Source organism: Roseburia sp. MSJ-14, assembly GCF_018918225.1.
GTDB lineage: Bacteria > Bacillota > Clostridia > Lachnospirales > Lachnospiraceae > Petralouisia.
Window position 1 is genome coordinate 1 of record NZ_JAHLQD010000005.1, and the last position, 115343, is coordinate 115343.

General features: G+C 37.2%; 101 protein-coding genes and 1 other RNA gene (1 of these 102 running past the window's edge). 6 read left to right on the top strand and 96 right to left on the bottom strand.

Annotated features, from left to right (window positions below; translation table 11 throughout):
* Positions 1–198 precede the first annotated feature (198 nt).
* The 12 genes from KQI83_RS00375 to KQI83_RS00430 all read right to left on the bottom strand — a co-directional run bounded on the left by KQI83_RS00375 (position 199) and on the right by KQI83_RS00430 (position 18524).
* Positions 199–681 carry a C-GCAxxG-C-C family protein gene (locus KQI83_RS00375; protein WP_216553879.1) on the bottom strand — a complete coding sequence of 161 codons (483 nt, stop codon included), beginning with the start codon at positions 679–681 and terminating at the stop codon, positions 199–201.
* Between the two features lie 19 nt (positions 682–700).
* Entirely contained in the window at positions 701–1552 is an 852-nt protein-coding gene (nadC, locus tag KQI83_RS00380) for a carboxylating nicotinate-nucleotide diphosphorylase (RefSeq protein WP_216553880.1), read from the bottom strand.
* Positions 1518–2840: an L-aspartate oxidase gene (locus KQI83_RS00385; RefSeq protein WP_216553881.1), complete on the bottom strand. Its 1323-nt coding sequence runs from the start codon at positions 2838–2840 to the stop codon at positions 1518–1520. The genes nadC and KQI83_RS00385 overlap by 35 nt, the downstream gene beginning before the upstream one ends.
* Before the next feature lie 75 nt (positions 2841–2915).
* Positions 2916–5159, bottom strand: coding sequence for a DNA gyrase/topoisomerase IV subunit A (locus KQI83_RS00390; RefSeq protein WP_216553882.1), 2244 nt, complete (start codon positions 5157–5159; stop codon positions 2916–2918).
* Positions 5160–5349: 190 nt separating this feature from the next.
* Positions 5350–7272: a DNA gyrase/topoisomerase IV subunit B gene (locus tag KQI83_RS00395; RefSeq protein ID WP_216553883.1), complete on the bottom strand. Its 1923-nt coding sequence runs from the start codon at positions 7270–7272 to the stop codon at positions 5350–5352.
* A gap of 187 nt (positions 7273–7459) precedes the next feature.
* Positions 7460–7996, bottom strand: coding sequence for a hypothetical protein (locus tag KQI83_RS00400; RefSeq protein WP_216553884.1), 537 nt, complete (start codon positions 7994–7996; stop codon positions 7460–7462).
* 16 nt (positions 7997–8012) lie between these two features.
* Positions 8013–8750, bottom strand: a complete 738-nt coding sequence (locus KQI83_RS00405) for a hypothetical protein (RefSeq protein WP_216553885.1) — start codon at positions 8748–8750, stop codon at positions 8013–8015.
* 22 nt (positions 8751–8772) lie between these two features.
* Positions 8773–9792 carry an NAD(P)H-dependent glycerol-3-phosphate dehydrogenase gene (locus KQI83_RS00410; RefSeq protein ID WP_216553886.1) on the bottom strand — a complete coding sequence of 340 codons (1020 nt, stop codon included), beginning with the start codon at positions 9790–9792 and terminating at the stop codon, positions 8773–8775.
* Positions 9793–9809: 17 nt separating this feature from the next.
* On the bottom strand, positions 9810–10472 hold the full coding sequence (gene plsY / locus KQI83_RS00415; protein ID WP_216553887.1) for a glycerol-3-phosphate 1-O-acyltransferase PlsY: 663 nt from the start codon (positions 10470–10472) through the stop codon (positions 9810–9812).
* Between the two features lie 2 nt (positions 10473–10474).
* Positions 10475–11797, bottom strand: coding sequence for a ribosome biogenesis GTPase Der (gene der, locus KQI83_RS00420; protein ID WP_216553888.1), 1323 nt, complete (start codon positions 11795–11797; stop codon positions 10475–10477).
* A 255-nt stretch (positions 11798–12052) separates the two neighbouring features.
* On the bottom strand, positions 12053–15589 hold the full coding sequence (gene nifJ / locus KQI83_RS00425) for a pyruvate:ferredoxin (flavodoxin) oxidoreductase (RefSeq protein ID WP_216553889.1): 3537 nt from the start codon (positions 15587–15589) through the stop codon (positions 12053–12055).
* A gap of 166 nt (positions 15590–15755) precedes the next feature.
* Entirely contained in the window at positions 15756–18524 is a 2769-nt protein-coding gene (locus KQI83_RS00430) for a diguanylate cyclase domain-containing protein (RefSeq protein WP_216553890.1), read from the bottom strand.
* Between the two features lie 213 nt (positions 18525–18737).
* On the opposite strand from KQI83_RS00430, the gene KQI83_RS00435 reads away from it, so the two are divergent.
* Positions 18738–20378: an ABC-F family ATP-binding cassette domain-containing protein gene (locus tag KQI83_RS00435; RefSeq protein ID WP_216553891.1), complete on the top strand. Its 1641-nt coding sequence runs from the start codon at positions 18738–18740 to the stop codon at positions 20376–20378.
* A gap of 98 nt (positions 20379–20476) precedes the next feature.
* On the opposite strand, the gene sufU is transcribed toward KQI83_RS00435, so the two are convergent.
* The 32 genes from sufU to KQI83_RS00595 form a co-directional block, all read right to left on the bottom strand.
* A complete protein-coding gene (gene sufU / locus KQI83_RS00440; RefSeq protein WP_216553892.1) occupies positions 20477–20902 on the bottom strand; it encodes a Fe-S cluster assembly sulfur transfer protein SufU in 426 nt (141 codons plus the stop codon).
* A complete protein-coding gene (locus tag KQI83_RS00445) occupies positions 20892–22103 on the bottom strand; it encodes an aminotransferase class V-fold PLP-dependent enzyme (RefSeq protein ID WP_216553893.1) in 1212 nt (403 codons plus the stop codon). Before KQI83_RS00445 ends, sufU begins: the two co-directional genes overlap by 11 nt.
* Positions 22090–23166: a SufB/SufD family protein gene (locus KQI83_RS00450; RefSeq protein ID WP_216553894.1), complete on the bottom strand. Its 1077-nt coding sequence runs from the start codon at positions 23164–23166 to the stop codon at positions 22090–22092. The genes KQI83_RS00445 and KQI83_RS00450 overlap by 14 nt, the downstream gene beginning before the upstream one ends.
* 27 nt (positions 23167–23193) lie before the next feature.
* The gene (gene sufB / locus KQI83_RS00455) at positions 23194–24600 is read right to left on the bottom strand and encodes a Fe-S cluster assembly protein SufB (RefSeq protein ID WP_216553895.1); all 1407 of its coding nucleotides are present in this window, start codon (positions 24598–24600) and stop codon (positions 23194–23196) included.
* Between the two features lie 2 nt (positions 24601–24602).
* Positions 24603–25352, bottom strand: coding sequence for a Fe-S cluster assembly ATPase SufC (gene sufC / locus KQI83_RS00460; protein ID WP_216553896.1), 750 nt, complete (start codon positions 25350–25352; stop codon positions 24603–24605).
* A 162-nt stretch (positions 25353–25514) separates the two neighbouring features.
* Positions 25515–26258: a 2,3-diphosphoglycerate-dependent phosphoglycerate mutase gene (gene gpmA / locus KQI83_RS00465; protein WP_216553897.1), complete on the bottom strand. Its 744-nt coding sequence runs from the start codon at positions 26256–26258 to the stop codon at positions 25515–25517.
* A 119-nt stretch (positions 26259–26377) separates the two neighbouring features.
* Positions 26378–27409 (bottom strand): M42 family metallopeptidase, encoded by a 1032-nt coding sequence (locus tag KQI83_RS00470; protein ID WP_216553898.1) that lies wholly within the window; start codon positions 27407–27409, stop codon positions 26378–26380.
* 15 nt (positions 27410–27424) lie between these two features.
* On the bottom strand, positions 27425–28267 hold the full coding sequence (gene pgeF, locus KQI83_RS00475) for a peptidoglycan editing factor PgeF (protein ID WP_216553899.1): 843 nt from the start codon (positions 28265–28267) through the stop codon (positions 27425–27427).
* A 22-nt stretch (positions 28268–28289) separates the two neighbouring features.
* Positions 28290–28652, bottom strand: coding sequence for a YraN family protein (locus KQI83_RS00480; RefSeq protein WP_216553900.1), 363 nt, complete (start codon positions 28650–28652; stop codon positions 28290–28292).
* Between the two features lie 16 nt (positions 28653–28668).
* Positions 28669–28989 carry an EscU/YscU/HrcU family type III secretion system export apparatus switch protein gene (locus KQI83_RS00485; protein WP_334300126.1) on the bottom strand — a complete coding sequence of 107 codons (321 nt, stop codon included), beginning with the start codon at positions 28987–28989 and terminating at the stop codon, positions 28669–28671.
* Between the two features lie 28 nt (positions 28990–29017).
* Entirely contained in the window at positions 29018–30871 is a 1854-nt protein-coding gene (gene fliK, locus KQI83_RS00490) for a flagellar hook-length control protein FliK (RefSeq protein ID WP_216553902.1), read from the bottom strand.
* A 54-nt stretch (positions 30872–30925) separates the two neighbouring features.
* Positions 30926–31690 carry a ribonuclease HII gene (locus KQI83_RS00495; RefSeq protein WP_216553903.1) on the bottom strand — a complete coding sequence of 255 codons (765 nt, stop codon included), beginning with the start codon at positions 31688–31690 and terminating at the stop codon, positions 30926–30928.
* A gap of 17 nt (positions 31691–31707) precedes the next feature.
* On the bottom strand, positions 31708–32262 hold the full coding sequence (lepB, locus tag KQI83_RS00500) for a signal peptidase I (protein ID WP_216553904.1): 555 nt from the start codon (positions 32260–32262) through the stop codon (positions 31708–31710).
* Positions 32263–32309: 47 nt separating this feature from the next.
* Complete coding sequence (ylqF, locus tag KQI83_RS00505; protein WP_216553905.1) at positions 32310–33155, bottom strand: ribosome biogenesis GTPase YlqF; 846 nt, start codon at positions 33153–33155, stop codon at positions 32310–32312.
* A gap of 14 nt (positions 33156–33169) precedes the next feature.
* Positions 33170–33754 carry a signal peptidase I gene (gene lepB, locus KQI83_RS00510; protein ID WP_216553906.1) on the bottom strand — a complete coding sequence of 195 codons (585 nt, stop codon included), beginning with the start codon at positions 33752–33754 and terminating at the stop codon, positions 33170–33172.
* A gap of 94 nt (positions 33755–33848) precedes the next feature.
* The gene (rplS, locus tag KQI83_RS00515) at positions 33849–34202 is read right to left on the bottom strand and encodes a 50S ribosomal protein L19 (RefSeq protein WP_216553907.1); all 354 of its coding nucleotides are present in this window, start codon (positions 34200–34202) and stop codon (positions 33849–33851) included.
* Positions 34203–34289: 87 nt separating this feature from the next.
* On the bottom strand, positions 34290–35738 hold the full coding sequence (gene trmD / locus KQI83_RS00520) for a tRNA (guanosine(37)-N1)-methyltransferase TrmD (protein WP_216553908.1): 1449 nt from the start codon (positions 35736–35738) through the stop codon (positions 34290–34292).
* An 8-nt stretch (positions 35739–35746) separates the two neighbouring features.
* Positions 35747–36262, bottom strand: coding sequence for a ribosome maturation factor RimM (rimM, locus tag KQI83_RS00525; protein ID WP_216554307.1), 516 nt, complete (start codon positions 36260–36262; stop codon positions 35747–35749).
* Positions 36263–36348: 86 nt separating this feature from the next.
* Positions 36349–36579, bottom strand: a complete 231-nt coding sequence (locus KQI83_RS00530) for a KH domain-containing protein (protein WP_216553909.1) — start codon at positions 36577–36579, stop codon at positions 36349–36351.
* Positions 36580–36597: 18 nt separating this feature from the next.
* Entirely contained in the window at positions 36598–36840 is a 243-nt protein-coding gene (gene rpsP / locus KQI83_RS00535; RefSeq protein WP_216553910.1) for a 30S ribosomal protein S16, read from the bottom strand.
* Between the two features lie 65 nt (positions 36841–36905).
* On the bottom strand, positions 36906–38261 hold the full coding sequence (ffh, locus tag KQI83_RS00540; RefSeq protein WP_216553911.1) for a signal recognition particle protein: 1356 nt from the start codon (positions 38259–38261) through the stop codon (positions 36906–36908).
* A gap of 1 nt (position 38262) precedes the next feature.
* The gene (gene ylxM, locus KQI83_RS00545) at positions 38263–38607 is read right to left on the bottom strand and encodes a YlxM family DNA-binding protein (RefSeq protein WP_253295443.1); all 345 of its coding nucleotides are present in this window, start codon (positions 38605–38607) and stop codon (positions 38263–38265) included.
* A gap of 90 nt (positions 38608–38697) precedes the next feature.
* The gene (gene ilvA / locus KQI83_RS00550; RefSeq protein WP_216554309.1) at positions 38698–39909 is read right to left on the bottom strand and encodes a threonine ammonia-lyase; all 1212 of its coding nucleotides are present in this window, start codon (positions 39907–39909) and stop codon (positions 38698–38700) included.
* Between the two features lie 25 nt (positions 39910–39934).
* The gene (ftsY, locus tag KQI83_RS00555) at positions 39935–40873 is read right to left on the bottom strand and encodes a signal recognition particle-docking protein FtsY (RefSeq protein ID WP_216553913.1); all 939 of its coding nucleotides are present in this window, start codon (positions 40871–40873) and stop codon (positions 39935–39937) included.
* 13 nt (positions 40874–40886) lie between these two features.
* On the bottom strand, positions 40887–44447 hold the full coding sequence (gene smc, locus KQI83_RS00560) for a chromosome segregation protein SMC (protein ID WP_216553914.1): 3561 nt from the start codon (positions 44445–44447) through the stop codon (positions 40887–40889).
* 12 nt (positions 44448–44459) lie between these two features.
* The gene (rnc, locus tag KQI83_RS00565) at positions 44460–45155 is read right to left on the bottom strand and encodes a ribonuclease III (protein ID WP_216553915.1); all 696 of its coding nucleotides are present in this window, start codon (positions 45153–45155) and stop codon (positions 44460–44462) included.
* Between the two features lie 120 nt (positions 45156–45275).
* Positions 45276–45506, bottom strand: a complete 231-nt coding sequence (acpP, locus tag KQI83_RS00570) for an acyl carrier protein (RefSeq protein ID WP_075718656.1) — start codon at positions 45504–45506, stop codon at positions 45276–45278.
* Between the two features lie 12 nt (positions 45507–45518).
* Positions 45519–46532: a phosphate acyltransferase PlsX gene (plsX, locus tag KQI83_RS00575; protein ID WP_216554311.1), complete on the bottom strand. Its 1014-nt coding sequence runs from the start codon at positions 46530–46532 to the stop codon at positions 45519–45521.
* A gap of 119 nt (positions 46533–46651) precedes the next feature.
* Positions 46652–47302 carry a YesL family protein gene (locus KQI83_RS00580; protein WP_216553916.1) on the bottom strand — a complete coding sequence of 217 codons (651 nt, stop codon included), beginning with the start codon at positions 47300–47302 and terminating at the stop codon, positions 46652–46654.
* Positions 47303–47447: 145 nt separating this feature from the next.
* Positions 47448–47627 (bottom strand): 50S ribosomal protein L32, encoded by a 180-nt coding sequence (gene rpmF, locus KQI83_RS00585; RefSeq protein ID WP_075718650.1) that lies wholly within the window; start codon positions 47625–47627, stop codon positions 47448–47450.
* 2 nt (positions 47628–47629) lie between these two features.
* On the bottom strand, positions 47630–48151 hold the full coding sequence (locus KQI83_RS00590; RefSeq protein WP_216553917.1) for a YceD family protein: 522 nt from the start codon (positions 48149–48151) through the stop codon (positions 47630–47632).
* 73 nt (positions 48152–48224) lie between these two features.
* Positions 48225–49421: an acetate/propionate family kinase gene (locus tag KQI83_RS00595; protein ID WP_216553918.1), complete on the bottom strand. Its 1197-nt coding sequence runs from the start codon at positions 49419–49421 to the stop codon at positions 48225–48227.
* Between the two features lie 187 nt (positions 49422–49608).
* Here KQI83_RS00595 and KQI83_RS00600 point away from each other — a divergent pair, with 187 nt between their 5' ends.
* A complete protein-coding gene (locus tag KQI83_RS00600; protein ID WP_216553919.1) occupies positions 49609–50856 on the top strand; it encodes a nucleotidyltransferase in 1248 nt (415 codons plus the stop codon).
* A 107-nt stretch (positions 50857–50963) separates the two neighbouring features.
* Here the strand turns inward: KQI83_RS00600 and KQI83_RS00605 are convergent, their stop codons facing one another.
* From KQI83_RS00605 to KQI83_RS00635, 7 genes are all read right to left on the bottom strand, one after another.
* The gene (locus KQI83_RS00605) at positions 50964–52142 is read right to left on the bottom strand and encodes a phosphoribosylaminoimidazolecarboxamide formyltransferase (RefSeq protein WP_216553920.1); all 1179 of its coding nucleotides are present in this window, start codon (positions 52140–52142) and stop codon (positions 50964–50966) included.
* 24 nt (positions 52143–52166) lie between these two features.
* The gene (locus tag KQI83_RS00610; protein WP_216553921.1) at positions 52167–52880 is read right to left on the bottom strand and encodes an IMP cyclohydrolase; all 714 of its coding nucleotides are present in this window, start codon (positions 52878–52880) and stop codon (positions 52167–52169) included.
* A 293-nt stretch (positions 52881–53173) separates the two neighbouring features.
* On the bottom strand, positions 53174–54106 hold the full coding sequence (locus KQI83_RS00615) for a chemotaxis protein (protein WP_216553922.1): 933 nt from the start codon (positions 54104–54106) through the stop codon (positions 53174–53176).
* A 138-nt stretch (positions 54107–54244) separates the two neighbouring features.
* A complete protein-coding gene (locus tag KQI83_RS00620) occupies positions 54245–54964 on the bottom strand; it encodes a DUF4352 domain-containing protein (RefSeq protein ID WP_216553923.1) in 720 nt (239 codons plus the stop codon).
* 78 nt (positions 54965–55042) lie between these two features.
* Positions 55043–56515: a sensor histidine kinase gene (locus KQI83_RS00625; protein WP_216553924.1), complete on the bottom strand. Its 1473-nt coding sequence runs from the start codon at positions 56513–56515 to the stop codon at positions 55043–55045.
* Positions 56512–57192, bottom strand: coding sequence for a response regulator transcription factor (locus tag KQI83_RS00630; protein WP_216553925.1), 681 nt, complete (start codon positions 57190–57192; stop codon positions 56512–56514). Before KQI83_RS00630 ends, KQI83_RS00625 begins: the two co-directional genes overlap by 4 nt.
* 61 nt (positions 57193–57253) lie before the next feature.
* On the bottom strand, positions 57254–57829 hold the full coding sequence (locus KQI83_RS00635) for a hypothetical protein (protein ID WP_216553926.1): 576 nt from the start codon (positions 57827–57829) through the stop codon (positions 57254–57256).
* A 287-nt stretch (positions 57830–58116) separates the two neighbouring features.
* Here KQI83_RS00635 and KQI83_RS00640 point away from each other — a divergent pair, with 287 nt between their 5' ends.
* Together KQI83_RS00640 and ssrA are read left to right on the top strand one after the other, a co-directional pair.
* Positions 58117–58425, top strand: a complete 309-nt coding sequence (locus KQI83_RS00640) for a hypothetical protein (protein WP_216553927.1) — start codon at positions 58117–58119, stop codon at positions 58423–58425.
* A 501-nt stretch (positions 58426–58926) separates the two neighbouring features.
* Positions 58927–59272: a transfer-messenger RNA gene (ssrA, locus tag KQI83_RS00645) on the top strand.
* 242 nt (positions 59273–59514) lie between these two features.
* Here the strand turns inward: ssrA and KQI83_RS00650 are convergent.
* The 32 genes from KQI83_RS00650 to KQI83_RS00805 form a co-directional block, all read right to left on the bottom strand.
* A complete protein-coding gene (locus KQI83_RS00650; protein WP_216553928.1) occupies positions 59515–63963 on the bottom strand; it encodes an Ig-like domain-containing protein in 4449 nt (1482 codons plus the stop codon).
* 184 nt (positions 63964–64147) lie between these two features.
* Positions 64148–64924: a hypothetical protein gene (locus tag KQI83_RS00655; RefSeq protein ID WP_216553929.1), complete on the bottom strand. Its 777-nt coding sequence runs from the start codon at positions 64922–64924 to the stop codon at positions 64148–64150.
* Between the two features lie 92 nt (positions 64925–65016).
* Positions 65017–65808 carry a hypothetical protein gene (locus tag KQI83_RS00660; RefSeq protein WP_216553930.1) on the bottom strand — a complete coding sequence of 264 codons (792 nt, stop codon included), beginning with the start codon at positions 65806–65808 and terminating at the stop codon, positions 65017–65019.
* A 197-nt stretch (positions 65809–66005) separates the two neighbouring features.
* Positions 66006–67709, bottom strand: a complete 1704-nt coding sequence (locus tag KQI83_RS00665) for an Mbeg1-like protein (protein ID WP_216553931.1) — start codon at positions 67707–67709, stop codon at positions 66006–66008.
* 13 nt (positions 67710–67722) lie between these two features.
* Positions 67723–68511 (bottom strand): hypothetical protein, encoded by a 789-nt coding sequence (locus tag KQI83_RS00670; RefSeq protein ID WP_216553932.1) that lies wholly within the window; start codon positions 68509–68511, stop codon positions 67723–67725.
* 61 nt (positions 68512–68572) lie between these two features.
* Positions 68573–69367 (bottom strand): hypothetical protein, encoded by a 795-nt coding sequence (locus tag KQI83_RS00675; protein WP_216553933.1) that lies wholly within the window; start codon positions 69365–69367, stop codon positions 68573–68575.
* A gap of 6 nt (positions 69368–69373) precedes the next feature.
* Entirely contained in the window at positions 69374–69658 is a 285-nt protein-coding gene (locus tag KQI83_RS00680; RefSeq protein WP_216553934.1) for a hypothetical protein, read from the bottom strand.
* A 10-nt stretch (positions 69659–69668) separates the two neighbouring features.
* Positions 69669–69998 carry a hypothetical protein gene (locus KQI83_RS00685; RefSeq protein ID WP_216553935.1) on the bottom strand — a complete coding sequence of 110 codons (330 nt, stop codon included), beginning with the start codon at positions 69996–69998 and terminating at the stop codon, positions 69669–69671.
* Positions 69979–70446 carry a hypothetical protein gene (locus KQI83_RS00690; RefSeq protein ID WP_216553936.1) on the bottom strand — a complete coding sequence of 156 codons (468 nt, stop codon included), beginning with the start codon at positions 70444–70446 and terminating at the stop codon, positions 69979–69981. The genes KQI83_RS00685 and KQI83_RS00690 overlap by 20 nt, the downstream gene beginning before the upstream one ends.
* Before the next feature lie 63 nt (positions 70447–70509).
* A complete protein-coding gene (locus tag KQI83_RS00695; protein WP_216553937.1) occupies positions 70510–70806 on the bottom strand; it encodes a hypothetical protein in 297 nt (98 codons plus the stop codon).
* A gap of 50 nt (positions 70807–70856) precedes the next feature.
* Entirely contained in the window at positions 70857–71336 is a 480-nt protein-coding gene (locus KQI83_RS00700; protein ID WP_216553938.1) for a hypothetical protein, read from the bottom strand.
* A gap of 23 nt (positions 71337–71359) precedes the next feature.
* A complete protein-coding gene (locus KQI83_RS00705) occupies positions 71360–73018 on the bottom strand; it encodes an Mbeg1-like protein (protein ID WP_216553939.1) in 1659 nt (552 codons plus the stop codon).
* Positions 73019–73038: 20 nt separating this feature from the next.
* Complete coding sequence (locus tag KQI83_RS00710) at positions 73039–73911, bottom strand: hypothetical protein (RefSeq protein WP_216553940.1); 873 nt, start codon at positions 73909–73911, stop codon at positions 73039–73041.
* An 82-nt stretch (positions 73912–73993) separates the two neighbouring features.
* Positions 73994–74896: a hypothetical protein gene (locus KQI83_RS00715; RefSeq protein WP_216553941.1), complete on the bottom strand. Its 903-nt coding sequence runs from the start codon at positions 74894–74896 to the stop codon at positions 73994–73996.
* 47 nt (positions 74897–74943) lie between these two features.
* Entirely contained in the window at positions 74944–75237 is a 294-nt protein-coding gene (locus KQI83_RS00720) for a hypothetical protein (protein ID WP_216553942.1), read from the bottom strand.
* Between the two features lie 33 nt (positions 75238–75270).
* Complete coding sequence (locus KQI83_RS00725) at positions 75271–75792, bottom strand: hypothetical protein (protein ID WP_216553943.1); 522 nt, start codon at positions 75790–75792, stop codon at positions 75271–75273.
* 5 nt (positions 75793–75797) lie between these two features.
* Complete coding sequence (locus tag KQI83_RS00730) at positions 75798–77798, bottom strand: serine/threonine protein kinase (protein WP_216553944.1); 2001 nt, start codon at positions 77796–77798, stop codon at positions 75798–75800.
* Positions 77799–77808: 10 nt separating this feature from the next.
* Positions 77809–78579 (bottom strand): PP2C family protein-serine/threonine phosphatase, encoded by a 771-nt coding sequence (locus KQI83_RS00735; protein WP_216553945.1) that lies wholly within the window; start codon positions 78577–78579, stop codon positions 77809–77811.
* Positions 78580–78588: 9 nt separating this feature from the next.
* Positions 78589–79767 carry a DUF6382 domain-containing protein gene (locus KQI83_RS00740; RefSeq protein WP_216553946.1) on the bottom strand — a complete coding sequence of 393 codons (1179 nt, stop codon included), beginning with the start codon at positions 79765–79767 and terminating at the stop codon, positions 78589–78591.
* Between the two features lie 15 nt (positions 79768–79782).
* A complete protein-coding gene (locus tag KQI83_RS00745) occupies positions 79783–81549 on the bottom strand; it encodes a hypothetical protein (protein ID WP_216553947.1) in 1767 nt (588 codons plus the stop codon).
* Between the two features lie 67 nt (positions 81550–81616).
* A complete protein-coding gene (locus KQI83_RS00750) occupies positions 81617–81913 on the bottom strand; it encodes a WXG100 family type VII secretion target (protein ID WP_216553948.1) in 297 nt (98 codons plus the stop codon).
* Positions 81914–82231: 318 nt separating this feature from the next.
* A complete protein-coding gene (essC, locus tag KQI83_RS00755; RefSeq protein ID WP_253295444.1) occupies positions 82232–86794 on the bottom strand; it encodes a type VII secretion protein EssC in 4563 nt (1520 codons plus the stop codon).
* 9 nt (positions 86795–86803) lie between these two features.
* A complete protein-coding gene (locus KQI83_RS00760) occupies positions 86804–87037 on the bottom strand; it encodes an EsaB/YukD family protein (protein WP_253295445.1) in 234 nt (77 codons plus the stop codon).
* Between the two features lie 26 nt (positions 87038–87063).
* On the bottom strand, positions 87064–88125 hold the full coding sequence (locus tag KQI83_RS00765) for an AAA family ATPase (protein ID WP_216553950.1): 1062 nt from the start codon (positions 88123–88125) through the stop codon (positions 87064–87066).
* 12 nt (positions 88126–88137) lie between these two features.
* Positions 88138–89022 (bottom strand): FHA domain-containing protein, encoded by an 885-nt coding sequence (locus tag KQI83_RS00770; protein ID WP_216553951.1) that lies wholly within the window; start codon positions 89020–89022, stop codon positions 88138–88140.
* A 156-nt stretch (positions 89023–89178) separates the two neighbouring features.
* Positions 89179–89646 (bottom strand): SsrA-binding protein SmpB, encoded by a 468-nt coding sequence (gene smpB / locus KQI83_RS00775; RefSeq protein ID WP_216553952.1) that lies wholly within the window; start codon positions 89644–89646, stop codon positions 89179–89181.
* A gap of 9 nt (positions 89647–89655) precedes the next feature.
* Positions 89656–91794, bottom strand: a complete 2139-nt coding sequence (gene rnr, locus KQI83_RS00780; protein WP_216553953.1) for a ribonuclease R — start codon at positions 91792–91794, stop codon at positions 89656–89658.
* A gap of 62 nt (positions 91795–91856) precedes the next feature.
* Complete coding sequence (gene secG / locus KQI83_RS00785) at positions 91857–92096, bottom strand: preprotein translocase subunit SecG (RefSeq protein WP_216553954.1); 240 nt, start codon at positions 92094–92096, stop codon at positions 91857–91859.
* 58 nt (positions 92097–92154) lie between these two features.
* Positions 92155–93474 (bottom strand): phosphopyruvate hydratase, encoded by a 1320-nt coding sequence (gene eno / locus KQI83_RS00790; RefSeq protein WP_216553955.1) that lies wholly within the window; start codon positions 93472–93474, stop codon positions 92155–92157.
* Between the two features lie 154 nt (positions 93475–93628).
* A complete protein-coding gene (gene purB / locus KQI83_RS00795; RefSeq protein ID WP_216553956.1) occupies positions 93629–95080 on the bottom strand; it encodes an adenylosuccinate lyase in 1452 nt (483 codons plus the stop codon).
* Between the two features lie 266 nt (positions 95081–95346).
* On the bottom strand, positions 95347–96792 hold the full coding sequence (gene purF, locus KQI83_RS00800) for an amidophosphoribosyltransferase (RefSeq protein WP_216553957.1): 1446 nt from the start codon (positions 96790–96792) through the stop codon (positions 95347–95349).
* Positions 96793–96809: 17 nt separating this feature from the next.
* Positions 96810–97688 (bottom strand): phosphoribosylaminoimidazolesuccinocarboxamide synthase, encoded by an 879-nt coding sequence (locus KQI83_RS00805; protein ID WP_216553958.1) that lies wholly within the window; start codon positions 97686–97688, stop codon positions 96810–96812.
* A 277-nt stretch (positions 97689–97965) separates the two neighbouring features.
* Between KQI83_RS00805 and KQI83_RS00810 the strand changes: the two genes are divergently transcribed.
* Entirely contained in the window at positions 97966–98313 is a 348-nt protein-coding gene (locus tag KQI83_RS00810) for a PilZ domain-containing protein (protein ID WP_216553959.1), read from the top strand.
* Positions 98314–98401: 88 nt separating this feature from the next.
* Here KQI83_RS00810 and gpmI read toward each other — a convergent pair whose 3' ends face one another.
* The 12 genes from gpmI to KQI83_RS00870 all read right to left on the bottom strand — a co-directional run bounded on the left by gpmI (position 98402) and on the right by KQI83_RS00870 (position 113976).
* Positions 98402–99943, bottom strand: a complete 1542-nt coding sequence (gene gpmI / locus KQI83_RS00815; protein WP_216553960.1) for a 2,3-bisphosphoglycerate-independent phosphoglycerate mutase — start codon at positions 99941–99943, stop codon at positions 98402–98404.
* Between the two features lie 75 nt (positions 99944–100018).
* Positions 100019–101440, bottom strand: a complete 1422-nt coding sequence (locus KQI83_RS00820; RefSeq protein WP_216553961.1) for a CapA family protein — start codon at positions 101438–101440, stop codon at positions 100019–100021.
* Between the two features lie 89 nt (positions 101441–101529).
* Positions 101530–102963 carry a magnesium transporter gene (gene mgtE, locus KQI83_RS00825; RefSeq protein ID WP_216553962.1) on the bottom strand — a complete coding sequence of 478 codons (1434 nt, stop codon included), beginning with the start codon at positions 102961–102963 and terminating at the stop codon, positions 101530–101532.
* A 569-nt stretch (positions 102964–103532) separates the two neighbouring features.
* Positions 103533–104567 (bottom strand): electron transfer flavoprotein subunit alpha/FixB family protein, encoded by a 1035-nt coding sequence (locus tag KQI83_RS00830; protein WP_216554315.1) that lies wholly within the window; start codon positions 104565–104567, stop codon positions 103533–103535.
* 25 nt (positions 104568–104592) lie between these two features.
* The gene (locus KQI83_RS00835; RefSeq protein ID WP_216553963.1) at positions 104593–105378 is read right to left on the bottom strand and encodes an electron transfer flavoprotein subunit beta/FixA family protein; all 786 of its coding nucleotides are present in this window, start codon (positions 105376–105378) and stop codon (positions 104593–104595) included.
* A 171-nt stretch (positions 105379–105549) separates the two neighbouring features.
* On the bottom strand, positions 105550–106704 hold the full coding sequence (locus tag KQI83_RS00840; protein ID WP_216553964.1) for an acyl-CoA dehydrogenase: 1155 nt from the start codon (positions 106702–106704) through the stop codon (positions 105550–105552).
* A 52-nt stretch (positions 106705–106756) separates the two neighbouring features.
* Complete coding sequence (locus KQI83_RS00845) at positions 106757–107596, bottom strand: 3-hydroxyacyl-CoA dehydrogenase family protein (RefSeq protein ID WP_216553965.1); 840 nt, start codon at positions 107594–107596, stop codon at positions 106757–106759.
* Between the two features lie 82 nt (positions 107597–107678).
* On the bottom strand, positions 107679–108863 hold the full coding sequence (locus KQI83_RS00850) for an acetyl-CoA C-acetyltransferase (protein WP_216553966.1): 1185 nt from the start codon (positions 108861–108863) through the stop codon (positions 107679–107681).
* Between the two features lie 342 nt (positions 108864–109205).
* A complete protein-coding gene (locus KQI83_RS00855; protein WP_216553967.1) occupies positions 109206–110372 on the bottom strand; it encodes a cell wall hydrolase in 1167 nt (388 codons plus the stop codon).
* Positions 110373–110681: 309 nt separating this feature from the next.
* Positions 110682–111698 carry a UDP-glucose 4-epimerase GalE gene (galE, locus tag KQI83_RS00860; protein ID WP_216553968.1) on the bottom strand — a complete coding sequence of 339 codons (1017 nt, stop codon included), beginning with the start codon at positions 111696–111698 and terminating at the stop codon, positions 110682–110684.
* A 204-nt stretch (positions 111699–111902) separates the two neighbouring features.
* Positions 111903–113015 carry a phosphotransferase enzyme family protein gene (locus tag KQI83_RS00865; RefSeq protein ID WP_216553969.1) on the bottom strand — a complete coding sequence of 371 codons (1113 nt, stop codon included), beginning with the start codon at positions 113013–113015 and terminating at the stop codon, positions 111903–111905.
* A gap of 46 nt (positions 113016–113061) precedes the next feature.
* Entirely contained in the window at positions 113062–113976 is a 915-nt protein-coding gene (locus tag KQI83_RS00870; RefSeq protein ID WP_216553970.1) for a sugar phosphate nucleotidyltransferase, read from the bottom strand.
* A gap of 147 nt (positions 113977–114123) precedes the next feature.
* On the opposite strand from KQI83_RS00870, the gene KQI83_RS00875 reads away from it, so the two are divergent.
* Complete coding sequence (locus tag KQI83_RS00875) at positions 114124–115014, top strand: AraC family transcriptional regulator (protein ID WP_216553971.1); 891 nt, start codon at positions 114124–114126, stop codon at positions 115012–115014.
* 92 nt (positions 115015–115106) lie between these two features.
* On the opposite strand, the gene efp is transcribed toward KQI83_RS00875, so the two are convergent.
* A protein-coding gene (gene efp, locus KQI83_RS00880; protein ID WP_216553972.1) for an elongation factor P crosses the window boundary here: on the bottom strand, positions 115107–115343 show its 3' end. Its footprint extends 321 nt past the window's final position; 237 of the gene's 558 nt are visible here — the last part of the coding sequence; its start codon lies beyond the right edge, outside the window; its stop codon occupies positions 115107–115109.

A 115343-nucleotide genomic window follows, 5' to 3' on the forward strand; every position in this document is an offset into this window, starting at 1 on the left:
CTTTGGTATGAAAACTATATGGTACTGGCATTTCCAGCGAACATGTGATAAACTTTGATTGTCCATTAAGGACCGCCTCCTTTGTTTTGAGATTGGCTTGCGATACCTTTCTCATTGTAACACAGGAGGCTTTTTATTGTTATCCTACACGCTACTGCTTACTCCATTCACCCCAGCATAGCTGGGGGATTAGGTTTTTCATTTATTACTTTTTTCTAATGGATGCTCTTTTATATATGCCTCCATAATTCCTGCTGCCATTTTTACCAGCTGCTCACAAGGACGTTTCTTATAATATTCCTCGGTACGCTGTTCCGGCTTAGGCTCGTCCCTTTTTTGAGTCAGCCCTAATAGTTCTCTACAAACAATGGAACCATTTTCTGCCTCATATGCCTTTGCCAATTCCTGTACCCTTGCATAATGCTCTGACTTTCCCTCATAATCCCGTGGCTCATGATAGCCATACAAAAGTCCTGCAACAATCAACATTCCACTGACACCACCGCAAACTTCACGAAGTCTTCCCATTCCTCCACCAAAGGATGAACTGACTTTTAAAGCGGTTTCTCTGTCTATATCATACAAATCTTCAAAGGCAAGCACTACGGACTGAGAACAATTATACCCTGCCCGAAAATTTTCTCCTGCCTTTTTTGCATATTTGCTTTCTTCGTACTTCACAACTTCACTTCCTAATCTTTTAGATTACATGAAGATTTTTCAAGGAAACATCCATAATTGGAGCGGAATGTGTTAATGCACCACTGGAAATATAATCTACACCTAGTGAAATGTAGTGTGTAATATTTTCCTTTGTTACATTTCCGGAACACTCGATTTCTGCTTTTCCATCAATAAGTGCTACTGCCTTTTTCATTTCTTCTACGCTCATGTTATCTAACATAATAATATCTGCACCGGCTTCTAAAGCCTCTGCTACCATTTCTACGGTTTCACATTCTACTTCAATTTTTCTTACAAATGGCGCATATTCCTTTGCCATAAGTACCGCCTGTTTTACGCCGCCTGCTGCACCAATATGATTATCTTTTAACAACACACCATCGGAAAGGTTATAACGATGATTATATCCACCACCGGTTTTTACTGCATACTTTTCAAAAATACGATTGTTTGGTGTTGTCTTTCTTGTATCTAATAACTTAACCTTACTTCCTTCTAATAACTTTGCTACAGAATTGGTATAAGTAGCAATACCACTCATACGCTGTAAGTAGTTAAGTGCTGTACGTTCTCCAGATAAAATTGCTCGAATATCTCCGGTTACAGTTCCGATAATCTCACCATTTTTTACGGTATCTCCATCTTCAAAGTTTAGTTTTACACAAATTTCATCATCCAAAAGTTCAAATACACGCTTAAATACCCAAAGTCCGGATAACACACCATCCTGCTTACAGATTAACTGTGCCTCTCCCTTTTGCGCCTTTGGCATAACTGCATTTGTTGTAACATCTTCACTGGAAATGTCCTCTCTTAATGCCTGTAAAATCAACTCATCCACATTTAATGTCATGGTTATGTTGTTCATATTCCTTTTTCATCCTTTCTATTTCCTGACGTACCATATCTTTATTTTCCTGATTAAATTCATTCAAATTCAAATACTGTCCCGGGTCAAATAATTCTTCTGCTATTTTTTCAGGTGCCTTTGTATCGTTCTTTTCTAATATATCCTTTGCTGCTCTTTCTGCAAAAACGAGACTCTCTAACAACGAGTTACTTGCAAGACGATTTGCTCCGTGTACTCCATTACAGCAAGTCTCTCCCACTGCATATAAGTGATTCATAGAAGTCCGTCCTTCTAAGCTAGACTGAATTCCACCCATAAAGTAGTGCTGTCCCGGTACTACCGGAATGCACTCCTTGGTTACATCATATCCTTCTTCTAAGCAACGTTGGTAAATATTAGGAAAATGGCTTAAAATATCCTCTTTTGCAATTGGTGCCATAGATAACCACACATATGGCTTACCATCTTCTTCCATTTGTTTATGTATTGCCGCTGTTACAACATCCCTTGGCAGTAATTCATCTACAAATCGTTCCATTTTGGCATTATAAAGCAATGCTCCTTCTCCACGCACTGACTCTGAAATCAAAAAGCTTCTGCCTGGCTTCTCGGAATACAAAGTTGTTGGATGAATCTGCACATAATTTACATCCTGAAGTGCTATTTTATGACGCAATGCAATGGCTATAGCATCTCCTGTAATATGTGGAAAATTGGTAGAATGACGATATAAACCGCCAATTCCGCCACATGCAAATACCGTGTTTGGTGCAGTAATCGTATCTACCTTTCCATCCGGGAGTTGCACCACCAGTCCATAACATGCATTATCTTTACATAAAATGTCCAACATTGTGGTATATTCATATAACTTGATATTTTTACGCTCTTTTACACGTTCTAATAAAGTTCCGGTAATTTCTTTTCCTGTAATATCTTCATGGAAGAGAATTCTTGGACGAGAATGTCCACCCTCTCTGGTAAATGCCAGTTCGCCGTCTTTTCTTTCAAAATCAACACCATATTCTATCAGTTTCTGCGCAATATGCTGTGAACTACGAATCATCACTTCTACGGATGCCTTATTATTCTTATAATGCCCCGCCTTCATGGTGTCTTCAAAATATCCATCAAAATCATCTTCAGAACGCAACATGCACATACCACCCTGCGCTAAAAATGAATCACTGCTTTCTGCATCTTTCTTTGTTATAACTGTTACTTTTTTATCTTCTGGAAATTGTAGAGCACAGAACAACCCAGCTGCTCCTGTTCCGACAACTATAACATCTGTTTCTCTTTCCATTTCATCACCTGCTTACTCCTTTTTCCGCTCATTATAGCACAATCAGCTCTTACTTACAAGTTACTTGTAAGTTTCCTACTTCTTTACGCCCTTTCCATCACGGTTTGCTACCCGCAATCGATGAAGTGCAATTTCTTTTCCTCGAACCTCTATGTTCTTTTCTTCCTCTGCTTCTAATAAATATATTGCATCCAGCTTGTCTTTTAGCTCTATCTTCATACCTCGGACACCAACTGCTCCTTTTTTCTTTTCCGGTACATCTTCTGCGGCAAATCTTAAATACATTCCCTTTTCCGTACCCATAACGATAGTTTCTCCTTCTGCTCCGGTTACAGGTTGTATCATCAGAACTGTTGCACCTTCATTTAATTTCGTGGCAGCTGTGGTTCGTTTCGAAACATCAAACTCTCCACCGTCTACCTGTTTTAACATACCATCACTGCTTGCAAATAGCAGCTTTCTTCCTAACAGATTTCCGATACTTTCAATATAAACCATATTTTCTTCACTACTGCTATAATTACTTACATTATCAATTGGTGTTCCCTTATCTCGGAACTTTCCGTAAGGCAAGTCTAATACCTTTACCATATGCATTTGTCCTTTGTCGGTAAAAATACATAATCTATCGGTATTCATACAGTGAATGATGTATTTATTTTCTGCATCTGCTGCTTCTTTGTTTCTCTCATAAGCAGCTACATCAATGGTCTTAGCATAACCAAAGCGATCCATTAAAAGGATTACCGGTATCTCTTCGATTTTCTTTTCTTCAAATACCGCCTCTGCTGCATTTTCAATTGCAGTTTTACGAGGACTTGCGTATTCTTTCTTAAATCCTTCTAATTCCTTGACGATAACCTTTGCCATTGCCGCACGGCTTCCTAAAATTTCTTCATATTTTTCAATATTTTGCAATGTAGTCTCATGTTCTTTCATTAAGGCTTCTATTTCTAACCCAATCAACTTATACAAACGCATTTCTAAAATTGCAGTTGCCTGACGCTCGGTAAAATTTAATTGTTTGGCATCCGCTTCTGAACCCTTATAACGAAATTCGATTTTTTCCGTATTACCATTCATAAGACAGTCTTTGGCATCTTTTATATTCTTTGAGCCTCTTAAAATCTCAATGATCAAGTCAATCACATCACATGCCTTGATTAAGCCTTCCTGAATTTCCTTTTTGTCTAATTCTTTTGCCAATAAGGTCTTATATTTTCTGGTTGCAAGCTCATACTGGAAGTTCACATGATGACGGATAATAGATACCAATCCCATGGTTTCCGGTCTGCCATCTGCTACTGCTAACATATTCACACCAAAAGTATCTTCTAATCGCGTTTTCTTGTAAAGCATGTTTTTCAGGTTCTCTACATCTGCGCCTTTTCGAAGTTCCAGTACAATACGAATTCCCTCTTTGGAAGATTGGTTGGAAATATCTACAATATCGTTGGTTTTCTTTGTTTCTACCAAACTATATACATCATTTAAAAATTTTCCAATATTAGCACCAATCATTGTATATGGGATTTCGGTAATTACCAGACGCTCTTTTCCGCCCTTTACCTGTTCTACTTCTACTTTTCCGCGAATTTTAATCTTTCCGCTTCCTGTTTCGTAAATATTTAATAAATCGTCTTTATTTACTACAATTCCGCCTGTAGGAAAATCCGGTCCCTGAATGTGTTCCATCATTTCTTTGGTTGTAATATCCGGGTTTTTCATGTATGCCTTAACTCCATCAATTACTTCACCGAAATTGTGTGGTGGAATACTGGTTGCCATTCCGACAGCGATACCATCTGCTCCATTAATGAGAAGGTTTGGTACTTTTACCGGCAAAACAGATGGTTCTTTTTCTGTTTCATCAAAGTTTGGTACAAAATCTACTACATCTTTATCTAAGTCGGCAAGGTATGCTTCCTGAGTAATTTTCTGCAAACGAGCTTCGGTATAACGCATTGCCGCAGCTCCGTCTCCTTCTATTGAGCCAAAGTTACCATGTCCATCTACCAGCGGCATTCCTTTCTTAAATTCCTGTGCCATTACAACCAAAGCCTCGTATATGGAACTGTCACCGTGTGGGTGGTATTTACCCATGGTATCTCCTACAATACGCGCACATTTACGGTATGGTTTATCATATTTTATTCCAAGTTCATGCATATCATAAAGGGTACGTCGCTGTACCGGTTTTAATCCATCCCTTACATCCGGCAATGCTCTGGCAATAATAACGCTCATGGCATAATCAATATATGACTTCTGCATGATTTCCGAATATTCGGTTCTTATGATCTGTTCATTTTCCTGCATAACAATTTCCTTTCTATGAGAATGTTAAATTGGAGTTGCTATCCAGTGAAAAGCTCTCGGAGCATCCGCACCGAGAGAATATTGCACAGAAATTGCATCTGGAAAACAAGTTTTCCGAGTGCAATTTTCGTGCAATTAGTCCTGATTGCTTTGCAATCGGACCTTTTCACTGGTATTTCAACCAATCTTACTATATATCAAGTTCTGCATCATGGGCATGTTCATGGATGAATTCTCTACGCGGCGGGACTTCTGTTCCCATCAGCATTTCTGTTACATCTGAAGCCATTCTTGCATCTTCGATTTCTACTTTTTTCAAAATTCGTGTTGCCGGGTCTAGGGTTGTCTCCCAAAGCTGCTGGGCATCCATTTCTCCAAGACCTTTATATCGCTGCAACGTAAAGTTTCCTTTATGGGTTTTACGATACTTCTCCAATGCTGCATCATCATATAAGTATTCTTCCTCCCCTTTGGATGGAATTGCCTTATAAAGTGGCGGCATTGCAATGTACACATGTCCTTCAAATATTAATTCTGGCATAAAACGATAAAACAACGTAAGCAATAATGTGGAGATATGCGCCCCATCCACGTCCGCATCTGCCATAATAATAATCTTGTCATAACGAAGCTTTGTAATATCAAAGTCATTCCCAAATCCTTCGGAAAATCCACATCCAAATGCATTTATCATGGTTTTTATTTCTGCATTTGCCAGTACTTTATCAATACTTGCTTTTTCTACGTTCAAGATTTTACCTCGGATAGGAAGAATTGCCTGGAAATTACGGTCACGAGCTGTTTTTGCTGAACCGCCCGCAGAATCTCCCTCTACGATAAATATTTCACAAATAGATGCATCTCTGCTTTCACAGTTTGCTAACTTTCCATTGGAATCAAAGGAAAACTTCTGTTTTGTCAAAAGATTTGTCTTTGCTTTTTCTTCCGTTTTTCGAATCTTAGCTGCCTTTTCTGCACAGGCAATGACACTCTTTAGCGTGTCCAGATTCTTATCAAAATAACGCTGTATCTCTTCCCCGGTTACTTTTCCGGTTGCTCTTGCAGCGTCCTGATTGTCTAACTTTGTTTTGGTCTGTCCCTCAAATCTTGGTGCCGGATGCTTTACAGATACAACGGCAGTTAATCCGTTTCTTACATCTGTTCCTGTAAAGTTCGCATCTTTTTCCTTCAAAATTCCAAGTTCTCTGGCATAGTTATTAATCACGGTTGTAAATGTCGCTTTAAATCCGGTCAAATGCGTTCCGCCTTCTGCATTGTAGATATTATTACAAAATCCCAATACATTTTCGTGGAATTCATTGGTATACTGAAAAGCTACTTCTACTACAATACCTTCACTTTCTCCTTTAAAGTAAACAACATCATGAACAACTTCTGTTTTCTTATTTAAGTCTTTTACAAATCCACTGATACCCTCCGGCTCATGGAATTCCAAGTGCTCTGTCTCTTCTCCACGTTTATCTTCATATATAATGGTTAAGTTTGGATTCAAATATGCAGTCTCATGCAGACGACTCTTTACATCATCCTCTTTAAATCTTGTTTTTTCAAAAATCTCCGGATCCGGTAAAAAGTTTATTTTGGTACCACGTTTTTTCGTATTTCCTAATATTGGAAGTAATCCATTTTCTAACTCTACTACTGGTTTTCCCTTCTCATAACGATCATGATGAATTTTTCCATCTAAATACACTTCCAAATCTAAATAAGTAGATAATGCATTTACGACAGAAGAACCTACTCCATGCAATCCTCCGCTTGTTTTATACGCTTCGTTGTCAAACTTTCCACCTGCATGAAGAGTGGTAAATACCAAACGTGCCGCTGAAACTCCCTTTGCATGCATTCCTACCGGGATTCCTCTTCCATTATCCTCTACGGTACAAGAACCATCTGCCTCTAATGTTACTCGTATGGTATCACAATACCCCGCCAAATGTTCATCTACGGAGTTATCCACAATTTCATAAATCAAATGGTTGAGTCCTTTTCTCGAAACACTTCCTATATACATACCGGGTCTTTTTCTTACTGCTTCAAGACCTTCTAAAACCGTAATATTCCCGGCACCATACTCCTGCTTCTTTGCCATTTCCTTCTTTCCTTTCTTACTATATCTATCCTCTTTCAAACGATTTGCTCTATTTTTATGCTCTAATCGATAGTATGTTCTGTTTTTTCTAAACGTTCCTAGTATAACACAATATTTTGTGGTTTGCAAAATTTTTCCTATACAAAAAGACGGATATTGGCAATTTCCAAATTTCCGTCTTTCTCGATTATTGACCATTCTTTAACAATTCCTTATATATCATATATATCTCTATTTCTGCCTCCGTGTCAGATTCCATGTTTCGCTTTTCCTGCCATATGTCTATCATTTCTACTACCTTTTCCTGATTTTCCATCAAAAAATCCATAGTTAACTTTCCTTCTGGCAATTCAGTATATCCAATACATTCTGCATACTGTTTTCCACTTCCATTTTGCATATATTCGTTAAACGCATCTATTTTTCGCTGTGTTTCCCCTGTCGCTGCCATTTTAATAAGAGTCCCGTCTTTCTGTTCTTCTTTTTCGCATGCAACATATGCTAACTCAAACTCTTCCATTACATTTCTTTTTTGCACATTGTTAACTCGTTTTTCCTCTATGTGCATAAACTTGTCAATTTTGCCATTTACACCAGTTACAAATTGACTCCAGGGATTCTGCATTTGTTTCCAACTCACTCCTGCAAGTCCCATAAGAATTACAATTACTACTATTACAACACTTATACTAATTAACATCTTCTCATATAGTTTCTTCTTCATTTTTCTCTCCCCACTTTTAGTCATTATTTATAATTATCTCTGCTTTTGGAAAAGCCTTTTTTAACTTTTCTACTTCTCTCTTGTCCTTCGACAATGGAGTATTACTTAGCTCTATTCGCTCTAATTGATTCGCCCCAATTAAATCATCCGCATTTGAAATATCACTATGCTCCAATCTGACTTCTTTTAATTTAGGAAGTTGACCTAAAACAGAATAATCTTTTATGTCACTATAAAAAATTGATACCGTTTCTAACTTATTACATCCTGCCAAAAAATCTATATTTTGTAGTTGGCATTTTTCATACACATTGGAAAAAGTAAAACTTTTTAGCTTGCGTAATTTAGGCAATACCTCTTTCAAGCCTTCTTGAAATTCTTTGATTTGTTTCTCACTTGCCTTGCTTTTTACTCTACTCCAATCAAGTATTTTATATGCCACATCTGCACCTGCATATCCTAAAATTGTTACTTTCTCTGCCTTTTTACACTTTTTCATATCTGTAAGAGTAGTATAATTTTGGGGATTTCCGATACAAAGTTCTTTTACCTCTTCTAATTCTCTATAACGTATATCCTCTACTGTAATGGTCGTACCGTAACCATTTCCAACAGAGTCACAAATAGAAATTCCCATATTAATATCTTCAAAATGAACATAACTATTTGCATGCCAAAAATAAATTATCAGCAGTACAACGACTGCTGATAAAGTTCCTATCACTAAATGCTTCTTCTTTTCTTTCCCTTTCATTATTTTTCTTCCTTTCTGTTATCTACTTTTCTGCTTCTTCCCACAAATCCTCGTGTTCTGCCTTTTTGTCACGAAGCATCAATTCTGATACCGCCTCTTTTGCCGGCTTATCTTCAAATAATACCTTGTTTACCTGTTCGATAATCGGCATGGATATCTGATATTTCTTCGCTAATGCCATAGCTGCTTTTGCAGAATAAACGCCTTCAACTACCATTTGTACTTCGTTCATTGCTTCTTGCATAGTCTTTCCCTGACCAATTAAGATTCCCGCACGACGGTTTCTACTGTGCATGCTGGCACAAGTTACAATCAAATCTCCGATTCCGGTCAGTCCAAAAAGAGTTTGATATTTTGCCCCCATTGCAATTGCAAGACGACTAATCTCCGCAATTCCTCTGGTAATAAGTGCTGCCTTCGTATTATCTCCGTATCCTAATCCATCTGCCATTCCCGCTGCAAGTGCAATTACATTTTTCAATGCACCACCTACTTCGATTCCAAGCATATCCGGACTGGTATAGATTCTAAACTCTTCATTCATAAATATATTCTGAATATACTCTGCTGTCTTTTTGTCATGTGCGCCTACTACACAAGTGGTTGGCAAACCTTTTCCTACTTCTTCTGCATGACTTGGACCAGATAAAATTGCTACATTTGCCTGTGGGATTTCTTCTTCGATTACATCCGATAAAATCATCAATGTACTTTCTTCAATTCCTTTTCCCACATTTACAATCAACTGTCCTTCTGAAACAAATTCCTTCATGCTTTTTGCTGTGCTTCTGGTATGTACAGAAGGAACTGCCAACACTAAAAGATCTCTGTCTTTTACTGCTTCTTCCAGACTTGTTGTTAAGCCCATTTTCTCTGAGAGTTTTACTCCCGGAAGCTTTGTAACATGCTCATGTTTTTCCTTTAACATGTTAATTTCATCTTCTAAAATAGACCAGATAGTAACATCGTGTCCATTCTTTTCTAATACAGTTGCAAGAGCAATTCCCCAGCTTCCTGCACCAATCACGCTTACTTTTGCCATAATTTCCTCCACTATTTCTATGCAGTCTTTTTCTCTTCTGACTTATGAAGGGAAAGTTTATTTTCTGTTCCACTTAACAAACGTTTGATATTTGCTCTATGTCTCCACAATGCTAAAATGGTAAACAATCCACCTACAATATATATTTCAGGTAACAGCTCTGAATGTACTCCTAACATTCCATTCTGTCCAAATATTACAAGTTGTATGAAAAAGCTCAGTACTACTAAAATAGAACCAAGTGATACATAACGAGTGATTGCTACTGCACCAATAAATAGAGCCAGACAGACCGGTGCCATCAATGGATCGAATGCTAAAATAAATCCTGAGGTACATGCAATTCCTTTTCCACCTTTAAACTTTAAATAAAAAGGAAAATTATGTCCTAATACTGCACCAAATCCTGCATACATTTCTAATAATTTTACACCATCCGGGTATTTTCCACGGAATAATAACCATGCTACCAACATTGCTAACATTGCTTTTCCCAGGTCACCCACAAATGTAACTAATCCAGCCTTCCATCCTAAAGTACGAAGTGCATTGGTAGTTCCCGCATTTCCACTTCCCTGCTTTCTTATATCAACATCATGAGCCTTTCCATAGATATATCCAGTTTGAAACAAGCCGAAAATATAACCAATAACAAGACTAATCACTCTGCTTGCAATCATCACTAATCTTCCTTTCTCTCTCGTATAATAAACTTTAATGATGTTCCGCGGAATCCAAATGCATCTCTAATACGATTTTCCAAGTATCTTGTATAGGAAAAATGCATCAATTCCTTATCATTTACAAAAATAACAAAGGTTGGCGGCTTCACTGCTACCTGAGTAATATAGTAAAGTTTCAGTCTCTTTCCTTTATCTGAAGGTGGCTGCTGCATTGCTACTGCTTCTGCCATAATCTCATTTAATACTCCGGTAGCTACACGCATGGAGTTGTTTTCCAATACCATATCAATCATTTCAAATAATTTCTGTGTACGCTGTCCGGTTTTTGCAGAAATAAATAAAATTTCGGCATATGGCATAAAGCTTAAAATCTGACGGATACGCTCTGTATGCTTATAAATGGTCTTGTCATCCTTTTCCACCGCATCCCATTTATTTACTGCAATGATAATTCCCTTTCCACGTTCATGTGCAATTCCGGCAATCTTTGCATCCTGTTCGGTTACACCCTCAGTTGCATCAATTACAATCAGAACCACATCGGCACGTTCCACTGCGGTAACAGCTCGAATAATACTATAACGCTCCAGCTCTTCTTTAATTTTATTCTTGCGTCGCAATCCCGCGGTATCAATAAAGACATATTCTGTACCATGATACTTGATAACTGTATCAATGGCATCTCTGGTCGTTCCTGCAATATCAGATACAATTACTCTGTCTTCTCCGCCTAACTTATTAATAAGAGAAGATTTTCCTACATTTGGCTTTCCTATAATTGCTACCTTGGGTCTGTCATCCTCTGTTGCCTCATCTACGTCTGCCGGGAAATGTTTTGCCACTTCATCTAACATATCTCCCAGACCTAGACGAGAAGCTGCTGAAATCGGAATTGGTTCTCCGATTCCTAAATTATAAAATTCATATACATCTGCCATGAATTTTTCAAAACTATCTACTTTATTTACTACCAATATTACAGGCTTATGGGAACGACGCAACATATCTGCCACCTTGGAATCTGCGTCTACTAATCCCTGACGTACATCTACCATAAATATAATTACATCTGCCGTGTCAATTGCAATCTGCGCCTGTTCTCTCATCTGTGATAAAATAATATCTTTACTCTCCGGCTCGATTCCTCCTGTGTCAATCAGGGTAAATGCCATATTTAGCCAACTTACATCTGCATAAATTCTATCTCGTGTTACACCGGGCGTATCCTGAACAATGGAAATACGCTCTCCGGCTAATACATTAAACAGGGTAGACTTTCCTACATTTGGTCTTCCTACCACCGCAACTACCGGTTTACTCATATTTTTCTCCTTTCCTTTACTGATGCTATTGCACCATACAGGTATACCGTAAAGGTATTTTACAAGTCAGGTCACAAAACCCCGACCGATTGATTTTACAATATCTATTCGTACTTGTAAAGTTTTTTCCATAATACTTTAAAACATACTTTTATAGTATAACAGACTTTTGAGAAATAGTAAATGCTCGTATAACACCAAAAGAGAGTACCCAAAACGGATACTCTCTCTTTAAATTAACCTTATGAATTCAAATTACTTTTCACCATACAGTGTAATTAACTTGTTCAGGTATTCATAACGTTCTTTTGCATATTCTTCAGACTCTGCAAACAGTTTTTCTGCTCTTTCCGGATTGAATCTTGCAAGTGCATTGTAACGAACTTCTCCGTTTAAGAATGCCTTGTAATCTCCAGTAGGTGCCTTGCTGTCTAAGGAGAATGCTGCTTTTCCTTCCTTCTTCAATTCTGGATTGAAGCGGAATGTATGCCAGTAACCAGCTTCTACTGCATTCTTCTCTTCTGTCTGAGCTTTGCTCATACCAATCTTAATACCATGGTTGATACATGGAGCGTAAGCAATAATCAGGGATGGTCCTGGATAAGCTTCTGCTTCTGCGATTGCCTTAACACACTGGTTGTAATCAGCACCCATTGCGATCTGTGCAACGTATACATAACCATAGCTCATTGCGATAGAAGCAAGGTCTTTCTTCTTCATTTCTTTTCCGCCTGCTGCGAACTGAGCGGTTGCTCCTGTAGGAGTAGACTTAGAAGACTGTCCACCTGTGTTAGAGTAAACTTCTGTATCGAATACCATTACGTTGATATCCTGTCCACTTGCTAATACATGGTCAACTCCACCGAATCCGATGTCGTATGCCCATCCGTCACCACCGAATATCCACTGGGACTTCTTAGCAAGGAAATCTTTCTCTGCAAGGATTTCTTTGGAAGCATCACATCCACAAGACTCTAATGCTGCTACTAACTTATCGGTAGCTGTTCCATTCAGAGCACCTACAGTATAAGTATCTAACCATTCTTTTCCGGCAGCTACAACATCTGCGTTCTTGCCATCAGCAACTAATGCTTCTACCTTTGTTCTTAATTTTCCTCTTAATGCTTTCTGAGCTAATAACATACCGTATCCAAACTCAGCAGCATCTTCGAATAAGGAGTTAGACCATGCTGGGCCATGTCCTTTTTCGTTTACAGTATATGGTGTAGAAGGTGAGGAGTTACCCCAAATAGAAGAACATCCTGTTGCATTTGCAATGTACATTCTATCACCGAATAACTGTGTAATTAACTTAGCGTAAGGTGTTTCTCCACATCCACCACAAGCTCCGGAGAACTCAAGTAATGGCTGTTTGAACTGAGATCCTTTTACGGTTGTTTCTTTGAACTTCTCAACAACTTCTGGTTTCTTTTCTACTGTTAAACCGAAATCAAAGTATTTCTGTTCTCCAACGTTTTCTTCGCAGTTTGCCATAGAAAGTGCTTTTTCGCCTTTCTTTCCTGGACATACGTTAGCACAAGAACCACATCCTGTACAGTCAAGTGCGGAAATTGTCATGCTGAACTTGTATCCTGGCATTCCTGTCATATCAAGTGTCTTCATTCCTTCTGGAGCCTTAGCAGCTTCTGCCTCTGTCAATGCAACTGGACGGATAACTGCATGTGGACATACATAAGAACAGATATTACACTGAATACAATTTTCCGGATTCCATACTGGAACATCTACTGCGATACCACGTTTTTCAAATGCAGCAGAACCAGACGGAGTCTGTCCATGTTCATATTCTTTTACTACAGATACTGGAATCTTATTACCTTCCTGAGCATTAACAGGAATCTGGATATTGTTAACGAAATCAACAACATCTTTTCTATCTCCTGTTGCAACTTTTGCAAAGCTTTCATCCTTGGCATCTTTCCAGCTTGCAGGTACATCAATCTTAACAACTCCAGTTGCTCCGGCATCGATAGCATCGTAGTTCATCTGTACGATCTTATCACCTTTTCTTCCATAAGTAGCTTTAGCTGCTGCTTTCATCAGCTCGATAGCTCTTTCTTCCGGAATAATAGCTGCCAATTTGAAGAAGGCAGACTGAAGTACAGTATTGATACGTCCACCAAGTCCGATTTCTTTACCAATCTTGATACCGTCGATGGTATAGAACTTAATATCGTTTTCAGCAATGTATCTCTTAACCTGTCCTGGTAAATGCTCCTCTAATTCTTCTGGAGACCAAGAACAGTTCAAAAGGAAAGTTCCGCCCGGTACTAATTCCTGAACCATATTGTACTTACGGATGTAAGCTGGGTTATGACAGGCAACAAAGTTTGCCTGCTTAATTAAGTAGGTAGACTTAATTGGTTTCTTACCGAAACGTAAGTGGGACATTGTTACACCACCGGATTTCTTGGAGTCATAATCAAAGTATGCCTGAGCGTACATATCTGTGTTATCTCCGATAATCTTGATGGAGTTCTTGTTTGCACCAACAGTACCGTCAGCACCAAGTCCCCAGAACTTACAGTTGATAGTTCCTTCTGGTGTTGTTACAGGGTCTTCTTTTACTTCAAGAGATAAGTTTGTAACATCATCATAGATACCAATTGTAAATCTTTCTTTTTCTGTATTGTTGTATACAGCAATAATCTGTCCAGGAGTTGTATCCTTAGATCCTAATCCGTAACGTCCGCTTGTAATCTGAACGCTTTCAAACTTAGTTCCCTTTAATGCTGCAACTACGTCTAAGTATAATGGCTCTCCAAGAGATCCAGGTTCTTTTGTTCTGTCTAATACAGCGATTAACTTAACAGTTTCAGGAATAGCTGCTACTAAAGCTGCTTTGTCGAATGGTCTGTATAAACGAACCTTAACAACTCCGACTTTTTCTCCCTTAGCCATCAAATAATCAATTGTTTCATCGATAGTATCACATACGGAACCCATAGCGATGATAACTTTTTCAGCATCTGCTGCACCATAGTAGTTGAACAATTTATAATCTGTTCCTAATTTGGCATTTACTTTATCCATATACTTCTGTACGATTGCTGGCATTGCATCGTAAGTAGTATTACAAGATTCTCTTGTCTGGAAGAAGATATCCGGGTTCTGTGCAGAACCATCCTGACGTGGGTGATTTGGATTCAATGCATTCTTACGGAATTCATCGATTGCATTCATATCAACCAGGTCTTTCAAATCTTCATAATCCCATGTTTCGATTTTCTGAATCTCGTGAGAGGTTCTGAATCCATCGAAGAAGTTGATAAAAGGAAGTTTTCCTTCCAGTGCTGCACAATGTGCTACAGGTGTTAAGTCCATAACTTCCTGTACGGAAGATTCACAGAGCATTGCAACACCAGTCTGACGACAGGCGTAAACATCAGAGTGATCACCGAAAATATTTAACGCATGGCTGGCTACGCAACGTGCGGATACATTGAATACTCCCGGAAGTCCTTCACCTGCAATTTTGTAAAGGTTTGGAATCATCAATAATAATCCCTGGGATGCAGTATAGGTTGTAGTTAAAGCTCCTGCTGCCAAAGAACCGTGTACAGTACCTGCTGCACCTGCTTCAGACTGCATTTCAGTTACCTGAACTGTCTGTCCGAAGATGTTCTTTCTTCCCTGTGTTGCCCATTCGTCTGTAGCTTCTGCCATAACAGAAGATGGTGTGATTGGGTAGATGGCTGCAACATCAGTATATGCATAAGAAGCATGTGCTGCTGCGTGGTTACCATCCATGGTTTTCATAGATCTCTTCATTACATTTTCCTCCTACCTAAATTGTGCATATTTACTTTTATAAAGGTAAATATACAGGTTTTGTGATTCAGTATTTTAAGTGAATCAATTTGAATGTTGATAAATTTTTTCACATTCTTAACTAAACTATACTCACATTGTCACAAAAAATCAATAGTTTTTCCCCTTATTTTATGTATTTTTCTGAAAACACCCGCATAGGAATCGGCTGTTCAAAAAGGAAGCCCTGACCGTACTCAAAACCGCATTTTGTCAGGAAGTTACACTGTTCTTCCGTCTCTATCCCCTCAACGATTGTTTTTTCTCCTACGCTATGTATTAATCGCCCCATTTCTTCCATAAATATGCGCCCTTTTTTATTATTTGTTTTCTTTAAAAAGCTCTTGTCAATTTTCACCACATCCACCGGAACATCCATTAACATGCTAAGGGATGAATAACCTGTCCCGAAATCATCCATTGCTACTTTAAAACCAGCTTTTCGCAATTTTTGTATTTCTTGCTTTACTAACTCATCACCTACACTAAATAGACTTTCCGTAATTTCAATTTCAATACATGCTGGGGGGATTCCATATTTTTCTGCTTCCGTAACTATTTTGAAGTAAATCCCTCCGGTATCAAAATGTTTTCGTGAAAAATTCACAGAAATTACCGGAATGGCAATTCCCAACTCTTTCCACTGGCGCATTTCCTTTAACACTTGCTGGTACACAAAAAAATCTAACGCAATAATATCTCCTGATTTTTCCAACGCTGGTATAAATTCTTCCGGACATGCAATTTTCCCTTTTCTCCGTTCCCAGCGTATCAGGGCCTCACCTCCTATAAATCTGCGTTTTTCACCCAGTTGTACTTGTGGCTGTATATAAACTTTAAATTGCCCACGCTCTAATGCTTTCGGGAATTCTTCTATAATCTTTTTTTCATTTTCTCTTTGCAGACGCAGCTTTTTCTCATACACTCTGCAAAAAATACTGTCATTCCCTTTTATGCTCTTTCTGGTTAAATTTGCATTCTCTATTGCAATTTCTAACTTTTCTGTTGGACTTTCCATATAATAAATTCCGGTAGAAAGTTTTATATTTTCTAGTGCATACTTGCGTTTTTGTTGCCCGATATAATCAGTATTCTTTTTTACTACTTGCTGCAATATATCCTCTTTACTTTTTCCCCACATAAATCGAATAAATAAATCAGAATATAAACGGCATGCAATGGTATTTTTATCTTCCATAAGTATTGTTGCAAATTCCTTTAGCACTTCATTTCCTATCTCTTGTCCATAATTATCATTCAGATAAGAAAAGTCATTAATATCCGTATAAACCACTGCATATTGCAAATTTTTATCCCATTCTTTTATCTTATTTTGCACATTTTCCTTAAAAGCTTCTTCGTTATAGAGCCCCGTCAAGGCATCCCGCTTTTTTAATTTTCTTATGGTTTGCCGTTCTTCTTCCTGTTGGCGGCGAACTGCTACAAATACGGAAAGTAAATATACCAGTTCTCGAAACATATTCTGCTCTACCTCGCTCCATGTTCTGCTTTTTTCCATATCACAGAACATTACATATCCTCTTCCCTGATCAAAATAGGAAAAGGAACCGCTCAGCATTGCATGAATTCTATTTTCTTTAAATATCTCTTTTTCTTCTTTATTTAATTCTCCCCCTTCCAAACAATCATGGATGCAGACCAATTCTTTTCCGTCCATCTTTTCTCGTATTTTTTTCCATTTTGGTCTTTCTTCCGATATCCACTGTTTCGGTAAAATTCCCTGCTCACGGTTCCATGCATTCGTACGCTTAAATTCTTTTTTTCCTTCATCGCACTCTAACACTGCAACCGCACCCAGGTCATATTTTCTTCCAATTCTTTCTATTAATAGATTCAAGGAATTGTTTACATCTTTTGCATGGGATAACAATAAAAAGGCATTGGTTAAAAAATCAGAATCCTGACTTCGCCCTGCTCTATATTGACTGGTTCGACTCTCTATCTGTTTTTCCTTTTTTTCTTCACCATTCGTCTCTAAAGTTCGCGCCACCCAATACTGATTCTTTCCTTCTTTCTTTGCCTGATACATTGCCCCATCAGCTGCTGAAAATAACGTAGCATAATCTCCCTTTTCATTCTGGTATAAGGAAATTCCTACGCTACATGTGATTCTTACCTGTTCTTCTACCCCATTGTATTCTTGTCTTACCATATCACAAACATTCTGTGCTTTTATTCTCGCCTGATTTTCCCCGGCATGTTTCATAAAAACAACAAATTCATCTCCCCCGATTCTTCCCACAACATCACTGTTACGAAACAGACCTATTATCTTTTCTGCGATATTAACAAGTACACTATCCCCAAATAAATGTCCGAATGTGTCATTAACATTTTTAAAATTATCCACATCAATTAAAAAGAATGCATGCTCCCCTTCTGGTTCGTTCTGTAAAAACTCCTCTATGCTTTCTTTGGTAGTTTCTTTATTCAGGACTCCGGTTAATCCATCCAGTTTCAGTCGCTTTTCCATTTCATCCCATTTTGACTTTTGTATGGTAATTTCTGCTTCTGCCTGTTTTCTTCCATGAATATCCCATCCTGATACCAGGTAATATGGAATTTCTTCCTGATATCCGAAAAAGCGCATTTTTATCCCCAGCCAATGTATTTTTCCTTCTTTATCATGGATTCGAAATTCACATTCCTGTGTTTTCCCGCTATGCAGAGCTTCTTCCGTTACTCTCTGCAATCTTCGCAAATCTGCCTTATGCACAATATCAAAAAAATCATGTGACATGTGATTAATCTCACTAAGTGTATACCCACTTGGTACAAAAAATTCTTCATTTCCACTAATAATTTTCCAATTCTTTCCACCCTGTATCACAGCACTACCACCCGGTATCTGCTGTATTACTTTTTCATATTCCATACACTTCACCCATTTTCTTAATAAATACCTTTATTTGTAATATTATAACAAATTTTTCCATGTATTTCAATTATTTTCAATTATTTTGCACAATATTGTTTTGAAAAAAGTTTAATTTTTTTCCCAAAGTTCTTGCAAAATAGGATATATACGGTAAAATAGAAAAGACTGAGTAATTTTGCATATATGAAATAAGTAGAAAGGTGTATTACAATGATTAGTGCAAACAACGTAACATTAAGAATCGGAAAAAAGGCTTTATTTGAAGATGTAAATATTAAGTTTACAGAAGGAAACTGTTATGGTCTTATCGGTGCAAACGGTGCCGGAAAGTCCACCTTCTTAAAAATCTTAAGCGGACAGTTAGAACCTACCAGTGGTGATATCACTATTACCCCGGGGCAGCGTCTTTCTTTCTTACAACAGGATCACTTTAAATATGATGAATTTCCTGTTTTAGACACTGTTATTATGGGAAATCAGCGTCTTTACGATATTATGAAAGAAAAAGATGCTATTTATATGAAGGAAGACTTTTCTGACGAAGACGGTATTCGTGCCAGCGAACTGGAAGCTGAGTTTGCTGAAATGGATGGATGGAATGCAGAATCAGATGCTGCCCAGTTATTAAACGGATTGGGAATTGATACCGAATTCCACTATTCTTTAATGAAAGACTTAAACGGTGCTCAAAAGGTCAAAGTTTTGTTAGCGCAAGCTTTATTCGGTAACCCGGATATTCTTCTTCTGGACGAACCTACCAACCACTTGGACTTAGATGCCATTGCATGGTTAGAAGAATTCCTTATCAATTTTGAAAATACGGTTATCGTGGTATCCCATGACCGTTACTTCTTAAATAAGGTATGTACCCATACTGCTGATATTGACTATGCTAAGATTCAGCTCTATGCCGGAAATTATGACTTCTGGTATGAATCCAGCCAGTTGTTAATTAAGCAGATGAAAGAAGCAAATAAGAAAAAAGAAGAAAAAATCAAGGAATTACAGGATTTTATTTCTCGTTTCTCTGCAAATGCTTCTAAATCCAAACAGGCGACTTCCAGAAAGAAGGCTTTGGAAAAAATTCAGTTAGACGAAATCAAACCTTCCAGCCGAAAGTATCCTTATATTGATTTCCGTCCAAACCGTGAAATCGGAAATGAAGTTTTAGCTGTTGAAAACTTAAGCAAAACCATTGACGGTGTAAAAGTTTTAGACAATATTTCTTTCATCGTAGGACATGATGATAAGATTGCATTTGTCGGCGGAAATGAGTTAGCAAAAACTACATTGTTTAAAATCCTTGCCGGAGAAATGGAACCGGATGAAGGTACTTATAAATGGGGTGTTACCACTTCCCAGTCTTATTTTCCAAAGGACAACACCGAAATCTTTGACAACGACCTGCAAATTGCTGATTGGTTGACACAGTTTTCAGAAGTAAAAGATGCTACCTATGTGCGTGGTTTCTTAGGAAGAATGTTATTTGCCGGAGAAGACGGCGTGAAAAAAATGAAAGTATTATCCGGTGGAGAAAAAGTGCGTGTACTTCTTTCTCGTATGATGATTGAAGGCTCTAATGTTTTAATCTTGGATGAGCCTACTGACCACTTAGATATGGAATCTATCACTGCCTTGAATAATGGATTGATTAAATTCCCGGGAGTTATTTTATTTGCTTCTCGTGACCATCAGGTTGTACAGACTACCGCAAATCGTATTATCGAGTTCTTACCAAACGGAAGTCTGATTGATAAGATTACAACTTACGATGAGTACTTAGAAAGTGATGAAATGGCAAGAAAACGTCAGGTATATTCCACCAGTGATGATCAGGAATCAGATGACTAATTTCATTTTTGAAATTATAGTTTAAAACAGGAGAAGCCTTTTTTGAAAAACAAAGGCTTCTCCTGTTCTTTGTTTACGCCAGTTTCTTATCGCTTTTTCTAATTATCGTTAAACATATCTTCTAAGGTATGCCATCCGAGCACCGCACATTTTACTCTGGCTGGCATATGGGAAATATCAGAAAGTGCAGAAGCTTCTTCTAGTTCTTCCATCTCCTCTTCCGTGGCTTTTCCTTGAATCATTTTAAGAAAAATTTCCGCAAGGTGAAGTGCTTCTTCCTTTTTTCGCCCGATAATTAAATCTAACATAATATCTACGGATGCCTGGGAAATGGCACACCCACTTCCTTCAAAAGCACCATCGGTAATGCATCCATCTTCTACCTTAAGCTGCAACACAATATCATCGCCACAACTTGGATTTACTCCTTCCAACATCAGATTTGCATCTTTTAACACATGTTTGTGTTCCGGATGTAAATTGTGTTCTGTAAGAATTGTATTGTAAAAATTTCTAGTCTCCATAGCCCATTCTCCTTCTTATTTCTTTTAGGCAGGCAATAAAATGCTCAATATCCTCTTCATCATTGTAAAAGGCTATACTTGCCCGAGTTGTAACTTTATCACCTAAATATTCCAGAAGTGGCTGGGCACAGTGATGTCCTGCCCGCACTGCGATATTAGATTCATCTAATATAGAAGCTATATCATGGGGATGTACCCCTTCTATGGTAAAACTTAAAATTCCATGATGTTCTTCCGGCTTTGTGCTTCCTAATATTTTTAGATATGGGATTTGCTGCATCTGTTCAAATGCTATTTTTGTTAATTTCTGTTCTCTTTTTTGAATATTTTCGATTCCCACTTGTTCCATATAGTCAATTGCCGCTGCTAATCCTACAGCTCCTGCTGCATTTACAGTTCCTGCCTCGAACTTATGTGGCAACTGGGTATAAATTGCACCCTCTCTGGTTACTTTATCTATCATTTCACCACCTCGCAAGAATGGTGGCATTTTCTGAAGAAGTGCTTTTTTCCCATAAAGTACGCCAATTCCCATAGGTGCCATTAGTTTATGTCCGGAAAAGGCTAAAAAATCTGCATCTAATTTTTCTACATCAACAGTAATGTGTGGTGCACTCTGAGCGGCATCTACTAACACTACGCCACCCTTTTGATGTACCAGCTTTATAATCTTTTCCACCGGAGCAACACTTCCTAACACATTGGAAATATGACCGATTGCCGCTAATTTTGTTTTTTCACTCACTGCCGCTTCTATATTTTTTTCAAGGAAACTGCCATCCTTTTCACATTCCAAAAATACCAGTTTTGCTCCCGTCTGTGCAGCTACCATCTGCCATGGCAGCAAATTGCTATGATGCTCTGCTATGGTAACTAAAATCTCATCCCCTTGTTTTAGCCGGGTGAGTCCATAACTATATGCCACCAGGTTAATACTTTCTGTGGTATTTCTGGTAAATATAATTTCTTCTGTGGAAGAAGCATTTAAAAAGGCTCTTACCCGCTCTCTTGCACCTTCATAAGCATCCGTTGCCGCCATTCCGATGCGATACAATCCTCGCAATGGATTGGCATTGCTTTTTTTATAAAATTCCTGTTCTGCTTCTAATACAGAATACGGACGCTGTGCTGTTGCCGCACTGTCTAAATAGACCAGACTGTGATCTTGTAGTAAAGGAAAATCCTTCTTATAATCCTTCATGAATTCTTTCCTCCAAATAACTCTGTATTTTTTCTTGCATTTCCTGTGAAGGTACCATACTGCATAATGCATCCATTTTTGCCTTTGCTACCAGTTGCTCTGCTTCTTTTCGCTCAAATCCACGAGAACCCAGATAAAATAAAATCTGCTCGTCTAATTTTCCGATGGTAGCTCCATGACTTCCTTCTACATCTTCCTCTCCGCACAAAATCAGAGGAATCGTCTGATTTACCACATCTTCACTTAGTAGCAATACATCTTCACTTTCTGCTCCTTTTGCTCCACTACACCCGGTAATAAAATCAAGGGTTCCTCGAAACAGCTTAAACGCTTTATCTTTCAAGATTCCGGTTGCTGTAATCTGACTTTCTGTTTTCTTTCCGATATGACGTACTACATAATTCATATCGACACGCTCTGTTCCTTCTGCCAAATATCCAATATCCATCTGATAATTGCTGCGTTCCCCTGATAGTTCTGTGGAAGCCCCTGTATAAAGTTTACCTGCTCCCAGTTGAAGCTGAAGATTCATAATCTGTGCGTCTTTCTCACATTTTCCCCCAAAGTCGCACAAACACTCTGTATTTTTACTTAGCAACTGTATCGTATAAAGATGAACCTTTGCATTTTCCTTTGCATAAACTTTTGTTTGATTTGATACAGAAATTTTCATTTCGTCTTTGGAACAATACAGTAAGATTACTGTTACCTCACTGTTTTCTTCTGCTTGAATCTGCAACTGGTCAAAATATCTGCCTTCTTGAACATACTCATACTCAAGTACAATAGGTTCTTTCTGAATACTGTTTTCAGGAATAAAAAGCGTATTGATTTTTCTTGCTGTCTCTCCTTCCGGCAACAATTCTGCCACTTCTTTTCCCATTCCCGTTTCTATTTCTTGCATGGGAGCTTGTTTTTCTAAACGCACGCCCTCTGCATTTGGCACTCTTTCTATCACATCGCAGGCTTTTTCGGCTGTTTCCATGGAAATTTTGGTTTCATTCATTTTAAGCCAATTCCAAGTCTTTGCCGGAAGTCTGTTTATTACTATATTTTTTTCCATGTGTTCTCCTTCTTCCTACTAAACTCCTTAACCGATGCTGCCCTGCATCTCCAACTGAATTAAGTTATTCATCTCTAATGCATACTCTAATGGCAACTCTTTGGATACATTGTCTGCAAATCCGCTAACAATCATGGATTTGGCTTCTTCTTCACTAATTCCTCGAGACATAAGATAAAAAATTGCTTCATCGCTAATTCTGCCGATTTGCGCTTCATGTCCTACATCTGCATCATTGGTACGAATATCCATTGCAGGAATCGTATCTGATCGCGAAATTGCATCCAGCATTAGAGACTCGCAAGATACTGCCGATTTACTGTTTTTTGCCTCTTTGCCAATTACTACCGAACTTCGGAACGTACTGATACCGCCATCCTTAGAAATAGACTTTGTATTAATATAGGAAGAAGTATTTTCTCCCTTATGCACTACTTTTGCACCGGTGTCCAAATTCTGTCCTTTTCCCGCAAAGGTAATTCCAGTAAATTCCATCTTCGCATTCTTTCCATTTAGAATACTCATAGGATAAAGGTAAGAAACATGGGAACCAAAGGAACCTGATACCCATTCTATGGTTCCTCCCTCTTCTACCAATGCTCGTTTTGTATTCAGGTTGTACATATTTTTAGACCAGTTTTCAATGGTAGAATAGCGTAACTTTGCATTCTTATGAACAAATAGTTCCACACATCCTGCGTGGAGATTTGCCACACTGTATCTTGGTGCAGAACATCCTTCTATAAAGTGTAGATAAGCTCCTTCATCCACAATAATCATTGTATGTTCAAACTGTCCGGCTCCCGGCGCATTTAATCGAAAATAAGACTGAAGCGGAATCTCTACGGATACTCCTTTTGGTACATACACAAAAGAACCGCCTGACCAGACTGCCCCGTGAAGTGCCGCAAATTTATGGTCGTTTGGTTTTACCAATTTCATAAAATGCTTTCGTATCATTTCCCCGTATTCCCCTTTTAAAGCACTGTCGATGTCACTATATATAACTCCTTGTGCCTCTACTTCTGCCTTAACATGATGATATACCATTTCGGAATCATACTGTGCGCCCACACCTGCTAAAGACTTCCGTTCTGCTTCCGGAATTCCTAAACGCTCAAAGGTATCTTTTATCTCTTCCGGAACATCCGACCACTTTCCATGCATCTTTGTGTTTGGTCGCACATAAGTTGCTATATGATCCATGTCTAAGCCTTCAATGGAAGGTCCCCAATCCGGAACTGCCATTTCATTGTATATTTTCAAAGATTTCAAACGGAATTCCCGCATCCATATTGGTTCCTGTTTTTCATCTGAAATTTTTTCTATAATCTGTGGTGTTAATCCTGCCTCAATATGATAAGCATCCTTATCATCGTTTTTTATATCATAAATTGTTCTGTCAATATCGTCTACATATGTTTTTTCTTTCATATTTATTCCTCTTTCAAAAATGCTTCATATCCATTTTTGTTTATTTCCTCTACTAAAGAACCATCTCCTGTTGCTACAATTTTTCCATCTACCATAATGTGTGTGTAGTCTACATGAAGATTGTCCAAAATTCTGGTACTATGGGTAATAATAAGTAATGCTTTGTCCCCTTTCTTCTGATATTCTTCTATTCCCTTTGATACTAAGCGAACCGCATCTACATCCAATCCGGAATCCGTTTCATCCAAAATCGCCAAATCCGGCTGCAATAACATCATCTGCAAGATTTCTGCCTTCTTCTTTTCTCCACCTGAAAATCCCACATTTAAGCTTCGTTCTCCATATGAAGTATCCATCTGTAATACCTTCATAGCTTCTTTCATTTCCTTAGAAAAATCCCACATTTTAATTCGATTTCCTCTGCGTTTTTCTACCGCATTTCGCAAGAAAGAGCTTAATGGTAATCCCGGTACTTCTAATGGTTCCTGAAAGGACAGGAAAATTCCTTCCTTGGCTCTTTTGTCTGCCGGCTCTTCGGTAATATCTCTACCTTTAAAATAAATATTTCCATCTGTTATCTGATATCTTGGATTTCCCATCAGTACATAACCTAATGTTGATTTACCTGCTCCATTTGGTCCCATCAGTACATGAGTTTCTCCCTTTTTTATTTGTAAATCTACCTGATGTAAAATCTCTTTTTCTTCCACACTGGCGGTAAGTCCTTGTATTTGTAAGATTGGTTTTGTCATTTCTTTTCTCTCCATTCTGCTTTTGCATAAATAATAAAAGCGGTAAAACCCGACTATTTTACTCGGATTTAAACCGCTTTTATTATAACTCCGCATTTCTCTTTATACAAGCCAATTTAAGCTATGATATTGATAATCATTCTCAACAGTGTTCTAAAAAAATTATTTTGCCTTTCCCTGTGCAGCTACTTTATTCATCTTCTCGGCAATGAGTTTCTCATCTCCTAAATATTTCTTTGAAATTACATTGAAATTTTCATCAAATTCATACACCAACGGAACACCTGTTGGTAGATTTACCTGCATAATCTCTTCTTTCGTCAGTTTTTCAAAATACATCACCAATGCGCGTAAAGAGTTTCCATGTGCTGCAATTAATACTCGCTTTCCTGCCTGCATCTGAGGTTTGATTTCTTTTTCAAAGTAAGGAATGGTTCTTGCAATGGTATCTTCCAAGCTCTCTGCTAATGGAAGCTGTGCCTTGTCTACTCCGCGATACTGTTCTAAAAGAGCCGGATTTCTCTCATCTTCCGGTTTCAACATTGGTGGACGTACATCATAGGAACGTCTCCATATTTTTACCTGTTCCTCGCCATATTTTTCTGCTGTTTCTGATTTGTTAAGTCCCTGTAATGCCCCATAATGTCTCTCATTTAACCGGAAGTCTTTTATCACCGGCAACCATGCACGATCCATACTATCTAACGCTAGGTTCAATGTATGAATTGCTCTCTTAAGATAGGAAGTATAGCATAGGTCAAAATCAAATCCTTCTTTCTTTAATACTTTTCCGGCTTCCGCAGCCTCTTTTCTTCCTGTATCAGATAATTCTACATCTGTCCATCCGGTAAAACGGTTTTCCAGGTTCCACTCGCTTTCCCCGTGTCGAAGTAACACCAATTTCATTTCACTACCTCCTCTATGATCTATTAACTATAAAAAAAGTGCTATTCTTTTATTGGTTAGTTGTATCTAACCTCTTTTAGAATAACACTTTTTCTTCTTTTGTCAATACTATTTCTAATTTATACCAAATATGCTTTTAATAGTTCTAAGGTATTTCTTGCTCCATCTACATGACTTCTCTCATATCCATGTGACGCATACACACCAGCTCCAATCAGTCCATGACGGCAGTCATAGCCTGCTTCCAAAGCCGCATCTGCATCTGAGCCGTAGTGTGGATAAACATCGACTGCAAAATCAATGTTATGCTCCTTTGCTGCCTTAATGAGATTTGTTACCACTTCGTAGTTATAAGGTCCAACGCTGTCCTTGGCACAAATCGACACCTGATGTTCGTTACACTGTAAAGTATCTCCTATGCATCCCATATCCACAGACAAAATCTCTGTTACACCTTCCGGTACTGTTCCACATGCTCCGTGTCCCACTTCTTCATATACAGTAATGTGATGATAAATTTTTCGCTTTGTGGTAATTTTTTCTTCTTTTAAAAATTTTGCAAATCCTAATAAGATTCCAACACTTAATTTGTCATCTAAGAAGCGACTCTTAATATATCCCTTTTCTGTAATTGTAGTTCTGGGATCAAATGCTACAATGTCTCCTTCCATGATTCCAAGCTTTCTTGTTTCTTCTTCGGAAGTCACATTCTCATCTAATACAACTTCCATATTATCATAGCTTCGTTTGGTATCATTGTACTCACCATTTACATGGATTGAAGCATTTTCTAACTGGAATGTTCCTTCGTACTTTCCGTCAAATCTGGTAATAATGCGACAATTCTCTGCCTCTGCATTATTGGGATTCATGCCTCCTAAGGGAGACAATTTCAATCTACCATTTCCCTTAATCTCACGCACCATGGCTCCTAATGTATCCATATGTGCTTCTAATAAAATAGCATCTTTTTCATCTTCTCCACCAATTTCTACTAATACGCCGCCTTTTACTGTTTTAACGGGATGATAGCCTAATGCTTCATAAGCACTCATCACATAATCTGCTGCATCCTTGGTATAACCGGTAGGACTATCAATTGATAATACTTTTTTTGTCTGTTCTAATACATAATCCATATATTTTTCCATTTCTTCTGTCTCCTTTTATATTAATGCTAAAAATGCCCCTAGATTTCCTCGCTTTCCATGACTTGCCCGATGAGAAAACAATAGTCTCTCGTTGCAACAGGTACATATATTCGTAACTGCTAAATGTTCCGGTTCCACCCCAGCCTCTAATAAGATTAACTCGTTTGTATGCCACAAGTCAAGTTGATACTTTCCATTTCCTTTATCGATTAAAATTTCTTTTTCATGACCGACAAATTCTTTTTGGAACTCCACTGCCACATCTTCACTGATTTCATAACAAGACTGGCATATGGATGGTCCTATGGCACAGATTACCTCTTCCGGTTCTGTTCCGAATTCTCTTTTCATTGCCTCCAATGTTACTTTTCCCATTCTTCCTACGGTGCCACGCCAACCGGAATGTGACAGCCCAATTGCATGATGAACCGGATCTACAAAATATAACGGAACGCAGTCTGCATAAAAAGTAGATAATACAATTCCCGGCTCATTGGTAATCAGTCCATCTACGTCTGTGTAACCGCGCTCTTTTATCAAACCCCTTCCGGCATCCTCTTTCCCAACTCTTCTTACATTGGTTGTATGGGTCTGATCTGTAAAAACAAAATTTTCATATTCTGTTCCAAGTGCTTTTGCTACTCTGTGAAAATTCTCTTCTACTGCTTCTCGCTTATCTCCTCTGGTAAAGCTTAAATTAAGACTTTCAAATATTCCTTCACTAACACCGCCTTTTCTGGTAGTAAAACAATGCTTTACGATTCCGGTCTGTTCCAGCAATGGATATACTAACATAGGAAATTCCTCTTGCTCTTTTACTTCTAGTACTACCTGTGGTGTTGCTTTCTTAAAAAACATTTATATTGTCGTTCCTTTCTTTTTAATTGATGTAGCAAAATGCATTTTCAATGTGAATCACCTCTTCATCAGTAATTCCTACCACATCAAAACGGCAGGGTGTTTCTTGTAAATGACCATATCGCTGTAAAAACCAGCTTGCCGTTTTGCAAATTCTTCTTTGCTTTGTACGGTCTACTGCTTCTAAGGGATGACCACCTCTGTCGCTTTTTCGATATTTCACTTCTACAAATACCAAATATTGTCTGTCTCTTGCAATGATATCAATTTCTCCATATCTGCTGTAAAAGTTTCGTTCTAATATTTGATACCCCTTTTCCTGCAAATACTCTGCTGCCCGCTGTTCCTGACAATAGCCTTCTGCCCGCTTCCCTCTTTCTGCCATATACTTCCCTTTCTCTCTAATCCTTTACCTTTTCTTTTAACTTATCCATATCATCTACAAAGACTAATATTTCTGCCACAACTTCGTAAAGTTCCGGTGGAATATTGTCTCCGATTTCTAACTTGGATAATGTATCTGCTAATTTATCATCACGGTAAAAAGGAATTTCTGCTTCTTTTGCTTTTTCAATAATCTTTTCCGCAACCATTCCCTTTCCTGCTGCAATAATTTTAGGTGCACGTTCTCCCGGTTCGTAAGCAACAGCAACAGCTGTCTTTGGTTTTTCACCTTGTTTGCTTTCCGTAATTACCGGTTCGTTTGTATTTTTATAACGAATCTCTGCCACTGTTGTCTCCTCCCTTCTTTTATGCTTTCACATCAAAAGAATACCGTTGAAACCTTCCAACCGGCTTTTCTTTTTCCAGAAAATCTTCCACAAACTCTTGCTGTTTCCCTCGATTTTCCACTTCTATTTTACACTGATATCCCTTTTCCTCTAAACGTTCCTGCAATTCATCCATGTGATTTACAATGATATCATACGAGTTATTATCCTCCAAATAAAAAGTAGTTTCTACCTTGGTTCCCAACATTTTAATATAAATATCGGTAGAACCTAAATGATCCATATCCAAGTGTAATAATGCCGTCAGTTCTCCCTCTTTATCTTGTAGACTTTTCTTATTGGTATACACATATAAATCGCTGTGTGCTTTTTGATGACGTAATTTCAGTGGAATCTGCACATAGGTATACATGTGGTTCAACTGATTCATAAATTCCAGATTGCTCTGCACGCTTTGGACTGATTTTGACAATGCTGCTCCCTGCTCGGTGCCTGTGTGATTTAGTACCTGTTGAAGCTGTTCCATTTGATGTCCCAAACGTTGGTATAATTCTTTTACCGTTCCTTCTTCTTTCAAATCCTCCGGTGTGGTAAGCCATTGTTCTTCCATTGCCTGTTTTAACACGGTTTTATATTCATCCGAGAAAAACAATTTCTGCATGGCTGCTGTGGAATAATTTTCACTGTTTTCTACAGATGCTACCATCTGTTGTAATAATTCTCCAGCTGTCAACTCTGTATTCAACTGCCCGTTCTGAAATAATATTTTATTGGCAACTGCTCCGGAAAATTCCTGTAATAATGAAGTAAGATTTGCCTGCTGATTTGGGGACAATATCACACTAACAGCATTCTGTTTTCCACTTACTTCACTGGTTACATTTTCCTGTACCACATTCTCGGAAATCACTTTCTTGGCTTCTGTTCCCTGTTCCTGGGGTTGTTTATTCTCGATACCTGATTGCAACTGATTTCCAACACTACTTTCTTCTTGTGTCAAATCCTGATGAATAATCACACCTTCTGTTGCATCTACCTGATCTACTGTTAAGTTGGCAGCCGCCTCTTCCTGTGCCATCTCATTTGTTGCACCTATCATTTGTGCTGCCTGTACCGCATTCTGTGCACTTCCGTCTGCTCCCGTCTGACCTCCAACTAATATTCCTACAATTTGTTGTTGAAAGTGCAACAGTGGTTGTGTATTTCCTGTTATCTGTCCCTGCTGGCTGACACTTCCCTGTTGTTCTCCATAAATCTGTTCTGCCATATCCGGAATTCCATTAATAATTTCTTTCATTTCCGGCAAAAATGTCTGTTGATTATTTTTATAATTTTCAAATTGTTGAATATTGCTATCACTTATCTCAATTCCGGCTTTTTGCATTTGAAGTAACGTCTGAACATCAGTCTGTGGAAAATGCGCCATAAGTCTGGACATCTGCAATAGACTTGTTTTATCTACCGGCATTTGTTCTTTCATCATCTCACTTACCATGGACAAATTTTGCTGCGTTACTTTTAATCCGGCTGCTTCTAATGCTTTTAATAAGGTAGGATTCTGCGCACTTTCCCAATTCACCGGATGAATGGAAATCTGCTCTCCACTATTTGCTTTTACTTCAAATAGCATGGGCATTCCTTTTGCCAGTTGTACTCCGCTTTCCATTTTCGCCATCATTGTCTGCCCATCGCTTAATCCTATGGTTACCTGCCCATTTTTAATATCTAATATCGTTCCCTCAAACACCTTTCCCGGTGTCATTTCCTGAAGATAGGTAGAAGTTGGACGAATAGTATCTTTTACAGCAGTCATCGTCTGCGTATTAGACGCTGTATTGTTTTGGTATTGATTAATTCCTTCTACAATTGACATAGCTTCTCCCTTCTCTTTCTCGTCTCTTTTTACAGTACACAAAGTTCCCTTTTCTTAGCAGAAATGCGTTATAAAGCTCCGTCTGTGAATTGGTGATGGTCCATATTTTTTCAGTGCTTCTATATGCTCCTTGGAACCATACCCCTTGTTTGACGCAAATCCATACTCCGGCATTACTTTATCATATTCCACCATAAGACGATCTCTGGTTACTTTTGCAATGATACTGGCAGCACCAATGGATATACTCTTTGCATCTCCTTTAATAATAGGTATCTGGCGAATTGGTACTTCCGGAATGGTAACTGCATCATTCAATAATATATCGGGTGTTACTGACAGATTATGAATAGCCTCTCGCATTGCTTCATAAGTTGCCTGTAAAATATTGATTTCATCAATTCTTCCCGGTCCTACCATTCCGATTCCGGTTGCAACTGCCTGTTCCATAATAATATCATACAATTCTTCTCGTTTCTTTTCGCTTAATTTCTTAGAATCATTGATATATAAAATATTGCAATCCTTAGGTAAGATTACTGCTCCTGCTACTACCGGTCCTGCAAGTGGTCCTCTTCCCACTTCATCAATTCCGCAAATATAACCACAGGCTTCATATTCTTTTTCGTATTTCTTTAACGTTTCAATTCGCGCTCGTTCTTTTGCCAGATTATCTAATCTTTTCTGTGCCTGCTGCACCATTTTTTGAACTCCGGCACGTTCATCCTTTTGATATTCTGTAATAAAAGAAGGCAGCATCGTTTCCTCTGCTGCCTGTAATTCTTCTTTTATTACCCCAATTTTCTTTAATTCACTCACACTTTTATCCTCTGTCTTTACTTATGTTTTATAAATCCAAATTTAGAAAATGGATAAATCCGAAGCCATGCCCGACCTACAATATCATCTCGTTTGATGATTCCCACACTTGGGTCCCTACTATCGGAGCTGGCATTTCGATTATCTCCCAGTACAAAATATTCTCCTTCTCCAAGCTTAATAGGCTCTGCAGCTGTTCCGGGATTCTTGATAATTTCTCTTCCGTAAGATTCTTTTAATTCTTTTCCATCAATATAAATGGTTCCATTATCATCGATTTGTACTGTTTCTCCAGGCAATCCTATGATTCTTTTGATATAATAAGTATCCTCTTTATACTGGTATGGGAACACGATAATATCAAACCGCTCCGGAGCATGAAAACGATAAGATATTTTATCTACAATCAAATTGTCCCCATCACTTAGCGTATACTCCATAGAAGTTCCGATTACTTCGGTTCTCTGCCCCACATAAGTAATTACCAAATAGGTAATCACAAATACAACAGCGATATATATAATAAAACTAACGGTATCTTTCAAGTTAATCTTCTTTTTTTCTTTTTCCATTTAGCTTCTCTTTTCTATTTATAAATTCTATCGCTTTTATTCTACCCTTATCCTTCTGGAAATTCAAGAGTTATTTTTCCAAGCCGTCCACTACGGAATTCATCGATTACCAGAAGGGCTGCCTTGCTATAATCCAACTCATTGCCTTTTTGCACACAATTGCGGTTTCTGGCTATCTGCTCTAACACCTCTACCGCATCTTTTTCTTCTTCAAGTTCATACCGTGCTGCTAAGATTCCCGGATAGTTTTTCTGAATGATTCGTATCAGTTCTAAGGAAAGTTCATCAATATTTAAAATTTCATCCTTAATGGAACCAATCAATGCCAGACGAAGTCCTACCTGCTGGTCTTCAAACTTCGGCCACAGGATTCCCGGTGTATCTAAAAGCTCTACATTTTTATTTAAACGTATCCATTGTTTTCCTTTGGTAACTCCCGGCTTATTTCCGGTCTTGGCACATGCCTTTCCGGCATATGTATTAATAAATGTTGATTTTCCTACATTAGGAATTCCTACCACCATTGCACGAACCGGACGATTCTTAATTCCTCGTCTTCTATCTCGCTCGATTTTTTCCTTACATGCTTCCATAATCACATCATTAATTGCCTTCATCCCAGCCTTACTACGGGCATCCAGCTTCACAACATAGAATCCCTTGTTGCGAAAATACTCTGACCAACGTCTTGTCTGCTCATCACTTGCCAAATCTGCTTTGTTCATCAGAATAAGTCTCGCTTTGTTTTTCCCAAGTTCGTCAATATCCGGATTCCGACTGCTTAATGGAATTCTTGCATCTACTAACTCAATTACTAAATCTATCAGTTTTATATCTTCCTGCATTTGACGCTTTGCCTTGGTCATATGCCCTGGATACCATTGAAAATGCATTGTATCTCTCCTTACTATTTAATAAATCCAAATTTTCCCCACGGGGACACCACAAACCATGCTTTTCCTACAATATACTCCTTTTTTACGTTTCCAATGCTGGCATAACGACTATCCTCACTGTTATTGCGGTTATCTCCCAGCACAAAATATTCATCTTCTCCTACGGTAATCTCATTTTCTGCCAAAAGTGGATTTTCTATATTTGCTACCGCAACCTTTTCATCAAACTTTTTCCCATTTACATAAACCACGCCATCTTTAATCTGTACTTTATCCCCAGGACATGCGATCACACGCTTAATATAATAATGTGACTTTTCATTTCCGTTTGGTAAAAATACAATTAAGTCATTTTGCTTTGGGCTAAAAATCTTGTATCGAAAACGATTTACCAATATTTCTTCTCCGCTTTCCAGCGTTGGAGACATGGATGCTCCTACCACCTTTATGCGGAAACCTATAAATAATACCAACACCACTGCTATTAGCATTACTGCCAGAATCTCTCCTGTCCAAATGCCAATCTCCTTAAGCAATGCTGTATTCACTTTTCTTTTTCTTCGATTAAAATTTAATCCACCAGATCTTCTTCTCATATTCTACTCCACTAAAAGAACTTTTTGGTTCTACTTATGATAAAAGGGACAACTACCATCGTACTTGTCCCTTTCTTGTTCATTCTCTGTTGAATTATTTTACTAATTCTTTTACTTTTGCTTTCTTACCTACACGGTCTCTTAAGTAGTTCAATTTTGCACGTCTTACTTTACCGAAACGTACTACTTCTACTTTTTCAACGTTAGGGGAATGTAATGGCCATGTCTTTTCAACACCAACACCATTAGAGAATTTTCTTACAGTAAATGTCTCTCTGTTGCTTCCGCCCTGTTTCTTTAATACGATTCCTTCGAAAACCTGAATTCTTTCACGGTTTCCTTCTTTGATTTTACCATAAACTTTTACGGTATCACCTACGTTAAATTCAGGTACTTCTGCCTTTAACTGTTCCTGTTCAATGTTCTTAATAATTTCTGCTGCGTTCATTCTTGTGACCTCCTATATATTGGATGTTCTTAATACGCCTATTCGTATCAGAGGACCATCGTGTTTATTCACAACTGTTACAGTTTATCATAAATCACTTGTGTTGTAAAGCATTTTTTCCATAAAATACACCTTTTGCTTTGCCTTACAAAGTCCTAAAGATTCCTGTAATTTCATGGATATTTCATTTCCTTCTACTACCTGTGTAAACGGAGTAAAACCGTGTTCCAGACAATCGTTAATCAGATATGTTTCCAGTGCTTTCCCAATATGTCTTCCACGATACTCCGGCAATACTTCTAACATTCCAAGACTTCCCTCTTCATGTAATCCGATAAATCCTGCAAGTGTTTCTCCATAAAAAGCTCCAAACATTTTACCTGCTTCAATTCGCCCTTGGATATATCCTGGGTCATCCATCATACCATAATGCTTGTTTGCAATTTCCATGTGTTGCATGCCTAATTTGCGAATCTCTATCTGATGTTCTTCGCTTTTTCCGTCCAGTCGATACAATCCAGTGATTGGAAGCTTTTCCCGTTTCGTATAGACGAACTGCTGACAGGCTACAAACACCTCTCCTTGCAGCATCTGTTCTATGACGGAAACCATATATTCCTGATGTATTACTAATAACTCCGGTTTTTCCCTAACGATTACTGTTTCTACCATTTCTTTTCCGCTTTTCGCATCATCTACTGATAAAAACACAATTCCGCTTACCGTATCCCGCAAGCATACATTTTTCCCTTGGACATAAAGCAATTCTGCTTGTCCCCGGTCTATGAGTTCCGTCATATCCATATGCAATAACTTTTGCTGACGAAGCAATTCCCTGCATTCCTGCATTTCTTCATATTTTTGATATAAATCCGGTCTGCGTTCTTTTGTTCTTTCTATCGATTGTTCTAACCGCCAGGCATCTATGTTTTTCTGATTGCCTGATAATAATACTTCCGGCACTTGTTTTCCCTGCCATACTTCCGGACGACTATACTGGGGATATTCTAGTAGATTGCCTTCTAATGACTCTGTTACCCCGGAAAATTCATTTTTTAATACACCGGGTACCATACGGGAAATGGCATCTACCATTACCATTGCACCCAGTTCTCCACCGGTCAATACATAGTCTCCGATAGAAACATAGTCGGTAACTACTTCTTCTAACACTCGTTCATCAATTCCCTCATAATGTCCGCAAAGCAAAATTAAATCTTCTTCTTTTGCAAGCTCTTTCACAAGTGGTTGGTCGAACCTTCTTCCTTGGGGAGTAAGATAAACAGTACGAACTTTTTTTCCTGTTCTCTTTGTCACTGAATCCCATGCATCGTAGACCGGTTGTGCCTGCATTAACATTCCTGCTCCTCCACCATAAGGATAATCGTCTACTTTATGATGTTTATTCCGGGCATAATCTCGTATATCAATTGCTTCAATATTTAAATAACCTGCCTTTGACGCTCTCCCTATGATACTGGTATTTAAACCGTTCATCACCATTTCCGGAAATAACGTCAGTATATAAAAATTCATTCTGCCACCTACTCTTCATCATCTAATCCAGGCATTACAAATACCTGCATTACTCGTTCTTTCATATCTACCTTTAAAATACATTCTTTAATTGCAGGAAGTAGCAATTCTTTTTTTCCTTGACGTTTGATGACATAAACATCATTCGCCCCTGTCTGAAGCACATCTGCAATAGTCCCGATTTCTTCGCCTTGTGCTGTTACTACCTTCATATCAATTAAGTCTGCAATAAAATACTCATCTTTTTCACATTTCACTGCATTTTTTCTGGTAACAAATAAACTTTTCCCTTTATATTTTTCAACGTCATTGATATTATCAATGTCCTTAAATTTCAATATTACAAGATTTTTAAAATATTTTACCTGTGTGATTTCTAACTCTAACTGTTCTTTTCCTGTATCTAAAATCACTTGTTTTAATTTCTTAAAACGTTTTACATCGTCTGTGGTTGGAAATACTTTTACTTCACCACGAACTCCATGGGTATTGGTAATTACACCAACTTGCAGTAAATCCTCCATATCTGCTCCTTTTCTCTGATACATCTCTTTCTGCATTTAACAAAACCCCAGTCTAAACAACTTTATCTGACTGGGGTTTTATCTCTTTATTGTATAATATCTACAACTACTTTTTTGTCACTCTTAGTTGCTGCTGCTTTCACAACAGAACGAATGGCTTTGGCAATGCGTCCTTGCTTTCCAATTACTTTTCCCATATCTGGCTGGGCAACATGTAATTCTAAAACAATAGACTTTTCGTTCTCAGATTCTGTAACTACGACTTCTTCCGGATGATCCACAAGAGCTTTCGCAATTACTTCCACTAATTCTTTCATTACGTCACCTCACGAATCTTATTTTTCGATACCGGCTGCTTTGAAAATCTTTCCTACCATTTCTGTAGGCTGAGCACCGCTTGCTAACCATTTCTTTGCTAATTCTTCATTTACATGAAATTCACTTGGATCCTTTGTTGGATCGTAAGTTCCGATTTCTTCGATGAATCTTCCATCTCTTGGAGATCTGGAATCAGCTACAACGATTCTATAGAAAGGAGCTTTTTTCTGTCCCATTCTTCTTAATCTGATTTTTACCATTACACTTTCACCTCCTTGGGTTATTTTCTTCTATTTTGTAATCAGAGAAAACTCTGTTACCTGCTTTACAAACCAAATGGCAATTTAAATCCGCCACGTTTTTTCCCTTTACCACCCATTAATCCCGGCATCTGTTTCATCATTTTTCTAGTCTGTTCAAACTGTTTTACCAAACGATTTACCTCGCTGATATCAACTCCGGCACCATTGGCAATTCTACGTTTTCTGCTTGGATTCAAAATGGAAGGATTGGCTCTTTCCGCTGGTGTCATGGAATATATAATTCCTTCAATTCGTGCCATTTTCTTTTCATCCATGGCATTTTCGATTTCTGCTATCTGGGAACCACCAATTCCCGGCATCATACTAAGCACACTGGATAAGCCACCCATTTTTTTCATCTGGTTCATGGACTCTAAATAATCATCGAATCCAAACTCGGCTTTTTTCATCTTACGTTCCAGCTCTTTTGCCTTTTCTTCATCTATATTTTCCTGAGCCTTCTCAATCATGGTAAGAACATCACCCATGCCAAGAATTCGGCTCGCCATACGATCCGGATAAAACTGCTCTAAGTCAGATAACTTCTCACCCATACCAACATACAAAATTGGCTTTCCGGTAACAGAACGGATAGATAATGCTGCACCACCTCTGGTATCACCATCTAACTTCGTCAAAACAACACCGTCAATTCCAATCTTCTCATTAAAGTTGGTTGCTACATTGACTGCATCCTGACCTGTCATGGCATCTACCACCAATATGGTCTGATGTACTTCAACATTCTCCTTTATCTCTTGAAGTTCCTGCATCATTTCTTCATCAATGTGAAGACGACCGGCGGTATCTAAAATCACCACATTATGTCCATTGCCTTTAGCATGTTCAATTGCTGCTTTGGCAATATTTACAGGCTTATGACCGTCTCCCATAGAGAATACTTCAACGCCTTGTTTCTCACCGTTAATCTGTAACTGTTGAATCGCCGCCGGACGGTAAATATCACAAGCTACTAATAAAGGCTTCTTACCCTTTTGTTTCAACTTTCCGGCAATCTTCGCTGTGGTAGTAGTCTTACCAGCACCCTGAAGACCTACCATCATAATAACGGTTATTTCCTGCCCCGGATTCAATGCAATCTCGGTAGTTTCGGAACCCATAAGGGTTACCAATTCTTCATTTACAATCTTAATTACCATCTGTCCCGGGTTCAAACCATTCATAACATCCTGTCCGATGGCTCTTTCCTGTACAGACTTGATAAACTGTTTTACAACTTTAAAATTGACATCTGCCTCTAACAATGCAAGCTTTACTTCCTTCAGTGCTGCCTTCACATCATCCTCTGTCAATCTTCCCTTACTACGCAGGGACTTGAATACATTTTGTAATTTTTCAGATAAGCTATCAAATGCCATTTTATAACTCCTCTAATATTTCATTGGAAATATCTTCTATCTGTTCCATAATCTCTGCTTCATTCTGATTCTGGTAATTGCGCGTCAATGTACGAATCTGTGTAATCTTCTCTTTTGTCTTCATAAATCGTTCCAGCAGATGTAACTTTTCCTCATATCCTTCTAAAAGCTTGTCACAACGCTTCACCAAATCATGTACGCCCTGTCGGCTGATTCCCGCCTCTTCTGCGATTTCACTTAAGGATAAATCATTCAATACAAAATCTTCATATATATTCTGCTGGTGTTCTGTCAGCAATTCTCCATAAAAATCATAGAGAAATGTCTGCATTACTTTCTTTTCCATTACAATCACCTTAGCTATCATACACGAAAAAGAGAAAGGTGTCAAGTATTTTTTCTTGACACCTTCTTTTTTCTGCAAGTAACGATAAAATTATAAATTAGTTCTCACCAGTTTTGGCTGATAGCCATCTGCTTCTAAAGCATCCATTATCTGCTTTTTATGTTCTGTTCCAAATGCTTCTAAGGTAATGCGAAGTTCCACTGCTGCATTACGGTTTGTGGAAACAAATTGATTATGCTCTAACTTGATAACATTTCCCTGTACCTTGGCAATGGTATTGGCAACCTTACTTAATTCCCCTGGCTTATCCGGTAATAATACAGACACGGTAAAGATACGGTCACGGAAAATAAGTCCCTGCTGAACTACGGATGACATCGTAATTACGTCCATATTTCCACCACTCAAAATAGATACAACGCGCTTATCTTTTACATCTAAATGACGAAGTGCTGCCACTGTCAATAATCCGGAATTTTCTACAATCATCTTATGATTTTCTACCATATCCAAAAATGCTACGATTAACTCATCATCTGTTACTGTGATAATATCATCTAAATTTTCACGGATATATGGGAAAATATTTTGTCCCGGTGTTTTTACTGCGGTACCATCTGCAATTGTATTTACCTTTGGTAATGTTACTACTTTTCCTGCTTCAAAGGATGCCTGCATACAATTTGCTCCTGCCGGCTCCACACCGATTACTTTTATCTTTGGATTTAACATTTTTGCAAGGGTTGATACACCTGTTGCAAGTCCGCCTCCTCCGATTGGTACTAAAATATACTCTACTAACGGAAGTTCTTTGAAGATTTCCATGGCAATGGTTCCCTGACCGGTTGCTACTGCCAAATCGTCAAAGGGATGAATAAAGGTGTATCCATGTTCATCCGCTAACTCATATGCCTTTTGGCATGCTTCATCGTATACATCTCCATATAAAACTACATCGGCACCATAACCCTTCGTACGATTTACTTTAATCAGTGGTGTAGTAGTAGGCATTACAATAGTTGCTTTTACTCCAAAACATTTTGCAGCATATGCAACTCCCTGTGCATGATTTCCTGCGGATGCAGTAATTAAACCTTTTTCTCTTTCTTCCTGACTTAAAGTGCTGATTTTATAATAGGCACCTCTTACCTTATAAGCTCCGGTAAACTGCATATTTTCCGGCTTTAAATATACTTTATTTCCAGTCTGTCCACTTAAAAAATCACTATATACCAGTTTTGTCTCTAATGTAACTTCTTTTACGATTTTACTTGCTTCTTCAAATTTTTCTAATGTCAACATATCCATTTTTCAATCCCTCGTTTTCTTATTCTGTGTCGTTTACTGCAAACAATGCATTTACAAATTGCTCTGAATCAAATTTCTGTAAATCATCAATGGTTTCGCCTACACCAATATATTTTACCGGAATTCCCAGTTCAGATTGAATTGCTACCGCAATTCCACCTTTGGCTGTTCCATCCATTTTAGTAAGAATAATTCCTGTTATATCTGCTACCTCGGAAAACTGTCTCGCCTGTGCTAAGGCATTCTGTCCCGTAGTTCCATCTAAAACTACTAAAGTTTCACGATAAGCCTCCGGATATTCTTTTTCTAAAATACGATGAATTTTCTTTAATTCTTCCATCAGGTTTTTCTTGTTATGAAGCCTTCCGGCAGTATCGCAAAGAAGTACATCTGCATTTCTTGCTTTTGCTGCTGCAACTGCATCATATACGATTGCTCCCGGATCAGCACCTTCCTGACCGCCAATCATGTCTACCCCTGCACGATTTGCCCATTCTGATAACTGCTCTCCTGCTGCTGCACGAAACGTATCCGCCGCTGCTAACACAACTTTTTTCCCTTGGCTTTTCAGCTTACCTGCTAATTTTCCAATGGAGGTTGTCTTTCCTACTCCATTTACACCAATTACCAGTACCACAGATTTTTCTTCTTCAAAACGGTATGCCGTTTCCCCTACATCCATCTGCTCTTTGATACTACGAATCAAAAGTTCTTTGCATTCGGCTGGTTCTTTGATATGTTCTTCCTTTACTTTTGCCTTCAGATTCTCAATAATCTTCATGGTGGCATCTACTCCAATATCTCCCATAATGAGAATCTCTTCGATTTCTTCATAGAAATCATCATCAATACTGGAAAATCCGCTGAAAATTGCATCGATTCCAGATACAATGTTGTCTCTGGTTTTTGTCAATCCTTTTACCAGACGACTAAAAAATCCCTGCTTTTCTTCACTCATTCTTGCTACCTCTCTACTTGTCCAATTCTTCTTCTATCAAATTTACAGAAACTAATGTGGAAATACCCTTTTCCTGCATAGTAATACCATATAAACGGTCTGCTGCTGCCATGGTTCCTCGTCTATGTGTAATGACAATGAACTGAGTATTCTTTGTAAGTTTATGTAAATAATTTGCAAATCGTCCTACATTGGAATCATCCAATGCCGCCTCAATCTCGTCTAATAAACAGAATGGGGATGGCTTCAGGTTCTGGATTGCAAACAATAAAGATATGGCGGTTAAGGACTTCTCTCCACCGGAAAGCTGCATCATGTTCTGCAATTTTTTTCCTGGTGGCTGGGCAATGATACGAATACCACACTCTAAGATATCCTCGCCTTCTACCAGCTCTAAGGAACCTTTTCCTCCACCAAACAGCTCTTTGAATACTTTATCAAACTCTACCTGAATCTCCTGGAACTTTTCCATGAACTGCTTACGCATTCCGGTATCTAATTCTTCGATAATATCCAATAAGGTCTGTTCTGCTGTTACCAAATCATCATGCTGCGTTTTCATAAACGTATATCGCTCGGACAGATTCTTGTAATCCTCAATGGCATTTACATTCACATCACCCAATTTTCGGATATCGTCTTTTATCTGCGCAATCTGCTTTTTCATTTCTGTCGGATTGTCATATTCCTCATTCCGTAACTCTAATGCATGATGGCGTGTTAATTCATATTCCTCCCACATATAGTTGGTCTGATTCTCTATGGATTCATTGAACTTTTCTTTCTGACTGTTCAATCGGAAGGATTCCTTGTCCAAATCATTGATATGTTTTGACAATTCCTCTTGTTTCTGGAAAAATCCTTTGTACTTGACGGACATTTCCTCTTTTTCTTTTTGCTTATCAGAAAGTTTCTGTTCTAATTCTCCATGTGTGAAATCTGATGCTTCCATGGTCTTTTTGATTTCTTCAATATCATGATATTTCTTATCCACATCTGCTTGAGAATCCAGCTTTTCCTGCTCTGCCTGATGTAATTCTTCTTCCAGTTTTCGCAGTTCTGTCTGTACACGAGAAATATTTTCCTGAATAAATTCTGCTTTTTGTACCAGATTAGCCTCTTCCAACTGCACTCTGGATACTTCTTTTTGACTGTCTTCTGCTAATTTATTCTGTTCTTCTAACAGCTTTTGGAAGTTGCTGTTTTCTTCTTCAATTTCTTTTTCTCTTGTATCTGCCTGTGATATTTCTTCTTGAATCTGTTGACGATTCTGTGTAATTTCTGCCAACTGCTGTTCAATTTCTCTGCTTTCCTGAATTAAACCACCATACTGGCTGGTATTCTCCTCTTTTTGTTCCTTGGCACGTTCCATGTTAAGTTTGGCTGTATTGGAATTTAACATGGCTTGTTTCAAGTCTTCCCGTAACTGTTCTAAGTCTTCTTTCAACAGTTCTCTTGCTGTTGTGATTTCTTCCATTCGTGCACGATATTTGGTTAAGTTTTCCTTAAGCTGTGCAACTGTTTTTTCCAGTTCTTCAATTTCTCTCTTTCGTCCTAACAGATTACTGGTATTTTTAAATGCACCACCAGTCATGGAACCGCCCGGACTTAAGGATTCACCTTCTAATGTTACAATTCTAAGAGAATATTGATATTTTCTTGCCAATGCAACTGCGTGGTCAATGGTATCTACCACATATGTTCTTCCCAGCAAATGTGTTTTCAATCCCTGATACCGGCTCTCTGCCTGCACCAGTTCACTTCCGATTCCAATCACACCCTGCTCTTTTAATGCCTGTTCGTTAATTTGCGGCTGTTTCTTTCCTACACTGGTTAATGGAAGGAATGTAGCTCTTCCGTAACGATTCTGTTTCAAATACTGAATCATTCGTTTTGCTGTGTCTTCATCATTGGTAACGATATTTTGAATACTTCCACCTAAGGCTGTTTCAATAGCTGTTTCGTACTTCTTTTCCACCTTAATGATGTCTGCAACAACTCCAAGGATTCCTTTTTCCCTATCCTTTTGTTCCATAACACGACGAATAGAATTGCCATATCCGTCATAACGCTCTGCAATATTTACCAAAGATTCTAATCTGGACTGTTCTCTGTGATAACGGGCTGTATCCTGTTCCAAAGCATGTTTTACTTCTTCTTCCTTGATTTGCCAATTTTTTCGATTATTCTCCAGCTTTTGTTCTTCTTCGATAAGCTTGGTATATTCTGCCTTTGCTTCTTCGTAACGTTTCTGGCACTCTTCTACAACTGCCTCTAACTCTTCTTCTTCACTTTTTTGCTCTAACAGACGTTTACTTAACTGTGCCTTTCGGATATTTACCTGCTCTTGCATGGTATCATATCGCTGCTGTCTTGCCTTTGTAGATGCCTTATGATTCAACAGTTCAATAATCTCATTTTTGCCGTCTTCCATTCCTCTGGTACAACGTTCAATTTCACTTTGAATCTTTTGGAAATGCTCCATAACCCTGGCTTTTTCTTCTGCCATGTGCTGCATCTGAGCATCCATTTCTTTTTTTTCTTCTTCGTAAGCCGCCTTTTGCTCCAGACGCTGTTCTTTATCCTGATTAATGGCTTCCTGTCTGGTACGAAAATGTTCTTCACTCTGCTCTGCTGTGTGAATCTGTTCTTTTAGGACGTTAATCTGACCTTCTAACTTTCCTTTTAAAACAGTCGTATTGCCAAGTTCTTCTCTTAAGGCGGTAATCTGAGCATCTGCGGCTTCCATATCCTGCTCCATCTGTTCATATTCTGCCTTAATATTGGTATAAGAACGATTGGACTCTTCCAAATCTTTTCCCACAATTTCCATGTTTTCTTCCACGGTCTTTAATTGTGTCTCCATTCGTTCCATTTCCATTAAAAACATATTTACATCATATGTCTTTAATTCTTCTTTTTTCTTTAAGTAAATCTTTGCCTTTTCAGACTGACGTTCCAGCGGTCCTACCTGTTTTTCCAATTCTGATAAAATATCATTCACACGCACCAGATTCTGTCGCTCATCTTCTAACTTTTTCTGTGCTGTGGCTTTTCTTCGCTTATACTTTACAATTCCAGCCGCTTCATCAAATAATTCTCGACGTTCTTCCGGCTTACCGCTTAAGATACGTTCAATCTGACCCTGACCGATAATGGAATATCCTTCTTTACCAATTCCCGTATCATAAAAAAGTTCATTTACGTCTTTTAATCTACATGCAGTTCCATTAATCAAATATTCACTTTCTCCGGAACGATACACTCTTCTGGCAACAGTAACTTCATTATAATCAATGTTTAAAGAACGATCCGCATTGTCCAATGTAATCGCCACATATGCATAACTTAAGGGCTTACGGTTCTCTGTACCGGAGAAAATAACATCCTGCATACTTGCACCACGCAACTGCTTTGCTCTTTGTTCACCCAATACCCAACGTACTGCATCTGCTACATTACTCTTTCCACTTCCGTTTGGTCCTACAATACCTGTGATTCCATTGTGGAACTCAAACACGATTTTATTGGCAAAGGACTTAAATCCATGCACCTCTATACTTTTTAAATACATAACTCCTCCTGTTTAGGAACTACTTTCCTGCTTTTTTAACTCCAAAAGTGTATGATAAGCAGCTTCCTGTTCTGCCCCTTTCTTGGTTCTGCCTGTTCCCTGTCCATAGGTCTTTGCACCAATTCGAGCTTCCACAATAAATTTCTTATCATGATCCGGACCCTCTTCCCGAATCAGTTGATAGCTTAATTCGCCTTCTGCTTTTGCCTGCACTACCTCTTGCAGGATAGTCTTGCTATCGAAAAAGAGCTTCTTATGTTCGATGTCATTTAAAATAAAACGGTCAATAAACTCTTTTGCACTAGCAAAACCACCATCTAAATATATCGCTCCTATCACTGCTTCTAATGCATCAGAAAGAATAGACTTTCTCTCTCTTCCACCTGTTAAGTCCTCTCCTTTTCCTAGTAAAAGGTACTTTCCTAATTCCAAATCTCTGGTACAAAATGCCAGTGTTGGCTCACATACCATACTTGCTCGTAATCTGGTCAATTCTCCTTCCGGATATTTGGGATACTTGTGAAATAAGAAATCACTACTTACAATTTCTAACACTGCATCTCCTAAAAATTCTAATCGTTCATTATCCGCCTGTTTTCCCATATGATGTTCGTTTGCATAAGAACTATGTGTTAATGCCTGCTGCAACAATTTTTGATTGGAAAATTCATATCCTATGCGGGTTTCAAATTCCTTTTGTAAACTCATTTTTCTCCTTCCTATGTATATGGTCTTAATATATGACGAAAAGGGTAGCCTGAAAAAATGCTACTCTGCATCTTCTCAGACACCCTTGTTCCTCTTTGTCCGTATACAATTAAATACGCCTTAGTTCATTGCATTCTTAATCTGTTCTACTGCATCACCAACAGTAACGATTTTTTCTGCTTCTTCGTTTGCGATTTCAATATCAAATTCTTCTTCTAATCCCATGATAATCTGGAAAATATCCAGAGAATCTGCTCCTAAATCATCTACAAATGTAGTGTCCATTGTAATTTCTTCTACGTCTACATTTAATACTTCCGCAATGATTTTCTTTAACTTTTCAAATTCCATGATAATTCCTTTCTACTCCTCTTCCATGGGAGATATTCCAATATTCTTTCTTATTTTTTCATTAATTTGCTGTTCCTTGAAGGTAACACATTGAATAATAGAGGTAGATACCTCTTTTGCTTTTGAACTTCCGTGAGTTTTTACCACAAGTCCATTCAAGCCTAATAACGGTGCTCCACCATACTCGGATGCATCAAACGACTTTAATGTCTTTTTCAATGCCGGCTTTACTAACAATGCTCCTATCTTACTTCTCAGGCTGGTCATCATTCCCTGTTTTACTTTACTAATCAGGGTTGCTCCTACACCTTCATAAAGCTTAAGGATTACATTTCCTACAAATGCCTCACAAACAATAACGTCTGCTTCTCCGTGTGGGATTTCTCTTGCCTCAATGCTTCCTACAAAGTTAATATCCGGGCAGTTCTTAAGTAATGGAAAAGTCTCTTTTACCAGTGCATTTCCCTTCTCTTCTTCTGCTCCAATGTTAACAATCGCAACCTTTGGATTCTTCACACCCATAACATTTTCCATGTAAATGGAACCCATCTTGGCAAACTGTACTAAATGAGATGCTCTTGCATCTACATTTGCTCCACAGTCAATCAGCAATGACACGCCTTTCTCGGTAGGAATAAGTGGAGCTAATGGTGGTCTTTCTACACCTTTGATTCTTCCTACAATGACTTGTCCGCCTACCAATATTGCACCGGAACTTCCTGCTGATACAAAAGCGTCAGCCTCCTGATGTTTTACCATATTCATCCCGATTACAATTGATGACTGTTTTTTCTTACGAATTGCCATAACCGGGGGTTCTGCCGTCTCAATTACTTCATCCGCATGAACAACCTCAATCTGAGAACCTGCATAGGAATTTTTTGCCAGCTCTTCCTTCACTACATCCTGTTGACCCACAAGGTATACCTTGATGTCCGGACGCTGTGTAACAGCATCAATAGCGCCCTTTACAATTTCTGCTGGTGCATTATCTCCACCCATGGCATCTACTGCTACCTTTATCATTTCCTGCATGAAACTTCCTCCTTACGGTCCCTGAAAAAGAATTTTTGAATTATTTTCCTTTTCAACGGATGCCTACTAATGAATATACTATAACTATATGGAGAAATCAATACAAAAAATTAGTTTTTACATTCCCGCTTTCTTTCAAGCTCGGCTTCTCTATCTTCTTCACTCATATACTTCCAGAAAATCTTTTCTAAAATAAACGATTCTAATAGTGTAAATACACCGGGTACAAAAATCAATGAAATCGGAAGTATATATAGTAAGGACATACAAGCAAGTGCTAATATAATTATTACTGCTGTCCACGGAAGATTTACCAATGCAATTAAAAGTGCATTTTTCATCGACTGCTTTCTTGTGTTTTCAAATCTTGCCATATAAGCAAATAGATATAATGCCCATGCCAACAAAAACAATCCCATTATGATAAATACAACCCCAAATGCTCCCAGCTTACTTCCATTTTGTCCCATTTGGCGCATAACATAGCTATCAAATCCAAGCACTAATGATATTACAATCACTAACAACCAAATCGGTGTGGTCTGCTTAAAATTACTTTTAAACGCTGACACATATTCCCTGAAAATATAACCTCTTTCATTTCGGATTACCTTATTTACCGTATAGTATAATGCAGTTGCTGCTGTACCCATGGTAAATATTGGGAGGGAGCAAATAACAAAAAATACGCTCAGGCATATGATGTCTGTTATTTTTCCCAACGTTTTCATGATTCCACCATCTACATCAAATATTCCCATTTTATTCTTCCTTTCTTATGTGAAATCTATTACATATTGTCTACTATCTGCTCTCAAAAGTCAATGTATCATTTTATGAAAGTTTTATAAACTAACTTATATACAAAAAGAACCGTTATTTCTAACGGTTCTCCACTGTCTGAAATTAGTCCTGAGGAATGATTTCTTTTTTGTTATAGCTTCCACAGTTCTTGCAAACTCTATGAGGCATCATTAATTCGCCACATTTGCTACACTTTACTAATGTTGGAGCAGTCATTTTCCAGTTTGCTCTTCTCTGATCTCTTCTTCCTTTGGAAGATTTATTTTTTGGACATATAGACATGGTCACACCTCCTTAAATTTGTTAAAAATATCCTGGATTGCTGCCATTCTTGGATCCGGTTCTGTTTTCTGGCACTGACACTCTGTGATATTCAGATTGGCTCCGCACCGTTTGCAAATACCTCTGCAATCATCCTTACACAGAACCTTCATTGGCCAACTCACCAAAATTTCTCCAAAAATAAGTTTATCTACATCCAGATTGGTACCTACCATATAATCTGTCTCATCCATGCGCTTTTCTTCATTCTGATTCGTAAGGTCTAATTCCTTATCAATCACAACAGAAAACTCCTTGTCTACATCTGTAAGACAACGGTCACACGGAATCGCAATTGTAACTTCTGTTTCGCCCTGAATAAACAAACGCTTATTCTCTTCATTGGTAAACTTCAGTACAAATGGTGCTTTCTTAACGATGGGAAACTCTCCCAGTCTTGAGTTAAAAGACATTAATTCAATTTCTACCTGTTTTGATACTTCCTTATTCTCACAGGAAATAACGTCTGCTAATTCTACTATCATGGCAGTCTCCTATCCACACTCGATATATTATACATATGTAAATTCCGTTTGTCAATAAATTTTTGCAACTATTTTATTTTACAAGTGCTACTGTTTCTCTTGCAATTGCAAGTTCTTCGTTTGTTGGAATACATAATACTTTTACTTTTGAATCAGCCGCGGAGATGATGCGCTCTTCGCCTTCAACTTTGTTAGCCTCTTCATCCATCTTTAATCCCAGAAATCCTAAGTAATTGCAAATCTTAGTACGAATACCACCGGCATTTTCACCAATTCCTGCTGTAAAGCAGATAGCATCCACACCATTCATTGCTGCTGTATAAGCACCAATGTATTTTGCTACATGATAGCAGAATGCTTCTAAGGCACGAATTCCTTCTGGTTTTCCTGCTTCTGCTGCGGATCTTACATCACGCAAATCACTGGAAATATGGGATAATCCTTCTAATCCGGACTTTTTATTCAAAATACTTACTACTTCTTCTATATTTAAATTCTCTTTTTTGGCAATGAATTCCATTGCACCCGGATCAATATCTCCGGAACGTGTTCCCATGATTAATCCTTCCAATGGTGTTAATCCCATAGAAGTATCTACGGATTTTCCATTTTCCACTGCACATACAGAGGCTCCATTTCCTAAATGGCATACGATTGTCTTTAACTGATCATATGGCTTATTTAACATCTCTGCTGCTCTCTTAGATACATAGCTGTGAGAAGTTCCGTGGAAACCATATCTTCTGACTTTATATTTTTCATAATAATCATAATCAATTCCATAAAGATATGCTTTTTCCGGCATTGTCTGATGGAAAGCAGTATCAAATACGCCTACCATTGGTGTATTTGGCATTAATTCCTGACACGCACGGATTCCGATTAAGTTTGCAGGGTTATGTAATGGTGCAAGGTCATTACACTCTTCTACAACCTTAAGCACTTCTTCATTTAAAATGGTAGAAGATGCAAATTTTTCTCCACCATGTACAACTCTGTGTCCTACTGCGCCGATTTCAGATAAATCCTTTAATACTCCAGTCTTTGGATTTACAATTGCTTCCAGCACTAACTGAATTGCCTGCTTATGGGTAGGCATTGCTGGTTCAGAAACTTCTTTTTCTCCACCATTTTTCTTATTCTGGTAAACCAGTCTTCCATCAATTCCAATTCTTTCGCAAAGTCCCTTTGCCAGAACCTCCTCTGTATCTGAGTTAATCACCTGATATTTCAGGGAAGAGCTTCCGCAATTGATTACTAATACGTTCATTTTATATCTCCTTTTCTGTTGCTGTTTTTACAAGCAAAATAGCGACGTTTTTACCATCGCTATTACTAATTCATTACTCTTATTATAAACCAATCCCCCCTTGTATACAATAACATTTTTTATTTTCTTGATAATTTTCTGGGAAACACATATAATTTAGTTACTATGGACTTTTCGGAGGTAACCCATGAAGGTATTAGGAATTATTGCAGAATATAACCCATTTCATCTGGGACATGCATATCAAATAGAAACATTAAAAAAACAAACACAGGCAGATTATGTCATCATTGCCATGAGTGGAAACTTTGTTCAACGTGGTGCTCCTGCCCTTATAGAAAAATTCACCCGAGCTCATATGACATTGGCAGGTGGCGCAGACCTTGTATTAGAACTTCCGGTATTGTCTGCGACTGCCAGTGCTGAATATTTTGCTCTGGGCGGAGTTTCACTTTTGAATAATACAGGTGTTGTTACACATTTGGGATTTGGTGCAGAACACGCCAACCTCTCCCTATTGCAACAGATTTCCGATGCTTTAATCGAAAATCCCCCAGAATTGGAAACACAGCTAAAATCCTGTCTGAAAGAAGGACTTTCCTTTCCATCTGCTCGTGCCAAGGCTTTAACATCTGTACTTTCTACCAGGGCACTGCAAGGGACAGAAGATATTTCCTGTGTTTTGGCTTCACCTAATAATATTTTAGGAATTGAATATCTGAAGGCTTTAGCTTCTCTTTCTTCTCCTATTATCCCTGTTCCCCTTTCACGAAAAGGACAAGGATACCATGACACAGACATAGCAGATGGCTTTTGTTCTGCTTCTGCTATTCGTGCACACTTAAAAAATGAAGCAGGAATTTTAACAGATAATACGTTTGCGGCATCTTCTATGCCTACTGCCTGCTTTGACTTACTCCAAAATTATCCACATCCCTATTTGTTTGAGGATGATTTTTCACAACTTGTACACTATAAACTTTTAACGGAAGATTCCGCCACACTTGCCACTTATGCAGACAGCTCTATTGACCTTGCCAACCGCATGTACCATGGGAAACATTCTTTTGCTTCCTGGACACAATTTTGCGAACTGTTAAAAGCAAAAAATACCACTTACACCAGAATCAGTCGTTTGCTCTTGCATATGATATTGAATTTAAAATCAGAAGATTATGTTTCCTTTAACGGCACTATGCAGATTCCTTACTTACGCGTGTTAGGCTTCCGTAAATCTTCTGCTCCACTTCTTTCTGCCATTAAGGAAAATGCAACTGTTCCATTACTTACCAGTGTTTCGAATGGCGAAAAGCAACTGTCTTCCAAGGCAATGGAACTTCTTCAAAAGGATATTACTGCCTCTGATATTTATCACATGATGTTTACTACGAATGATACCTTAAATGACTATCGTCACCCACTCATCATACTATGATATATCCTTAGCGGAGCATTTTTTATACAATAGGACATAATTTCCTATTATACAAAAAGCGTTTTACCAAGCAAAATTGGTAAAACGCTTTTCTTTTTGTCTAGTGCTTAATGATGGAATAAACGAATTCCGGTAAAGCACATTGCCATATTATATTTATTACATGTATCAATTACATTATCATCACGAATAGATCCGCCTGGCTCTGCAATATATTTTACGCCACTCTTATGTGCACGTTCAATATTGTCACCGAATGGGAAGAATGCATCAGAACCAAGTGCTACATCTGTCATCTGATCTAACCATGCACGTTTTTCTTCTCTGGTAAATACTTCTGGTTTTACCTTGAAGATTTTTTCCCATGCGCCATCTGCTAATACGTCCATATAATCATCACCGATATACAAGTCGATAGAATTGTCACGGTCTGCTCTTCTGATTCCATCTACAAACTGTAAACCAAGTACCTTTGGAGACTGGCGTAAGAACCAGTTATCTGCCTTCTGTCCTGCAAGTCTGGTACAATGAATTCTAGACTGCTGTCCTGCTCCGATTCCGATTGCCTGTCCGCCTTTTGCATAACATACAGAGTTAGACTGTGTATACTTCAATGTAATCATTGCAATTGCAAGGTCAATCTTTGCAGACTCTGGAATTTCTTTGTTCTCTGTTACAATATTGTCAAAGAAATCTTTATCAATCTTCAGTTCATTTCTACCCTGTTCAAAGGTAATACCAAATACCTCTTTATGTTCAATTGGTGCCGGTACATAATTCGGATCAATTTCTATTACATTGTAATTTCCGTTTTTCTTAGCCTTTAAAATTTCAAGTGCTTCCGGTTCATATCCCGGTGCAATTACACCATCGGAAACTTCTCTTTTAATAATTTTAGCAGTTGCTACATCACAGACATCGGATAATGAAATAAAATCTCCGAAAGAGGACATACGGTCTGCACCCCTTGCTCTTGTGTAAGCATTTGCAAGTGGAGTAAATTCCATATCCATATCATCTACCCAGTAAATTTTCTTTTCTACATCAGTAAGTGGAAGTCCTACTGCTGCTCCTGCCGGTGACACATGCTTAAAGGAAGTTGCTGCCGGAAGTCCTGTTGCTTTCTTTAACTCTCTTACCAACTGCCATCCGTTAAATGCATCCAAAAAGTTAATATATCCCGGTTTTCCACTTAATACTTTGATTGGCAATTCACCATTTTCCATATAAATTCTGGATGGTTTCTGATTCGGATTACATCCATATTTTAATTCTAATTCCTTCATGTTTTCCTCCGTATCTTATGATGATTATTTATTCTTGTTTACAATTCTTGTTTCATATTTTCCTGTTTCAATTTCAATATATCTTACAAAAAGAGATACCTTGTTGTCTTCATTTAAGCTATTCCATACTTTTTCTGTAAAGCTGTCAATATCGCCATCAATTCCAACCAGCTTTGGCTCACCTTCAAAACTTGGTAATGGATTGCCATCTTCCATATATGTATGGATAAAATGTCCCTCACCTGCAACTGGATTCTCGTATGCAAAAGTATAACGATTGCAAGCCTCCGGATTACCGTTATTACTCTTTAATATAGACATGGCATAATTGTAATTTCCGTTTTCCACATGCATAATACCTGAAATACGAGGAGTATAGTTTGGTGCATCTGGCTCAAATTCACGAGTACGAAGCGCCTGTTCAAAGGTTTGTTGCTTATCCATCAACTCATAAATCGTATCTGTCTGATCTCCGTTCGTAACAATGGTCTTATTTCCTAAAACTCTTACCGGAGCGTAAATAATCAGGCTTGGATCACTCAGCTTAGATGGATCAAATGCCTGTGTGCGAATTCCTTCGCCATCCTCTACAAATACACGATTTCTGCTGTTTTCACTTCTTCCCATAATAAAATAAGCGGTAACAGCGTACTTTCCATCCGTTGACTTACCGATTACAATTCCTCTTCCTGGATAAGAATTTCCCTTCAATTCAGTTTCCAATGACAACATTTTCATTCCTGATATCCTCCTTCGATATGCTATTACATCTTTCTTATTGTAACATGGGTTTTTCCTGCTGACAAGAAAAGGCTCATATAAGTAATATTAAAAAAATTACTATGTGTCATAAGTCTCTTTAATAAATATTTTTATAATATACTTTTTGTTTTAAATATTCATACAAGTATCGGATTTTCTTCGCTACTCGCAGAACTTTTATACTTCATATATAACACGGTATTTTCTAGTTCACAAAAGAGGATTCTATTTCACTTTTGTGAACTAGAATCCTCTTATCGTTTTACTTATTAAGCAATATTGCCTTTTGCTGCCAATCTTCCTTCTCTTTCATCTAAAAGACCATCGATTGCATCTACTAATTTTCCGATTTCCGGCTTAGTAAGCTGTGCATCTGCACCGAGCGCTTCTCCCTTTCTGCGTAAATCCTCATTTACCATAGATGAGAAAATAACCAATGGGATATGCTTTAAAGTTTCATCCTCTTTTACTAACTTGGTTAAACGATGTCCATCCATTCTCGGCATCTCAATATCTGTAATAATCAAATGAACCTTATTATCCAAATCACCGCCATCACGCAATTCGCATAACTTGTCCCAAGCTTCCTGTCCATCTGCGCAAACAATCAACTGTGTATAGCCTGCCTTTCTGAGACAATCGGTAATTAACTTAGACAATAATGGTGAATCTTCTGCAATCAAAATCGGTGAGCCGCTTCTATCGCGTTCTCCAATCTCTGCCATGTCAGATACTTGCAATCCTGTCTCAGGACTAATATCTGTTACGATTTTTTCAAAATCAAGAATTACAATCAAACGATCTTCTAACTTGATAACACCTGTAGATACTCCACTTCCTTCTATATTGATTGTAGAGTCCGGCTTAATAATATCTGCCCAGGAAAGTCTGTGAATTCCACAAACCTCATCTACATGAAATGCAATATTTAATTTGTTAAAGTTTGTAATGATAAACAATCCATCCTGTTCCATATTCGGAATTCCAAGACAATTTCTCAGATTAATAACTGTTATCATGGTATCTCTCGGCATAAAGATACCTTCTACGCTTGGATGCGCATTCGGAATCGGAGTTACCGGCTGATATGTTAAAATTTCACGAATCTTAGCAACATTAATACCATAATGGTTTCCAGCCAAGGTAAATTCCAACACCTCCAGTTCATTTGTACCATTCTCCAAAAGAATATTTGTATCCATAATTCCTTCTCCTCTCCGGCATTTTACTCGTACCGCTTTTATCCGTATCGAAATATTTACTAATATTATAGCATATTATTTTCAAAAAATATATAACATTTTTCACATTTTTTCTTACTTTTTTGGTTATTTCGTCTCTTACAAAGCTATATTTGCAATTACATCATTCACTTGAGCCTGTAACTGTATCGACGTAATATTTGCTGCATCTGCTTCCGGAACCTGGAAAACAAGTACCGTTTCTGCATTTACCCCCGGTGCTAAATTTTCCTCATATGTATACAAGTCATTGGGAAGTATCGTAAATTCATTTTTATATGAAGAACCTCCATTCAATGATACTGCAAAAACCGGGGACTTATCCGTAATATTACAATCTACATTTTCTGTTCCAGTATTAGTAATTGTAAAATTCATTACAAAATAAGTATATCCCTCTTTTGGTGGATTCAACTGAGGATAATTACTGTTCACCTCATACTGACCCGTATACTGAATCTCTACTCCGGGTATCCCTAATACCTGACTTAAACTCTCTACCGTCTGGGCTGTTTGATTTGCCTCTGTTTGTGTAGTATCTGCCGTAGTGTTTTCTTCCTGTACGTCTTCCGGATTCTGCTGTTCTTCCTTCTGTTCGTCCTGTGAAGTCACATCTTCGTCATTCTCCGCATCTTCTTTTTGCGCAATAACTGTTAGTCCATCCTGTTGGTGCTTATTAAACTTCGCCACTGTGCCGGCTGAATAATTGACAATCATAGCTTCTTCACTTTCTGTCAATACCTTCAGACTATCTCCACAGCCTGTCATAAGCATCCCTGCTGCTATAATGACTGCGCCCTTTTTCATGAATCCTTTCATAGGCCCTCTCCTTTTCTACGCTGTCTTTTCTAAAATATACCTTTATTTTATCATTATTTTGGTTCTCCCGCAACTCTTTTAACTACTCTTGCCATCCAGTTCAAACCAAAACTCTACACCATTTTCGTAGTTATTCACTCCGCACTCCCGATGAAAAGAATCCATGATTGCCTTCACAATAGAAAGCCCGATACCATTTCCTCCATACTCTCTGGTTCTTGCCTTATCTACCTTATAAAACTTCTCCCAGATATGTTCTACTTCCGGTTCCGGGATTGGATTACCACTATTGAACACACCGATTCTTACAATGTCATCCTTCTTGGTAACTGTGATATTGATTCTTTTTTCATTTGCTGCATAGTGAATTGCATTGCTAATGTAATTTGTTAGTACCTGTTCTGTTTTAAACTCATCTGCCCATACATACATCGGCTCTTTTTGTTCAAAAGTTAACGTTATTCCTTCCTGTTCTCTTAAAATTGCCGTTGCATTAATTACTCCTTGTATTAATTCTACAATGTCAAATCTTTCAAATACTACCTGTTCATTTCCTGATTCTAACTGATTCAAGGTCAATAAATTCTTTACCATTCGGTTCATTTTGTCCGCTTCATCCATAATTACATCACAGTAAAATTCACGGCTTTCTGCATCATCATTGATACACTCCTGTAATCCTTCTGCATAACCTTGAATCAATGCAATTGGTGTTTTCAATTCATGGGATACATTTGAAATAAATTCTTTCCGCATTTCATCAATCTGTTCTTTTTTCTCAATATCTATTTTCAACTGATTATTGGCACTTTTTAATTCTGAAATTGTGTGCTCTAAGGTTTCTGACATCTGATTCATGTGCTCACCTAGAAAATCAATTTCATTTTCACCTTTGCTTTCAAATTTAGCATCAAAATCAAGGTTTGTCATTCTTTTGGATATTTCTGCTAACTGTAAAATTGGATTGGTGATTTTTCTTGTAACAAAATATAAAATCACAGCACATACTATAACAGACAGAATTCCTACATATGCTAAAAAACGATTTGCAATTTGTACACTTTCCTTAATACTTTCTAATGCTGTTCGCAAAAGAATCTGATTTCCGTTTTGCAATGTTCCACATAGTACCAGATAGTCTGATTTTAATCTGGTATCCGGTGTTTTTTCTACTAAATAATCCTTGGTGTTTTCAACTATTACTGCATCCTGACTTTTCGCAGAAAACATAATATCCAAAAACTGTTCTAACAACATGTCCTTATTGGAAACATTTGACTGTATAATCGTTCCATCGGAACTAATTACCATCAATGTAATATTACTGTTCGCACATTGCTTTTCCAATTCAATTTCAAAGTCTTCTGTATTTCCATTTCCGTTAGCATATGCTTCATCCACAGTTTTAAAGGTGTCGATTAAAATATCTTTTTTATAAGAAATATAGTAATCCTCCAAAAGTGTGGTATTAATAAACCAGCACAGTAATACTGTGCCGGCTACAATAGCTATCATAATTGTTGTAATTTTTCTTGTTATGGAATGTTTCATTCTTCTACCTCAAACTTGTAGCCCATTCCCCAAATGGTCTTTATGTATTCGCCTCTGCTACCTAACTTACTACGCAGTTTTTTCACATGTGTATCTATCGTTCTTGCATCTCCGAAATAATCGTAATTCCATACATGATTTAATATTTTTTCTCTGGAAAGTGCAATGCCCTTATTTTCCACAAAGTAAGTCAGCAGTTCAAATTCTTTGTAGCTTAAATCTAATTCTTTTCCGTCTACTTTGACCTGATGTGCTAAACGGTCAATAACAATACCGCCAATTTCCAAGACTTCTTCATCGTCTTTTTTGCCTGTTCTTCGTAAAATTGCTTCTACCCTTGCAACTAATATCTTCGGACTAAAGGGCTTAGAAATATATTCGTCTGCGCCTATATCAAATCCTAACAGCTCATCACTTTCTTCCCCTTTGGCTGTCAGCATGATAATAGGTACCTTAGAGGTCTCACGGATTTCTTTGCAGACATCCCATCCATTCATCTTCGGCATCATGACATCTAATATAATTAATGCGATTTCTTTATCTGCATAAAACTTATCCAGTGCTTCCTCTCCGTCTGCCGCCTCTAACACTTCAAAATTCTGTTTTACTAAAAAGTCTCGCACCAGCTTACGCATTCTGCTTTCATCGTCTACCACGAGTATTTTTAACTTTTCCATCTATTTCACACCTTTCACTTCATTTTTACCTTAACATAAAAATATGGTAAATTTGTGAATCCTACGGATTGATTTGAAGTTCCTGTTCTTTTTCACGAACTGCCTGTTCTCTTTCTTCTAATTCCTGCTGCCATTGGGCATACTTGTCCACAATCTTATTTTCATAATTAACAATATTGGGTTGATCGCTTGTCAAGGTAATAATCACCATTCCCACTACCAGTACTGCTAAAAATAAGTTTACTATCAAACTTATTCTAAGACGCTTCCTCCCTTGCTCTATCTTTTTTTCCATTCTTCCCTTAAAAGCAGTTTTCTCCCTTCGCATGCTACGCATTTCAGCTTCTACTTCCGGTGTTTGGAAATGAATTGGCTCTAACTCTTGTTCCTGTATGGTTGGAACCTGTAACAGATAATCACGCAATTCTTTTAAAAAACTTATTCCCACCGGGGTTTCAAAAAGTTTTTCTCCTATAAGTTTGCGGTATAACTGCAATACAATTTCCGGATTATCCATATCTGTATTTTCTCTGATATATTGAATTCCATCCGCTTCTCTTTTTGCCTGTTCTGCTACCTTTGCATCATCAAAATAGAATCCTTCTATTATCTTCTCTTTCTTCTCTTTCTTCTCCATGCTTTCTCCTTACTCACCCTTTGTGCTTATTATAGCATAATCTGTAAAAAGTTCCCATATATTTCTTTTTATGCTTTGCGCTGTTATAACTCTTGTTGTTATTTTTTTCTATAAAATCGCAAAAATAAGGTTTACAAACACTATTTATTGTGTATAATGCAAGTAAGAAATCAGAAATGGTTTCTATCTTCGAGACGTGGTTCAGGAGCGTCTGGCTAAAAATAACCTGACAATATTGCGAGGGTTTTCTCGATGTCACCTGGCTAATAAAAAATCGAAAAATTGTTTTGTATTTAATAGGATTTCCTGTTCCAAGTCTAAGTAAACCAAAAGCAGGATTAGATTATCGTTACATAATGATAATAAATGATGTAAGCTATATCAGATTTGATACTCCTAAAATCAGTAATCGCCAGATAAAAATAATAGAAAACAATTATGAGACTATTGAAAAAGAGGCAATAGAATACATAAAATCCTATATTCGTGTAGCGAATAAAGGACGTATTGATAGAACTGCAAGGTTCAGAGAATCAAGTTTAATTAATTTTCATAAAGAGTTGAATATAATATATGATAACAAAGACACCACCTAAGGTGTCTTTTATATCGCAGTAATTTTTCACCACTCTTCTATCTTAGTAAAAGTTGGAACGTCAGTTCTACCATTAGAAATTTGTTTTACATTTAGGCTATCACATGTCAGGTATTTTTACATCCTTGTAATGGTTACAACTTGTTTAGCCGATTCAACAGCAATCTTCTGAGTAGTATCTTCAATGAATTTCAATGTGTGATTTCCAACTTGACTTACAATATTCTTGGTTTTATTCCAAATTGTATCTTCTTGAATAGAACTATAAAAGTCGTGTCCATAGATAGTTACATCGGTAATTTAACAAATATTTTAGTAGCCTAATTGATAAAAGGCGGCAGTGCAAGAAGAATATAATGCTACAATAAAAAAACAAACTAATGGTGAAGAACTTTGTCAAATTGATAAAAATATAGTTCTAAATATTAAGTGCAAATTATTGACATAGAACAAGAAGATTGATATAATAAAATACTGCTAAACAACATCAGCCATCAAACCAGGGGTTGTACTGGTTTCGACGGGGGTTGTGAAGCTATGGAAGCCATTGGCGGGCTCGACCGCCTCAACAACGGAAACACTAAATATAAACGCTGAAGATAATTTAGCATACGCTGCCTAAGTGCAGCAGTCGGCCTTAGATTACTCACAGTTTAAGATACCGGCTTCGACTATGTGAGAAACGACTTATGCAAAGCTTTGCGCATATGGGCGTATGATGAAGCTACTGAAGCTGTAAGCCTGTTACTCGGCGTGCGGTAGAGGGAATGTCAAAAGAATAACTGTAATGGGAGATGCCATAGTGAATTGACTTTCGGACAGGGGTTCGATTCCCCTCAGCTCCACTTGCTAGAAGTGTTGAAAATAGCGTATTTTCAGCACTTCTAATAAAAAGAAAAATCAAAAAATACATTTTCAGACCACTTTAGCACGAAAAAATAGGGTAGAAAGATTAATTTCTTTCTACCCTAAACTTTTATTCTTTATAGCATTGAAAATTTCTTGTTGTTTCTCAATAATATTCAAAAGCTGCATGTGCAAAAATCAACACATGCAGCTTTCATAATCACTTTAATCAATTTATTTTTGATTACTTTTTAATTACTTTTTTGAAAATACCTTTTCCTGCTCCCTTGCCAATGACTCCGGTAGCACAGCCAACTCCTACACCTGCTGCTCCCGCTACTACAACAATACCGCCAATTACTAATGGCTTATTGTTACTCCAAGTTGAAATCACTGATTTTTCGGAAATAGTTACATTAATTGTCTTTGTCGTTACATTTCCTGCCAAGTCTTCTGCTTTGACTTCTACTGTATGTTTTCCTTTCTGACGCAAGGTATCTTGATAAATATTTCCACTCTTTCCGATTTCTTTCTTTTCTCCGTCAACAACTACTTCTGTCAACTTATCATTGGCATCTGCCAATGTTACGCTCCAATCAATATTGCTTTCGGACTTCATACCGTCTTCAATACCATTGAAAATCATTTTTGGTTCTGTATTATCTACAATAAACTCTGCCTGTGCAATTGCCTGATGTCCTACTTCATCGGAAACATCCATTTTAAATACATATTTTCCTTCGTCTGTCACCTCTGAAACCCCATCATATTCATCGCTATTTAAGGACATTCTAATGTTTGGAACTGTTAAATCGGCTACCATCTCACTTAATTCATATGGCAGCTTAAATACCTGATAATACTTACCATTCATCTCATCCACATGCTTAATAATCGGATCAGAAGTATCTACTGTAACAGTCTTTTTAGCTGTTGCGTGATTTCCAGCCTTGTCCACTGCTGTAATAACAGAGGTATAGATTCCGTCTTCTTTTAATTCATAAGACAACGAGGATTCTTTTCCACTATTTACCCAGTTTCCAACCTCTACATTTGCTACATTTCCTTCTGCATCCTCTTTTTGCACCTGAATGGACACACTGTTGCTATCAAAGTAAGACTCTACTACATCATAAGATAATGTAATTGTGTTGCCTGTAATATAGTAGTCACTAGCTCCGTTGATACTTACTTCCGGTGCCGTTTTATCTACTGTAAAAGTTAACTGCTGGCTTGTCGCCTGATTACCTGCCGCATCCTTTGCCTGTACTTCGATTTGATAAGTTCCATCCTCACTAAAGCTTTTGGTTAAGCTGCTGCTTTTTCCCTGATTACTCCAGCTTCCAAAGTCTACACTACCTGTCTGTCCGTCTAATGTCTTTGTTACATTAATTGTAACAGTATCAGTATCATAGAAGGACTCTTCTACATTTACTACAACCGGAACATCAGAAGCATGATAGCTGTCATTTTGAGGACCGGTTAATTCTATTTTCGGTGCTGTTTTATCAATGGTAAATGATATCTGTTTGGAAACAGCTACATTTCCTGCTGCATCTACTGCACTTACTGTTACAACATACATTCCATCCTCAGAAAAAGCGTAGTTTTTCTTATCATCTACCTTATCCGCCTTAAATGCTTCCAAACCATAATCAGTTGTAACACCATCAATTGTTCTGGTTGCTGTTACGGTTACCTGATTTAAGTCATAAATCTGCTCAATTACTCTTACAGTTAAGTTTTCTGTATTATTAGAGTACACTCCATTTTCAATTCCTGAAAGTTCAATTACCGGTGCTGTCTTATCAAGATATACAACCTCTGACTTTTCTACTTTATTTCCGGCATTGTCTGTAACTTTAACCTGCAAGGTATATCCGTTACTGCTTACTGCTTCATCTTCTGCCTTAATATCCATCTGATTCATATAGGTTATGTCATTATATTCACTACCTGTAAAATCATTCTGATATATTGTTTTTCCATTTAAAATATATTCTACGTTTCTAAGACCGGAATCTGTATCCTGAGTAACTACATGAAAACCTACATCTTTATTTTGCCACTTACTGTTATCAACGTCTGTTGTAATGGTGATTTCAGATTGAATATTTTCATATATGATACCATCTGATACCGTAGTCACGGACTGGTTTCCTGCATTGTCCACTGCATATGCAGATACTGTTCCCTTAAAATTCTCCGGTAATTCTATCTGGGCAGCCTTATCCTCAATAATGCTGATATCGCTGTCTTTACCATTCTGTGTATACCACACACCATATTCTTTTATATCAGACATGCTGTCACTACTTTGAACAACTGCTACTACTCTTTCGTTACAGAAATAACCAAAGGTAATGAAATTGATGATATGTGCCAGTACAGAATCGTTTTCTGTTTTAAATTCAATCGATGGACCATTCGGTGCACCGGTATCTACCTTAAGATGCTCTTCTCCGATTTCACTTATATTTCCTGCTGTATCTTTTGCAAAGTATTGTAATACATACATGCCATCGGCTGAAATTGTCGGCTGATTTGTTCCATCAAATATCGTTTCTACAATTGTACTTGGGTCTTGTCCTTCCTGATACAATTTGTAGCAAACACTAATCTCACTTCCGGTATCCTGTACTGCCGGCTTCATTGTAATAACCGGTAATGTTTTATACCATCCGTTTTCCCCATCTACCTTACTAAAGGATACTTCCGGTAAGGCAGGTGTTTCTTTATCAATCATTACCACATATGGCACAATCTCAGATTCTTTTCCAGCATTGCTGACTGCTTTCATGTAAACATACTGTGTTAAAACTTTTCCTTCATCGCATGTGATTTTCACCTGATTTTCAGATTCACATTTGTTCCATTCTAACTGACTGAAATCTGCCACTTTCTGGTCTGATACCGCATATTCGTAATCGGTACCTGACAACTGGCTTGTACTATTGTTAAGATTTAATGTAACATCATGAAAGCTCCATACGCCACTTACATATCCATTTCCATCAATTATAAGACTTGGAGTCTCTTCATCAACTTTAATGGTATTGTCTAATAATAATGGATCACCATAAACGAATGCATCTTTCTGATTTGGATCAGCAAGTTTAAATCGAAAGGCTATTGTATATTCACCTGTCATACCAAATGTATAACTATACACATTGCCCTGTTGGCTCATATCCTGCCACTGCATTTCGCCTTGACCATTGACAATATATCCTATCTGTAATCCATCATATTTTCTTTGCGAAGAGTCTACATAATTAACAGTTACATTATTAGCTGTCCACTGTCCAAGTTCGTAGTTATCACTAAAGGATACCGCTGTAATTGCCGGCATCTCGGGTTTTCTATAATAATACTGCTCTGCAATCTTACTGTCAGCATATCCTGTCTGAGTGGAATATGCTCTTAACAAAGCATAATTTTCATTTCCAAATAATTGTTCAGCCGGAACTTTCACAGTCTGCTTTCCACCTTTAAAGTTATTATCAAACTGTGTCCATTTTCCCTGTTTTTGTGCTGTTTCTAATCCTTTATATGCATAATATGTACTCTCTACATTCTCGGCAGATGTAATTTCCACTTCACCATTTCCTGCTATTTCTGTATAGGTTGCACCTGATGAAGTAATGACCGGTGTTGCCGCAAATGGTGCAAAACTAATTGCCATATTACCATTTTTATTGACATTAAGATTATACTCTTCTGCTTCTATATTTCCCTTTTTTTCACTTCCATTTACAAGAAAAGAGCTTACACCGCATCCTTCTTCCGGTAGGATTTTTATATTAAAATTCGTACCGTCTTTTACAGAAGGTATATTATATATTGTGCATGGTGTATTGGCACTATTATATGCTGTAGCTGCACTATCACCTGATTTGGTAATCTCTACTAATCCCTGTCCTGTAACAGATAACATCATATCATATACAGCTTTCCATGTTACTTTGCTTCCTTCTATTTTAGAAGAATCATATCCCTTTTGGTATGCCTTATCTGCAACAATGGCTACTGTATAAGTTGCTGTAGTAGATGATGCATCTCCCATAATTCCTGCATCTTCTATATTACATACTGGAGTATTATCTGCATTTTGCGGATACTTATCATCAAAAATAACATCCTCTTTTCCATTTGCCTGTCTTTTTACAATCAAACGATATTCATCTAAGGAATAACCGCTTGTCTCTGTGATAGTTGGCTTATCCCATGTTAAATTTACTGATGATGTAGGCACTCCTTCACTATCATTGATTCTGGCTACCTTTAAATTGCTTACGCTTAATTCCTTTGGAATGCAACGAAGTGTAATGTTACCGATATTATTTTTATCACCCGCATCATAAGTAATTATGTTATCCCCATCAATGTTGTACTGGCTATTATCTAACGCAGTACCATCTTTTCTTACGGATTCAAGAAAATATCCTTTGGTTGGTTCGTAATTGGCGGTTACTTTAGAAACTAATTCATTTTCAAATTTCTTACTTGTAATTTCATCAAATATTTTTTCATTTTCTTCTTCGTATATTTTTCCACCATTTTCTAGTGTAACTTCTATCCACTTTTTATATTCTAATGTACTAATTTTACCACCAACAATTTCAATAGAATTTTTAGTATTTTGCTCTGCATTAACATCTATCGAAAAATAATTTGTTGGTATTGTTGCCATAACTGTTAATATGACTGCAAAGGTTGCGGCTATTATTCTTTTCCCTTTTTTTCGAGCTTTGTTTCTAAACAACACCCTCATTTTTTCATTCCTTTCTACTTCCTCTTTAATAAAGATTTTGAATTACTCTGCATACTTTAGTCTTAACGTATGCAGAGTATCATTTAACTTTTCTAAGTACCTACTATTTTATTACTTTTTCTCTTTTTACATATACTACTATTCCTGCCATGCTTAAAATTGCCAGCATTCCTGCTACATAAATTCCTATAACATCTCCTGTCTTTGGGGCTGTTGTCTTTGATGTTGTACTTGTTACATTTTGTGCTGATGCTGTACCTGTACTTCCAATGGCTACTGGTTTAGTTGTTTCTGTACTTTCTGATGGTGTTTCCGGTGCATTTGTCTTTGGTACTCTCATAATAAATACTGGTGAAAATGATGTAAATCTTCCACTAAGTGTTCCGTCTCCTTCTGTTGTTGGAATATATTCCCATGTTCCATCTGCTTTACAATGAAAAATATAATAAGTATAATCACCTTTTCCTGCATATGGTGCATTTATTGTTACATCTATACCTTCTACTGGCATTGTATAACCATCAGGTAATGATAAGCCAAAATAATCATTATAAATAACATCTTCATTTCTATATCCCATTACCTTCTCAAATAAATCTTTTTCTCTTTCATGTTTAAGATTCATATCAACTGGCATATAGTATCTTATCTGTTCTAATTGCGCTTCTGTTGCTTCCACTTCCATATTTCGCGTTTTAAAAGTAAAATCTAATTGTACAACCTTTCCATCAATAACTGCTGTTGCTGATTCTGCAAATTTTCCTCTTACTTCCTCACCCGGAGTATCGTTCAATTCGGGGCTTTTTGCAGCCATCGCTGGCATTCCCATCGATAGGGTCATTACTACTGCTGTTGCTAATGCAAATAATCTTTTTTTCATTTTCTTCCTCCATCTCATTTTGTATGATTATTTATATTCTATAAAGTAAATATTTACCTTATATTCTTAATTTTACTATTTTATTTTTTACTCTATCTTACTACTTTTTCTTTTTTTATGTACACTACTATTCCTGCTACACTTAATACTACCAACATTCCTGCTACATAAATTCCTGTAAAATCTCCTGTCTTTGGAGCTGTTGTTTTTGATGTTGCACTTGCTACGTTTTGTGTAGATGCTACAGCTGTATTTCCTACAGTCGCTGGTTTAATTGTTTCTGTATTTCCTGTTGACGGTGTTTCGGTATTTCCTGATGGTGCTACTGCCTTTGGAACTCTCATAATAAATACTGGTGAGAATGATGTAAATCTTCCACTAAGTGTTCCATTTCCTTCTGCTGTTGGAATATACTCCCATGTTCCATCTTCTTTACAATGAAAAATATAATAAGTATATATACCCTTTCCAGCATATGGCGCATTAATTGTTACATCCACACCCTCTGCTGGCATTGTATAACCTTCTGGTAATGATAAACCAAAGTAGTCATTACTAATAACCTCTTCTTGCTTATCGCCCATTACCTTTTCAAATAACTCTTTTGCTCTTATATGTTTAGTTTCCAAATCAGAAACCAGATAATACTCTAGCTGTTCTAATTGTGCAGCTGTAGTTTCCTGCCTCAAATTATACTCATTAAAAGTAAAATCTAATTGTACAACCTTTCCGTCAATGACTGCTGTTGCTGATTCTGCAAATTTTCCTCTTACTTCTTCATTTGGAGTATCATCCACCACTGGACTTGGCGCAGCCATTGTTGTCATTCCCATTGACAGCGTCATTACTACTGCTGTTGCTAATGCAAATAATCTTTTTTTCATTTTCTTCCTCCATCTCATTTTATATGATTATTTATATTCTATAAAGTAAATATTTACCTTATATTCCTATTTTATACACACTTACATTTTTCTTCAGAACTTTAATTATCTGTAAGTATTTCTGTAGGTACTCATTTTTTTATCATTTAGCATTGTTATATTTTACATAAAAATAAAATCTATTCTTAATATCTTTGTTATGCGTTAAGTAAGTTGCTTTTTATTGTTTGCAAATTAGCATTACTTGTGCTGATGTTTCCCGCATAAGTTGTATCAATCTGCTGAACATTTCCAAATATCGTATCAATCTTGCTTTTGCACTCTAAATTTGTTTCTGACAATTTATCAAAATAAGACATAATTCCTTTTACTGCCGCAGATACCATCAATGTTTCATACCACTCCTCTGTTGCATAGTTTGTCCATGTTTCTACTGAGGTAAATGATGCATTTTCTATTTTAGCAATAACACTCATTAGTTTCTCATACACACTCGAAGAAAAATCACGAATTGCACCTGTTCTTATTTCCGCTGGTTCTACTCCATTAGATGCATCTATTGTTTTAACCTTACTATTGATTTTTTCCCAAAATGCCTTAATATCAATATTTATATCTTCAAAAAACATTCCCTTCAGTATTGGTAGTATATTCTTTATAATCAAATCATCATCACCATCTGTAAACTGACTTTTGGCTAAATTTATTATATTTACTAAATTCAGATATATATTAATTCCATATCTAGAACCTTCAAACTTCTTTACTGTAATTAGTTCATTCAAAGAATTTAGTCCGAGCGTATCCAATAATTTTTCAATATCGTCCGTTCCCAAATCATACACATCCATGTATTTTATCAAATATGCAATGATAAGTGCCAAAGAATCCGAGTCTGATAATGCACAATCAATGATGTCCTGCGTTTTAACATCATCACCACCAAATGTCAACGCTAGCAGATTCGACATATATTTAATGATTTGCATCTTATCTTTTTCGTCTGCATTATTTATTATAAAAGCAGTAAAATCATGTAACATACCAATGGATGCATCCTCTTTACCTATTTGTATAATAATGTTTCCACTTTCATCTAACCACAGATTTCCACCATTATCTTGTAAAAAGAATGAGTTTGGACTATGTAACTGTTTTACATTTTGTACGCCATACCCAATACAATAAAACTGCATCGCATTAGGAATTTGAAACATTAACGCATGTACATAATCTCCTTCCAAGGAATAGTTGGAAATATTTTTCCCTCTTGTCTGTATTTCAGCCCAATATTTGTCCAAAAATTTCTGTGAAAATCCTTGTGCATCAAATGCAACGCACCGAGTTACTTTATCTGATGTAATTGCCACATACATAGCCTTATTTCCACCTTTGGAATGTCCTATCGTTGTCACATTTTCATACTTAAGACTTTCAATAAAATCTAATGCCTCCCTTTGACATCTTGTGTCACTCACATTCAAACCTTCTACATTGTCAATCCATTCTTCACCACCGGAAGTACCCTTAAATGCCACTATAGCTTCTTTCGAATCCACCGACTCTGCAAAACATAATGCTAAGGTTGTCCCGTTAGAATTTTCCATTGTATCTGTCAGAACTAAATTTTTTAAATTCTCATCTGCTTTTATATATCTGATAATATCAGCCCATTCTTTACCACTTATACAGGAACCTCCCACTTCTTTATCTCCTAGGGCTTCAAGTTTGGCTAAGGCATTATTATTAAATACTGACAGTATATCCTTTATAGTTCTAGGATTTTCATCATTTTTCATTCTAATTCCATCAAATCCGTCAATTTCAACAATTTCTGCAACATCTTTATTTAAATAGCATAATTGTTCTAGCATACATAGTTCATTTTCACTTAATTCCATATCCTTTTTCATCCTACTCTCTCTGAACGCTTATTTCTTTCCATTCTATATACTTACCTGAAACATCATAATCTGAATAATTATATTCATCCAAATTCTCTATTTCATCTTTTTTCAAAAGTATAATTTCACTAATACCATATAATTCATTTTGATAAAACACTTTTTCCAACTCATCAATATAAGACTGAAATTCTTGTTGACCGATACACGAACTATCAATATATATATAATTCTTGCTTCCTACCGCACCATTATACATTTTTTCATCACTTGGAACTTCAACTAATGTTGTTCTTGTAACTTCTGCAAATACTTTCACCAATTCTGTTTTAAATACCTGTCTTGCAAGTTCCGTCAGATATGAGGAAAAATTCTCCCTTATTGCCACATTCATGTAATCATCTTCATATCCATTATCCGTTCTTCTTACTTCAAAACTATCTCTTCGTGGACTTCCATCTGATGGATAAGCTATTAAATGCTCATGTTCCAATGGTCCTGTAGCAACATAGCCTGCGTATGAAAATGACGTATTATACTTCTTTTCAATTGCTGTTAACATCTCGTCAATTGCTATAATTGCCTCTTGCTGTGAACTATCCAGCTTTTCTACATCTGTTGGCAATCCTACTTCTTCTAATATTTCTTTTTGTCTTTCATTTAAGACTAATTCCGGCTTACTTTTTAGGGTAATATTTTTACTTTCATTACTACTATTCTTTTTCATTCCACAACCACATACTCCTGTTCCGATTATTAGAACCGTTCCTATAATCATAATTTTTTTTACTATTTTCATAACTATTTATCCAACTCCTAACTCAAACATTTTACTACTGACAGTTATTATTTACTTCATACTATTTTTCCGGCACATTGACAATTATTTGCTCACGCTTAATATAACATTCTAGTTTTGTATATTCTGAGTAATTAAACTCATTCAAAGATTCTATTTCGTTTTCTTTCAAACATACAATATCACATCTACAATCAATTTCACTTTTATAAAGCTTTTCTTTCAAATCTTCTGTATAATTTTCCATTTTCTCTATATCTACTGAACCCGCATCAATATAAATACAATTAACACCACTTACTGCACCATTATACATTTTTTCATCACTTGGAACTTCTGTTAGTGTTGTATATGTAACTTTAGAATACACTTTTAACTGTTCTGTTTGAAACGCTTCTACTACCATTTTAGTAATATATTCATTAAATCCTTTGCGCAATGCCACATTCATATAATCATCTTCATATCCATTATCCGTTCTTCTTACTTCAAAACTATCTCTTCGTGGATTTCCATCTGAAGGATATGCCATTAAATGTTCTGATTCCAATGGTCCTGTAGCAACATAGCCGGCGTATGAAAATGACGTATTATACTTCTTTTCAATTGCTGTTAACATCTCGTCAATTTCTATAATTGCCTCTTGCTGTGAGCTATCCAGCTTCTCTGCATCTGTTGGTAAGCCTACCTCTTCTAGAATTTCTTTTTGTCTTTCATTTAAGACTATTTCCGGCTTACTTTTTAAGGTAATATCCTTACTTTCATCACTGTTGTTCTTTTTCATTCCACAACTACATACCATTATTCCGATTATTAGAACCATTCCTATAATCATTCGTTTTCTTACTGTTTTCATAATGTTTTAGTTTTCTCCTAAGCCCAACAATTCTGCTAGTTCTGCATCTACATTTTCAAAGGAATTCTTTGCACCTGTTACTATTTTTTCTGTCTTCTCCATTAGGGTTGTTAATACATCTTTTATTTCATTTAGGCTGGAAGCTACATTTATCATTTCCTCTGCCAAACTTCCTTTTGCATTAACAAAACTCACATTCACCTTTCGTCCTTCTACTTGCTTTTGCAAAGAAGACAATTCCTGTTCTATTTCTTTTACTTTTTCTAAATCTACTTTTATTTCTGTTCCCATGTTACTCCTCCTACCAAAACTTAGATAATAAGGAACCCACCATAGAGGTAATACCATTTGGAAAGTAAAATTTATCGGCTGTTTCAACTTCTGTTATGCTTTTATTTACTTTTTCACTAATATTCTTACACTCATCATAAATTACGGCTTTATATGGTCTCATCGTTGTTGCCAATTCTTCAATCTTAGAACAAATTAATTCATCTTGAATTCCCTTATTTTTTAATTTGTTAAGTAATCCTATATACTGCTCAATGCAACGTGATAAAAAGTCAGCATAATTTTCTATACTATTCATTGCCATTGATAATTCTATTTCATCATACACAACATCTTTCATTACGATTTCCCCCTCGTTGTCTTTCTTCATTTCTTGCATCTTGTATCTCTATATTCAAATTAGTGATACTATTTCTGTACTTTCTAATTTCTTCTTCACAATGCTGAATGTTATTTATGTACTCTCGCATTTTCGCTGATATCTGAAAAAGTACTCCCAAATACGCAACTGCTACCATTTTAGAACCTATTCCATTCAAAACATGGCTCATTCCGGCTTGATATCGCTGGACAATAACACTATTTTTCTTTATTTCTTCTAAATCATTAAGGCTATTTTTCTTTGCTCCATTTACATTTTCAAATTCTTCATGGGAAGCTTCTACTTTTCCCTTAAACACTTGTAATGAATCATAATTTCGTTCATTTTTTCTTATCTCTGACTCTAATTCCTGAATCTTACTTCTATATCCACTAATTTCATTTTCCAATCTACTAATCTTGCTCATATTATCCCTATTTTCTTACTTTCCTCCGTCACAAATTGTCATTTATTGTAATCAATCTACTCTTTATATTTTTTCTATGTACTGTGTGATTGACTTTTCCTCTGCTTCTTTAAATGAGGAAACTGCATTTTCCATCAAAGACGAGGTCTGGTCTACCAATTCCTGCATGGCTCCAATCACATACAACACTTCATCGTACATGTTTTTTGCCTGTTTGGCTGTTTCTCCTACACTTTCATTCAATAAAAACTTCTGATTTTTACAATTTGCGAGTCTCACACTGATATTATTTAATTTACTTATACTTGCATTTATTTTTTCTTCACTTATTTTTATTTCCTGACTCCCTGCACTTGCCATTTCTTCACCTCCATTAACAGCTCTTATTCTCCGGATAACCGTTTTTCATTCTAGCGTATAGTTCCTCTTCTTCTACGCTCATTTTCTTCCCGTTCTCTTTGTTCTCGTTCTCTTTGTTCTCGTTCTCTCCGCTCTTGTTCCCTTCGTTCTTCTTCTCTTATCGCTTCAATACGTCGTTGTTTATCTCTGATTGCCTCATTCTGTGCCTCTATTTCATCATCAATTTTTTGAATTTCTTTTTTCAATTCGCTGTCAATCGCATCATAATTGTTAAGAAGATTTATTTCTTCTGTTCTGCTATAATTCGCCTCTATTTTCTCTGCTATGCGCTTTGAAATAGTAGTTCTCCCATTATATTGATGAATATTTCCGGCATAGCTTCTCCGATTCATAATGTATGTCCCTGTTTCGTTAGCAACCATACCATTTTGACGTTTTGCTTCTTCTAGTTGTCCTCTTTTCGCTTGCAAATTACGGATATTCTCCTGACAACCTTGGATTTCTAATTCTAACTGACTAATCTGACTCATAATTATTTCTCCACCTCTTTTTGTTATGCCATAATTTTTCTTACTTCCTGCGTAATTGTTGCAAATTCTTCTGCCTTTTTTTCAAATATTGCGCCATACTTATCATCCAGCCCATCAATTGCATCAAAGATATTCTGCATCTGTTTTTCTGTGGTACCATTGATATCTATGACTTTTCTATGATACTCCTGAATATTGTTCTTATAATGTGCCACATCAAGATTTCCAAACAAATCTTCTATTCTGTACCAAACATCCCACTTGCTAAAATCCCAAAACGATTCATCCTCTACTTCTTTTACCTGCTTCATTAATTGGGTACGCATCTCAGTACTAAAATCGCGTATGATACAAGATGCTTCCTGTTCTTTATAGTATTTCATGCTCGGCTCCGGAATTTCCATCTCTTTCCTTTTTGCCACCTCAAGCGCTTCTATAATTGTTTGTGCCTCTTCCTCCGATAAAACATCGAATTTTGCCAAAATCCAACTTATTACAGCTCCATTGTTTTCGAAAAAATCTAAAATAGGGTTTTTCTTTTCAATTGTTGCAACCCTATCACTTGCTTTAATCCTAACTCCTATCATGAAACTTAATATTTCTCCGAGCCCTCCAAAGTCCATTCCTTGCAGTATATCCACAATTATATCTGTAATATGGTTTCCACTTCTTTCATACTTTGCCAGATATGCAATGAATAATCCCAGTTCTTCTGCATGTTCCGGAGCTAAAATATATGCCCTTATTTCTGCTTTTGAATACCCTTCCTTATATTCCGGCGGCTTTTTTCCCATAAATACATTGGCAATCCCGCCAAGGTAATCCATTAAAGCTGCTACTTCTTTTGGGTCTCCCGTATTGATGATATAATTGAAAAATTTATGTAAACTATCCATTGAATACGATTGCAAACATTCATCGAATTCAAATTCTTCATTAAACAAAGAATTTGGGCTATGGTTCTGCTGAAAATTCATTCCATCTACACCATGTCCGTTTACATATTTCTTCTCATTATATATGTCCGTCAACAAAATATTTACAAAATCATAGTCCAATGCAAAGCAGGTTATCTTGTACTTATTTTTTTCTATCAACGGTCCATATTTTTCAAAAAACGCTGCGGAAAATCCTTGTCCGTCAAAAGAAACACAACGGTCAACTTTATCGGAACGTATGGCTACATATTTGGCTTTATTTCCACCCTTAGAGTGTCCCACTACCGTAATATGACTGCCATTTTGTCGCTCAACAAATGCTAATGCTCTCAATTGCTGTTCTGTGTCTGCCAGATAACCTCCCATGAAATTATCCGGCCACTCTCCGGCTGCTGTGCCTCGAAATACTACATACTTATTTCCACTGGGGTCTTCTAAGCACACAGATAATGCCTTTTTATCGTCACGTTCTAAATCTACTAACTTTAAGCTGCAAATTTTTTCATTACTTTTAATCTTTTCTAACATTGCTGCCCATTCAGCACCGGAGATTTCACCATCGTAAGTTTTATCTGAATTTTTTAATTTTTCGAGAGTGTCATCGTTGATGTAGTCTAGCATAGCTCCTATTGTTACTTTATTATCTAAATTTTTATTAGTCCATATATTTTTAAGTGTTCCTTCCTTTCGCATATGCATTAGATTACTTAAAAACAATAATTCTTCATTTGATAACTGCTCCATCTTATGTCCTCTCCCTCTTTTTATTCTTTTCCCCTAATATACTCATCATATCTTAAATTATATTCTTCTTCAGAACTAGTTCCTCTCGGAAATGCTATACTTATATCTGAATATTCTTGTATATAATCAAATTTTTCATTATCAATTAAACGCCACACTGTATAATTTATATATAAATTTGCTTCTTTTAACTTTTCTTCCAATTTTGCCACCTGTTTTTGAAACTCTTCATCACTCATTTCAGGTCGCACATCTCCATGAACATAAATTTCTATTTCTCCCTTTCTATTAAGACTTTTTATTTCTTCTATTGTGGTATCCTTATCATATTTTTTTGTCACATTTCCATCCAACGCTGCAATCACTTTAATATCTACGCCCGCTTCTTGTGCTATGTTTTGTAAATACTCCTGTACCTCTGCACTTTTTAAAATAGCAAAATATCCATCCTCACAATACGGATTTCCATCATCATCTACCAAATAATATACTTCAAACTGCTCTCCGCTGTGTTCTCCATCTACTGCCTCTGCAAGTATGGAATAATCTCCCGATATTATTCCGGGAATTTCTCCTCCCACTACTTTAAACTCTTCTCCATACTTTTCTCTCAGATAGTTCAACATAATCTTAGCTGTGTCTACGAAGCTTTGAGTTCCTATATTCATTCCTTCTTCTTTTATTTTTCTCATAGAATCATTGGATATATTACAATCTTCTAATATTTGCAATTCTTCTTCGGTTGGTTCTCGATATACCTGCATTTCGCTTTCCTCCTTATTGCTTTCATCTGTTACCTCATTTTGTTTTTGCCCTTTTGCTTTAGAATCTTTGCATCCGGAAAGGCACGCAAGACCTAATACCAAAATTCCTACTATTATTTTTGCTTTCATTTTTGCACCGCCCTACCATAAATTTTTTAAAAGTAACAATTCTTCATCAAATAACTTTCTCATACTATGCCCTCCCCCCTTTTTATTCTTCTCCCTCAATATACGCATGATATCTTAAATTGTATTCTTCCTCTACGCTAGTCCCCCTTGGAAATGCTATACTTATATCTGAATATTCTTGTATATAATCAAATTTTTTATCATCATTCAAACGAACTACTGTATATTTTATACATAAATCTGTTTGTTTTAACTTTTCTTCCAGCTTTTTTATCTGTTTTTGAAATTCTTCATCGCTCACTTCCGGTCGCATATACCCATGAATAAATATTTGTATTCCTTTATTCTTATTAAGCTTTTGTATTCCTTCTATTGTCGTATCTTTATTATATTGTTTTCCAACTGTTCCATTCAGCGACACGATTACTTTAATATCCGTTCCCGCTTCTTGTGCTATGCTTTGTAAATACTCCTGTACCTCTGCACTTTTTAAAATAGCAAAATATCCATCTTCACAATACGGATTTCCAGCATCATCTACCAGATAATATACTTCAAACTGCTCTCCGCTGTGTTCCCCATCTACTGCTTCTGCAAGTATGGAATAATCTCCTGATATTATTCCGGGGATTTCTCCTCCCACTACTTTGAACTCTTCTCCATACTTTTCTCTCAGATAGTTCAGCATAATCTTAGCTGTGTCTACGAAGCTTTGGGTTCCTATATTCATTCCTTCTTCTTTTATTTTTCTCATGGAATCGTTGGATAGATTACAATCTTCTAAAATTTTCAATTCTTCTTCGGTTGGTTCCCTATATACCTGCACTTTGCTTTCATCCGTGTTGCTTTCATCCATGTTGCTCTCTTCGTTGCTGTTTTCAGTTGGCACTTCATTTTGTTTTTGCCCTTTTGCTTTAGAATCTTTGCATCCGGAAAGGCACGCAAGACCTAATACCAAAATCCCTACTATTATTTTTGTTTTCATTTTTATAGCACCCTAATGTAATTTCTTTGAAAATAGTAATTTTTGCTCTAATATAGGTAAGCATCCGTCGCATCTGCTTCACTGATAAATGATTTTAACGAACCAGGTACATCTTTTGCCGCTTCTTCTAACTTCAGCATCGCTGTATATATTTTAAAAGACTTATTAATAATTTCATTATCAATCAGCACATCACGCAATCCATTTTCCGTTAAAGATAATAATTCCTTTGAAAAGCTCTGCCCTAATTCGATTACTTCCGCAATCACAGAACCCACTGTTGCTGCGCAACTTTCATATTCACTATCCACAATAATAACGTTTCCACCTGCTTTTGCCATTCTTGCCCACTCTCCTCTTCTATATCTTAATAGTTATATACGCTCTTCTGTATGAGTCACAACCACATCTTCTTCCATTTCAAAACGAATTTGTGGCTGTTGCAATACCGTGGTCTGGTCTTCCATTTCTTGTTCCAGTAATGTGTTTTGCTCCAACACAGTCGTTTGCTCTAATACCGTGGTCTGGTCTGGCACAGTTGCCTGATTCAACACCGTGGTCTGGTCTTCTGTCTGCTGATTTAATACCATGGTCTGGTCTTCCATTCCCTGCCCCAGTAATGTAGTCTGTTCATCGATATTTTCTTTTGGTTGTAACCTTCCTGTGGTACGACCTCTTTTCGGTACAATTTTATCTGTATTTTCTCGAATTGCACGAATTTTACTTTTTCCTTCATATCCTTCTTTTTGAATTTTCTTAATACTTCTCTTAGCAGTAATTCCCGTTAATTCTCCAATGACTGCATAGATACGAAAAACAAAAAACAAAATGACAGCTCCGATTCCAAACAAAACCGCACCTACGATTCCTCCATAGAACATAATCTGATTTACCACCTGTTTTACCTCCCATACTTCTGAAATAATGGCGTTAACTTTTGCACAAGTTTTTTCCACTTAATATCGTTTGAAATATCCGCCACCTGCGTTCCCTGATCATAAACTGTAAAAATAGTATCTGCGTTCCAATTTTCTATATTACTATCCTTTGCTGCTTCTTCATTACAAAGTAACGATAAGTATCCAATATAGATATCTTTATACTTTGTTCCAAACTCCTGTACACCGGCTTCATACTTTTCTTTTGCTGCCTCTAAGTTTCCGGTTTTTTCGTACATTTCTGCAACATCACATACATATTTACAACGATCCTTTTCCTGAGTATCATCGGATATTATGGATAATATTTCTTCACAGTAAGTAATTGCCATATTATAATCTTGCATTTTTTCTGTATTATCATCTGATTCTTCAGCACGTTCCCGATACGCCTTATAGAGTACATCACTAAAGTCAATGGTATACTCTGTCAACAATTCATCACTATCTAAATCTTCTACTTCATCCAATCCTTTGTCTGCCACTCGGATTGCTGAATCTACTGCCCCCTCAATAGATGTAGGATATATCATATAAATATCTCCCAGTATCTTATAGTTAAGCATTTTAGCAGCTGACACATTCTGACTATCATTGTATTCTTCAAATGTTTTCATCGTTTCTGCCAGATCAGTCTTGTCGCCTCCTGTGGTATCTAACTCTGATAAAGATGACAATATTTTTTTGTAATATACTGCTTCCGGTACTTCTTCTTCATCTAACATTTGGAAATAGTATAAACTATTGGAATAATCTTTTTCTTCATTTAAATATGTTAACGCAACCTGACGTACTACCTCGCTGTTATTCTGTATGTTCTGATATCCGGAATTGATATATGCTCCGATTCTTTGCAAACCTTCCTCCGGATCCATGTAGTTCACATACAGACTTAACATATCCAAATATGCTTCCGGATTCTTTCCATCCACATCTGTGATTGCCTCTACATATACTTCCGATGCCTTTGAGTAATCACCATTTATTTTGTATGTATTTGCTTTCTCAATCAAACTTCGATAATCTTGTTTTCTGGTATTTTGAACTCCCTGATATCCTAATACAGACACAACAATACTAGCCACCATCGCAGCCACTGTCGTGCCCCAGAGTAATAATTTTCTTGTTTGTTTTTTTCGATGTCCACTGTCCAATTCATCATAGTGTTCTAATGCATAGATTAACTCTGAACAATTCTGATAACGATCTTCCGGATTAGGCTGTGTGCACTTTGCAATAATCTTTTCCAAACCACTGGACAACGCCGGGTTCCATTCACGAATCGGACGTATCTCATAAGGTGGTTCACATGGGTTCTTTCCTGTTACAATATGATAAATCGTTGCTCCCAAACAATAAATATCTGTTCTGGCATCCGTTTTATATATTCCGTGTCCCTGTTCATCACCAAACTGTTCCGGTGCTGCATATCCTCTGGTCCCCAACGCTGTTGTGTCTGCTATATTTTCTACTTTATATTCCTTGGCGGTTCCAAAGTCAATCAATTTTACTCTGCCATCCGGCTGTAACATGATATTAGACGGTTTCATGTCTCGGTAAATAATCGGTGGATTCATGGAATGAAGATAATCCAGGGCACTTGCTAATTGTTTTGCCCATTCAATTACATTTTCCTGTGGCTGTGCTCCTTCTTCTTTCAAAATACGGTCTAACGCCAGTCCCTGAATATAATCCATAACAACGTATACCGTTCCGTCTTTATCAATAATATCCACAATTCTAGGCAATACAGGATGGTCTACTTTTTTCAAAATATTTGCTTCTCGCTCGATTCCTTTTAACTGCATTTCCACGCTTTGCGAACCATCATTTTTCAATTCTTTTACTGCCCACTGCTTATTCAGGCGGTTATCCATTGCAACATATACAATGCTCATTCCACCTTGACCGATTTCTTTTAATATTTCGTATTTTCCATCCAGTACCAGACCTACTTTTGACATTCCTATCCCTCTATCTTATCGTTTTTATCAGTATACAACTGATATTATCTTTTTCTTTCCGCTGCTTTAACATTTCTATAAACGTTAAAATATTCTGTTTCATAGTCTTTTCATCGGAATTTGCTTCAAAACAAAAACTTTTCCACATCTCAGATGGTGTACACACATGGCGCAAGCCATCTGAACACAACATATAAGTAGCATTTTCCTTCACTTTTCCTTTGTAAAACACAGGCTCCACTATTTTAGACGCCCCAATGCATTGCAACAACACACTTTTCCTAGGATCTGTTTCTGCCTGTTCCTCTTTTAAACGTCCTGCTGCAATTTCTCTTGCCACCAGAGTTTGGTCTTCTGTTATCTGATATAGTGTATCTGATAACTCATAGATACGGCTGTCGCCCACATGCACAACATAGTACTGTTCTTCCACTACCAAAAATGCTGTCAGGGTTGTTCCGAGATTTACGCCGTTTTTCCTTCCATAAGCTCCAATTCTTTCATTTTCTTCCAGAACTAATTCTTTCCATCTTTTCCATAGTGTCTGTTCTTCAAATCTTTCGTATAACATCTGCGGAAGTTCTTCATGAAACCATTTTCCAAATCGTTCTATCACTTCTCGACTGGCTACTTCTCCTTTTTCCAATCCGCCCATCCCGTCGCAAATGACAGTAAAGAGTACTTCTCCTTGATCTGTTTTCGCTTTTTTTATCAAGATGGCATCCTGATTGGTTTCCTTTTTAATTCCCACATCACTTGCATACGCTGCTATATATCTCATATTTCTCCCTTATACTAAATCAAATATAAATTCTTCGTCTGCCAAAGAAACTTTTGTTCCCTTTATTAATAATTGCTCATTATCACCTTTCAATATGTTTCCATTCACATAGGTATTATTGGTTGAATCATTATCCCTGATATAACATGCTCCATCTCTTTTGTGGATAATTGCATGTACTCTGCTGATAGCTACATTATCTTCTACCGTATAGTCCGCATCCGTTTTAGACTTTCCGATTCGGAATACATTTTTATTAATAATAATTTTCTCCTGATTTTTCATTCGTATCAACACCGGTGTCGGTTTCTTTTCCGAACTTCTCTGAAACAGCCCTCTTTTTGCCTTTAACGGTTCTTTCAACGTGCCAGACGGACTCATCAGTACAGTAGTTTCATCATGTTCTCCGATTTGAGAATTGGCTATTAGACTTCCGGAAGGCGCAGGTTTTGCCGCCTCTAACTTAATTGGCTTTGGCTGACTTCCCTGTATCGTTTCCTCTCGCATAGAATGCGGCATTGGTGGTGCTGCAAAAGCCGGCTTCATCATTCCCGATGACACCGGTGCCGCAACAGGAATTGGTGCCGCCCCTGTTGCCACTGTTACCTGTGGCTGGCTCTGTCTGATTTTCGCTTCTTTCAAAGTTAAAACCAATTCTTCAAAATTTTCCACTTCAATGCTACGGTTATTAGATATGTATACTACTAACTTTGCGATATAGTAAATATCTTCTTCCTCTTTATACGCAATACTCATAAGCAAGTCTTTTAAAAACTCACGCAAGCTCTTATTTCCATCTAATTTTCTATCTTCCGGAATGCATAAAAAAGAAATATCTCTTGTCACAAAATCAACAAAAATATAATCCAGATTTAAATATAAATATTTCTCATCTATCCCCTTACTTTTCAAAAGTTTATATGCTTCTATGATGGTTCCCAGAAGTTTTAGTACTTCTTCTTTTCCCATTGTTTGCATTAAATATTTTCGCAAAGTTGCCTTATAGGCAATATTATACTGAAAACCGTATTTTCCATCTTCTTGGACTTCTTCCAGCGTTTCAACAATGGTAGATGGATTGTCTTTTAAAATTTCAACTGCCTTATGTTCTACCTTCTGTTCTTCCTGCACCCAATACAGTAAGAAATTTTCTAATCCATGATTTTTTATTTCAAAGATAGTATCCATTTTTTCCTCCGTTTTCTATTTCCAAATGTACTTTATTCTTTCTATTTCTTTTGCAACTTCTTTTGTCTCCTGCGTTTCATTTTCCAGACAATATAAGGTGTTTTTTGCATCTGTATAATACACATCTTTTCCTATTACAAATACCTGTCCTTGAGACTTTATTGCATATTCTTCTTCATCTTTTTTGCGTACTATTACGCTTGTATCTGTATTGTACGCTAATGTTTTTTCTTCTGCATTTAAGTCAAAACTTTTCACACCGCCAGAAATTTTTTCTTCTTTTCCATCCGCATATGAATATAGTGTTCCATCCGCCAGATAATAAACGCAATTTTTTCCCGGCGCATATTGATATGCTGCACACTTTTTTGCTAACAATTTCGGTTCTTGCCAGTCTTTTTCTATTTTTTCACAACTATAAAGATTTTCTCCTGCCAGATAAAATAACAGGTTTTGATTCCATAATTGGATTTTTTGTGCTCTTCCAAAATTTGCCGCTACCTTGCAGGATTCTTTTCCTTCCAATATATTATAACTATACAAGCTGTTTTCCTTTAAATAATAATAACAGGGCGATGTATTCTCGTATGTTTTTACCATATTACCACCAAGAATCACCTCTCTGTCACATGACTGCTCATATTTCGTAGGTTCCGATGCATCTGTAAACCAATCCACATTTGTCGCTACTAACTGTTCTTTTCCTTCTTCTGTTGTATCTACAAAATAAACAGCTTTATCTTCTGTTTGTACAACAAATGCATCTAAATTTTTATAATACCCAAAATATGTAATCGCCGCATACTCTGTGCCATAGCTTTTTTTATCCTGAACACAATAAATGTTATAAGTAAGTTTTACTTCTTCGCCATCTTCACTGCTTTGATTTTTCTGATTCTGTTGCTGGCAGAATACTTTTCCCTTATCTGTTACCCCTATAACTCTTACCGGATTCTCTGTGGTTGCAATCTGATTCACTTCACCTGAAGGCATGACTTCACATATTACATAATTCTCTTCGTCTGCCTGATAAGAATATGCCAAATAATCTCCTTCACTACTAATCACGGTTCCATTGACACCTGTCACATATCTTTTTACCACATCATCTGCACCCAAGCAGTGCAATGAATAGGAATTTTCTTCTTCCTGTGTCCAATAGTAAACTTTGTTCAAAGACTCGTCTGCCACCACACTTACAATCTGCTTATCTTCCGAAACCTTTTTACTTTTCTTCTTCCCTGTCAGTTCCAGTGTTCTTCCATCCGTTCCCATATACAAAAATCTACTATTTTCATATTCACTTTGCAATAAAGCATAGGAACCATCCGATGTATCCGGCACTTTTTCTTCTACATCGTCACTATTTCCAAGCATTCCCGCTCCCGCATAGTAAAGTGTCTTTTCCTTATAAGTAATTTTATTTGGATATATATAACGAAAATAACAAAAAACAACAATGCCTGTCACCATCAAAACTGCCGCTATTATACTTAATATAATAATAAGTTTTTTATGGCTCTTTTTGGGAATCTCAACTTCTCCTGTAACCACACATTTCTCTTCTTTGCTATTTTCCTTGTTTTCATCTTTTTTATTTTCTATTTTATTTACACTCAAAACAGTTGTGGCATCTGTATCCACGCCCTGATATTGATATGAATATTCTTCTTGCGTTTGTTCCTGTATTTCTTCTTTTCCCTTTTTCGGGTCTGCTGCTGCGCCACACATCGGACAATATATTTCTTTTCCTATTTCGTTTCCACATACTCTGCACTTCATGTTCTTCACCTACTCATAATTTTAGAAAAAGCCTCTTAATTTTCATTAAGAGGCTTTTGGTCACCTATTAGCCTTTGAACTGACTAGCGATATCAGAATCTGTTGTTTCAATTGTCTGTGCAGTAGCTCTTAAGGCATCTGCAATTTCACTAATAAGATCTCTTGCTTTCACAAAATTAGGTCTTAACTCTGTAAATCTTGCTGCATAGGACTGGCTAGCTGCACCTTCCCATTCATCCTGCAATGTTTTTAACAGAGAATCCATCTTGCTAATTACCTCATCAACATTACCTGCTTCGTCGTCATACTGTTTGGCACGCTGTCTCATTGTGTCAGGTGTCATTCTAATCTGACCATTACTCATTGCTCTTCCCTCCTTGAAAAATTAAAAAATTGAAAATATATATTAAACCCCTAGCATAAGCCTAATTAATAAATGGCCATACCTATACCAGGTAATTTAATCAATAAATAAATTAATCTAGTAATGTAATATTTAATATTCAATTACTTAATTGGATTTTCACTGAAATAGTTGCTTACCGATTGATAAACACTTGATGTTTACCCCAGTTCCTTATTCGGCAACTCGTCCCTCTCAACTCCAGGACTTATTATACTTCTTTACCGCAATAAAGTCAACTACTTTTTTCCAATTTTTGGAATTTTTTTATTTTATTTGTTATTCCGCATTTACATCCAGTACACTCTTGATTTTTACCACCTCATTTTCTTTGCAATAGAATCCCTCACCTACTTCCAGTTTTTTCTTATATTCTCTTATAATAGCCATTGGGATATCCAGTATCTTTTGGTTAGACAATTCATCAAAAATTAATAAGTGCCTGCTCTCTTTTATATCTTTTAAAGGTTCCGGTGAAGAATAGGAAATATTTGCATTTGGTACATTTGAAATCAAAATTGCCACTTTCATCGCTTTTAATTTTCCTGTTATATTTTTGTATAAATCCATCCATGTTGGATTATTTTGCAATACTTCCAACGCATCCATATTCTGTATTATCATCAGAAGCAACGGTGCCTCTTCTAACACCGTATCATCTCCTGCCACCATTGCGTCATAACGCATGCGCAATTCTTCTTCCCACACGGTAAGCAATTCGCCAATATAATTTGCATCCATGGTATACTTTTCTACAATTTCAAGCTGCGCCATGTTTGCATATTTTTTAGAAACATCATCAATAATTGCTACTTTAACCGGTGCCTTCTCGTCGTTCTGCTGCAAGGTATGTAATAAATAACGCACAAAATTTCCTCGTCCTGAATTTTCTTTTCCGACGATTCCAAGAACTCCAAGATTGTTCATTTGTAGCATTACCGGCATAATAGTACTGTAATTTAAACCAATCATAACCTGATATGCCTTTTGAAGCACTTCCGGATATTGCTGTGCAACATAATTGGAATCCAACACTGCCGGTATCTCCGGTATTCTTTTAGCTCTTGCTGTACTTCTGGCATTTACTTCTGCCATAAATGACTTCATTTCTTCTACACGTTCGATTTCTTTTCTTCCTGCAAACGCCAGATATGTCTGGTATTCATATAATGCTTTGTCAATATCGATAATTCCTCGTCCCGGTACATTTCGCGGCTGCATACGACAATGATCAAATACACTGTTATATTCACTGGAATCATTACAATATAATGCAATTCTTTTTGAAAAATTGGATAAGTATTTATAACCGATTCCCGATGTCTGAGAGTTTACTACCACCACTGAAATTCCAACCGCAAGACCTTCACGACAAAGTAATAAGAGATTGTCGTTATCCTGAAGATATAACTCTTTCAGGGCTGTAAGATTATCTACCATAATTACAATCTGAGGCAGTTCGCGATATCCTGCATCACGATAAGAACTAAAGGAACTGATTCCCATCTGGGACAGCATATCCTTTCTACGGTAAATTTCTTCATTCATCATCTTAAAGAAATTCTTTAACTTTTCATCTTCTGAAGAAGTAACTACTCCACCCACATGACTTAATCCTTCAAAGGTTTTTAAAATCATGGACGCAAAGTCTAAAATATAAATATTTACTTCTTCCGGAGTATAGTTCATTGCCAATCCCTTAATGAGTACCTGTAATAAGTTTGTTTTTCCATACTGAGATGCACCCACTGCAAAAATATTTTCCTGTGAGAAATTGACAAATGTCTCCTTCTGTAACTGCTGCTCCGGTGCATCATAGATACCGATTACTGCACCAATATCTGATTCAATTTCAAAAGCAGGCTTACATAACTGATAATCAATTACTTCTCCTAAGGATGGCAAACAAATTCCCGGCAAATGTTCAATTCCATTATCTTTACAGTATTTTGCTACATACTCTACAATTGTTTCTAACTGTGTTGCAGATTTTTCTGATTTCGGATTCTTCTGTTGAAAGATAACCTGACTCTTACCCAAAAGATTCACATCACTCACAGAAAATTCCTTTACAATATCCACCTGGCTTTGGTCTGCTGCTGCACCACTATATGCAGATTGGAATAATTCAAAAATTTCGTTATTTCCTACCTGCAAATATGCACGTCCCGGTTCTTTGATTTCTGCCGCTAACGGAGACTTTAATACTTCATTACTATCTTCTTTGTTCTGCACTTTCAAACAAAGCTTAAACTTGGAGTTACTCCAAATCTGGTCATCTACTACACCGGATGGTTTCTGTGTTGCAAGAATCAAGTGTACACCAAGGCTCCGTCCGATACGAGCCGCACTGATTAATTCCTTCATAAATTCCGGCTGGTCACTTTTCAACTCTGCGAACTCATCCACAATCAAAATCAAATGGGGTAATGCAATCTTAGCTTCTCCCGCTTTAAACTTCTTAATATACGCATCAATATGATTTACATTATAATCTGCAAATAACTCCTGTCTTTTTCTAAGTTCTGCCTTAATAGAAAGCAGGGAACGGTCAATCTCTCTTCCGTCAATATTGGTAATTGCTCCAATCAAATGTGGCAGGTTTTTAAACTGGTTTACCATACCACCACCTTTAAAGTCGATAATTACAAATCCCACTTCATATGGGTGGAATAAGGTTGCCATGGATAAGATATAACTCTGTAAAATCTCACTCTTACCGGAACCTGTTGTACCTGCTACCAATCCATGAGGACCATGGTGTTTTTCATTTAAGTCCAGACTTACCACTTCGTCACCGCTTTTTACTCCAAGCGGTGCTGCCATGCTTTCATATACTTTAGATTCTCTCCAACGCGATGCAATATCCAGGTTGTCAATATTGATAATTCCCAATAATTCATAGAGTGAAATGCTTTTTGTCAAGCTACTTTCCAGACTCACTTCATCTACATACACACATCCTAACCGTAAAGAAAGACTTTCTGCTACACGGTTTGGAATTGTGTGATAAGTAAACGGCTGTTTTTCTTCTCCATTCTCAGAACTTACAATGACACCTGTCGCAAAATCATCTGCCATTTTTAAAACTTTGTCACAGCCCTTTGGCAATAATTCTTCATATTCTTCAAAAAACAAAAAGTTAAATCCATACTTTCCACATTCTTCTACATACTTTGATACCGGATGCTGTGCAAGTCCCTCTGCATCGGTAACAAATACCACATAATGTGGAAGGTGTTTTAAATCTTCTTCCTTCAATCCCTCTCTGGAAGATAATTCTTCATAGAGTACCTCTAAAATAATTTTTCGGCTTTCTTCATCGTACATGAAGTTTCGAATATTTCCTACACCGCTTTTTACATTATGAAGCCAACGAAGCCATGTATATTTTTCCTGTTCATTTTCGTTAAATAAATAGTAAAATTTCACATCATGGTAAAAATGACGCACAGATAAATCAATGGTAATATTTTTTAACATTTCATACTGCACTTCTTTGCTTCCCACAATTCCAATACAATTATTTTCCTTTAGATTAATGCAAACCGGTGCATCTTCCACATAACGATAAGCGTCCGCTAACTTTTCCGGATACTCGCTCAAGTCATCTTCCGTATCTTTAAACTCCTGTTTCTTATAAGCCACCTGACTCAAAGACTCTACCGTTCCGGTTCCCACTCGGACAGTCAGATAATCATCATCTTCCACATCCTTTTCAAACAATCTGCTGTCGAACCGCTCTACTTCTTCAATTTCTCTATCGATAGAAATATATTTTTCTTCCAGAATTCTAAGTTCTTTTTTTCGTAGTTCTTTTATCTCATTTTCCTTATCTTTCGCATACTGAAGATACTCTTTTCGTCGTTCTTTTATCTCTGTCCGATATTCTTTTCCATCCATAAAATAAGTAATAATAGAAGTGGCAATTCCCATTCCCATCATGGCGGCACTATAAATAACAAACATTCCGCCGCCACCCATGGCACCACGCAAAAATACCATCATTACCATAGATATTAATGCCGGAATAATTGTCATCACAACATTTCTCTTTGGTGCTTCTTTTTTTGCCTTTGGTGCTAAAACTTCAATTTCTTCTTCCGGTACAATATACTTTATTCTGGTATTTCTTTGAAACTTGGGATACATAAGCTGATTCCCTGTTTGCATAGTATCCATTTCCTTCAAACCATTTACCTGAATTGTATTGGCATTGGTTGTAAACAATCTTGAATTACGAATATAAAAGGAATATCCATCTAACATGAAAAAGTCCATATCATAAATCGTTTTTTCCTTTTCTTCCATACGAAATCCATTTACATAGACACCATATCTGGTTCCGGTATCTTTCAGCATATAATTACCGTTATTTTTTACTAAAGCAATGGTATCTTCCTCTACCAAATCATCCTGAATATGTAAATTACAAAAAGCCTTTCCGCCAATGGCAATACTTTGCTGCTCCGGTATTTCTATTACACGTTCAAAATCGCTATACATGTTATCAAAGTCAATGTAAAAAGAAACTTTCATCAATTCTGCATTACTGCTTTGATATTTTAAAACAATCTCTGTTCCGTGTTTCAAAGTCATTGCCGTCTGTTTCATCAAACCATCGGATATGAAATATACGGTGTCACTGCAAATCAGTTTCCACTCTTCGCCTTGTGGTACAACTAAAATTTCAAAATCGTCAAAAAAACTGTCACGACTAAATCGCACGTTACAGTTTTTCGTAGTTCCTATGCATACACCATCTTTATTTTTTCCATACAATACAATTTCCTGGTATATTTTCGTTCCAAATAAAATGATTTTATAATTCTGTTCCTTCATGCGCTTCCCCTATCTCGTAAAATTTATTATAGTGCCATTTCTAAGTTGGTATTCTTCTATGGTTTTATTCCCCTTTAGTAATGCAATGGGATTTTCTGTCTTTAAATAACATTGTCTGATATCCTCTACATCTATCCCCAGATGATATCCCTGATTTAATGCCGTCAACAATTCATTTGCAGTAATATTTAACGGCACTTCTATGTCGTGTATTTCTTGTCGTTTATGTAAATAAAGTGACATGATAATTGTATTTTCCATCATTTCTCCTAACCCAGCAAATACGCTGTTGCCTGAAATAAGTTACTTCTGCGAATATTTTCTAATGTAATGGCTCTTCCGTTCATTTCTTCTTTTGCTACATATTCTGCAATACTGCAATTTTGCAATATTTCGCTATATAGGATACGATTTTCGCAGGTTTCCCGATAGTTATTGCAAACCCACAACATTTTTTCATCATCTGAATAATCAATATTTTTCAAAAATTCTTCTATCTTATACACAGACAAGGCATCCTGCTGCAATACATTTACTACACGATAACACCTTGCCATCAGCTTGGTTTTAAAAAGTGTTAATTCAGAAGATACATCAAAAATAATATAGTCATATATATTCGCATCCAGAATCTGATTAATAAAGAACAGATAATTTTCTTCGGTAATTCCATATGCTAATATTGACTGACGCATTGGTTTTACATAGTCAAACTCTTCATGCCCTACTGCATTTTTTAAATAAGACAATGCATGCTCATCCTCATTTACGATACAAGATGCCAATTCCTCATATGCATAGCCTTTATCCCGCATATACCATTGAAAACTCTGTATGCTTTCGGCATTAAAATACAGTACCTTTTTCCCTTGTTTTGCCAATGCTACTGATAATCCAAGAGCTGTGGTTGTCTTTCCCACACCACCAATAGGAGAATATACCATAATCCCCTTGGTAACACGATTTGTATCCGTATTGGTTCGTATATTCAACCTTTGACTGATTTTTTCAGTAATACAACGCGCCATTTCCCCCGGATTCATGTATTTATGTAACAGGCAGATGCGACTATCTGTTTCCTCCTGTACTTCATTCTCCTGAAGTACAAATGTCAGATTCACGTTCTGCTTTTGCACACATTCCCGATACCAATTTTCTTGTGCCACTAATACGTCAATACTTTTGGGTTTTTCAAAGTAAGTATCAAAATACTCCTGTTCTGTAATGGATTCTATTTCCGCCCGCTCACCTAATTCTTCTAAAAGCTTCCATTCCAGTCCTTCTAAAAATTTATCGTCACCGTCAATTAATACGATTGATATACTTTGCATTTCTCACACTCCTTACTGTACTTCATATTGCAAATCTGCAATCTGTATCACATCACCTGCCTGCAATGGAATATATTCACCGTTTTTTACAATACTTCCATTTACATAAGTGTGATTCAAACTTCCCATATCTTCAATATAGAATTGACCGTTCATCCAAAAAATTCTGCAATGCTTTCTGCTGACAGAACTTGACCCTTCAATCACTTTATGGGCATATTCCGGGCTTTTTCCTAAAATGCACTCTGCCATATCAATTATGAGATTTTGTCCATTGGTAATTCCAACAAGTCGAATTCTCTGGGCATTTCCTCTATTTACTCCTGTACTATATTTTTTCATTTTTAAATTCAGAAAGATATCGTCTGAGCTATTCATGCCCTCCCTGCAATCCTGATATAACGAGATTATTCCTTCGTCTTGCTGGCATTGTGCCTTTTCGATAATTTCACATATCAGACTTTTCATTGCCAGTTCAAAGGACATCTGCGTCTCAGGTGTGGAAGAAATCGCTAATGGAACGCAAATCATATGTACTCCCAAATTATCATCTAAAAATATAGCATCATAGGATAAATCAATGGTTTCTGTTTGTATCAATCCATTCATTTTAAAAGAATCTACATTTTTATATATTTCTGTTATTATTTGAATAACATGCTCAGGCAATAACTGCCCCTTATAGCTATATAAAGTATGATAGGCACTTAAGGGATAACTCAGTCTCACCTTGCCGTTCCATGCAGATTTGTAACATGGAATAAATGCATCTCCTGCCTGATTCTGTAATATTTTATATGCCGTCTGATAAAAAAAGCTATTATCTTCTAAGGTATAATACAACCGTTCTGAAGTCCTTCCAGACTGTACAATACTTTCACACACAAAACTGCTCATTTTGGTACTCCTTTTTGATTGAAATTTATGATTTCAGGGAAATACATCGAATAAAAGATTTTTGATTTTTCAGAAATGACTCCCCTTATTAATCATACTCTCAAACCCGTTTTTTCTAAAGAAACTATATCACACTGGTAACCCATATGCAATCTTTTAGTATAAATTTTTTACTTTAAACTCCCTTTCGGACTCTCTTCTTTGATCCTTTTTTGCAATATCCTGGCGTTTGTCATACAATTTCTTTCCTCTTGCAAGTGCTATCTCAACCTTCACAAGACTTCCTTTGAAATATACCTGTATCGGCACCACAGTATAACCTTTTTCTGCCATTTTTCCTGCTATTTTATTAATCTCATGCTTATGCAATAAGAGTTTTCTAGGACGAAGCGGGTCCTTGTTAAAAATATTTCCCTTTTCATAAGGGCTGATATGCATTCCATAAATAATTACTTCACCTTTTTCAATTCTGATAAATGCCTCTTTCACGGAACATTTTCCCATACGCAGGGACTTTACTTCTGTACCTGCAAGACTGATTCCTGCTTCATATTTATCTTCAATAAAGTAATCATGAAATGCCTTTTTATTATTTGCAATTAGTTTGATACTTTCTTTCCCCATATGCTTCCTCTATTCTTCCTTTTCCGGTAGTACAAAATCTATGGTACGCATAAACTTATCTGCGTTATCCACAACTACCTTTAATTTCTGTCCCAGTTTGTAACGCTTTCCAGTGGCTTCTCCCACCATCTCGTAGGTTTCTTCTTCATAATGGTAATAATCATCTGTTAGATTCGTCACATGAATCATACCTTCTATGGTATTTGGAAGTTCCACATATATGCCCCAGGCAGTAATACTGGATATCACACCTTCGTAAGTCTCTCCAATGTGTTTTTCCATATATTCTACTTTTTTCAACTTTTCTGTTTCTCGTTCTGCTTCGTCTGCCCTGCGTTCCATTTCACTGGAATGTGATGCCACGTCCGGCAATATTTTATCATAATGCTCTATTCTCTTCTGATTCAGCTTACCTCGAAGATTCTCCTTGATAATACGATGAATCTGCAAATCCGGATAACGACGAATCGGCGACGTAAAATGGCAATAATACTGGGTAGCCAAACCAAAATGTCCGGTACTTGTCACCGTATATTTTGCCTGTTTCATAGAGCGCAATGTCAAACGGCTAATCAATGCTTCTTCCGGGGTATCTTCTATCTTACACAATAACTTTTGCAATTCTTTTGGATGTATCTCATCTTGTCCGTTTTTTATGGTATATCCAAAATTATTTATAAACATACTAAGCTTTTGAATTTTTTCCGGGTCAGGTGTATCGTGGGTACGATATACAAAAGGTAATTCCTGCCAGAAATAATCCTGTGCTACTGTTTCATTTGCTATCAGCATAAAATCTTCAATGATTTTAGTGGCTACGTTTCGTTCATACGGCTTAATTTCTATTGGTTTTCCCTGTTTATCCAAAATAATCTTAGTCTCCGGGAAATCAAAATCAATCGAGCCTCTTTTTTTACGCTTTTCTCTTAAAATTGCAGCTAATTCCTGCATGAGTTCAAACATCGGTACCAATTCTTTGTACTCTGCAATTTCTGTTTCATCATGATCTATCAATATTTTTTTCACACTGGTATAGCTCATGCGGCGGTCTACTCTTACTACCGTTTCCGCAATTTTGTGATCCACTACATTTCCTTTTTTATCAATGAGCATAATGCAGCTTAGTGCCAAACGGTCTTCTCCTGCATTCAGAGAACAAATACCATTGGAAAGCGTATGTGGTAACATTGGAATTACACGGTCTACTAAATAAACACTGGTACCACGTTCTAACGCTTCTACATCCAATGCACTCTTTTCCTGTACATAATTGGTCACATCTGCGATATGAACTCCAAGCCGATACTTATCTCCTTCTTTGGTAATGGTGATAGCGTCATCCAAATCCTTGGCATCTTCTCCATCAATGGTTACCATCTGCCAGTCTCTTACATCCATTCGTCCTGCCATATCAGCAGTACTTACCGGTTTTGCCACGTTATCTGCCTGTTTCAAAACTTTCTCCGGAAATTCTACCGGTAAATCATACCCCTTTACAATGGACATGATATCTGTTCCGGGGTCATTGATGTGACCGATAATTTCAACCACTTTTCCTTCCGGTTTTCGATTCTTTTTGCCATAATCGGTTAATTCTACTACTACCTTATGTCCATCCACTGCTCCCTTAGAACGTTCTAAGGGAACAAAAATATCCTGTCCAAACTTGGCATTGTCCGGCACCACAAATCCAAAATTTTTACTTTTTTGAAAGGTTCCCACTACCTGTACGGTTCCCCTTGCCAAAATCTTAACAATCGTTCCTTCTTTACGTTTTCCTTCTGCCACTTTTCCGGTAGACAGCACTACTTGCACCGTATCACCATGCAATGCTCCATTTACCTGTGTCTCCGGAATAAAAATATCTTCCGTTTCTCCTTCAACTGTAACGAATCCAAAACCTCGAATATTTCCAGTGAAAGTTCCTACTAAAAATATTCCTTCCGCCTTAGAATATTTTCCACGTTTAGAAAGTTCTATCTTTCCTTCTGCCATTAAAGCATTCAATACTTCTTCTAAGTCAGGTCTATCTTCTCTTGGTACATTCATAAGAATTGCCAGTTCCTTTATTTTCATAGGAACATACATATCATTGCACATCAGTTCATAAACTGCCTGTTTTCTTTTCTCCAGTAATTCTTTCTCCATACTCTCTCCTATTGCACAAAAAACAGACTGCCGGAAATTAACATCCCGACAGTCTTTCGTACTTAAAAACTTCCAATATTCAATACTGCTGCAATTACTAAAAACAGAATTACCAATACTCTGGTAATCTTCACCAGCATTCCTTCTACGGAACGTCCTTTATTCTTGCTCCAATATGTCTCAGAACTTCCTGCAATCGCACCAAGTCCTGTCTGTTTGCCTTCCTGCATTAAAACGACAATTGTTATCACAATACTGATTATGATAAATGCAATCTGCAAAACCATCTTTAATACTGCCACTGTCCTACACCTCCTGAGGCTGTCTTCGTTCACAACTCAGAACATTGTACCATAGCAGTTAAAACTTGTCAAACGGATTCTTATATTCTGCAACACATCCCAACTGTTCTTCAATGCGAAGTAATTGATTGTATTTTGCTGTACGTTCTCCTCGACACGGTGCTCCTGTTTTTATCTGTCCTGCATTTACTGCTACTGCCAAATCTGCAATAAATGTATCTTCTGTTTCACCGGAACGATGGGATATTACTGCACGATATCCATTTTTATGCGCCAATTCAATCGCTTCCATGGCTTCTGTCAATGTTCCTATCTGGTTTACCTTTACTAATATGGCATTGGCTGCTCCCAACTTAATTCCTAAGTCTAAACGTTTGGTATTGGTAACAAATAAATCATCTCCTACCAACTGTACTCGTTCTCCAATTCGTTCTGTCAACTCCTGCCAACCATCCCAATCTTCTTCCGCTAATCCATCTTCAATGGATATAATCGGGAATTTTTCAATCAAAGTTTCGTAGTAATTTATCATTTCTTTGGTATTTCGAACCACTTCTTCTCCCTTTAATTTGGATTCCCCCGGAAAATGATACATTTCTGTTTTTTCATTGTAAAGCTCACTGGCAGCTGCATCAAGAGCAATCTTAAAATCTTCTCCCGGCACATAACCAGACGCTTTTACCGCTTCCATAATTAATTCCAGTACTGCAAAGGTATCCGGTAAATCAGGCGCAAATCCGCCTTCATCTCCTACTGCTGTAGATAAACCCTTTTCTTCACAAATCTTTTTCAGATTATGATAAACTTCTGCACACATGCGCAATGCTTCGTTCCACTCTTTTGCTCCTACCGGCATAACCATAAATTCCTGAAAATCCACGGTATTGTCTGCATGTCGTCCACCATTTAAAATATTCATCATAGGTACGGGCATACGTTTTGCATTGGTTCCCCCCAGATACTGATACAATGGCAGTTCCATGGCCTCTGCCGCTGCTCTCGCTGTTGCCAGAGACACGCTCAGCATGGCATTTGCTCCAAGATTGATTTTATCGTCCGTTCCATCTTCTGCAATCAGACATCGGTCAATTTCCACCTGATTTAAAGCATTTTTTCCTATTAGTATTTTATTTATCTTATCATTTACATGTTTTACCGCTTTTTGCACTCCTAATCCGAAATAACGTGGTTCTCCATCTCGTAGTTCCACTGCTTCAAACTGGCCGGTAGAGGCTCCTGATGGCACCGATGCCCGTCCTTTTGTATGCTTTCCTGTTGTTACTGTTTGTACCGTAACCTCTGTTTCTACCGTTGGATTTCCTCTGGAGTCCAGCACTTCCCTAGCATGTACATCTGTAATTTTCAAGCAAAAACTCATAACTTTCTCCTTTCACATATACCCATACATTTACTCTAATATCGTTTTTCTTGTATCAGTATTTGCCAAATTCGAAAAAATATACAAAAAAGAGACTTTTCCACAGTCACTACTGCTTCAAAAGTCTCTTTCCACACTTTTATTCTAAAAATTCTTATACGTTAATCTCTGCTGTCATACCTAAGACTGCTTTATTCTTTTCTAATACCGGATTTACTACATTCTGTAAGAACTTCTCTACCTGTAATGGTGCACGTCCTACATACTTAGATGGATCCATGGATTTTTCAAGTTCTTCCAGACTCAGGTTAAATGCCGGGTCTGCTGCAATTAACTCTAACAGATTGTTATCTTTTCCTTCTACTTTAACGTTCTTTCCTGCTTCCATAGAAAGCTGACGAATCTTTTCATGCATTTCCTGACGGTTTCCACCATTCTTTACAGCATCCATCATAATATTTTCAGTCGCCATAAATGGAAGTTCTGCCATCATGTGTTTACGGATTACTTTGTCATATACTACCAATCCGTCTACTACATTGAGACAAAGGTCTAAGATTCCGTCAATTGCTAAAAATCCTTCTGGAATAGAAAGACGTTTGTTTGCAGAATCATCCAAAGTTCTTTCAAACCACTGTGTAGCAGAAGTGATTGCAGGATTCAACGCATCTACCATGACATAACGTGCTAATGATGCGATACGTTCAGAACGCATTGGATTTCTCTTATATGCCATAGCAGAGGAACCTATCTGGTTCTTTTCAAATGGCTCTTCTACTTCTTTTAAGTGCTGTAACAAACGAATATCGTTTGACATCTTGTGCGCACTTGCTGCAATTCCTGCTAAAATATTTGCTACTCTTGTATCTACTTTTCTGGAATAGGTCTGTCCGGAAACTGCATAGCAATCCTTAAATCCCATTTTTTCTGCAATCATCGGATCAATCTTATCGATAGTTTCCTGATCTCCTGCAAATAATTCCTGGAAACTTGCCTGTGTTCCTGTTGTTCCTTTTGAACCTAAAAGTTTTAAACTATTCTGTACATATTCCAAGTCTTCTAAGTCCATGATAAATTCCTGTGTCCAAAGAGTTGCTCTTTTTCCTACAGTTGTAGGTTGTGCAGGCTGAAAATGAGTAAATGCTAAGGTAGGTAAATCCTTGTATTTATCTGCGAATTTTCCAAGTTCTGCAATTACATTTACTAATTTTTTATGAACTAATTTTAATGCTTCATTCATTACGATAATGTCAGTATTATCACCTACATAACAAGAGGTTGCTCCTAAATGGATAATTCCTGCTGCCTTTGGACACTGCTGTCCATATGCATATACATGACTCATAACATCATGACGTACTAATTTTTCTCTTTCTTTTGCCACATCATAATTGATATCATCAATGTGACTCTTCATTTCATCAATCTGTTCCTGTGTAATAACAGGCTTTCCATTCTCACTTAATCCAAGTTCCATTTCTGTTTCGGCAAGAGCAATCCATAATTTTCTCCATGTACGAAACTTCATATCTGGTGAAAAAATGTACTGCATTTCTTTGCTTGCATAACGCTCAGATAATGGACTGTTATATCTATCTGTTGCCATTTGTATTCTCCTTTTTTTCTTTTATAATTACAGCGTTGCACCTTTAAATATCTTGTAATCGCAGCGACGCTCACTGTGAATCCGCTTTGCTCCTTCACAGTGTCCGTTGCACTCCCATGTCCTTTCGCCCTGCTTCGCAGACTGCCTGCACCGCTCATCTCGAATTCGCCCTGCTCATTCTCGTTGTACGTTGCACCTTTAAATATCTTCACAGAAACTTTTCCATGCCAGCATGAAAGTTTCTGCTTCAGCTATTTGCAGTCTGCTTATCGCTCATAATCTCCTCGAATATCGTCTTCTGGTGGAGCCATTGGATATTTTCCATTAAAGCATCCGGTACAGATTGGAAGTCCTTCGGATAATTCTGTCAAACGTTCCAGTCCAAGATATCCTAAGCTGTCTGCTCCGATAATATCACGAATTTCTTCAATTGTACGGTTATATGCGATTAACTGATTTCTCTCCGGAATATCTGTTCCAAAGTAGCATGGCCATAAAAATGGCGGAGAAGAAATTCTTACATGCACTTCTGTTGCTCCTGCTTCACGAAGCATCTTTACGATACGGTCTGAAGTGGTTCCACGCACGATGGAATCGTCTATCATAATGACACGTTTTCCTTTTACAGATTCAGCTAATACGTTTAACTTTATTTTTACACTTGATTCACGATTGCTCTGCTTTGGCTTAATAAATGTACGACCTACATATCCATTTTTTACAAAAGCAGTTCCATATGGGATTCCAGATTCCATTGCATATCCCAATGCTGCTGCATTACCGGATTCTGGTACACCAACTACCAAATCTGCCTCTACCGGTGAATCCATTGCGAGGAAACGACCTGCTTTAATTCTGGAACCATACACACTGACTCCATCAATATGGCTGTCCGGTCTTGCAAAGTAAATGTATTCGAAAATACATCTTGCTTCCTTCTCTTTTGGTAAGCACAAACTTGTATCTGACTGGATTCCTTCCGGTGTAATTGTTACAATTTCTCCCGGAAGTACATCTCTTACATACTCTGCGCCAACAGTGTCAAGCGCACATGTCTCAGATGCCAAAATATAAGCATTATCACGTTTTCCAATGCAAAGCGGTTTGAATCCAAACGGGTCTCTTGCGCCGACTAATTTTCTCGGGCTCATTACTACTAATGAGAATGCTCCCTTGATTTTCTTAATTGCTCGTCCCACTGCTTCTTCGACTGTTTTACTATTCAAACGTTCCCTTGCAATGTGATACGCAATTACTTCTGAATCAATCGTTGTCTGGAAAATAGCTCCTGTATATTCCAAATCATGGCGTAATTCCTTTGCATTAATCAAGTTACCATTATGCGCTAATGCCAAAGTTCCTTTTACATAATTCAATACTAATGGCTGCGCATTCTCTCTGGTAGATGCTCCAGCAGTAGAATAACGTACATGTCCTACTCCGATATCACCCTTCATAGGTTCCAGATTTTCCTGAGTAAATACTTCATTTACCAGTCCCATTCCCTTATGAGAAGTTACTTTTCCTTTTGGACCATTTGTTTCACTTACTGCAATACCACAGCTTTCCTGTCCTCTGTGCTGTAATGCAAACAACCCATAATAAATGGTGGAAGCTACGTCATTTCCATCAAAATCATACATTCCGAAAACGCCACACTCTTCGTGCAATTCGTCTCCTGAAATATTCTTTTCTATCTTATCGTTGTTCATAGATTTCTCCAGTTCTACTATGCAAATTTTTTACCGGTTAACAATTCATATGCTTCTTTATATTTATCAACAGTCTTATCTACTACTTCCTGTGGCAGTAAGTAATCACTATCCGGATTCTGTTTTAACCAATCTCTTACATACTGTTTATCAAAAGATGGCTGTGATTTTCCTGCTTCGTATCCTTCTAATGGCCAGAAACGGGAACTATCTGGTGTAAGCATTTCATCACCCAAAACAACTTTTCCGTTTTCATCTAAACCAAACTCAAACTTTGTATCAGCAATAATGATTCCTTTGCTTAAAGCATATTCTGCACATTTCTTATATAATGCAATTGTACAATCCTTAATCTGCTGTGCATAATCAGCACCTTTTCCCGGATAAATCTTTTCTAATACTTCTACACTTTTTTCAAAAGAAATATTCTCATCATGATCTCCAAGTTCTGCCTTAGTACTTGGTGTGTAAATTGGTTCTGGTAACTTGTCTGATTCCTTTAATCCTTCCGGTAATTTAATTCCACAGACTGTTCCGTTCTCCTGATAGCTTGCCCAGCCGCTTCCTGTAATATATCCACGCACGATACATTCGATTGGAAGCATCTCTAATTTCTTACACATCATACTGTTACCATCAAATCTCTCATTTCTGAAAAATTCCGGCATATCATTCACATCCACGGAAAGCATATGGTTCGGTACAATGTCTTTTGTAAAATCAAACCAAAACTTAGACATTTGTGTAAGGATTGCACCTTTCTTTGTAACTTTATTTTTCAAAATAACATCAAACGCAGAAATTCTATCTGTTGCTACAATAATCAGATTATCTCCATTATCATAAACTTCGCGTACCTTTCCTTCTTTTACTGGTTTAAATTCCTGAATACTCATTGTTATCCTCCATTCTCACTTTCCTGATATTGGCACCTATTCGGTGCATATTTTAACATACGATTTGATTATAATACAGTCACTTTCCCTAAGTCAATGAAATTCCTGCCAGTTCCCCGCTTTCTGATTGTAGAAAATTTTCGTCGTTTCTTTAGATATTTTGTATAATTTAGTTGTTTCATTAGTTGTACTTATAAACATTCTTATCATCTCTTATCTTGACGAAGTGAAAATATTCTGTTAAGGTATGCTTATAAAAATGTAGGAGATGATAGTTATGATTGAAAAAAGAAGAAGTACCAGGGTTCCCATACACCTTACATTAAGTATTTGTGACTTATATAAACAGGATGTTTCCGGAATTCACCAGTTAGATGCGCCAATAGAAGTAACTGACATTTCAGAACATGGCGTAGGATTTACTTCTGAGTGTATTTTACCTTTGGATTACTATTTCAATGCTTCTGTTAACTTTCAAAATGATACCAGCTATACTGCAACACTTCAAATTGTTCGTTGCAATATTATTGATGGCTCTCATTATTCTTACGGTGGAGCATTTATCAATCCTTCACCTGAATTACTTGAAAACATTCGTGACCATGTATCTCTCTACTCAGAATAAAATGTGATATTTTCTATGATAACGATAGGAAAAGACAGTACCTATACCGGCACTGTCTTTTTCTATTTCTAGGGTTTTATTTTTCTTTTTACTTTCTTACTAATAAGGATTTTCCAGTCATTTCTTCCGGCTGTTTCATTCCCATAATCTCAAGCAAAGTTGGAGCTATATCTGCTAAGCATCCACTTTCTCTTAAAGTATATGCCGGGTCATAATTTACTAAGATAAACGGAACCGGATTGGTAGTATGTGCTGTATAGCTTTCTCCTGTTGTATAGTCAATCAACTGTTCTGCATTTCCGTGGTCTGCACAAACAAACATTGTTCCGTCCACTTCTTTTAATGCTGCTACAGCCTTTCCCACACAAGTATCAACTGCTTCTACTGCTGCAATTGCTGCTGCTTCTACTCCGGTATGTCCTACCATATCCGGGTTTGCAAAGTTAATGATAATTACATCATACTTATCGGACTTAATTGCTCCTACTAACTTATCGCAAACTTCATATGCACTCATTTCCGGTTTTAAGTCATAAGTAGCTACTTTTGGAGATTTTACTAAGATTCTGTCTTCTCCCTTATTTGGTTCTTCTACACCACCATTAAAGAAGAATGTAACATGTGCATATTTCTCTGTTTCTGCAATTCTTGCCTGAGTTTTTCCATTGTCTGCAAGAATTTGTCCAAATGTATTCTTTAACTCTACTTTATGGAATGCTACTAATTTATTTGGAATTGTTACATCATACTCAGTAAAGCATACATAAGTAACGTTCTTTCTTGCTCCTCTTTCAAATCCGTCAAAATCATCTGCACAGAAAGCCCTGGTAATTTCTCTTGCACGGTCAGGACGGAAATTGAAGAAGATAACACTATCTTTATCATTTACAGTAGCAACTGGCTGTCCATCTTTTTCGATTACAGTAGGTACTACGAATTCATCTGTAACTTCTTCTGCATAAGAAGCTTCAATTGCCGCTGCGGCACTGGCTGCTTTTTTACCTTCGCCGTTTGCAACTGCCTTGTAAGCAGCTTCTACTCTATCCCAACGATTATCACGATCCATTGCATAGTAACGTCCGATAATGGATGCAATTTCACCTACACCGATTTCTTTCATTTTCTGTTCTAACTCTTCGATAAATCCTTTACCGGAAGTTGGTGCAGTATCACGTCCGTCTAAGAAGCAATGTACATATACTTTTTCAATTCCTTCTTTTTTTGCCATTTCCAATAATCCATATAAATGTGTGTTATGGCTGTGTACACCACCGTCAGATAAAAGACCGAATAAATGAAGTGCGGAATTGTTTTCCTTAACATTCTTCATTCCTGCAAGTAATGCTTCGTTTTTAAAGAAATCTCCATCTTCAATCTCTTTTGTAATTCTGGTTAATTCCTGATAAACAATTCTTCCGGCACCCATATTCAGATGTCCTACTTCAGAGTTACCCATCTGTCCATCCGGAAGTCCTACTGCAAGTCCACTTGCATATCCTTTTACAAATGGATATTCTTTCATCAATGCATCAATATTTGGTGTATTTGCCTCATATACAGCATTTGCCTTATGATTGTCATTTAATCCAAATCCATCCAAAATCATTAATACGGTAGGTTTCTTACTCATAATAGTCTCCTCTTTCTTAAAAAAATTTGTTTATATTTAACCGTTGGAATTACATAATTCCATACGGTACGTTGTCTATTCTTCACTTACATAGCCTTCACTATTCACCTGAACTCCCGGTGCGGAAATCTCTTGCATAAAATCCAAAATGCGCTGTTTTTCCCCTGTTTCTTCCACCAAAGACGTTACACAATCTTGTTGAATACATGGTAAAAACCGAAAATCTATTGCATTAGAATCTGTATGAATAATCACTTGAGATAATCCGGTATCTAACTTCTTGTCGCTAAACCAAAAGTTACCAAGACTATAAATAATGGGCTTTCCTTTATAATAATCAAATCCCTGAAGGCAATGGGTATGTCCACCAATAATCACATCTGCTCCCGCATCTATAAATTGCTGTCCTAAGCTCACCTGATCACTGCCATATTGGTTCGTTCCCTCGGTTCCCCAATGCACAAATGCTATCACATAATCACTGTTCTTGCGTGCCTTTTCGATAACAGAAAGAAACTTATCCGGATTCAAAGTCTTTAACACTCCCGGACTATCCACGGTTGCTTCCTTCGTGTAATTGGTAGAACGTTCAATCTGTGTGGCTGCTACAATGGTAATCTTACGCCCATTCGCAATAAAGGAAACCGGCTGCATTGCCTCTTCTAAATTGCGTCCTGCTCCCACATAAGGCATTCCTGCCTGTTCTAATGTCTCCAAAGTATCTACCAATGCCGTTGGACCATAATCATACACATGATTATTGGCAACAGATACAATGTCTGTCCCTAAAGTTCCTAAAACACTTACCCTTCTGGGATTTGCCCGGAATGTATACGTCTTTCCCGCTAATGGTTCTCCACCGGTACTGTAAGTATACTCATTATTAATCATTAGAATATCGGCACTTCGCATTTCTGTCAACAAAGCCTGGGACATACAATCTTCTATTCCATTGGGCTGTTCATCCATATGCTCTGTGGTAGGCCAATCTTCACATAAATTAATATCACCTGTAAAATCCAAAACCACCTGATTTGGTTCTGCGCATTCTTTCTGATATACCTTTTCCAGCATATAACTTTGAAATCCTGTACATTCACAATATTCAAGCCATAACACATGAATAGACTTTCCTGTAATGGCATACCATTGCTCACAATCCTGTGTCTCTTCCTCTACTGCATCCGCTAACTTATAAACACATTCTTCACCATATGTTCCAGATAACCACAGAAAAAATGATTCGTCTAATAGATATCCACCTATAAATTCCCGATTTGCATCATCTAGAATCTGTTCTATTGCATCGCCTAGGTTATCCGGTTGATTCTCTGCTGTTTCGTCTACTTCACTCTGTTGTACTGTCTCTGAAACCGGCTGTTCTGCCGCTTCTTTTCTCGTTTCATTTGCAACAGTTTCCTTGGTAACCTTCGTACAACTACACAGTATACAACAGAACATGACCAATAAAATCCCGATTTGTCGTCTTTTATTCATGCATGTACCTCATCTTTTGTTGAATGTAACCATTTTCTGAAAATGATTGCTTCGTCACGCGGACTAAGTATAGCATATTTTTAACTTATTTACAACAAATTCAAATGCAGTATATTAATTAGAAATATCCATGCTAATCCATAATATACTACCACACCTACCAGGTCATTTATGGTACTGATTAAAGGCCCTGATGCAATGGCGGGATCCATTTTCATTTTTTTAAACACGATTGGTATCATTGCTCCATTAAATCCGGAAATCATCATAGCTGCTACCAACGCTAAACCAATACATCCTGAAACCGCAAATGCAAATAGTATTGGCTTTCCCTTAACTAACCAAATATATACACCAATAATTCCAAATCCTAAGATTCCAAGTAATACACCGTTTGAAAATCCAATACGCGTTTCCTTCCATACCAGATGTAATTTTTCCTTCATAGAAAGATTTTCATCCATCAATACACGAATCGTTACCGCCAGGGACTGGGTTCCTACATTTCCGGACATTCCAAGAATCAGAGATTGAAATGCCATTACTAATGTTAATTCTGCTACTACTTTTTCAAATATACCTACTACTGCCGAAACACCAAGTCCTAAAAACATTAGTATAATCAGCCATGGGATACGCTTACGAATACTTTGGAATATCGGTTCTTGTATATCTTCTTCCGCAGTAAGACCTCCCAACATGGCATAGTCTTCTCCCATTTCTTCATCTACCACTTCAATCAAATCCTGAGCAGTAATGACACCTAAAATTCGATTGTCATTATCTAACACAGGAATAGAGTCTTCAGAGTAATCTTTCAAATCTTCAATACACTGCTCTACTGTTTCCTTCGCATATACATACGGATAGGACGTACTGATTAAATCTTCTAATTGTGTATAATCTCGGGCAATAATTAAATCTTTTAAATCTATTGCGCCGTAAAATGTACCATCACTTTCTTCCACATAAACAGTTCCGATATTATCATTTTCGGCTGCTTGATCCACCAAGGCTTTCATTGCCTGACGAACTGCTACGCCTCGCTTTATCACGATAAAATTCGTAGTCATATAACTACCAATTTCATCTTCATCATAGGAATGAATCAAGTCAATGTCATGTCGGGATTCCTCATCCAACAATTCAATTAATTCCTGACTTTTTTCTTCCTCCAGTTCATCCAAAACATCTACCGCATCATCCGCATCCATGGATTCAATAATATCCGCTGCTACTTCCGAATCCAATTCATTGATATATGTCTCAACATCTTCTAAATAGGTAAAAATCTCTGATACTGTTTCTTTTCCTAAAATCCGATAGAGTTTTTTACGTTCTTCTGATGTAAGTTCTTCTAATACATCTGCAATATCATTTTCATGATAATCTTCTAACTGTTCCCGTATTTGTGCATCAGATGCATCACTTTTGATGATAGCTTCCAGCTCTTTTGCATAATCTGGCTTTTCCGGCATAATTTCGGATTCATGCCGTATTTCTTTTTCATCTTTGAATTCCATCTTTTTTCCTCCTATATTTTTTCAACCTAGTTGTTCTATAAGGAGCTGCATGATGGACATAACCGCGCTTTATACTGAAAATGCAAAAAGAAAAGACAACCGGATATTGCTGCTTTTCTCTACTCGGTGCCTATGCCCATCGCTTCTACTTCGCCCACAACTATCACAACTGTCCATTCTTTTCACCTCTCTTTTCTTCTCGCAAAATGAGAGACCTATGGTACGTCCATAAGTCTCTATGTATATTTTTAGTATATCACACTTTATTTTAAATAGAAACCGGAAATTTTGTGTTTTTTATATGAATTTATCTTGTGCACTTTACTTCTATCTAATACTTATTTTTTCATAGTTACCACGGTGTGTCACAAATATCTGTACATCACGGCATTCTCAGCCCTACGAGGTGTGCTTTCCTTAGTGGAGCGTTTTTTATGCAATAGGACGCAATTTCCTATTGCATAAAAACAGCCGTCTGTTGCATATCTGCGACAAACGGCTGCCCATTTCACTTACTTATTGATTTTTACTGTTTGTGTTTTTCACTCACAGTCATCTGCTATTGCTTATTATTCTGCCATTTCAGCCTTTAAAGCCTTTGTTAAAGCAGGAACGATCTTGTTCAAATCTCCAACTAAGCCATAATCTGCTACATCAAAGATTGGTGCAGATTCATCTTTGTTGATTGCGATGATAAGATCAGAATCTTCCATACCGGAAACGTGCTGGATTGCTCCAGAAATACCGATTGCGAAGTAAATCTGAGGACGAACTGTTTTACCAGTCTGTCCAACCTGAAGATCTACTGGTAACCAGCCATTTTCAACAGCTGCACGAGAACAGCTTACTGTTCCGCCTAATACATCTGCAAGTTCCTCTAACATCTTGAAGTTTTCTTTAGATCCAACTCCACGACCACCGGATACTAATACTTTTGCATCCATGATGTTTGCAGTATTCTTTACAGCCTTTACAACATTTAAGATTTCAACATATCTGTTGTTTGGTGTAAATCCTGGATTGTATTCGATTACTTCTGCTTTTGCACCTTTTACTGGAGCAATTTTCTGCATAACGCCTGGACGAACAGTTGCCATCTGAGGACGATTGTCTGGGCAAGCGATTGTAGCGATAGTGTTTCCACCGAATGCAGGACGAGTCATCAGTAACTGATTTGGTTTCTGATTTGGACCTGGATTGATTGGGAAGTTACCAATTTCAAGTACTGTACAGTCAGCTGTAAGACCTGTTGCTACTCTTGCAGAAACAGTAGGACCAAGGTCACGACCAATTGCAGTTGCACCAACTAACATGATTTCTGGTTTATATTCATTGATAACAGATGCAAGTGCATGTGCGTATGGCTCTGTTCTGTAATCTTTTAATTCTGGGTCATCAACAACGATAACCTTATCTGCTCCGTACTCAGCTAATTCATCAACAAGACCTTTTACTCCAGATCCTACTAATACTGCTGTTACGTCTGTATTTAAATCTTTTGCTAAGTCTTTACCTTTTCCAAGCAATTCAAATGCAACGCCATCTAAAACGTTGTCTACCTGCTGTGCAAAGACAAATACTCCTTTATATGCTTCTAAACCCATCTTGTTCACCACTCTTCCTTATATACTAGATAATATGTTTCTCTTTGAATTTTCCAACTAAAGCGTTAACTAATTCTTCTGGAGAATCACCTGCTAACATCTCTCCAGCTCCCTTTGGAACTTTATCAGATGCTTTTGCAATCTTTGTTGGAGATCCTTTCAGACCAAGGTTTGCATCATCAACATCCTTTAAGTCTGCTCTTCCCCATACGGTTACTTCTTTATCATATGCATCAAAGATTCCGCCTGGAGTCATGTAACGTGGCTCGTTTAATTCAGATAATGCTGTAATTAAGCAAGGCATTTTTGCTTTTAACTCATGATATCTGTCTTCATACTGACGCTGTACAATAACAGAATCTCCTTCTACTTTAATATCTTGTGCATAAGAAATTACTGGAAGTCCAAGATGTTCAGCAATCTGAGGTCCTACCTGAGCAGTATCTCCATCGATTGCCTGACGTCCTGTGATAACTAAATCATATTCAAGATTTCTGATTGCACCAGCGATTGTAGTAGATGTAGCCCATGTATCTGCTCCACCTAATACTCTATCTGTTACAAGAATTCCTTTATCTGCACCCATTGCTAATGCTTCACGAAGAACTTCATCAGCCTTTGGAAGACCCATGGTAAGTACAGTTACTTCTGCACCGTACTGATCTTTTAATCTAAGTGCTGCTTCCAAACCAGCTTTATCATCTGGGTTCATAATAGTAAGCATTGCAGCTCTATTCAAAGTACCGTCTGGATTAAATTTAACTCCGCCTTTTGTATCTGGTACCTGTTTTACACATACAACTATTTTCACGGTATTTCACTCCTTGTTTTTATTTTTTATTGTTTGCTTAGTAATAAGCAAAACCTTCGCAAACACTTCGTGTTTCCTCAGGCGCGTTGCGCTTTGAATGTCACCCTAAAATATTCGCTCATGCAAGCATGACTCATATTTTATTGCTCCATTCTCTTTTGCTTATCGCGACTATTTTAATAATGCACCAGAGATAACCATACGCTGAACTTCAGAAGTTCCTTCGTAGATTTCAGTAATCTTAGCATCACGCATCATACGCTCTACATCGTATTCTCTGATATATCCGTATCCACCAAATAACTGAACAACCTCTGTTGTTACAGCCATTGCAGTTTCAGCTGCGAATAATTTAGCTTTTGCAGCTTCTACAGAATATACTTTCTGAGTAGCTTTTGCCATAGCAGCTTTGTATACTAATAACTGTGCAGCTTCAATTCTTGCAGCCATATCAGCTAACTTGAACTGTGTATTCTGCTGCTGAGCGATAGAACGTCCAAACTGTTTTCTTTCTTTTGTATATTCGATTGCTCTTTCTAATGCACCTTCTGCAATACCAAGTGCCTGAGATGCAATACCGATACGTCCACCATCCAAAGTATGCATAGCGATTGGGAATCCTTTTCCTTCTGGTCCTAATAATGCATCTTTTGGAATTCTGCAGTCTTCGAAAATCAATTCATATGTAGAAGAACCACGGATACCCATCTTCTTTTCTTTTGTTCCGAAGGAGAATCCTGGAGCTCCCTTTTCTACGATAAATGCGGAGAAGTTCTTTTTCTTTCTTCCTCTCTTATCTTCTGTAACACTTGTAATTGCGATTACGATATAAACGTCTGCAACTTTACCATTTGTGATAAAGCACTTAGATCCGTTTAATACCCATTCATCACCATCTAATACAGCCTTAGTCTGGCAACCCTGAGCATCTGTACCAGCACCTGGTTCTGTTAAACCGAATGCGCCAAGTTTTTCACCTTTTGCAAGAGGTACTACATATTTCTGTTTCTGTTCTTCTGTACCATAAGTCATAATTGGGTCAATGCAAAGAGATGTATGTGCAGATACAATAACACCTGTTGTAGCACACACTTTAGATAACTCTTCTACGCACATAACGTATGTTAAAGGATCACATCCCTGTCCGCCATATTCTTTTGGCACTGGAATTCCCATAAAGCCGTATTTTGCCATTTTATCAACGGTTCCCTGTGGGAAAACTTCTGTTTCATCAACTTCCTGTGCGAGAGGCTTTACTTCTGTTTCAGCGAAGTCTCTGAACAGAGTTCTCGCCATTTCATGTTTTTTATCTAAAGAAAAATCCATGATTTTAACACTCCTTTATTCTAATTTATTATTTTAACCTAAGTTTTGCAGATTACTTAGAGTAATCGTAGAATCCGATTCCAGTCTTCTGTCCTAATTTACCTGCACGAACCATTTTCTTAAGAAGTGGATGTGGACGGTATTTTGGATCACCTGTTTCATCATATAATACGTTCATGATTGCAAGACAAATATCAAGTCCTACTAAATCACCTAATGCTAAAGGTCCCATTGGATGGTTAGCACCTAATTTCATAGCTGTATCGATACCTTCAACAGAAGCTACTCCGTCAGCGTAAATACCAACTGCTTCGTTAATCATTGGGATTAAGATTCTGTTTACTACGAATCCTGCTGCTTCGTTTACTTCTACTGGAGTTTTTCCAATTTCTTCAGCAATCTTAACGATTTTAGCTTTCATATCGTCTGGTGTGTTTTCACCTTTGATAACTTCTACTAATTTCATAACTGGAGCCGGGTTGAAGAAATGCATACCGATAACTGGTCTGTCAAGTCCTGCACCAATTTCTGTAATAGAAAGAGAGGATGTATTTGTTGCAAACATACAATCTTTCTTTACGATATCCTGTAATTCTTTGAATGTCTGTTTTTTAACATCCATTACTTCCAAAGCTGCTTCTACTACTAAATCACAGTCAGTACAGATTTCTTTTGTTCCTGTTGTAATCTTAGCTAAGATTGCATCTGCTGCTGCCTGATCCATTTTTCCTTTTGCAATTCTCTTTTCGAATCCTTTTGCAATTTTCTTTTTACCATTTGCTGCGAATTCATCATTAATATCACACAAGAATACTTCATATCCTTCTGTCTGTGCGAATGCCTGTGCAATTCCGGAACCCATGGTTCCTGCTCCAATAATACCAACTTTCATCTTGTTGATTCCTCCTTATTGTTTTATAACTTGAGCAGGTGTCCAAAAGGGCACCTGCGTTATTACTTTCTTTAATTTTGAATTAGTCTCTTTCTACGATTGTAGAGCAGCCCATTCCACCACCGATACACAGTGTTGCAAGACCTTTCTTAGCGTCTCTCTTCTGCATCTCGTGTAATAATGTAACAAGGATACGACATCCGGAAGCTCCTACTGGATGTCCTAATGCGATTGCTCCACCGTTTACGTTTACTTTAGACATATCGAATTTCAAATCTCTTGCAACTGCGATAGACTGAGCAGCGAATGCTTCGTTTGCTTCGATTAAGTCCATATCGTCAATAGAAAGACCTGTTCTTTCTAATACTTTCTTTGTAGATGCAACTGGTCCAACACCCATGATTTCTGGCTCAACTCCGCCAAGTGCTCCAGCTACCCATGTAGCCATTGGTGTAACACCAAGTTCTTTTGCTTTTTCTTCGCTCATAACAACGATTGCTGCTGCACCGTCATTGATACCGGAAGCATTACCAGCTGTAACTAATCCGCCTTCTTTTCCAGAACAGCATCTTAATTTGCTTAAGGATTCTGCTGTTGTGCCAGCACGAGGTCCTTCGTCTTTTGCGAACATAACAGTTTCTTTCTTAACTTTTACAGGAACTGGTACGATTTCGTCATCGAATTTTCCTTCTGCAATAGCTTTTTCACATTTCTGCTGGCTGTTTGCAGAGAACTCATCTAATTCTTCTCTTGTAATTCCGTATTTATCACATACGTTTTCTGCTGTAATCATCATGTGGTAGTGATTAAATGCGTCTGTTAATGCATCGTTTACCATGGTATCGATGATTGTTGCATTATTCATACGATATCCGAAACGGGCTTTTGTCATAGCATATGGAGCCATAGACATGTTTTCCATACCACCTGCAACCACGATATCTGCCTGTCCTGCCATAATCATGTTTGCTGCCTCATTTACACATTTCAAACCGGAACCACATACTACGTTCAATGTAAATGCTGGTACTTCGATTGGTAATCCAGCCTTGATAGAAGCCTGACGTGCAACGTTCTGTCCCTGTGCTGCCTGGATAACACATCCCATCATTACTTCATCAACCTGTTCTGGCTTAACACCAGCTCTGTTTAATGCTTCTTTAATTACAATTGCACCTAAATCAACTGCTGGAGTATTGCTTAATGCTCCGCCCATTTTACCGATTGCGGTACGACATGCGCCTGCTAAAACTACTTTCTTTGCCATTTCTTCGTCTCCTTTTTCTAAATAATATGTATCTAACTCTTCCGCTGAAGCCAATGTGTGATTCCTCTCACAATGTATGTTATTTTTTTAACAATCTTTTGTTAAAAAAAAAGGAAACAGGCATCGTCTTCATTCCTGGGATAACTTTATCCTAGCACAACTAGTTCCAAATTGCAAGGAAAATCTTACTCTTTTGCCCCTTTCCCACACCCCTGCTTTTCCCTTCCTTTTTTGTGAGACTTTGTTATATTTTTATCATTCTCCCTGGGGTTTTCCGTAGAAAAAAGGTCGATTTTTGTCTATTATGCACAACAACCGACCTTTTCAACCTTTTATATTGTATTAATAAAAAACATGATTTCCGATAACAATCCCCGGTATGTCTCCTGTATTTCTTCGGAAATAAAGACAATCCACTGTAATTCTTCCCCCCAGCACTTCTGCTGCCGCCTGCACACAGGATTCATCTGCTCCTTCTGCTAAAACCGTTGCAAAACGTCCACTGGCAACGGGTGAAAATTGACCACTCTGATAAATTACTCCTGCAATACTGTTTGGAAAATGAGAACTTCTCAAGCGGTTAATCACCACACTTCCCACAGCTAACTTTCCTTCATAGCTTTCTCCCCCTGCTTCACATTGAATCAAAGCTGCCAACAGAGCCTGTTCTGAAGTATCTGCCTCTACTGGTGTAGTATCCGGTGTATTTTCCTTCATTTCTTCTTCCTGGCGTTGAATTTCAGCTAACCTTGCTGCATCTTCCGCCGCCTTTTGCGCCTCTAATTGTTCTTCGTATGCTTTCTGTCTTTCGATTTCCGCTTCATAGTTTGCTGCATCTGTTTTCGCTACCTCTAACTGTTGTTTTGCTGCCACCAATTGTTGCGAGGTGCTGTCTACCAGCGCTGCTAATTGTTGTTTCTTTTCTGTTTCCTGCTGTTGTAGTGCACTAAGCTGTGCTCCTTGCGTTTCTAACTGTTGTTCTTTGGTGGCAATCTCTTCCTTCGTTGCCTGATAAACATCCAGCATTTTCCGATCATAATCATGGATACTTATAATGTATTCTCCTCGGTTCAGAAAATCTACAATACTCTCCGATTCCATGAGTATTTCCATCATACTTTCTGTATCCATTTCATACATAAACTGAATACGCTTTTTCATTGCCTGATACTGCTGTTGTTCTTGTTCCTGCGCTGCTGCCAAATCAACTTTGGTCTGTTCTAATTCTGTTTGTGTATTTGCTAACTGTTCTTCTGTTTCGTTTAATGCCTGAGTTGCCTGTGCCAGACTATCATTTAATGTTTTTAAATCTCCGGTTAAACTATCCGCAGAATCCGCATAACTTTCCGCCTGTTTTTGTGCTTCTTTTTGCTTTTCTTCTAAATCATCTATATTTTCTTTGACACCATCTATCTGTTCTTGTGTTGCTTGAATTGTCTGCCCCCACAATCCACACATCAAAAGTATCACCAAAGCACTTGCCGTAATTTTCTTTATTACTTTACGCATAATATGCTCCTTTTCGTTTTTCTTTATCATATCTTGCATGTTTCTTTTTTGCAAGAGTCTTTTCACTTTTATCAACTATTGATAGAACAAAGAGTCCGCTTGTCGGACTCTTTCGCGCCCGAGCGGTGCCGCTTTCGACTAATTTCGGTTCCGCGAGGTGTGCTTCCTTAGCGGAGCGTTTTTTATGTAATAGGACGTAATTTCCTATTACATAAATGAAAGACCCGAAAAAATATGGGAATACAACTTAACTTCCATATTCTTTCAGGTCTGCTATCATACGCTACACGTTTTCTGTTTTTTTATTTTCTATTTTCTGTATCCGTTTGGATTCATGCTCTGCCATCTCCAGGAATCCTCGCACATACGCTCAATTCCGTATTCTGCTTCCCAGTCCAGTTCACGTTTTGCCTTAGAAGCATCACAATAACAGGTTGCAATATCCCCTGCTCTTCTTGGCTTAATTTCATATGGAATCTCTTTACCGCAAGCCTTTTCATATGCCTTTACCACATCCAATACACTGTATCCAATTCCTGTTCCAAGATTATAAATACTTACTCCGGAATTTTCTTCGATTTTCTTCAATGCCTTTACATGTCCCTTGGCAAGGTCTACTACATGAATATAATCTCTCACTCCGGTTCCATCTGGTGTATTGTAGTCATCTCCGAATACACCAAGGCATTTCAGCTTTCCAACTGCCACCTGCGCAATATAAGGTACCAAATTGTTTGGAATTCCCTTTGGATCTTCTCCAATCAATCCACTCTCATGTGCTCCGATTGGATTAAAGTAACGCAGTAACATCACATTCCATTCAGGGTCTGCTACATGTAAATCTGTCAAAATCTGCTCTAACATTCCCTTGGTTCTTCCATAAGGATTGGTAATCTCACCCTTTGGGCATTCCTCAGTAATCGGAATGATTGCCGGATCTCCGTAAACAGTTGCAGAAGAGGAAAAAATAATATTTTTCACACCATGATTGCGCATTACATCACACAATACCAAAGTTCCTGTGATGTTGTTATAATAATATTCCAATGGTTTTACCACAGATTCTCCTACTGCCTTTAATCCTGCAAAATGGATAACACTGTTAATTTTTTCTTTATCAAAAATCTTATTCAATGCGTCTTTGTCCAGAATATCTGCTTCATAAAACGGAATTGTTGCGCCTGTAATCTGCTCTACTCTTTTTACTGCTTCTTCACTGGAGTTTACCAGATTATCCACTACTACCACATCATATCCTGCATTTACTAATTCAATACAAGTATGACTTCCGATATATCCTGCTCCACCTGTTACTAAAATTGCCATAAAATTCCCTCCTCAAAATTATGATATGTTTAGCAAAACTTTTGTCTTTACGCACATTATAGCACACCTAAAAACCCATGAAAACGCTTGCAAAACAGATTTTCCATTTTCTACGTTTTACCTATATTTTCCGTTTTTTCTTCCCACTTTTTCATTTATTTTTAGTAAAACTGTATAAACTTTACTTGTCTTTTCAGTAAACTTTTACTTGCTATTTTTATACCGCTGCACAATCTGTTCCATTTGACTCCATTTTTGTTCCATATCTCGTACTAACTGTATCTGTGTTCTGGCACGATCTAAATTTTGTTTTTCACGATGAATCTTAAAATAGACATCTCCTTGCAGGTAGTCCGTCAAAAAACGCATCCCACATTCATAAGTCATGACTTTTGCGCCCATTGGAAGCATTGCAATTTCATTTTTCGTTAATTTTCCTGCACATCCTTCCAAAAACCCTTGTACATACCGTTCAAACAGTTGCAAATCACACCTTACTTTTGACAGATCTCTTTCGTCTTCTGCTGCCGTACTTGCACCAAACCGAATTGCATCACCAAAGTCATTTACTGCCAGTCCCGGCATTACCGTATCCAAATCTATAATACAAATACCTTTTCCGGTCTTTTTATCTATCATGATATTATTCAACTTGGTATCATTATGAGTTACACGAAGGGGCAATTCTCCCTTCTTTTGCATTTCTCCTAGTACTTTAGATAATTCTTTTCTCTCTTTAAAAAATGCAATTTCTGCTGCCACTTCTTTTGCTCTGTCACAACTATCTTCCTCTACCGCTTTTTCAAATACCTGATAACGCGCTTTTGTATCGTGGAAACCTGAAATTGTCTCATGCAACGTCTCTGCCGGATAATCTGACAACATTTGTTGAAACTTTCCAAATGCCACTGCACTTTCATAAAAAATCTGCTGATTTTCTGCCTTGTCATAGCTTATGGCATCTTCTATCATATGATACATCCGCCAATACTCTCCATCCCGGTCTAAGTAAAATCCCTTTCCATCTTTGGTTTGTATTACCGTTAATGTTTCTCTTTTTGTGTCACCCCCGGCCTTTTGAATCTTCTTTTTCAAAAAAACGGTAACTCCCATAATATTTTCCATCACTTCTTCCGGATTTGGAAATATATTGTGGTTCATTCGTTGAAGAATATAACGTTTTTCTCCTTCTATTAAAAAGGTATCATTAATGTGTCCACTGCCGTATACCGTTGCCGTTTTTGCAGTTTCCCCTATTTGAAATTCTTTTGTGATTTCCAATGCCTTTTTTTCTAATTTTTCTTGTTTTACATCCATTTTTAATCCTTCTCCTTCTGATTCGGATTATGCCCTTCGATGTTGTTTAAAATTCTTCCGGATATCGTCCTTGTTTTTTCAACCCGGCAATTGCCTCTACTACCATAGCTTTATCTTCTTTATAGGTAACTCCATACCATTTGTCCGCCGAAGTCAATACCTGTACACTTGCTTTTTTCTGTTGTAACAACTCATCTACCGCAAACGGCAGGAAATATTCTGCTTTTAATGGATTATTTGGCAATTCTTCTCTTAAGAACTTTTTAAATCCACTTTCTAATTCTTTTAAAATACTTTTGGAAAATCCCCACATATTCATAGAAACGGTACTTTCCATTGGAAGTTCATGCCATGTTGCGCCATCATCTTCTGTATATGTAGCTCCTCCATCTCTTTTTTCAATATGAGTACGTTCGTGAATGTCTGTTAAAAATCCTGCCTTATCTATTTCACACACACCTCTTGCTACATACCCATGATCGGTCAATGTATTTTTTAATGCATATCCTACCATAGCATATCGATATTTTTCCTCATCCTGATGATTTACCAGATAATCATAAATCATTTTATATGCATTCTTTCCATAATAATCATCTGCATTGATTACTACAAACGGCCCATCAATTATATCTTTACAACATAAAATGGCATGGCCTGTTCCGTATGGTTTTTCTCTGCCTTCCGGAATGTGATATCCCTTTGGAAGTTTCTCTAACTCCTGATAAATATACTCTACCTGAATTTTCTTCTCTACACGTTTTCCAATCACTTCTTTAAATGCTTTTTCATTTGCCTTCTTGATAACAAAAATAATCTTTTCAAATCCTGCCTCAATTGCGTCATATATGGAAAAGTCAATGATAATATGGCCTTGTGCATCTACCGGATCTATCTGCTTTAATCCTCCGTATCTGCTTCCCATTCCTGCTGCCATAATCACTAATACTGGTTTGTTCATTGAAATACCCTCCTTAAGGTAATTATCCTTTTGTTCTATAACATGATAATATAAAAAAAAGGTTCTGTATTTGCACAATTTTTTTGCTTTTTTGCACAATTGTATGTTACTATATATTTATAAAGTAACGTCTGGAAAGGAGCTTTTATGGATTTTTATAAACATTCGTTTTCTAAGCTGTTTGATGTTTCGCAAATTGTTACAATCCATTATTTTGAATATGATACAGACTTTGTTTTTCCCGGTGAATCTCACGACTTTTGGGAATTTCTTTGCGTGGACAAGGGAGAAGTAACGGTTACTGCCGACAGCAACACTTATCTATTAAAAAAAGGGGATATTATTTTCCACCAGCCGAACCAATTTCACGCAGTTACAACTAACGGTATTGTTGCGCCTAATTTAGTGGTAATTTCCTTTGTTTGTCATTCACCCGCTATGCGTTTTTTTGAAAATCGCATTTTTTCACTAAAGGAACGGGAACGGAATCTGTTAGCTACTATTATTGCAGAAGCTCCAGGTGCTTTTTCTACCCCTTTAAATAATCCTTATACTAAGGGGTTGGACCCAGCTTCACAACAGATTTCCGGAGCAGAGCAAATGATACAATTATCCTTAGAACAATTTTTAATTTCCTTATATCGTAGTGCTTTCTCTGATAATACCGGCAATTTTCTCACGAAGTCTATAAAATTAAAACAGGATGAGGAAACCTTTTCCCACATCCTTGCTTATATGAACACTCATATTTGTGATTCTTTAACTATTGACCAAATTTGTCACGACAATCTTCTTAGCCGCTCTCAATTACAAAAACTTTTCCATGACAAATGCAGCTCCGGCATTATTGATTATTTTTCACGCCTGAAAATCAATTATGCAAAAGAACTGATTCGAGAAAAAAATATGAATTTTACACAGATTGCAGATGTTTTGGGTTATACTTCCATCCACTATTTTTCCAGACAGTTTAAAAAGATTTCCGGGATGAGTCCGTCAGAATATGCCCTTTCCATAAAAGCTATTTCGGAAAAGTAACAAATAACTTTCATACTTTAATGTAACACGGTATTTTCTGATATTAAAAAGGTCCCAGAACCAACAGTTCTGGGACTCTTAAAATTCGTCTATTATACTCTGGACAGATATTCACCTGTTCTGGTATCAATCTTAATAACGTCATCCTGCTCTACGAACAATGGTACATATACAGTTGCTCCTGTTTCTACAACTGCTGGCTTTGTTGCTCCGGTAGCTGTATCACCCTTGAATCCTGGCTCTGTATCTGTAATCTGTAATTCTACGAACAGAGGTGGCTCTACTGCAAATACGTTTCCATTATGGGAACACATTTTAACCATTTCATT

What these genes read in the sequence shown, in the direction of transcription:
- KQI83_RS00810 (WP_216553959.1), top strand. Translation starts at nt 97,966, where the DNA reads ATGATTGAAAAAAGAAGAAGTACCAGGGTTCCCATACACCTTACATTA.
- KQI83_RS00470 (WP_216553898.1), bottom strand. Translation starts at nt 27,409, where the DNA reads ATGGAAAAATATATGGATTATGTATTAGAACAGACAAAAAAAGTATTA.
- KQI83_RS00700 (WP_216553938.1), bottom strand. Translation starts at nt 71,336, where the DNA reads ATGAGTCAGATTAGTCAGTTAGAATTAGAAATCCAAGGTTGTCAGGAG.
- ffh (WP_216553911.1), bottom strand. Translation starts at nt 38,261, where the DNA reads ATGGCATTTGATAGCTTATCTGAAAAATTACAAAATGTATTCAAGTCC.
- KQI83_RS00480 (WP_216553900.1), bottom strand. Translation starts at nt 28,652, where the DNA reads ATGGCAGAAAGAGGGAAGCGGGCAGAAGGCTATTGTCAGGAACAGCGG.
- rpmF (WP_075718650.1), bottom strand. Translation starts at nt 47,627, where the DNA reads ATGTCTATATGTCCAAAAAATAAATCTTCCAAAGGAAGAAGAGATCAG.
- rnc (WP_216553915.1), bottom strand. Translation starts at nt 45,155, where the DNA reads ATGAGTTTACAAAAGGAATTTGAAACCCGCATAGGATATGAATTTTCC.
- der (WP_216553888.1), bottom strand. Translation starts at nt 11,797, where the DNA reads ATGAGTAAACCGGTAGTTGCGGTGGTAGGAAGACCAAATGTAGGAAAG.
- essC (WP_253295444.1), bottom strand. Translation starts at nt 86,794, where the DNA reads ATGAAGGAACAGAATTATAAAATCATTTTATTTGGAACGAAAATATAC.
- KQI83_RS00530 (WP_216553909.1), bottom strand. Translation starts at nt 36,579, where the DNA reads ATGAAAGAATTAGTGGAAGTAATTGCGAAAGCTCTTGTGGATCATCCG.
- KQI83_RS00730 (WP_216553944.1), bottom strand. Translation starts at nt 77,798, where the DNA reads ATGTCAAAAGTAGGTCTGGTACTGGATGGAAAATACGAAATATTAAAA.
- plsY (WP_216553887.1), bottom strand. Translation starts at nt 10,472, where the DNA reads ATGATTGCAAGCAGAGTGATTAGTCTTGTTATTGGTTATATTTTCGGC.
- KQI83_RS00710 (WP_216553940.1), bottom strand. Translation starts at nt 73,911, where the DNA reads ATGAAAGCAAAAATAATAGTAGGAATTTTGGTATTAGGTCTTGCGTGC.
- KQI83_RS00410 (WP_216553886.1), bottom strand. Translation starts at nt 9,792, where the DNA reads ATGGCAAAAGTAAGCGTGATTGGTGCAGGAAGCTGGGGAATTGCTCTT.
- KQI83_RS00625 (WP_216553924.1), bottom strand. Translation starts at nt 56,515, where the DNA reads ATGAAACATTCCATAACAAGAAAAATTACAACAATTATGATAGCTATT.
- KQI83_RS00580 (WP_216553916.1), bottom strand. Translation starts at nt 47,302, where the DNA reads ATGGGAATATTTGATGTAGATGGTGGAATCATGAAAACGTTGGGAAAA.
- rpsP (WP_216553910.1), bottom strand. Translation starts at nt 36,840, where the DNA reads ATGGTAAAAATCAGATTAAGAAGAATGGGACAGAAAAAAGCTCCTTTC.
- KQI83_RS00820 (WP_216553961.1), bottom strand. Translation starts at nt 101,440, where the DNA reads ATGAATAAAAGACGACAAATCGGGATTTTATTGGTCATGTTCTGTTGT.
- KQI83_RS00715 (WP_216553941.1), bottom strand. Translation starts at nt 74,896, where the DNA reads ATGAAAACAAAAATAATAGTAGGGATTTTGGTATTAGGTCTTGCGTGC.
- lepB (WP_216553906.1), bottom strand. Translation starts at nt 33,754, where the DNA reads ATGAGAAGAAGATCTGGTGGATTAAATTTTAATCGAAGAAAAAGAAAA.
- KQI83_RS00395 (WP_216553883.1), bottom strand. Translation starts at nt 7,272, where the DNA reads ATGGCAAAGAAGCAGGAGTATGGTGCCGGGAATATTACGGTTTTAGAA.
- KQI83_RS00605 (WP_216553920.1), bottom strand. Translation starts at nt 52,142, where the DNA reads ATGAAGGAATTAGAATTAAAATATGGATGTAATCCGAATCAGAAACCA.
- KQI83_RS00620 (WP_216553923.1), bottom strand. Translation starts at nt 54,964, where the DNA reads ATGAAAGGATTCATGAAAAAGGGCGCAGTCATTATAGCAGCAGGGATG.
- purF (WP_216553957.1), bottom strand. Translation starts at nt 96,792, where the DNA reads ATGAACAACGATAAGATAGAAAAGAATATTTCAGGAGACGAATTGCAC.
- KQI83_RS00720 (WP_216553942.1), bottom strand. Translation starts at nt 75,237, where the DNA reads ATGGCAAAAGCAGGTGGAAACGTTATTATTGTGGATAGTGAATATGAA.
- smpB (WP_216553952.1), bottom strand. Translation starts at nt 89,646, where the DNA reads ATGGGGAAAGAAAGTATCAAACTAATTGCAAATAATAAAAAGGCATTT.
- KQI83_RS00450 (WP_216553894.1), bottom strand. Translation starts at nt 23,166, where the DNA reads ATGGAAAAAAATATAGTAATAAACAGACTTCCGGCAAAGACTTGGAAT.
- fliK (WP_216553902.1), bottom strand. Translation starts at nt 30,871, where the DNA reads ATGTCAATTGTAGAAGGAATTAATCAATACCAAAACAATACAGCGTCT.
- gpmA (WP_216553897.1), bottom strand. Translation starts at nt 26,258, where the DNA reads ATGAAATTGGTGTTACTTCGACACGGGGAAAGCGAGTGGAACCTGGAA.
- KQI83_RS00845 (WP_216553965.1), bottom strand. Translation starts at nt 107,596, where the DNA reads ATGAAAGTTGGTATTATTGGAGCAGGAACCATGGGTTCCGGAATTGCA.
- KQI83_RS00735 (WP_216553945.1), bottom strand. Translation starts at nt 78,579, where the DNA reads ATGAGATATATAGCAGCGTATGCAAGTGATGTGGGAATTAAAAAGGAA.
- KQI83_RS00875 (WP_216553971.1), top strand. Translation starts at nt 114,124, where the DNA reads ATGGATTTTTATAAACATTCGTTTTCTAAGCTGTTTGATGTTTCGCAA.
- gpmI (WP_216553960.1), bottom strand. Translation starts at nt 99,943, where the DNA reads ATGAGTAAGAAACCTACCGTATTAATGATTTTGGATGGATTTGGATTA.
- KQI83_RS00600 (WP_216553919.1), top strand. Translation starts at nt 49,609, where the DNA reads ATGAAGGTATTAGGAATTATTGCAGAATATAACCCATTTCATCTGGGA.
- trmD (WP_216553908.1), bottom strand. Translation starts at nt 35,738, where the DNA reads ATGAATTTTTATATACTGACGTTATTTCCGGAAATGGTGATGAACGGT.
- KQI83_RS00660 (WP_216553930.1), bottom strand. Translation starts at nt 65,808, where the DNA reads ATGAAAAAAAGATTATTTGCATTAGCAACAGCAGTAGTAATGACGCTG.
- KQI83_RS00650 (WP_216553928.1), bottom strand. Translation starts at nt 63,963, where the DNA reads ATGGCAACAATACCAACAAATTATTTTTCGATAGATGTTAATGCAGAG.
- KQI83_RS00680 (WP_216553934.1), bottom strand. Translation starts at nt 69,658, where the DNA reads ATGGGAACAGAAATAAAAGTAGATTTAGAAAAAGTAAAAGAAATAGAA.
- eno (WP_216553955.1), bottom strand. Translation starts at nt 93,474, where the DNA reads ATGAGTTTTTGCTTGAAAATTACAGATGTACATGCTAGGGAAGTGCTG.
- KQI83_RS00665 (WP_216553931.1), bottom strand. Translation starts at nt 67,709, where the DNA reads ATGGAATTAAGTGAAAATGAACTATGTATGCTAGAACAATTATGCTAT.
- pgeF (WP_216553899.1), bottom strand. Translation starts at nt 28,267, where the DNA reads ATGTTTTTTAAGAAAGCAACACCACAGGTAGTACTAGAAGTAAAAGAG.
- KQI83_RS00635 (WP_216553926.1), bottom strand. Translation starts at nt 57,829, where the DNA reads ATGGAGAAGAAAGAGAAGAAAGAGAAGATAATAGAAGGATTCTATTTT.
- ylqF (WP_216553905.1), bottom strand. Translation starts at nt 33,155, where the DNA reads ATGCATTTTCAATGGTATCCAGGGCATATGACCAAGGCAAAGCGTCAA.
- KQI83_RS00840 (WP_216553964.1), bottom strand. Translation starts at nt 106,704, where the DNA reads ATGGATTTTTCTTTAGATAAAAAACATGAAATGGCGAGAACTCTGTTC.
- KQI83_RS00430 (WP_216553890.1), bottom strand. Translation starts at nt 18,524, where the DNA reads ATGGAATATGAAAAAGTAATACAGCAGATACCGGGTGGTAGTGCTGTG.
- purB (WP_216553956.1), bottom strand. Translation starts at nt 95,080, where the DNA reads ATGGCAACAGATAGATATAACAGTCCATTATCTGAGCGTTATGCAAGC.
- KQI83_RS00745 (WP_216553947.1), bottom strand. Translation starts at nt 81,549, where the DNA reads ATGAAGTGCAGAGTATGTGGAAACGAAATAGGAAAAGAAATATATTGT.
- KQI83_RS00390 (WP_216553882.1), bottom strand. Translation starts at nt 5,159, where the DNA reads ATGCAGGAAAATGAACAGATCATAAGAACCGAATATTCGGAAATCATG.
- KQI83_RS00740 (WP_216553946.1), bottom strand. Translation starts at nt 79,767, where the DNA reads ATGGATACTATCTTTGAAATAAAAAATCATGGATTAGAAAATTTCTTA.
- KQI83_RS00675 (WP_216553933.1), bottom strand. Translation starts at nt 69,367, where the DNA reads ATGAAAACAGTAAGAAAACGAATGATTATAGGAATGGTTCTAATAATC.
- KQI83_RS00655 (WP_216553929.1), bottom strand. Translation starts at nt 64,924, where the DNA reads ATGAAAAAAAGATTATTTGCATTAGCAACAGCAGTAGTAATGACCCTA.
- rnr (WP_216553953.1), bottom strand. Translation starts at nt 91,794, where the DNA reads ATGGAGAAAGAATTACTGGAGAAAAGAAAACAGGCAGTTTATGAACTG.
- KQI83_RS00865 (WP_216553969.1), bottom strand. Translation starts at nt 113,015, where the DNA reads ATGGATGTAAAACAAGAAAAATTAGAAAAAAAGGCATTGGAAATCACA.
- lepB (WP_216553904.1), bottom strand. Translation starts at nt 32,262, where the DNA reads ATGGAAAAAGAAAAAAAGAAGATTAACTTGAAAGATACCGTTAGTTTT.
- rplS (WP_216553907.1), bottom strand. Translation starts at nt 34,202, where the DNA reads ATGAACGCAGCAGAAATTATTAAGAACATTGAACAGGAACAGTTAAAG.
- KQI83_RS00830 (WP_216554315.1), bottom strand. Translation starts at nt 104,567, where the DNA reads ATGGGTTTAGAAGCATATAAAGGAGTATTTGTCTTTGCACAGCAGGTA.
- KQI83_RS00385 (WP_216553881.1), bottom strand. Translation starts at nt 2,840, where the DNA reads ATGGAAAGAGAAACAGATGTTATAGTTGTCGGAACAGGAGCAGCTGGG.
- KQI83_RS00595 (WP_216553918.1), bottom strand. Translation starts at nt 49,421, where the DNA reads ATGAACGTATTAGTAATCAATTGCGGAAGCTCTTCCCTGAAATATCAG.
- KQI83_RS00670 (WP_216553932.1), bottom strand. Translation starts at nt 68,511, where the DNA reads ATGAAAATAGTAAAAAAAATTATGATTATAGGAACGGTTCTAATAATC.
- KQI83_RS00760 (WP_253295445.1), bottom strand. Translation starts at nt 87,037, where the DNA reads ATGTCACTTTATTTACATAAACGACAAGAAATACACGACATAGAAGTG.
- smc (WP_216553914.1), bottom strand. Translation starts at nt 44,447, where the DNA reads ATGTATTTAAAAAGTATAGAGGTGCATGGATTTAAGTCCTTTGCCAAT.
- KQI83_RS00705 (WP_216553939.1), bottom strand. Translation starts at nt 73,018, where the DNA reads ATGGAGCAGTTATCAAATGAAGAATTATTGTTTTTAAGTAATCTAATG.
- KQI83_RS00400 (WP_216553884.1), bottom strand. Translation starts at nt 7,996, where the DNA reads ATGAAGAAGAAACTATATGAGAAGATGTTAATTAGTATAAGTGTTGTA.
- nadC (WP_216553880.1), bottom strand. Translation starts at nt 1,552, where the DNA reads ATGAACAACATAACCATGACATTAAATGTGGATGAGTTGATTTTACAG.
- KQI83_RS00630 (WP_216553925.1), bottom strand. Translation starts at nt 57,192, where the DNA reads ATGGAAAAGTTAAAAATACTCGTGGTAGACGATGAAAGCAGAATGCGT.
- ilvA (WP_216554309.1), bottom strand. Translation starts at nt 39,909, where the DNA reads ATGTTGACATTAGAAAAATTTGAAGAAGCAAGTAAAATCGTAAAAGAA.
- KQI83_RS00685 (WP_216553935.1), bottom strand. Translation starts at nt 69,998, where the DNA reads ATGAAAGATGTTGTGTATGATGAAATAGAATTATCAATGGCAATGAAT.
- KQI83_RS00765 (WP_216553950.1), bottom strand. Translation starts at nt 88,125, where the DNA reads ATGCAAAGTATATCAATCGTATTAATTGACGGTGACGATAAATTTTTA.
- KQI83_RS00445 (WP_216553893.1), bottom strand. Translation starts at nt 22,103, where the DNA reads ATGAAGGATTATAAGAAGGATTTTCCTTTACTACAAGATCACAGTCTG.
- galE (WP_216553968.1), bottom strand. Translation starts at nt 111,698, where the DNA reads ATGGCAATTTTAGTAACAGGTGGAGCAGGATATATCGGAAGTCATACT.
- KQI83_RS00750 (WP_216553948.1), bottom strand. Translation starts at nt 81,913, where the DNA reads ATGAGTAATGGTCAGATTAGAATGACACCTGACACAATGAGACAGCGT.
- KQI83_RS00870 (WP_216553970.1), bottom strand. Translation starts at nt 113,976, where the DNA reads ATGAACAAACCAGTATTAGTGATTATGGCAGCAGGAATGGGAAGCAGA.
- KQI83_RS00770 (WP_216553951.1), bottom strand. Translation starts at nt 89,022, where the DNA reads ATGAGCAGTTTTGTGTGTGAAAGTATTGTACAGTCTGGAAGGACTTCA.
- KQI83_RS00590 (WP_216553917.1), bottom strand. Translation starts at nt 48,151, where the DNA reads ATGATAGTAGAATTAGCAGACGTTATTTCCTGTGAGAATAAGGAAGTA.
- KQI83_RS00615 (WP_216553922.1), bottom strand. Translation starts at nt 54,106, where the DNA reads ATGGATACAAATATTCTTTTGGAGAATGGTACAAATGAACTGGAGGTG.
- KQI83_RS00610 (WP_216553921.1), bottom strand. Translation starts at nt 52,880, where the DNA reads ATGAAAATGTTGTCATTGGAAACTGAATTGAAGGGAAATTCTTATCCA.
- KQI83_RS00695 (WP_216553937.1), bottom strand. Translation starts at nt 70,806, where the DNA reads ATGGCAAGTGCAGGGAGTCAGGAAATAAAAATAAGTGAAGAAAAAATA.
- ftsY (WP_216553913.1), bottom strand. Translation starts at nt 40,873, where the DNA reads ATGAGTGAAGAAAAGCAGGGATTTTTTAGTCGTCTGGTAAAAGGATTG.
- KQI83_RS00855 (WP_216553967.1), bottom strand. Translation starts at nt 110,372, where the DNA reads ATGCGTAAAGTAATAAAGAAAATTACGGCAAGTGCTTTGGTGATACTT.
- KQI83_RS00435 (WP_216553891.1), top strand. Translation starts at nt 18,738, where the DNA reads ATGATTAGTGCAAACAACGTAACATTAAGAATCGGAAAAAAGGCTTTA.
- ylxM (WP_253295443.1), bottom strand. Translation starts at nt 38,607, where the DNA reads ATGGAAAAGAAAGTAATGCAGACATTTCTCTATGATTTTTATGGAGAA.
- sufC (WP_216553896.1), bottom strand. Translation starts at nt 25,352, where the DNA reads ATGACAAAACCAATCTTACAAATACAAGGACTTACCGCCAGTGTGGAA.
- sufU (WP_216553892.1), bottom strand. Translation starts at nt 20,902, where the DNA reads ATGGAGACTAGAAATTTTTACAATACAATTCTTACAGAACACAATTTA.
- KQI83_RS00405 (WP_216553885.1), bottom strand. Translation starts at nt 8,750, where the DNA reads ATGAAAGGGAAAGAAAAGAAGAAGCATTTAGTGATAGGAACTTTATCA.
- KQI83_RS00805 (WP_216553958.1), bottom strand. Translation starts at nt 97,688, where the DNA reads ATGAGTATTCAGGAATTTAAACCAGTAAAAGAAGGAAAGGTACGCGAA.
- plsX (WP_216554311.1), bottom strand. Translation starts at nt 46,532, where the DNA reads ATGATAAAGGTAGCAGTAGATGCCATGGGTGGAGATAATGCACCAGCA.
- KQI83_RS00850 (WP_216553966.1), bottom strand. Translation starts at nt 108,863, where the DNA reads ATGGCAAAGAAAGTAGTTTTAGCAGGCGCATGTCGTACCGCAATCGGT.
- sufB (WP_216553895.1), bottom strand. Translation starts at nt 24,600, where the DNA reads ATGAAAGAAAAAACATATGTAGACGATATTGACAGAACAATTTATGAT.
- nifJ (WP_216553889.1), bottom strand. Translation starts at nt 15,589, where the DNA reads ATGAAGAGATCTATGAAAACCATGGATGGTAACCACGCAGCAGCACAT.
- mgtE (WP_216553962.1), bottom strand. Translation starts at nt 102,963, where the DNA reads ATGGAATTCAAAGATGAAAAAGAAATACGGCATGAATCCGAAATTATG.
- acpP (WP_075718656.1), bottom strand. Translation starts at nt 45,506, where the DNA reads ATGGAATTTGAAAAGTTAAAGAAAATCATTGCGGAAGTATTAAATGTA.
- rimM (WP_216554307.1), bottom strand. Translation starts at nt 36,262, where the DNA reads ATGGAGGATTTACTGCAAGTTGGTGTAATTACCAATACCCATGGAGTT.
- KQI83_RS00690 (WP_216553936.1), bottom strand. Translation starts at nt 70,446, where the DNA reads ATGAGCAAGATTAGTAGATTGGAAAATGAAATTAGTGGATATAGAAGT.